This window comes from Micromonospora sp. MP36 (assembly GCF_008119785.1).
Taxonomy (GTDB): Bacteria; Actinomycetota; Actinomycetes; order Mycobacteriales; family Micromonosporaceae; genus Micromonospora.
In genome coordinates this window covers 1-108,779 of record NZ_VSFA01000003.1, presented here as the reverse complement: position 1 = coordinate 108,779, position 108,779 = coordinate 1, and the positions used below count along the sequence as shown (strand labels likewise).

Here is a 108,779-nt window from a genome sequence, read left to right as displayed (position 1 = left end):
CGCGTACGGCGAGAAGGCCGCCGCCGAGCAGGCCAAGGTCACCGGTGGCACACTCTGGAAGAACCTCCCCGCGGTCAAGGCGGGCAAGGCGCACGTCGTCTCCGACGAGATCTGGATGACCGGCATCGGCGTCGGCGCCGCCAACAAGATCCTCGACGACCTCGAGAAGTACCTCTCCGCCTGAGCCGTCCCACCGTCGCGCCGGCCAGGCACCACGACGCGCCGGTTCCCCGATGTGGCGGTGTCCGGGCAAGCCCGACACCGCCACATCGCCGACGTGACGCTAAACGAAGGCGCCGGGGAAGGGTCAGGCGGCCGTGGACCAGATGGCGCGGAAGGCGGCGGCCTCGCCGGCGAGCCACTGCTCGACCTGCTCGGGTTTGACGTCGGCGGGCATGCGGTGGGCCTCGCCGCGCCGGACGTCAACCAGCACCGGCTCGGCGTGCGGCAGGACCGCGTCCATGTGGCGGGCCATCAGGTGCAGCGTCGCCAGGGCGGACTCCTCGCTCGGCGGGGCCTCATCGAAGTGCAGGCGGATCGCCTCGGCGCGCCCGTCGGCGTAGCGGACGCCGAAGTGCGGGTTGATCTTGACGGGAAGGTCGCCCAGCATTGCCAGGGCGTCCCGGGTCTGCGCCAGGTCGACGCCCGCCGGCTCGCCGAGGGAGCGCAGCCAGGCCGCCGCGCCCGGGACGAGGGCCTCGTAGAGCGGGCGCCAGCGCGGCTTGACCAGGTCGGCGACCTGGGCCAGGTGAGTGCCACCGGTGTGGAAGGCGACGTCGGCCTTGAGCGCCTTGACGAACTGTCCGTGCGGGTTGAAGCCGGACTTGCTCGCCCGCTGCCGGCGCAGGCCCCCGACGAAGGTGGCCTTGGTGGGCCCGGTGCGATCGACGTACCGGGTGAAGCCGAGGAGGGTGGCGTAGGGAGTCAGAGGGGCGGTGGAGGTGGGCGCGGTCACGAGCATCCTCCCAGGTCAACGGCTCGATTAGTACATACATTCTAATCGACGGGTCTGACATCGCCCAGGGATCGGACGGGCCGGAGGTCAGGTTTCTCGACGGCCACTACGGCCGGCCCCTGCCGGGTGGCGGTGGCCATCGCCAGGTGCCGGGTTAGCGCGACCCCGGCGAGCAACGCCAGCAGGCCGCACACGCCCAGCCAGCCGAGGTGGGCGTAGGCCCGGACCCCGAGCCAGGAACCCGCGCTGCCGCCGAGGTAGGCGCAGGTCATGTAGGCGGTGTTGACTCTGCTCCGGGCCTCGGGGCGCAGGGTGTAGTTGCGGACTTGGTTGGCGACCATGCCGGATTGCATCGCGACATCGAGCAGCAACGTGCCGAGCACCAGGGCCGCCAGGCCCCTCGCCCCACCCAGGCTGGCGAACGCGAGAACGGCCGCCGAGATGCCGACGCCGACCAGGCAGGCCAGGTTGACCACATCGCTGCCCCGACGGTCCACCTGGCGTCCGGCGACCGGGGTGCAGAGCATGGTCGCCGCGTTGACCAGGGCGAGCATCCCGACCGCCGGTGCGCCCAGGCCGTACGCCGGGCTGGTCAGCAACAGTGCCAGGCCGGTCCAGACCGCGGAGAACCCGGCGAAGACGGTCGCCTGGTAGAGGCAGGAGCGGCGCAGTTCGGGCTCGGTGCGCAGCAGGCGTAGCGGCTCGCCCAGCAGCGCCGGGTACCGGTGCCCGGACGACGGTCGCGTCGCCGGCAGCACGCGGGCCATGACCACCGCGATGAGCAGAACGGACGCCGCGGCCGTCAGGTACGGCGCCCGCCAGCCCCACCAGTCGCCGATCGTTCCGGCGGCAGTACGGGACAGCAGCATGCCACCGATCGAGCCGCTCAGCAGCGTGCCGCTGACCACGCCACGCTGGTCGTCGGCCACCAGACCGGCCGCCATCGGGCCGATGATCGGGGCGACCACGGTGGCGATCCCGACGAGGGCGTTCGCGCCGACGAGAAGCGGCAGCGTGGGTGCCACCGTCGCGGCGAGCAGTCCCAGCCCGCTGAGGCCGAGCAGGATGGTGATCAGCGGGCGGTGGGGGAACCGGTCGCCGAGCGGCACCAGCAGGAACACCCCGGCGGCGTAGCCGAACTGCACTGCGGTCACCACCAGGGTGGCCGAGTCCGGGCTGACCCGCAGGCCGGAGGCGACCAGTGGGGCGACGGTCTGTGGGAAGTAGATGTTTCCGACGGCCACCCCGCAGGCGAGGGCGAGGAGCAGCAGCAGCCGGCGGCTCACCGCAGCCTCGCCAGCACCTCGACCCCGGCCGCCAGGGACGTTCCGCCGTGGGCGGGGCCGGGCCGGCCGGCGAGAGCCCGGTGACCCCGATCGATCGCGGCGGCCGTGCGGCCGTCCCCAGCCGTACGCCGAGCGGCCGGGATCGACAAGTTGATCTCGTGTGTCATGCCTGCCAGTCCACGGCAGGGGTGGGCCGCCGCCCAAAGGATGTAGCGTATGGCTTAATGATCAGCTTTGCGCTCGGCGTCGAGGACCTCGCCGACACCCGGTTCGCGATCTCGCCGCTCCACGAGACCGTGCTCAGTCTCCGGGTGCTGCGCGAGCCGGGACTGCACGCGCTGCACCTGCCGTGGCGCCGGTCGGTGCTCGGCAGCCTCGACGGGCTCGACACCGGCCTGCTGATGTCTCTGGTCGGACCGGACCGCGCCGTTCCGGATTTCCTCACCCCCCGACCGGCGAGCTTCGCCGCGGCCTTCGACGACGAACTGGCCGGGGTACGCCGGACGCCGCCGGATGTCGTGCGCCGCGACCTGCTGGCCGTGTACACCCGGGGCCGGCTGCCGGACGTACTGCAGGAGGCCACCGGCGGCGGCGATGCGGGCGTCCGCCGGCTCCGGGAGGCCGTCTGCGACCTCCTGGCGCGCTACTGGGAGATCGCCATCAGGCCGGCCTGGCCGCAGCTGCGACTCGGGTTGGAAGCCGACATGACCTACCGCGCCCGGCAGTTGGCCGTGGGCGGCGCCCGCCTGCTCTTTGCCGACATGCACCCGAACCTGCGTTGGCACGACGGCGTGCTGCACATCGACAAGATGATCGGCCGGCACCGCGTCGCCGCCTCCGGCCGGGGCCTGCTGCTGGTGCCATCCGTGTTCGCCCACAAGCCCGCCCCGCCGGTCAGCCGGGACGAACCGCCGGTGCTGGCGTACCCGTGTCGCGGCGTGGCGACGCTGTGGGCGCCGACGCCGACCACGGACGCCGGCGCCCTCACCTCGCTTCTCGGCGCGCCCAGAGCGCGCCTGCTCGGCCTCCTCGACGAGCCCCTGGCGACGGTGGAGATCGCCCGCCGGCTCACCGTGACGCCCAGCGCCGTGTCGCAGCACCTGCGGGTGCTCCACGCGACCGGACTGATCACCCGCACCCGGGACGGCCGGCACGTGCTGTACCGGCGCAGCCCCCTCGGCGATCAACTGGCCGGCCAGTCCCCCGATCGGTGACCCAACGAGGCCCTACAGTTGCCCGACGGCGGTGATCCGCACGACCGCGGCCCCCGCCTCGTCGGAGGCGGCCAGGTCGACCTCGGCGCTGATCCCCCAGTCGTGGTCGCCCTCCGGGTCGTCCAGGATCTGGCGTACGGTCCACCGCTCCCGGCCCTGCTCGATCATGAGCAGCGCCGGCCCGCGGGCGTCCGGCCCGACCCCGATCTCGTCGTACGACTCGAAGTACGGCTCCAACGCGTCCGCCCACGCGTCCGCGTGCCACCCGTGCTCGGCGTCCAGCTCCCCGAGGAGATCCCAGCGGCGCAGGGCGGCCAGCTCGACCCGGCGGAACAGCGCGTTGCGGACCAGCACCCGGAACGCCCGGGCGTTGCGGGTGACCGCCGGCGGCCGGTCGTCCAGCGACGCGGCGACCGCCTCGACGTCGGACGGGTTGCGCAGCCGCTCCCACTCGTCGATCAGGCTGGAGTCGACCTGGCGGACCAGCTCGCCGAGCCACTCGATGAGGTCGACCAGCTCCTCGGTCTTGGCGTCCTCGGGGACGGTCTGTCGCAGCGTCTTGTACGCGTCGGCGAGGTAGCGCAGCACGAGGCCCTCGGACCGGGACAGCCCGTAGAACTGCACGTACTCGGGGAACGTCATGGCCCGCTCGTACATGTCGCGGACCACTGACTTGGGGGAGAGCTGGTGGTCGGCGACCCAGGGGTGCCCCTGCCGGTACATCTCGTACGCCGACTCCAGCAGCTCGGCCAGCGGCTTGGGCCAGGTCACCTCGTCGAGCAGTTCCAGCCGGGCCTCGTACTCGATGCCCTCGGCCTTCATCGCGGCGACCGCCTCGCCGCGGGCCTTGAACTGCTGGGCGGAGAGCACCTGGCGGGGGTCGTCGAGGATCGACTCGATCACCGACAGCACGTCGAGCGCGTACGACGGGGACTCCCGGTCCAGCAGCTCGATGGCCGCCAGGGCGAGCGGCGACAGCGGCTGGTTGAGCGCGAAGTCGAGCTGGAGGTCGACGGTGAGACGGACCCGCCGGCCCTGCTCGTCCGGCTCCGGCAGCTCCTCGACCACGCCGCCGGCCCGCAGCGCGCGGTAGATGGCGATCGCCCGGCGGATGTGCCGCCGCTGGGCGGTCCGGTCCTCGTGGTTGTCGGTGAGTAGGTGCCGCATCGAGGCGAACGCGTCCCCGGGCCGGCCGATGACGTTCAGCAGCATCGAGTGGCTGACCTGGAAGCTGGAGATCAGCGGCTCCGGCTCGGCCTCCACCAGGCGGTCGAAGGTGGGCTTCCCCCAGCCGACCGAGCCCTCCGGCGGCTTCTTCTTGACCACCTTGCGCCGCTTCTTCGGGTCGTCACCGGCCTTGGCCAGGGCCTTCTCGTTCTCGATGACGTGCTCGGGGGCCTGCACCACCACCCGCCCGAGGGTGTCGAAGCCGGCCCGCCCGGCCCGACCGGCGATCTGGTGGAACTCGCGGGCCTTGAGCAGCCGGGTCCGCGTCCCGTCGTACTTCGACAGGCCGGTGAAGAGCACGGTGCGGATCGGCACGTTGATGCCGACGCCGAGGGTGTCGGTGCCGCAGATGACCTTGAGCAGCCCGGCCTGGGCCAGGGTCTCGACGAGGCGGCGGTACTTGGGGAGCATGCCGGCGTGGTGCACGCCGATGCCGTGCCGGACCAGCCGGGACAGCGTCTTGCCGAAGCCGGAGGTGAACCGGAAGTTGCCGATCGCCTGGGCGATCATGTCCTTCTCGGCCCGGGTGCAGACGTTGACGCTCATCAGCGCCTGTGCGCGTTCCAGCGCGGCGGCCTGGGTGAAGTGCACGACGTACACCGGGGCCTGCTTGGTCTCCAGCAGCTCCTCCAGGGTCTCATGCAGCGGGGTCATCGCGTACGAGAAGAGGAGCGGGACCGGCCGCTCGGCCGAGCGGACGACGGCGGTCGGCCGCCCGGTACGCCGGGTGAGGTCGTCGACGAAGCGGGTGGTGTCGCCGAGCGTGGCGGACATTAGGACGAACTGCGCCTGGGGCAGTTCGATCAGCGGCACCTGCCAGGCCCAGCCCCGGTCCGGCTCGGCGTAGAAGTGGAACTCATCCATGATCACCTGGCCGACGTCGGCCCGGGTGCCCTCGCGCAGCGCCAGGTTGGCCAGGATCTCCGCGGTGCAGCAGATGATCGGGGCGTCGGCGTTGACGCTGGCGTCGCCGGTGAGCATGCCGACGTTCTCCGCGCCGAAGATCTCGCAGAGCGCGAAGAACTTCTCCGACACCAGCGCCTTGATCGGCGCGGTGTAGAAGGTGGTCCGGTCGTCGGCCAGGGCGGCGAAGTGCGCGGCGATCGCCACCAGGCTCTTGCCGGAGCCGGTCGGCGTATTCATGATCACGTTCGCGCCGGAGACGATCTCGATGACCGCCTCCTCCTGGTGGGGGTAGAGGTCGAGGCCGCGCTCGGACGCCCAGCCGGCGAACGCGTCGTAGAGGGTGTCGGGGTCGGCGCTCTTCGGCAGCGCGGCGGTGAGGGTCATAGCCGCTCCATGGTGCCTGGATCATGGCCCGCCGCGCCAACCGGGCCGCCCTGGCTGTTCAGAAAGGCCCCTTTTGCCATGCCGTCAAAGAAGGGGCCCTCGGTCACCTCCGGCGGTGGACCAGGTCGAAGATCGGGCGGCCGGCGGTCAGCGCGCGGCGCTCGAACTTGGTCACCGGCCGGTGTGCCGGGCGGGGGGCGTAGTCGCCGTGCACGTCCACCAGCTCCGGGTCGGCGGTCAACGTCTCGCGCATCGACTCGGCGTACTCGGCCCAGTCCGTGGCGCAGTGCAGCGTGCCGCCGGGGGTCAGTCGGGACCGCAGCAGCGCCACGTGCGCCGGCTGGATGATCCGTCGCTTGTGGTGGCGGGCCTTCGGCCAGGGGTCGGGGAAGAAGACGTGCACCGCGTCCAGCGAGCCCGCCGGCATCGCCCGGACCAGGTCCAGCGCGTCGCCCCGGGCCACCCGGACGTTGGTCAGCCCGTGCCGCTCCACCAGTTCGAGCAGGTTGGCAATTCCGGGCGTATGCACCTCAACCGCCAGATAGTGTCGGTCCGGGTCGGCGGCCGCCATCGCGGCGGTGGCGTCGCCCATGCCGGAGCCGATCTCCAGCACCAGCGGCGCCCGCCGCCCGAACAGCGCCGTCGGATCGAACGGCCCGTCCAGGTCGGCGATCTCCAGGCCGTACGCGGACCAGAGCCGCGCCAGCGCGTCGCGCTGCCGGTCGCTCATCCGGCCGCGGCGCGGATGGAAGGTGCGGATCCGGGCGACGTGGGCCGGCGGAGTGGGGTTCTGGTCGACAGAGGTCACAGCGACCCGAGCGTACGCGACCGTTGCCGCGGATCGGATGTGATGTGCGACCGGGGGTGAGAGGATTCATCCACGGCAGGACGGGTGGCCCGCCACCCGACACCGTCGGAGCCCAGGAGGGGTCATGGTGTCAGTCACGCGACGCGGGGCGATGCTGATCGTGGCCGCTGCGTGCGCCGCCCCGCTGCTCGGCGCGGTCCCCGCGCTGGCCGCCCCGCCACCCGGCGCGCTCGCCGCCGGACCGGCCCCCGGTCCAGCGGAGCAGAGCCAGCAGCAACAGCAGCCCGTCGACCTGGTCTTCGTCGAGGTCACCCCGAGCACCGTGCAGCCCGGATTCCTGGTCGGCATCCGGGCGAGCTGCCGGGACAACTCGGTGCCGGCGATCGTCGTCTCCGACGCCTTCGGCCGGGTCCAGGTGCAGCCGCAGCGCGGGCTGCTCACCGCCTCGCCGATGGTCCGCGAGCGCACCCGCCCAGGCAACTACCGGGTCAAGCTGGAGTGCCCCAGCGGGCAGACCGCGTCGACGATGCTCCAGGTGGTCAAGGGCCCGCCGCCCAGCCGCACCGCCGCGCCGCCGAGCCGCGGGCCGGCGACCGGCTTCGGTGGCACGGCCGGGATCGGGTTGGGCGGCCTGCTGGTGCCCGCCGGGCTGGCATTGACCGTGGCCGGCACGGTGATCGGCGTGGCCGCCGCGCGCCGGCCCCGTACCGTCCGTGGCGTCGCCCGCCACTGAGGCTCGCCCATGATCGCGCCCCCCGCCTCCCCACCGCCCGCCCGGACGGCGCCCGCCCGCAGACGCAGCCCGTGGTCGACGCCCCTCGCGGTGGTGCTGGTGCTGGTCGGGGTCTTCGCCACCGGGGCCGGGCTGGGCCGCACCGCCGGGCCGTTCGACCTCCTGGACGCGGCCGCCGGGCCGACGCAGCGCGCCGCCGAACCGGCGCAGGCGGCGACCGCCAGCCGACCGGTGAGCCTCGCCGTGCCGGCGATCAAGGTGACCGCGCCGATCACCCCGGTCGGGCAGGCGAAGGACGGCTCGATCGCCGTACCGCCGCTGAGCCAGCACAACCAGACCGGCTGGTACGACCGCGGCTCCGTCCCGGGCGAGCCGGGCCGGGCGATCATCGTCGGGCACGTCGACACCAAGAGCGGACCGGCGGTCTTCTACCACCTGCGCGACCTCAAGCCGGGGGACCGGATCCAGGTGACCCGGGCGGACCACAGCATGGTGACCTTCACGGTGGACACCGTCGAGCACTTCGACAAGGCCAACCTCCCCGCCGACCGGGTGTACGGCGACGACGGCCCGGCCGAGCTGCGCCTGATCACCTGCGGCGGCGAGTGGGTCGGCGGGCGGACCGGCTACGAGGACAACGTCATCGCCTTCGCCTCGCTGGCCGACACCCGGAAACCCTGACCGCCTCAGCCCTGCCCGGTCAGCCGGCTCCGACCACCGGCCGCCACGGGCGGAGCGACACGACGGTCACGCCGGGGGTGGTGTAGTAGGGATCGGCTGCCATGATCTCCCGCACGGCCGCCACGTCGACCCGGAAGACGAGCATCGCCCCGGAGTCGTCCTGCCACGGGCCGGCCGCCGCCAGGCGTCCCTCCGCGTGCAGTCGGGCGAGCCGTTCGCGGTGGGCCGGACGGGCGGCGAGCCGACGCTCGTCGTCGGTGAAGGCGAGTTCCAGTACGACCATGCCGCCCACGCTAGGCACGTCCCCCGCCGCCCGCTGTATCCCGGGATACGCGCGGGGCGACCGGTCGTCCGGGCCCCCGCCGGCTCGGCCCGTGCCGCGTGATACTTGCCGGATGGACGACCAGGAACTCGCCGCGGTGCCGCTGTTCGCGCTGCTCGACGGGGCCTGCCGCGAGCGGATCGCCCGGCGTCATCCGGTCCAGCGGGTGCCCGCGGGCCAGGCCGTCGCCCGGTTCGGGGAGCCGGCCCGCAGTCTGATCGTGCTGCAGCACGGCACCCTGTCCGCCGGCTACCACACCGTCGACGGGGCCCTGGTGCGGTTCGGCGCGGTCACCGGCCCCTGCCTGGTCGACAAGGCCGCCGTGCTGGACGCCGGGACGCACACCGCGACCTGGACCACCGTGGACGCCTGCCGGATCCGGCTGGTGCCCGGCGAAGCGCTGCACGAACTCCTGCACGACCTGCCCGCCGTGCGGGACCACGTGCTGCGACAGATCTCCGCGCAGGTCAACCGGGACCGGCGGGCCCGAATCCGGGTCGCCGCGGTCCGGCCGGTCGCCCGGGTCGCGGACTGGCTCGCCGAAGCCATGACCGGCCCAACCCGTCGGATCGTGCTGCCCGGCGGCCAGCAGGGGCTGGGCGAGGAACTGGGCCTGTCCCGGGTCACCGTCAACCGGGCCCTGCGGGCGCTCGCCGCGGCCGGTGCCGTGCGTACCGAGCCCGGTGCCGTCGTGGTGCTCGACGCCCGCCGGCTCGCCACGGCCGGGGCAGGGGCGCGATAGCTCCGCCCGCGCCCGGCTCAGCCCTTACCGGGAACCTGCTGGACCACCTCGAACTCCAGCAGCGTGGCCCCGGTGGCGACCGGCTTGCGCGGCTCGCCGCCCTCGCCACCGGCGTGCGCGGCCCGGGACGGCCCCTGCGTCCACGCCTGGTAGGCCTCCTCGGACTCCCAGCGGGTGTAGACGAAGTAGCGGCTCTCCCCGGCGACCGGGCGGAGCAGCTCGAAGCCGAGGAAGCCGGGGGAGTTCTCCACCGCGCCGGCCCGGGCCGCGAACCGCTTCTCCAGCTCCGCACCCGCGCCGGGCGGGACGTCGATCGCGTTGATCTTCACCACTGCCATGGTCCCACCCTACGGGTTCAGAACGTCTCGACGGCCGGCACCAAGTCCGCGTCCACCACGATCGGCGCGTGGTCGGAGGGGCCCTTGCCCTTGCGCGCCTCCCGGTCCACGTACGCGGAGCGGACCGCGCGGGCGAACGGCGCGGAGGCGTACACCAGGTCGATCCGCATGCCCTTGTTCTGGTGGAACATGCCGGCCCGGTAGTCCCAGTAGGTGAACGGGTGCGGACCCTTCATCGGGGTGGGCACCACGTCGCTCAGCCCGAGGTCGCGCAGCGCTGCCAGGGCTGCCCGCTCGGCCGGGGTGACGTGGGTGGAGGTGACGAAGAGCGCCGGGTCCCAGACGTCGGCGTCGGTCGGGGCGACGTTGAAGTCCCCGCAGACCGCCAGCGGCAGCGCGGCAGCCAGTTCCGGCTCCAACGCGTCCCGCAACGCCGCGAGCCAGGCCAGCTTGTACGCGTAGTGCGGGTCGTCGGGGGACCGACCGTTGGGCACGTACACCGACCAGACCCGCAGCCCGTCGCAGGTGGCCGAGAGGGCGCGGGCCTCCGGCAGGGGGAACCCCGGTTCGCCGGGGAAGCCGACCGCCACGTCGGCCAGCCCGACCCGGGACAGGATGGCCACTCCGTTCCACCGGCCGTCGCTGTGGCTGGCCGCCTCGTAGCCCAGCTCGCCCACCTCGGCGACCGGGAACGCCCCGTCGGGGCACTTGGTCTCCTGCAGGCAGACGACGTCGGGCTTGGTGGTGGCCAGCCAGTCCAGCAGCCGGGGGAGCCGGGCCTTCACCGAGTTGACGTTCCAGGTCGCCAGGCGCATGGGTCCAGCCTGCCGCATCACCCGCCGCCGCGCCGAGTCAGCGTGGCGGGGTGTCGCGCTGCTCGTGCGTCGGGTCCGCTCGGCTGCGGGTCAACGCTCGGGTGCCTCGCCGGCTCGTGCGTCGGGTCCGCCCGGCCGGGGGGTCAGCGCTCGGGGGTGTCCCGCTGGCTCGTGGGTCGGGTCTGCTCGGCTGGGGAGTCAGCGCTCGGGGGTGTCCCGCTGGCTCGTGGGTCGGGTCTGCTCGGCTGGGAAGTCAGCGCTCGGGGGTGTCCCCCGGGCGGGTCTGCTCGGCGAGGAAACGCTCCAGCTCGGCACCGAGTTCGTCGGCGGTGGGCAGCGGGCCGGTCTCGGCGGCCAGCAGGTTCTTCTGGCCGCGGCCCCGAGCGAACGTGTCGTACTGCTCCTCCAGGGCCTGGACCAGGGTCGCCGCCTCCTCGGTCTGGGCGACCTGGCGGTCGATCTCCACCCGGACCACCTCGGCGGCGGCGCGCAGGCCGTCCCGGGGCAGCAGCAGCCCGGTGCTGCGGGACACCGCGGCGAGCAGCGCCTCGGCGGCGGCCGGGTACTCCGTCTGGGCGACGTAGTGCGGCACGTGCGCGGCGAAGCCGAGGGCGTCGCGGCCCTGCTCGCCGAGGCGGTATTCCAGCAGGTGGCCGACGCTGCCGGGCACCTGGACCCGCTGGAGCCACGGCTCGTGGCCGGCGATCAGCTCCCGCCGGGTGGCGTGCGCGGTGACCCCGCTGGGCCGGGTGTGCGGCACCGCCATCGGGATGGAGTTGAGCCCGACGGTGAGCCGGACGTCCAGCCGGGTGGACAGGCCGGCGACCGCGGCCACGAAACGCTCCCACTGCAGGTCCGGCTCCGGGCCGGTGAGCAGCAGGAACGGGGTCTCGTCGTCGTCGCGCAGCAGGTGCAGCTCCAGCGCCGGGGCCTCGTAGTCGGCCCAGTGGTCCTCGGCGAAGGTCATCACCGGCCGGCGGGAGCGGTAGTCGAAGAGCTGGTCGACGTCGAAACGGGCGACCGGCTGTGCGTCGAGGGAGGTGAGGAGCTGCTCGCGGGCCAGCCGGGTGGCGCTGCCGGCGTCGACGAAGCCGGTGAGCGCCTGGATCAGCACGGGCTGACCGAGCTCGGGCAGATCGTCGCTGAGTTCGTAGAGCTCGTGTGGGTCGAGCACCGGTTCGGACCTCCCTGGAGACGCGCGTACGGGTGGCCGTGCGGAAAACAACCATCCCGTTCGGCAAAACGTACCGGCTGGCGTGGTCCATTCCGTTACGGGTCGGCTGCACCCGGAAACAATGATCACGATTCGGCGACGGCGGGGAGCAGACCGGGGCGAATCCGCTGATCTTGCCCGACTGGCCGGAGAACAGCCGAATGGGGGATCAGCCGAACGGATGAGTTAGTCGATCGTGGGCTGCCCTGGGGATGTTGGCGAGGTTCCTGCCCGGGAGTGCTCGCCTCATGGCCGTCCAGAGGTTCGCGCGTTTGGGGAAGGTCAACACCAATTGATGGAGATCGCGACAACCTGCCCGGTTTGAGCGGGGCAAATTGTGACGAGGGCCACCAGATCACCCTGGGTGATCAGCCGTCCTTCTGCCTAGCCTCGTCGAATGCGTGACGACGGCACCTTCGACGACCATCAGGGCCTCGGCGGTTCGGCTGACCGTTCGGACGATACCCACTCCACCGTTCGGTCAACCGGTTCCGTGGAGCCGGCCACCCCCCGACGCCTCTCCCTCGGCTTCCTACGTACCCGTTTCGGCGAGGCCGCTAACCCCCTCGCCCCCCGGCCCGGCCGGACCAGGCTGGCGGTGGCCACCGGCGCGGTCTGCTGCCTCGGCCTGCTCGGCGTGAGCCAGGTCGGCGCCGACGCGGTCGACGGCTCGGCCACCCCCACGCCGGCCCAGGAGGTCGCCCAGCGCGCGGCCGCCGACGCCGCCTCCCGCGGCCTGGACCGCCAGACCCCCACCCCCGCGACCCCCACCCCCGCCGCCTCGACCCCCGCCCCGGTCGCCTCGACCGCCGCCCCGGCCACCACGCCGGCGACCACGAAGCCGAAGCCCAAGCCGAAGCCCAAGCGGATCGCCCCGGTGGCCGGACTGGACCAGGACCAGATGGACAACGCCAAGGCCATCGTCCAGGCCGGCCGGGCGATGGGCGTGCCCCGGCGCGGCCTGATCATCGCCGTGGCCACCGCCATGCAGGAGAGCAACCTCTACAACTACGCCAGCGGCGTGCTGCCCGAGTCGCAGAACTACCCGCACCAGGCCATCGGCTGGGACCATGACTCGGTCGGGCTGTTCCAGCAGCGCCCCAGCAGCGGCTGGGGCTCGGTGCGCGACCTGATGCAGCCCGCGTACGCCACGAGGCAGTTCCTCACCGCCCTGGTGCAGATCCCCGGCTGGCAGGACATGGCGCTCACCGATGCCGCCCAGGCCGTGCAGGTCTCCGCGTTCCCCTGGGCGTACGCCCAGCACGAGTGGCGCGCCACCGAGGTGGTCGACGCGATCCTGGCCTGACCGGGGCGGTTGTCGGCCACTGTGGACGGTTGCCGGAGCGGTGGCCCGGGTACCGGTGGATTGCCGGTCCCGGGTACACATGAGGTGGGACCGCGGACAGGAGGACGCCATGTCACCACTGCAACGGATCGTCGCCTTCCTGCGGTCGCCCCGCGGTCAGCAACTGGTCGCGCGCGGCCGGCGCGAGCTGGCCAAGCCGGAGAACCAGCGCCGGCTCAGGCAGCTGGCCGCCCGGCTGTCCCGCCGTCGCTGACCCGTACGCCCCTCCGCTCGACCATCGGGAGCCCCTCGTGACCGACTCACCCGCCGACGGCGGGTCCACCGTTCCCGCGCCGCAGGACGTCCCCGACACGTTGCCGGGCACGCTCTGGGACCGGATGCGGGACGACCCGCAGTACGCCCCGGAGCACCTGGCGCTGGAGGCGGTGCGCCGGCTGGGCCCGGAGGCGGCGCAGTGGGCCGCCCGGGAACGCGCGCTGCGTCCCGACATCGGCGCCGACAAACTGGCCGACCAGGCGGTCCGCCGGTTCATCAACCGGGCCCGGCTCTCCGGCGCGGTCTCCGGGGCGGCCGGGCTCCCCGGCGCGGTGATCGACGTCGGGGTGCTGGCCTGGACCCAGGCCCGGCTGGTGCTGCACCTGGCGGCCGCCTACGGCGTCGACCCGACGCACCCCGACCGGGCCACCGACCTGCTCGTGCTGCAGAAGGTGCACAAGGTCGCCGAGAGCGCCCGGCTCGCGCTCGGGGTGGCCGCGGGGCGGGAGCGCGCCGGGGCGCTCTTCGGCATGGCCGGGGAGCGCCCGCTGGGCAGGGCGATGCTCCAGTTGGGCGTCCGGCTGGCCCGGATGGCCGGGGTGCGCGCGGCGAAGCGGATGGTCGCCAAGGTGGTCCCCGGCGCCGCGATCGTCCTCGGCACCTGGGCCAACTCGTCCGCCACCAAGGACCTCGCCGACCGGTCCCGGGCGCTCTACCGATCCGGCGGCGCGGGGCACCTGCCGGAGCAGCGACGCCCCTGACCCGCGTCGGCGCCACGTCGCCGATGCGGAGAGCGCCCCAGCGTCAGCGTGCCCCGCGCCGCCACGGCGCAGGATGGCCGTGCAGCCACCAGTGCAGGACCCGGGTGATCCGGGGCAGCACCAGGTAGGTCATGAGTGGGGTCAGGCAGAGGGTCGTCAGCAGCGTCCGCACCGCGAGCGGCACGTCGGCGACGAACCGGGCGGTGAGCAGGGTCGCGGCGAGGCTCAGCGGAAAGAACGCCAGCCAGATGGTGACCGCCTGCTTCCACCGGGGCGGGGTGGGCGGTTCGGCCGGCCCGGTGTCGGCCCCGGTGATCGTCTCCACCACGTGGTCCACCGGCGGATCGAACCAGCCCTCGATGCCGGTGCGGCGCTCGACCCGAGTGTGCTCGACGATGCCCTGCGCCGAACTCAGCCACCAGTGCCGCTGCGGCGACTCCTCCCAGCGGCGCAGCGTCTCGTCGTCGGCGAACCGGTACATCACGTGCCACTCGGGCGAACCGGGCGCGCTCTGCACGAAACCCGCGCCGAGGAAGCCGGGGAAGCTCTCCGCCAGCGCCGTCCCGGCCCGCATCCACGCCACCATCTCGTCGGTACGCGCGGGATCGGCGCGCCGGGCGACGGCGACGGTCACCGGCACCGCGTCGGTCATGGTCATGCCGTCATCCTTCCCGCCGCCGTCGGGATCGGCCCAGTCGCCGGTACCGGTGTAACGCAACCCACCGGGCGATCGCATCCACCGCATACCCGCCGGGTGGCCCGGCCTCACCGGGGCGGCAAGTGCGGGCGGGCCGGTTAGCCCCGCCCGTGTGGGGGTAGCCCGGAAGAATGACGCGATCGCAGCCCCGCCGCCGGATCAACGCCGCGTACAGCGCGTTGAACCTGCGGCTCGTGCTCGCCACCTTCGGGTTGGTGATCATGACCTTCTTCGCCGTGGTGGCGTTCTGGGCCCACGTCGTCTGGCTGGGCGTCGTCTGCGCGCTCCTCGCCGTCGTGGCCGTGGTCGACCTGGTCGTCATCCAGCGCCGTCGCGCCGCCCGCCACCGTGAGGAGCCGGGCGTGCGGCACTCACTGTTCGAGTGACAGGAGTACGCCATGCCCATCGCCACCACCAATCCCGCCACCGGAGAGGTGCTCAAGACGTACGACCCGATGTCGGACGAGCAGGTCGACGGCGCCATCGAGCGGGCCGATCTGGCCTTCCGGCAGCTGCACGGCACCACCATCGCGCAGCGCGGCCGGTGGCTCATCGCCGCCGCCGAGCTGCTGGAGGCCGAGCGCGACGAGACCGCCCGGCTGATGACCACCGAGATGGGCAAGACGTACGCAGCGGCCAAGGCCGAGGTGACCAAGTGCGCCGCCGCCTGCCGGTTCTACGCCGCCAGCGCACCCGAGATGCTCGCCGACGAGCCGGCCGACGCCGGCGCGGTCAAGGCGAAGCGGGCGTACGTCCGCTACCAGCCGATCGGACCGGTGCTCGCCGTGATGCCGTGGAACTTCCCGCTGTGGCAGGTGATGCGCTTCGCCGCGCCGGCCCTGATGGCCGGCAACACCGGCCTGCTCAAGCACGCCTCCAACGTGCCGCAGACCGCCCTTTACCTGGAGGACCTGTTCCGCCGGGCCGGCTTCCCCGAGGGCGCGTTCACCACCCTCCTGGTCGGCTCGGAGGCGGTGGACCGGATCCTCAGCGACCCGCGGGTCCGCGCGGCGACCCTCACCGGCAGCGAGGGCGCCGGCCGCTCCATCGCCCGGATCGCCGGGCGGGAGCTGAAGAAGACCGTGCTGGAGCTGGGTGGCAGCGACCCGTTCGTGGTGATGCCCTCGGCCGACCTGGACCGCGCCGCCGAGGTGGCCACCACCGCCCGCTGCCAGAACAACGGCCAGTCCTGCATCGCCGCCAAGCGGTTCATCGTGCACCGTGACGTCTTCGACGCCTTCGCCGAGAAGTTCACCGCCCGGATGGCGGCCCTGACGGTCGGCGACCCGATGGACGAGGGCACCGACGTCGGCCCGCTGGCCACCGACCGGGGCCGGGACGAGGTGCACGCCCAGGTACGCGACGCGGCGGACAAGGGCGCGCGCGTGCTCTGCGGCGGGGAGCTGCCCGCCGGGGACGGCTGGTACTACCCGCCGACCGTGGTCACCGACCTGCGGCCGGAGATGCGGATGTGGTCCGAGGAGGTCTTCGGGCCGGTCGCCGGCCTCTTCCGGGTGTCGTCATACGAGGAGGCGATCGAGGTCGCCAACGGCACCCACTTCGGCCTCGGCTCGAACGCCTGGACCACCGACCCGGCCGAGCAGGAGCGCTTCGCCACCGACCTGGACGCCGGCAACGTCTTCATCAACGGCATGACCACCTCCTTCCCCCAGCTGCCGTTCGGCGGGGTGAAGAACTCCGGCTACGGCCGGGAACTCTCGGCGCTGGGCATGCGCGAGTTCTGCAACATCAAGACCGTCTGGATCGGCGAGGGCGAGGCCGGCCCCGGCGCCGGCGCGCACGCGGAGTAGCGGTCAGCAGGGCGCCAGGGTGCTGCCGAACTGCGTACCCCGGCGTGATCACGCCGGTAACCGGGGCCGCCTAGGCTCCTGTCTCATGGAACCGCTCATCGAGGTCGTGCTCTTCCTGGCGATCGCGACGTTCGGCGCGGCGCTGGCCCGGCGGCTGGGCCTGCTCGCGCCGATCCTGCTGGTCGTGCTCGGCCTCGTGCTCTCCTTCGTGCCCGGCTTCCCGCACGTCCGGCTCGACCCGAACCTGGTGCTGGTGGGCATCCTCCCGCCGCTGCTCTACGTGGCGGCCCTGGAGACGTCGGTGCCCGCGTTCCGGCTCAACCTGCGGCCGATCCTGCTGCTCGCGGTCGGGCTGGTCATCTTCACCGCGTTCGTGGTGGGCACCGTGGTGCACCTGTTGCGGCCCGACCTGCCGTACTCGATCTGCCTGGCCCTCGGCGCGGTGGTGGCGCCGCCCGACGCGGTCGCTGCCACCGCGGTGGCCCGCCGGGTCGGCCTGCCGCGCCGGATCGTGACCATCCTGGAGGGGGAGAGCCTGGTCAACGACGCCACCGCTCTGGTGCTGCTGCGAGTGGCGATCGTCTCGGCCACCACGGCGACCGGCGGGATCGGCGTCGGGGACGTGGCCTGGGAGGTGCTGGTGGCCGCCGGCGGCGGCATCCTGATCGGGCTGCTCGGCGTGGTGGTCTTCGGTTTCCTGCACAAGCGGATCACCGATCCGGTGCTGGACAACGCGCTGTCGCTGATCGTGCCGTTCGCGGTGGTGTTCGCCGCCGAGGAGATCCACGCCTCCGGCGTGATGGCGGTGGTGGTGACCGGGCTCGGCATCGGCCACAAGCTGCCGCTGCTGATGTCCGCGGCGTCCCGGCTCCAGGTCGACGCGTTCTGGCGGCTGATCCGGTTCCTGCTGGAGGGGCTGGTCTTCCTGCTGGTCGGGCTCCAGTTGCCCGAGGTGGTGCGCGGCCTGAACGAGCCGGTCGGCTTCCTGTTCGGGATCACCGCCGCCGTGCTGCTCGCCGTGTTCCTCGCCCGGTTCGTCTGGCTCTTCCCGGCCACCTATCTGGCCCGGTTGCTGCCCCGGGTCCGGCGTCGGGATCCGGCCCCCTCGGTGCAGGTGCCGATCGTCATCGGCTGGGCGGGGATGCGCGGCGTGGTCACCCTCGCCGCCGCGCTCGCCCTGCCGCTCACCCTGGCCGGCGGGGCGGCCTACCCCCGACAGTTGTTCATCTGGCTCGCCTTCGCGGTGATCGTGGTGACCCTGGTCGCGCAGGGCGCCACCCTGCCGGCCGTGGCCCGCAAGCTCAACCTGCCGCCGGACGATCCGGTGCAGGACGCCCTCTCCGCCGCCGCCGTGCAGCAGCAGGCCGGCCGGGCGGCCCGGGAACGCCTGGAGAAGCTGGCCGAGGGGGCGCCCGCGGCGGTCGTCGAGCGGCTGCGCGGGCTGGTGCAGAACCGCACCAACCTGGCCTGGGAGCAGCTGGGTGGCACCGCGAGGGAAACCCCGTCCCAGGCGTACGGCCGACTGCGGCAGGAGATGATCGACGCGGAGCGGGAGGTTTTCCGGGCCGCCCGCGACACCGGGAAGATCCCCCAGGAGGTGCTGGTCCGCGCCTATCGCGACCTGGACCTGGAGGAGTCGTTGCTGCGACGGGAGAACGATTGATGAGCTGTGCGCACCTGGCCGCGGCGGGCGACGCCGAGCCGGCGACCACGACCGAGTGCCCCGACTGCGTGGCCGTCGGCAACCCCGACTGGGTGCACCTGCGGTCCTGTCTCGCCTGCGGGCACGTCGGCTGCTGCGACTCCTCGCCCTACCAGCACGCGACCAAGCACTTCGAGGCCAGCGGGCACCCGGTGATGCGCTCGATCCAGCCGGGGGAGTCGTGGCGCTGGTGCTTCGTGGACGAGGAGATCGGCTGAGGTCAGCCGAGCCGGCGTTCCAGCACCTGGCCCGGCCAGGGCGGGCGGCCCGGCCGCTCGACCGTGAACGGGTCGGTGGCGGTGAAGCCGCAACTCTCGTAGAAGCGGACCAGCGCCCGGTCGTCGCCGCCGTAGCAGTCCACCCGCAGCAGCCCCAGGCCGCGGTCGCGGGCCAGCTCCTCCGCGTACGCCAGCAGCCGGGCCCCGATCCCGCGGCCGGCGTACGCCCGGTCGGAGACCAGCAGGTTGACGTACAGCTCGGGCTCGGTGGCCGGTGGCACATACTCGGTGGCCGCGCCCACCACCAGGGCGCCGACCGGGGTGTCGCCGAGCCCGGCCAGGTACAGCCCGCCGCTGCTCGCCCACGCGTCGGCCTGGGCGATCCGGCGCGGATCGCGGGACGCGGGCTCGGTGCCCCACTGCCCGGTCCGGCCGCGCGCCGCCAGCCAAGCCGTGGCGGCGTCGAGCAGCCGCAGCACGGTGGAGGCGTCGTCCGGCCCGCCCGGGCGGATGGTGAGGGTCGACTGGTCCGTCATGCCGGCCATGCTGCTACATCGGCACCGACCGGCGAGACGCGGGCACCGCCCATCAGCGCGTCACCGGCACCGCCGCGGACACCTCCGTGATCAGCTCGGCGATCCGGTCGCCCCAGCGCGAGGCGATGACGAGGTCCCGGGCGGGGTCCACCCAGAGCAGGTGCCGACCGCCGTTGCCACGCGCGCAGCGACCGGTCGTGGGCGCTCCCGGCTGCACCCGGCCGGAGTCGTTGCGCCACCACAGGAAGCCGTAGTCCGGGTTGAGCGGGCACGGCGACCAGGCGCGGACGATCCACTCCGCGCTGAGCAGCCGCCGGCCCCGCCAGGTGCCGCCGCCCCGGTACACCTCACCGAGCAGGGCCAGGTCGGCGGCGGAGATCCAGAGCCCGCCGCCCCAGTGCGCGCCACCGCTGACCACCGGCACCGAAGCGCCGTCGATGTCGACGACCGAATCCGCGTACCCGTGCCACGACCAGGACGACGAGGCGCCGAGCGGGTCGAGCAGCGCCTCGCGGAGCACCTCGCCGAGCGGCCGGCGGAACAGCAGGGTCAGCGCCAGGCAGAGCAGGTTGACCCGGACGTCGTTGTAGGCCCAGCCCGTACCGGGTGCGCCTTCCCGCTCGAAGCCCTCGCGGCGGCTCTGCGCGTCCACTCCGGTCGGCTTGCCCCACAACTCGCCGGTCCAGCCGCTGGTCTGCTGGAGCAGGTGCGCCCAGGTGATCCCCTCGACCCGCAGCGCGGTGAGGAACGGGTGGTCGACCGTGGCGAGCACCGGCGTGGCCGGGTCGAGCAGGCCCCGGTCGAAGGCGACGCCGGCGAGGGTGGCGGCGACGGCCTTGGTGCCGCTGAACAGCATCTCGGGGGTGGCCGGGTCGCCCCAGGTGGCGACCAACTCGCCGCGGTGGCGGATCACGCCGCTCGCCCCGGACCCGGCCAGCAGCGGGCCGGTCACCTCGCGGTGCGACTCGTCGGCGACCTGCGCGTCCCGATACCGGGCGATGTCCTCGATGCCCTCGGTCACCCGCTCGGCCTGCCGGGCAACGGCGGCCCGGATCGCCGCGAGGTCGATCCCGACGTCTCCGTTGGCGGTCATGATCCCGACCCTAGGCCGGGCCGGTCGGGGCCGGTGATCCCGTCGGGCGCGACGCCGGTCACACCGCGTCGGCGGGCTCGACCTCGTCGACCGTCAGCTACGCCAAGGCCAGCCGCAACCGGTCGGGTAGCTCGGCCGGTGGGTCACGCCGCGGTCGCCCGCTCCCACGGTGCCGGTACGCGGACCGAGGCCATGCCCGCCGCCGTGGCGGCCCGGATGCCCAGCGCGGTGTCCTCGAACACGAGGCAGTCCGCCGGGGCCACACCGAGCCGCTGCGCGGCCAGCAGGAACGCCTCCGGATCGGGCTTGGGTCGGGTGTAGTCCCCGGCGCAGACCAGCACGTCGAACCGGTCGAGCAGGCCCAGGGTGGTGAGGGAGGCGGTGACGCCGTCCCGGGTGCTGCCGGAGACCACCGCGAACGGGATCCGCCCGTGGTCGGCCTCGATGTGTGCCAGCACCTCCGGCACGGCGGTCAGGCTGGGCAGGGAGCCGTGGTAGAGCTCCTCCTGGCGCCGTATCACGGTGTCGACCGGCATGTTCAGCCCCTGCCGTTCGTTGAGCGTGGCGACGATGTCGGCGATCGGCCGGCCGCCCCAGGCGTAGAACAGCTCCTCGGGGAACTCGCAGCCCCACTCGTCGAGCGCCGCGCACCACGCCGCGTAGTGCAGCGGCATCGAGTCGGCGATGGTGCCGTCGCAGTCGAACAGGTACGCGTGGAAGTCGCCGATCGGCAGGGTCAGGGGCATGGCCGCAGCCTACGGGCCGAAGCTGAAAAAGCGCTGGCCGGGGCCGCCCGGCTCTGGTTGGCTCCCCGCCGTGGAACGCACCAGGATCGCCCGGGCCGACGAGTTGACCGAGGTGCAGCGGATCGAGGTGGCCTCCGGGGCGCTGTTCCGGGAGATCGGGATGGCCGACGTCGCCGACATGCCACCGCTGCCGCTGGATGTGCTCACCGACCGCCAGCGGGCCGGACGGGTCTGGGTGGCGGTGGACGGTGACAACCGGCCGGTCGCCTTCGCGGTGGTCGACCTGGTCGACGGCGGCGCGCACGTGCAGCAGCTCAGCGTCGATCCCGCGTACGCCCGGCGCGGGATCGGGCGGGGGCTGCTCGACGACGTGGCCGGGTGGGCCGCCGCGCGGGGGTTGCCGGCGCTGACCCTGACCACGTTCCGGAGCGTGCCGTGGAACGGGCCGTACTACGCGCGCTGCGGGTTCCGGGAGTTGACCGGCGCGGAGGTCACGCCGGGGCTGGCCGAGCTGCTCGCGGCCGAGGCGGCGCTGGGGCTGGACCCGGCCGAGCGGATCGCCATGCGCCGGACACTCGGCTGACCGTCACCGGTCGGCCGGGGCGGGCGCGGATGTGGTCCCGGTCTGGTCAGTGCGCGCCGCCGAGGTTGAGCACGACCACCCCGGCGATCACCAGGCCGGCGCCGGCCACCTTGGCGACGCTGAGCGGCTCGCCCAGGAAGGTCGCGCCGATCGCCATGATCGCGGCGGTGCCGAGGCCGGACCAGATCGCGTACGCGACACCGACCGGGATCTCCTTCACCGCCAGGGCCAGCAGAAAGAACGACGCCACGTACGCCACCGCGAGGCCGACCGTGGGCCAGAGCCGGGTGAAGCCGTCGGTCGCCTTGAGCAGGCTGGTGCCGATCACCTCGGAGGTGATCGCGGCCAGCAGGAACAGGTACGCCATGACCGGACCGTACCGGTGGCTCAGGGGCGGCGGGGCTCCCGCGGTTCGCCGATCGAGGCCGGCCGCGGCGGCATCCCGCGACGCGGTTGCCGCCGTCCGGGGCATCGCTGCCGCCCCGACCGGCTGGTCGACAGTGGTTGCTCGGCGGTGCCGGCAGCCCGACCCGGTCACCTAGAGTGTCCGTCGCCGGTGTGGGCCATGGTGGTCGCAGCCAGGAGCGGGGGAGCGCGGTGCACGTACGGGGAGACGAGGTGGCCGGCAGCGGTGCCGGCGACGGGGCGGCGACGGTCGCCCCGGACGGGGCCGGGGTCGAGCGCGGTTCCTGGCCGCGCTGGCGGGGTTGGCCACTGGTCGGGATGGCAGCCACCGCGGCAGCCCTGCTCGCCTTCTGGCTGTGGAGCCAGACGCGCACGATCAAGTTCGGTTACTTCCGCCGTCCCCCCATCTACGGGGAGATGATCCCGATCTGGGACGACCTGGCGCTGACCGTGATTCCGGCCGGCGTGCTGCTGGCCGGGATCGGGTGGCTCGTCACCTCGTGGCGCCGGCTGCCGACCTGGCTCGCCCTGGCGCTGGTGGTGCTCGCCGGCGTGGTCACCGCCACTGCGGTCAACCTGGTCCGGGGCCAGGCGGGCGACCTCACCCGGGGCGTCTCGACCGACCCGGCGTCGCCCTACTACACGTCCGACCTGCACTTCCTCTACGAGTTGGGGCCGCGCGAGTTCGTCGAGCGGCACGCCGAGCTGAGTCCGCGGTTCCACTCGGCCAGCACCCGCACCCACCCGGCCGGCGTGATGGTCTTCCTCTATCTGCTGTTCCGCGCCGTCGGCGCGTCGCACAGCCTCCTGATCGCGGTGGTGATCGCCGTGATCGCCTTCTGCTCGGCGGTCTCCGCGTGGCTGATCGGTCGCACCCTGGGTGGGGAGCGGGCCGGTCGGATCGCCGCCGTGCTCTTCGCCGCGGCGCCGGCGCCGTTGATGATGGCGTACAGCAACCTCGACACGGTCTTCGCCGTGCCGCTGACCATGAGCGTCGCGCTCTTCGTGCTCGCCGCGGACCGTCGGTCGTGGATCCTGGCGGCGGCCGGGGGCGCGGTGCTGGGGGTGGCCACCACGATGACCATGGCCACGTCCTTCATTGCGTTCGCGGCGACCGTCGCGCTGGTCGTCCAGACCGGGTGGCGGACGGCGGTGCGGCTGCTGGCCGCCGCGGCGGCGGGCGGGGCCATCGTGGTGGGCCTGGCCTGGCTCGTCCTCGGCCTCGACATCCTCGCCACCTACCAGGCGACGGCGAGGATCAGCCACCCCTACGACTGGTACTGGCTGGCGGGCAGTCCGGTGGCCTGGCTGATCTACGCCGGTCTGCCGCTGGCCGCCCTCGGCGTCTACGGCCTGTTCCGCCGGGTGCCCGGTGCCGGGCGGCCGGTGCTGGTGCTCGTGCTGGTGCTCTTCCTGGTCGTCTGGGCCGGACTGCCGGCACAGGTGACCAAGCTGCGCCCGGGCGAGGTCGAGCGGACGTGGATGTTCCTCTACCCGATGGTGGCCGCCGCGGCAGGCGTGGTGGTGGACCGCTGGACCGCCGGGTTCGGCCGGCGCTGGCTGCGGGGCGGGGTGATCGCCGGCCTGGTGCTCGTCTCGGTCGGTCAGGCGGTGCTCATCCAGGGGCTCTACGAGAACTTCTACTGATCCGGCGCCGCGCGGTGGGGTCGAGGTCAGTTGATCCTGCTCGATGGCTGGCCGCCGCGCCCGGCAGTGAGATTCGCCGCGCCACGCCAGCATCATCCTGATCTCCTAGAGACAACTGCCGCCTTCGCCTGGCAGGCTGCCTCCCATGACCCTGAAGCTTCGTTCCGTGGGGGCGAGCGACCGTGGGCTGATCCGCAGTGGCAACCAGGACGCCCAGCACGCCGGCAGCTGGCTCGTCGCCGTGGCCGACGGCATGGGCGGCATGGCGGCCGGTGACCTGGCCAGTCGCATCGCCATCGACGCGGTCGGCCCGCTGGACGTGGAGACGCCCGAGGACGCGCTGGTCGCCGCCCTCCAGAGCGGCATCGAGCTGGCTACCGCGGGCATCCGCCAGGCCGTCCTCGAGGACCCGGAACGCCAGGGCATGGGCACCACACTCACCGCGCTGCTCTTCGCCCGCACCGGAAGCTGCCTGGCCCTGGCCCACGTCGGCGACTCCCGCGCCTACCTGTTCCGTGAGGGCGTGCTGAAGCAGGTCACCCGGGACGACACCTTCGTGCAGATGCTGGTCGACCAGGGCGTGATCACCCCCGAGCAGGCGAGCAGCCACCCCCGCCGGGCCGTGGTGACCCAGGCGTTGCAGGGCGACGAGGTCTCCCCGGCGTACGCGACGATGGTGCCCCGGGCCGGCGACCGCTGGCTGCTGTGCAGCGACGGTCTCTCCAACGTGGTCCGTTCGGACACCCTCGCCGAGGTGCTCGGCGAGTACGCCGACCGGGAGGCGTGCGCGCGCAAGCTGATCGACCTGGCGCTGCGGGCCGGCGGCCCGGACAACGTGACCGTGGTGATCGCCGACGTGGTGGACGAGTAGGCCGGGTCAACGGCGGCGCGGTGCGGCTCGCCGGGTCGGCTCGGCGGTGGTCGGATCCTCCGGCCACGGGTGCCGTGGGTAGCGTCCGCGCAGCTCCGCCCGCACCTGCGGGTAGCCCACCCGCCAGAACGAGGCCAGGTCGGCGGTGACCGCGACCGGCCGGCCGGCGGGGGAGAGCAGGTGCAGCAGCACCGGCACCCGACCGTGGGCGATCCGCGGCGCATCCCGCCAGCCGAAGGTCTCCTGCAGCTTGACCGCGAGCACCGGGGCGGCCGGGTCGGCGTAGTCCACCCGGATCCGGGAGCCGCTCGGCACCGGCAGCCGTTCCGGCGCCAGCTCGTCGAGCCGGGCCGCCTGCCGCCAGTCGAGCAGCCGGCGCAGCGCCGCCGCGACGTCGATGCGGGCCAGGTCGGCGCGGCGCCGGGCGCCGGCCAGCTCCGGAGCCAGCCAGGTGGCCGCGTCGGCGAGCAGCGCCTGGTCGGACACGTCCGGCCACTCGTCGCCGAGCGCCTGCCGGCAGAAGGCCAGCCGCCGGCGCAGCGCCCTGGCCTCCGGCGTCCAGGTCAGCAGGCCGAGGCCGGTCTGGCGCAGCCCGGTGAGCACCGCGTCGGCCACCAGCTCCGGGTCCGGCGCCGCGAGGGGGCGGTCGACCAGCTCGATCGCGCCGAGCCGGACCACCTCGCGGGCCACCACGTCCCCGCCGGACCAGCCGACCTCCCGGTCGGCGCGCAGCAGCGGCCCGCCGGCCTCCCGCGCGGTCGGCTCGTCCACGGGGGTGGCGAGCCGCACCCGGGCGGTCGGCGCGCCCGGGGCCCGGTCGGCCACCGCGATCGCCAGCCACGGCGACCCGGCCAGCCCGGACCCGGCCGCCAGCTCCGCGGCGGTCCCGCCCGCCATCAGGTACGCGGACCCGCCGGCCCGGCGCGCCCGGGCCAGCCGTTCCGGGTACGCCAGCCCCACCAACAGCCCGGCAGCGAGGTCGTCTGGGAGGTGCTCCCCGGCGGCGTCCACGCCCGGCCCGCCGCCGTTGCGCTCGGCCCGGGCGGCGGCACGGGGACGGCCGGCAGCCGGGCCGGCCGTCGGCAGAGCGGCGCGGAGCCGGCGTACCTCGGCGCGCCAGCGGGCGGTGGCGGCCTGGTCCGTGCCGCCCCGCAGCCGCCGCCACAGCGCGGTGAGATCGTCGCCCGGGCCGGCGAGGGTCTCGTCCGCGAGCAGGGCAACCACCTCGGCGGCCCGGTCGGCGCCGACCCGCTCCGCCCCGTCGAGCAGCGCCCGGGCCAACCGGGGGTGGGCGCCGGCCGCCGCGATGGCCCGCCCACGGGCGGTGATCCGGCCGTCCGCGTCCACCGCGCCCAGCGTGGTCAGGGTCTCCCGGGCGACCGTGAGGGCGGCGGGCGGTGGCGGGTCGGGCAGCGCCAGCCCGGCACCGTCGGGATCACCCCACGCGGCCAGCTCCAGCGCGAACCCGGTCAGGTCGGCGGTGGCGATCTCCGGCTCCGGCTGCGGGGCGAGCCGGGCATGGGTGGCCTCGGACCAGCACCGGTAGACCGCGCCCGGGCCCTCCCGCCCGGCCCGGCCGGCGCGCTGGGTGGCCGCCGCCCGAGACACCGGCACGGTGACCAGCGCGCCCAGCCCCCGGGCCAGGTCGGTCCGGGGCACCCGGCTCAACCCGGCGTCCACCACCACCCGTACCCCCGGCACGGTCAGGCTGCTCTCCGCCACGGCGGTGGCCAGCACCACCCGGGTTCCGCCTGGCGACGCCGACTCCCCACGTCCGGCCGCCGGCAGCCGCAGCACGGCGTCCTGCGCCGCCCCGGGCAGCCGGCCGTGCAGCGGCAGGACCGTGACCGAGTCGGGCAGGTCGACCAGGCGGGCGCCGACGGCGGCGATCTCACCGGCGCCGGGCAGGAAGACCAGCACGTCCCCGGTCTGCTCGCGCAGCGCCCGGCGCACCGTGGCGGCCACGTGGTCGAGCAGGGCCGGCGCGACCCGGCCCGCGCCGGGCGCGGCGACCGGCCGGGGCGGCGGCGCCCAGATCCGGGTCACCGGGTGCAGGGCCGCCTCGGCCCGGACCACCGGCGCGGGTCGGTCGGACCCGCCGAGCAGCGCGGCGAACCGGTCCGCCTGCGGGGTGGCCGACATCGCCAGCAGCCACAGGTCGGGCCGGAGCGCTCCCCGGGCCTCCACGCCGAAGGCCAGCGCCAGGTCGGCGTCGAGTTGCCGCTCGTGGCACTCGTCGAGCAGCACCGCGCCGACCCCGGGCAGCTCCGGGTCGTGGTGCAGCCGTCGGACCAGCAGGCCGGTGGTGACCACCTCGATGCGGGTCTGCGGCCCGACCCGGCGTTCGCCCCGGACGGCGTATCCGATCCGGCCGCCGACACGCTCGCCGAGCAGGGCGGCCATCCGGTGCGCGGCAGCCCGGGCGGCCACCCGGCGGGGCTGGGCGATCACCACCCGCCCCGGGACCGCGTCGGCCACCGCGAGCGGCGCCAGGGTGGTCTTGCCGGTGCCGGGCGGTGCCACCAGGACCGCCGTGCCGGCCGCGCGCAGCGCCTCGACCAGGGCCGGCAGCACTGACCGGACCGGCAGGTCGAGGGCTACGTCGGAGAGCACCGGTCCACTCTCGCATCCGGCGCTCAGGCCGGCCGCACCCCGTCCAGGCCGGACACGAAGGCCGCCCACGCGGCCGGGGCGAAGACCAGGGCGGGACCGGGCCGGTCCTTGCTGTCCCGCACGGCGATCCGACCGCTCACGGCGGCGACCTCCACGCAGTTGCCGTTGCCGCTGCTACGCGTGCTGGTGCGCCAGTCCGCCCGGGACAGGTCGAGCGCGGTCATCCCCGTACCTCATCTTCCGTCGGCGTGCCGCCGAGCGGTCACGCAAAGTTACGAGAAGCCTCCTCCAGGCGGGCCAACGACGCCGCCGGATCCAGTGCCATCCGGCACAGCTCCTCATGCAGCAGGCTATACCGTTGCACCTGTGCAACCTCCTCCAGAGCCAGTCCCATCGTGAGATTGTCCAGGTAGACCACGGAGGCATCGGCCGCGTCGGCGAAGCCGAGGATGACGTAGGACGTGCTCATCGCCGGATGGCCGCCGACGCCGAATGGAAGTACGTGGATGGTTACGTTAGGTAGTTGAGCGAGTCTCGCCATGTGGGTGAGCTGATCGGCCATCACGGTCGGTCCGCCCACGGCGCGCCGCAGCACCGCCTCGTTGAGCACCACCGACAGCCGGACCGGCGACTCCTGGTGCAGCACCTCCTGCCGGCGCAGCCGGGCGGCCACCTTGCGCTCGATGCCCTCCTCGCCCGCGGTGATCCGGTAGATCTCGCGGGCGTACGCCTCGGTCTGCAGCAGCCCCGGCACCGCCTCGGCCTCGTACGTGCGCAGCGTCGCCGCCTCGGCCTCCAGCCCGACGTAGAACTCGAACCACTCCGGCAGGACGTCGCTGTAGTTCTGCCACCAGCCGCGTTGCTGCGCCCCGCGGGCGATCTCGATTAGCGCCTCGGCGTCCGCGCCGGTCACCTGGTAGAGCGCGAGCGCGGCGCGGACGTCGCGCGGTTTGATGCCGATCTGCGCGTTCTCGATGCGGGAGAGGTTGCTCTTCGACATGTCGAGCTGGCGGGCGGCGACGTCGAGGGTCATCCCGGCGCGTTCGCGCAGTTGGCGGAGTTCCCGGGCGATGCGGCGGCGGCGGACGGTGGGGCTGGCGGTCACCTCCCGAGTCTGGCACGCCAAGATCCGCAGCTCACGCCGGCCGCCAGGCTGCAACCCTGGAATTCGGGAGTTGCATCCCGGGGATTCGGCGTGCATTCTCTTCCCGGTATCCGCCATCACTTGTGGACAGCCGGGAGGCTCGTTTGCTCATCGCTGACGAGTTCTTCCTGATCGCGCACAACGACAGCCGCGGCAGGGCCAAGCTGCACCCGGCCGCGACCGGGCTGGGGCTCGCCGCCGGCCTCCTCGGCGAGCTGGTCCTCTTTCGACGGATCACCGTCGCGTCCGGAATGGTCACCGTGCTCGACCGGCGGCCGCCGGCCGACGCGCTCGCACACACCGTGCTCGACCAGCTGATCGGCGAGTCCCAGCACCGGGCGGTCCGCACCTGGCTCAGTTTCCTGGCCCAGACCGGGGTGGCCGCGGTCGGCGAGCGGCTGGCCCGCGCGGGCGTGCTCCGCCGCCAGGAGCAGCGCCGCCTGCTGCGGACCAGCCTCAGCTACGTGCCGGTCGACCTGAACGCGGCCGCCTGGCCGGCGGCCCGGCTGTGGACGCTGCTGGAGCGCCCGGAGCCGATCGCCGTACCGGACGCGCTGCTGCTCGGCCTGGTGGCCGCCACCGGGCTGACCCGCGAGGTGCTGTGGAACGCCGGACCGCAGGCCCACCAGCGGCTGACCGGGCTCATCCCGACGCTGCCCGCACCACTGAAGGAACTGGTCGGGCACACCGAGGCCGCCGTCGGCGCCGCGGTGCTGCGCGGCATCCCCTGACCTCCGGGTCACCGCCCCCATTCCTCCCCTTCCACCGGAGCAGCCCCCATGCCCCCTGCAGCCACCGTCGAACGTGCGAGCAACGTCTCCGAGGCCCTGGCTCGCGGCCGGCTCGGCATACCGTCGGTCGTCTTCTTCGTCCTCTCCGCCGCCGCCCCGCTGACCGTGGTGGCCGGCGTGGTCACCACCGGGTACGCCGTCACCGGCGTCACCGGCATCCCGCTGGCGTTCCTGGTGGTCGCCGTGGTGCTCGCCCTCTTCTCGGTCGGCTACGTGGCGATGGCCCGCCGGCTGACGAACGCCGGCGCCTTCTACGCGTACATCGCCCGTGGGCTCGGCCGGCCCGGCGGGGTCGGCGCGGCGTGGGTCGCGCTGATTGCGTACAACGCACTGCAGGTCGGCCTATACGGCGCGATCGGCGCCGCCGCCGAGCCAGTGCTGGACCAGCTCTTCGGCGGCGCACCCGCCTGGTGGGTGGTGGCCCTGGTCGCCTGGGCGCTGGTCGCGGTGCTGGGCGTGCTCCGGGTGGACGTGAACGGCCTGGTGCTGGCCGTGCTGCTGCTGGCCGAGATCACCGTGATCCTCGTCTTCGACCTGGCGCAGGTCACCCACCCGGCCGGCGGCTCGGTCAGCTTCAGCACGCTGTCCCCGGACAACCTGCTGGTGCCGGGGGCCGGCGCGATCCTGGTGCTGGCCACGACCGGCTTCACCGGCTTCGAGTCTGCGGTGGTGTTCAGCGAGGAGAGCAAGGACCCGAAGCGGACCGTCCCCATGGCCACCTACCTGTCGGTGGCGATCATCGCCGGTCTGTACGCCTTCTCGGCCTGGACGATGACCGTCGCCACCGGGCCGGACCGGATCGTCGAGGCGTCCCGGGAACAGAGCACCGGGCTCATCTTCAACCTCGCCGGCGGGCACCTCGGCGACACCGCGGTGCCCATCGGCCAGTCGCTCTTCCTCACCTCGCTGCTGGCGGCGATGATCTCGTTCCACAACACCACCGCCCGCTACGCCTTCGCGCTCGGCCGCGAGCGGGTGCTGCCGGCGCTGTTCGGGCGGACCTCGCCGCGCACCGGCGCCCCGCGGGTCGCCTCGCTGGCGCAGAGCGCCCTCGGCCTGGTCGTGATCGTCCTCTACGCGGTCGCCGGCTGGGACCCGCTGGTGCAGCTGTTCTTCTGGGGCGGCACCGGTGGCGGGTTCGGGGTGCTGCTGCTGATCACCGCCACCGCGGTGGCGGTGATCGCCTTCTTCGCCCGGACCCGGGTCGAGGAGACGCTGTGGCGGCGGGTGATTGCCCCCGCCCTCGCCGCGATCACGCTGATCGCCGTCATCGTGGTCGCGGTGGACAACTTCGCCATCCTGCTCGGGGTCGCCCCGGACTCGCCGCTGCGCTGGGCGATCCCGGCGGTCTACCCGGTGGCGGCCCTGCTCGGGCTGGGCTGGGGGCTGGTGCTGCGCGGCACCCGGCCGGACGTGTACGCCCGGATCGGGCTGGGCGCGGAGAGCGCCGTCATCGGTGTGCCGCGGGCCGCCGACGAGGCCACGCCGGCCGGCGCAGCGGCGTCGTGATGAGCGAGCGAATCATAAATGCCTTGCCGTGGTGCCTCATGCCGGTGCCGGGCGGAGGGAGGTGAGGGCATGAGTGACGTGCCGATCGAGCGGCTGGGCGCGGCGGAGACCCGGTCGGTCGCCGAGCGGATCGCCCGGGCCTTCCGGTTCCTGGCCGTCAGCCGGTGGCTCGTGCCGGACGAGGCGAAGCGGGAGGCGGTGCTCGCCGACGACTTCGAGATCCTGGTCGACCACGCGATGCGGCACGGGATCGTGCACGGCACCGCGGACCGGGCGGGGGTGGCGGTCTGGTTCCCGCAGACCGGCGAGCCGGCCCCGCCGCCGGCCGACTACGCTGCCCGGCTCGCCGCCGCCTGCGGCGAGTGGACGCCCCGGTTCCAGCACCTCGACGAGTTGTTCGAGGCCCACCACCCGCACGCCGACCACCACCATCTGGCGTTCCTGGCGGTCGCCCCGGAACGCCAGGGCCGAGGGCTGGGCAACGCGCTGCTGCGGCACCATCACGCCGTGCTCGACGCCGAGGGCATGCCGGCGTACCTGGAGGCGAGCAGCGAGCGCAGCCGCGACCTGTACGCCCGGCACGGCTACCGGGCCGCCGAGCCGTTCCGCGTCCCGGACGGCGCCGCCTTCTATCCGATGTGGCGCGACCCGGTCGGTTGAGCGGTGCGCGGGGGCGACCCTCTGCCGTCCGCCGCGGGCCGGGTCGCCGGTCGCCGCGGGTGGAACGGGTACGGCCCGGTCGGCGAACCGCCGACCGGGCCGCGTGGACGCGACGGTGGTCGGGCCCGCCGGCCCGACCACCGTCGCCCACCCGTCAGTACGTTCCGTCGAGCTGCCCGCGCAGCTTGGTCAGTGCCCGGGCCAGCAGCCGGGACACGTGCATCTGTGACACGCCGATCTGCTCGGCGATCTGCGACTGGGTCAGGTTGCCGTAGAAGCGCAGCGTGAGGATCTTCTGCTCCCGCTCGTCCAGCGTGGCGAGCGCCGGGCCCAGGGCGACCCGCAGCTCGGCCAGCTCGAACTCGGCGTCCTCACTGCCGAGCATGTCGCCCAACTCGGTGGCCCGGTCGCCGTCGCCGGTCGGGGTGGACAGCGACAGCGCGTTGTAGGCGCGAGCGCCCTCCAAGCCCTCCAGGACCTCCTCCTCGGTGAGGTTGAGGTGAGCGGCGATGTCGGCGACCGTTGGCGAGCGGCCGAGGGTCTGCAGCAGCGCGCTGTTGGCGTCGGAGATTGCCAACCGCAGCTCCTGCAGGCGGCGCGGCACCCGGATGTCCCAGGTCCGGTCGCGGAAATGCCGCTTGAGCTCGCCGATGATGGTCGGGATGGCGTAGCCGGCGAAGTCGACGCCACGGGAGGGGTCGAACTTGTCGATCGCCTTGATCAGGCCGACGGCGGCGGTCTGCGCCAGGTCGTCGGTGGGCTCGCCCCGGCCGCCGTAGCGGTGGGCGAGGTGGTTGGCGAGCGGCAACCAGGCCTCGATCGCCCGGTCGCGCATCGCGGGGCGCGACGGGTGGTTGGCGGGCAGCGCGGCCATCGCGTGGAGCAGGTCGGCGGCGCTGTCGGTGAGCGCGCGCGGGTCGAGCTTCCCGGCGGTGGACGGGGTGGTCGCCTGCTCGCTGATCGTGTGCGCGGTCATGGGTGGTCCTCCCTGCACCTCGTCTGCGGAGAAAGGCGTGGCCCTCGGGTTTAGCGTCCGTCGGTACGTTCGGGAGCCACCGTAACCCGATCGGCCGGCGGAAATCTAGCCGAAAGTACGATGTACTTAAGGGATTTCTGTTCACCTAACCGACCGAGCCGGGACATATCGGACTGCCCGGTTTGGCCCTGTGGCCCCGGCCGAGCGGCCGACCGGAAAACGACAACTGGTTCGCATTGTCGACCTTCGGTCGTTGTCCCGCGTGCGAGACAGCCCGTACCGTCACGGGATAGCCGTCCACGGAGGCAGCCGTGTTGGATCCCGCCGCTCCGCAACTCGTGCTCAACGCCCGGGTGCTGCAGTTCAGCTGGCTCCCGGCGGACCCCGACGCGGTCGCGGCGCTGCTGCCCGCCGGGGTGTGTCCCCGCCCCGACCGCCAGGTGTTCTTCTCCCAGTACGTGGTGGACGACGCGGCGCAGACCTCCGGGCTCGGCGCCTACTCCCTCACCTATCTCGGCGTCGCCCTCGACGGATTCGACCCGCCGCCCGCGGGTGACATCCCGGGCGGCCTGTGGACCCACTACTTCGCCTCCAGCGCCCGGGTCTGCGACTATGCCGCTGCCCGCGGCGCTCCCGCGGCACCCGGGGAGACCCGGCTCGACCTGCGGGGCGGGCAACTGATCGCGGAGACCTGCGCGGACGGGACGCCGATCATCCGTACCGTCGCCCGGGTCGGGCACACCGGCTGCCGGGTGTATAGCGGGCACCACCGCTACCTGACCGTCCGGGGCGGCCGGCTGCTCTGCGCCGAGTTCCCGTACGTGGCCGAACCGGTGAGCCCGTTCGAGATCGAGTCGGTGGAGTTCCTCGTCCCGGAGCACCCGGCCTACCCGCTACGCCCGGCCAACCCGCTCACGATCTGCGGCGGCCTGTACTCGCCCCGGGTGTCGTTCGCGTACCCGGCGCTGCCGCTGGCGGTCGACCAACCGCCGCCCGCCGGCTTCCGGCCGATTCACCAGGTCCCGGCGCGCCGGTCCCGCAGCGGCCTGCCGTCCGGGTCGTAGACCAGCCGGTAGGCCGGCAGCGCCCAGAGCCGGGTGTGCCAGGGCAGCCGTTCGGGGCGGTGCGGCCGGAGCCGGCCCGGCGGCCGCGGCCCGGTACGCCCCGACTCGTGCCAGCGTTCCAGCGCCGCCGCGGCCGAGGTGATTGCCGCGATCGCGTCCGCGGGATCCACCAGGTCGTGATCCTCCCCGCCGTCCGGGTCGCGGTCCAGGTGCTCGCGCCACAGGCGCAGCCGCAGGTCCCGGGCGAAGACGCGGGCGCCGTCGCCCAGCCCGGCCGGGTCGGTCGGGGCCCGTTCGTCGTGGGTCTCGTCCAGCACCGCGCAGGACAGCTCGCTGTCGTGGGTCCAGGAGCGGCGGTTGAAGTTGTCGCTGCCCACGCTGGCCCAGACGTCATCCACCACGCAGACCTTCGCGTGCACGTAGACCGGGGTGCCCTCGTGGTTCTCCAGGTCGAAGACGTGCGCCCGGTCCCGGGCGGCCTGCTGGCAGAGCGCGAGCGCCTGCTCCCGGCCCACCATGTTGGGCGGTAGCGCCAGCCGGCCGTCCACGTCCGGGTGCCGGGGCACCACCGCGACCAGGTGCAGCTCCGGGTGCTCCCGCAGGGCCCGGGCGAACAGGGCCGCCACCTCGGTCGACCACAGGTACTGGTCCTCCAGGTAGATCAGCCGGCGGGCCCGACGGATGGCCTTGGTGTAGCCCCGGGCCACCGTCCGCTCGCCGTCCGGGGCGAAGGAGTAGCGGGGGCGCACCGCCGGATAGGTGCGCAGCACCTGGATCTGGTGCGGGCCGCACGGCGGGGGATCGGCCGGCTGGGCGGGCAGCGGGTCCGGGCTCAGGTCCGCGCCGCGCAGCCGGTCCCGCAGGTACGCCAGCGGGTTCTCCGAGTCCAGCGGCATCGGGTCGGTCCACCGCTCCCGGAAGGTGGTGTCCAGCGCGCCGACCACCGGCCCGCGGACCGCGAGCTGGACGTCGTGCCACGGCGGGTGTTCGCCGTAGCGCGCGGACATGCCGACGGGCTGCGGGTCGCCCCGGTGCGCGGCGTCGTCCCGCCGGCTGTGACAGAGGTCGATCCCGCCGGCGAACGCGACGTCCCGCTCCGGGGCCTCCGGGTGCCGCAGCACCACCAGCTTCTGGTGGTGCGAGCCGCCGCGCCGGACCCGCTGGTCCAGCAGCACCTCGCCGCCGGCCGCGCAGATCGCCTCGCTGAGGTCGCGGTTCTCCGCCTCGCTGTAGGAGAGAGCGTCGAGATGGGAGCGCCAGATCAGGCCCTTGACGACGACGCCGCGCTGGGCGGCCTGGGCGAAGAGCTGCACCACGGTCGGCCCGTCGGGGCGCATCCGCTGGTCCGGGTCGCCCCGCCAGTCGGTGAAGAACAGGTGGTCGCCGGCCTGCAGCGCCGCCACCTCGCGGGCCAGCCGGTCGAAATACGCGGCTCCGTGAATGAGCGGCTCGGCGAGGTTTCCGCTCGTCCAGACGGGTAACTCAGACCTCGGGTTGGCGCGTTCCTGTGCGGTGAGGAACCAGTCCCGCATCGCCACGTTCCAGCCTCCCGAGGTCGACCCCGACCTCACGGTAGGTCCCCCGAGACGGCCCCGCACGCTGACCGCCCCTGGTCGGCCGGCCCTCCCGTGGGTCCCGCCGGACCCCTGGACCGCGCAACTGAGGAGGCCACACCATGTCCGCCGAGACGACCGACACCGTGACCGAGCACCGCGCGCAGGCGGTGGAGGGGGAGCGGGGTGCGCTGGTGGCCGTCTTGGTGATGGTGATCCTCGGCGTGGCCGGCATCTTCGCCGTCTCCTGAGCGCGCGAGGGCGCCCCGGGTCGCCCCGGGACGCCCGTGCCACGCGGACCGGTCAGGGTCGGGAGGCCTCGCCGTCGGTGTGCGGCATCCGCCCGGCCGGGATCACGCCGAGCCGGCCGGCCTGGTAGTCCTCGAACGCCTGGATCAGCTCGTCCCGGGTGTTCATCACGAACGGGCCGTAGTGCGCCACCGGCTCCCGGATCGGCTGCCCGCCCATGATGTAGAGCTCCAGGGCCGGGGTGTTGCCGTCCTGCTTCGCGTCCGCGGTGACCCGCAGCGCGTCGCCCGGGCCGTGCACGGCGAGCTGGCCGAGGTGGATCGGCCGGCGGTCGGTGCCCACCGTGCCCCGGCCGGCCAGCACGTAGACCAGCGCGTTGAAGTCCGGCCGCCAGGGCAGGCTCAGCTCCGCGCCGGGCTGCAGCGTCACGTGCGCGATGGTGATCGGGGTGTGGGTCGAGCCGGGGCCCTGGTGCCCGGCGATCTCGCCGGCGATCACCCGGATCAGCGCGCCACCGTCGGGCGTGGTCAGCAGCGCCGACTCCCGGCCGCGGATGTCCTGGTAGCGCGGCGGGTTCATCTTCGCCACCCGGGGCAGGTTGACCCAGAGCTGCAGGCCGTGGAACAGGCCGCCGCTCGTCACCAGGTGCTCCGGCGGCGCCTCGATGTGCAGCAGGCCGCTGCCGGCCGTCATCCACTGGGTGTCGCCGTCGGTGATGGTCCCGCCGCCGCCCTGCGAGTCCTGGTGGTCCATGATCCCGTCGATCATGTAGGTCACCGTCTCGAAGCCGCGGTGCGGGTGCCAGGGCGTCCCCTTCGGCTCACCCGGCGCGTAGTCGACCTCGCCCATCTGGTCGAGGTGGATGAACGGGTCCAGTTCGCTCAGCGGGACGCCGGCGAAGGCCCGGCGGACCGGGAAACCCTCGCCCTCGTAGCCGCTCGGCGCGGTGGTCAGCCGGCGGACCGGACGGAAGGTGGTGGACTCGTCCAGCTGCGGCAGGCGGGGCAGGACGAGGACGTCGTCGACGGTGATGGCGGGCATCGCGGGCTCCTTACTTGTCGGCCGGGGTGGACGACGCGTCCCGGTCGGCGCGCAGGCGCCGGCCGAGCCGCTCGAAGACCCGGGTGAGGCAGGCGACCTCGGCGTCGTCGAGGTCGTCCATCAGGTGGGTGCGCACGGAGCGCAGGTGGTGCGGCGCGGCCTCGCGCAGCGCCAGCAGGCCGGCCGCGGTCAGCACGGCCTCGCTGCCCCGTCGGTCCTCCGGGCAGGACTGCCGGGCGACCAGGCCGCGCTTCTGCATCGAGGAGATCTGGTAGGTCAGCCGACTCGGTGAGAACACCAGCCGACTGGCCAGCTCGCCCATCCGCAGCCGCTGCCCCGGCGCCTCGGAGAGCAGGACCAGCACGTGGTAGTCGGCGAAGGTCAGCTCGCTGTCGGCGCGCAGGTCGTCCTCGAGTTGGGTGAAGAGTCGCTGGCTCGCCTCGATGTAGGCGCGCCAGGCGGTCATCCGCTCGGGGCTCAGGCTCTCGGTCACGGCTACGAGAGTAGCACTACTTCAAATTTAAACAAGCCGCCCGGCAAGCATGTGAGCGGCGTGACAACCAACCGTTGAGCAGATGCCCTTGGAATTTGAACGAAGCGGTCCGGCTACGGTCGGGGGATGGATGATCTCGACCTGCTCGACTGGCGGGAGCGGGTGGCCCGGCTCCACCTCTCCGACCTCGACCTGGCCGACTTCCGGGCCGCCCGGGACGAGCTGTTCCGCACGCATCCGTGCAGTCCGCTGCCGGCCGCCGACCAGCCCGGTTTCCCCGGGCTGCGCTGGTTCCCGCCCGACCCGGCGGCCGTGGTCGAGGCGCCGCTGCGCCCCGCCTCTGGCACGGAGACCATCGACACCGGCGGGCCCGACGGGGTCGTCCACTACCGCCGGGTCGCGGTGGCCGAGACGCCGTGGGGCCCGCTCACCCTGTGGTGGATCGAGGCGTACGGGGGCGGGCTGTTCGTGCCGCTGCGCGACGCCACCAGCGGCGTCGAGACGTACGGCGGCGGGCGTTACCTGACCGACACGGTCAAGGGCACCTTCGGGCGCGGCCTGACCGTGCTGCCCGGCGGGCGGGTCCGCCTGGACGCCAACTACCTCTACAACCCCAGCTGCGCGTACGACGACTGCTGGGCCTGCCCGCTCGCCCCGCCGGAGAACCGCGTCAACGTGCCGATCCGGGCGGGGGAATTGGCGTACCACGACTGACGGGCGTCACCCCGTTCGTGGGGCGGCCCAGGCCAGGAAGCGGTCGAAGAGTTCCGCCGGGGACGGGGCGGCGTCCGGGTTGAGCTTCATCAGGTCCGCCGTGGCGTCGAAGAGTTGGCCCGCCAGGTAGACCGACAGGGCCACTCGATCCCGCCGGTACTCCATCAGGAGCAACAGCCGCGCCGGCTGGCACGGCCAGGGTGCGGCGCAGATCCGGCACAGCCACAGGGGCCGCATGGGCAGGTGCGGGCGCACGGCCCGACGCTGGCGGTCGGGCAGGGGAGCGGTCACTTGCCCATGGTGATGCAAAGCGTTGACTACGTCAACGGCCTGCGTAGTTGTCGCCGTCTAGGCACATCGCCGCTGTCATCGTCAACATGTGGAGCTTGTCGGCGTGTCGGAGATCCGGATGATGCTCGGCGGGGTCTCCCGGCAGCGCGCCTCGGTGATCGCCAACCAACGGAACTTTCCAGAGCCGATCGCCGTCCTGGCTATGGGCAAGGTGTGGCGGAAGTCGGACGTGGAGAAGTGGATCCGGGAGCACCGGCCGGACGTGGCGACGGACTGAGAGAGGGCCCCGAGCGGGGGCCCTCTCTCGTCGCGCCCGAGCTAGCGGGCGGTGGCGCCGGTCGGGGTCAGGTGCATCCGGCCGAGCAGCTGCCGCGCCTGGTCGGCCAGGCCGGCGTCCACGGTGACCGCGTACTGGCTGGCGCGCAGCGAACTGGCCGAGGTGAAGTCCCGCTGACCCCCGGCCATCGCGTGGGCCACCGCACCGAACACGGCCCCCCAGATCGCACCGATCACCAGCCCGACGACGATCACCGCGACCCAGTTCCCGGCGGTGAAGATGCCGAAGAGCAGGCCGATGAAAAGCCCGAACCAGGCGCCCGTGCCCGCGCCGATCAGCGCCGCCCGGCCCGTGGTCATCCGGCCCATCACCGTCTCCACCAGGGTGAGATTGGTGCCGATGATCGCCGAATGCTCCACCGGGAAGCGGTTGTCGGCCAGATAGTCCACGACGCGCTGGGCGGACGGATAGTCCGGGTACGTGCCGATCGTGACGGTCGGCGGACCTGGCTCCGGCCCGTGACCGTCCCCGCTCGGGGCGGCCGGTCGGCCGCCCGGTCCGGACGGGAGGTTGGAGCCGCCCGGCATCCCGGGTTGCCAGGCCGGAGACGGAGTCGAGGGTCTGGTCATGAGCGTCCTCCTTCGTCGACCCGCCGCGTTCCCACCGCCGTCGCCGGGTAACGCGTCGGGGCGACGGATGCGGCACGCATGCCCCCGGGTACGTCGGGTAGGCATCGGCGTGGAGGCGGGACGGATCAGCGAGCACGGGTTCCTCGCCGACGGGCGCAGCGCCGCGCTGGTCGACCGGGCCGGCGCAATCACCTGGTGGTGCCCGGCCCGCTTCGACGGCCCGTCGGTCTTCGGCCGGATCCTCGACGACGACGCCGGACACTGGAGCATGCGGCCCGTGGACGACTTCACCACCGAGCGGTCCTACCTGGAGGACACGCTCGTGCTGCGTACCGTCTTCACCACCCGGACCGGGGCGGTGGCCGTCACCGACGCCCTGGCGCTGGAGCCCGGCGCACGCGGCCACGAGATCGGCCTGCGCTCGCCCCGGGTGCTGGCCCGGGTCGTCGAGGGGCTCTCCGGCGAGGTGCCGATGCGGGTGGACTACCAGCCCCGCTTCGAGTACGGGCGGGTGCGCGCCTACCTCACCGGCGCCGAGGAGGTCGTCGACGCCGTGGCCGGCGGCACCCGGCTGAGCCTGCGCGCCAACGTCCCGATGAGCTGCGACGACGGCGCCGCCTCCGGGCGGTTCACCGCCCGCGCCGGCACCGCCCACCACTTCACCCTCGGGTACGCCCCGACCTACGACGGGGGCGAACCCGCGCTGCCGGACGCCGATCAGGTGGTGGCCGACGCGGTCGCCGGCTGGCGGTCCTGGGCCGGCCTGCACGACTACCAGGGTTGCTACCGCGACCAGGTGCGGCGCAGCGCGATGGTGGTCCAGGGGATGACCTACCAGCCCAGCGGCGCCGTCGTCGCCGCGGCCACCACCTCCCTCCCCGAGGAACTGGGCGGCGACCGCAACTACGACTACCGCTTCGTCTGGGTACGCGACTTCAGCCTCACCCTCCAGGCGCTCTGGCGGGCCGCCTGCCCGGACGAGGCGAACCGGCAGTTCGCCTGGGTGGCCCGGGCCATGGGCCGGATCGACGACGAACCGGTGCCGATCATGTACGGCGTGGAGGGCGAGCGGGACCTCACCGAACACCGCCTCGACCACCTCGGTGGGTACGGCGAGAGCCGGCCGGTCTTCATCGGCAACGACGCCTGGCGGCAGCGGCAGACGGACGTGCTCGGTGAGATCCTCGACGCCGCCTGGCTGATGCGGTACTACCTCGACCCGATGGCGCCCGAGGTCCGGCACCTGCTGCACGCCCTTGCCGACCAGGCCGTGTTGGACTGGCACCGGCCGGACGCCGGCATGTGGGAGGCACGCGACGTCGAGCGGCACTACGTCTCGTCCAAGGTGCAGTGCTGGACCGCCTTGGACCGGGCGGTCCGCTTCGGGCGGCGGATCGGCGACGAGCGTGCCGTCGCCCGCTGGGCGGCCGCCCGGGACGAGGTACGCCAGGCGGTGCTCACCCGGGGCTGGAACGACCGGCTCGGCGCGTACACCGGGGCGTTCGACTCGGACCAGCTGGACGCCTCGGTGCTGATCATGCCGCTGGTCGGTTTCCTGCCGGCCGGCGACCCGCGGATGCGGTCGACGATGGACGTGGTGGAGCGCCGGCTCTCCCGGGGCGGCCTGCTGCGGCGCTGGGACACCGACCCGGCGGGCTTCGTGATCTGCTCGTTCTGGCTGGTCGGCTGCCTCGCCGAGGCCGGCGAGCTGGACCGGGCGCGGCGGCTGTTCGAGCAGCTCGCCGCCCGGGCCAACGACCTGGGCCTGTACGCCGAGCAGGTCGACCAGGCCACCGGCGAGCAACTGGGCAACTTCCCGCAGGCCTTCTCGCACATCGGGCTGATCAACGCGGCCGGTCACATTACCGACGCCGCGGAACGACTCGGTGGCCGAACCGGGCGAGCGGCCGTGCCGACCGGCGCGGCGACCACGGAGGGAGCAAACGGATGACCGGACGACTGGCGGGGAAGACCGCCCTGATCACCGGCTCGGACTCGGGCATCGGCCAGGCCACCGCCATCGAGTTCGGCCGGGAGGGCGCCGACGTGGTGGTGCACTACCTGCACGACCACGCCGGGGCGAACCACACCAAGGCGGAGATCGAGAAGGCCGGCCGCCGGGCCGTGGTGGTGCAGGGCGACATCAGCGTGGAGCACCAGGTCGACGCGATGTTCGACGAGGCCCTCGCCGAGTTCGACCGGCTGGACATCCTGATGAACGACGCGGGGGTGGACGCCTCCGGCATCCCGGTGGCGGACCTGGACACCGAGACCTGGGACCGGTGCATCCGCACCAACCTCTACGGGATGTTCTTCTGCTGCCGCCGGTTCGTGCGGCACCGGCGGGACCAGGGCGGGCAAGGGAAGATCATCAACATCACCTCCATCCACCAGGAGGTGGCGCGGGCCGGCGGCTCCGACTACGACGCCAGCAAGGGCGGCATGCTGGAGCTGGCCAAGAGCCTGGCGCTCGAGGTGGCGCCGATGCACATGAACGTCAACAACATCGGCCCGGGAATGGTGCTGACCCCGTTCAACCAGCGGGCCATCGACGACCCGAATTACCTGGAGGAGCAGGTGCAGAGCATCCCCTGGAAGCGGGCCGCGCAGCCGGAGGAGATCGCCAAGGTGGCGGTCTTCCTGGCCAGCGACGACGCCGAGTACGTGACCGGGTCGACGTACTTCATCGACGGCGGCCTGATGCAGAACCAGGGCCAGGGCGCCTGACCCCACCCCGCCCCGCACCCCACCCCACCCGGGTGACATGAAGTTAGCGGCGAAGTGGCTCTCTTCGAGTGCCGCCAACCTCATGATCGACGCGGAGGAGGGCGGGGTGGGGGAGGATTGGGGGGTGGAGCTGGTGATCACCGCGGATACGCATGTGCCGAAGCGGGCGCGGGACCTGCCGCCAGCGCTCTGGGCGGCGATCGACGCGGCCGACGTGGTGCTGCACGCGGGGGACTGGGTGGACGTGTCGCTGCTGGACACGATGGCCGCCCGGGCCCGCCGGCTGGTCGGCGTGTACGGCAACAACGACGGGCCGCCGCTGCGGGCCCGGCTGCCGGAGGTGGCCCGGGTCGAGCTGGCCGGGCTGCGGGTGGCGGTGGTGCACGAGACCGGACCGAAGACCCGCCGGGAGGAGCGCTGCGCGGCCGCCTTCCCCGACTGCGACCTGCTGGTCTTCGGGCATTCCCACATCCCGTGGGACAGCGTCGCCCCGAACGGCCTGCGCCTGCTCAACCCCGGCTCACCCACCGACCGGCGGGCCCAGCCGTACGCCACGTACCTGACTGCGCGGGTGGTGGCGGAGCGACTCGACCGGGTGGAGCTGCACCGCCTGCCCCCACGCTGAGTCACTGACCGCGACCGGTCTCCGCCTGGAGCTCGTCGATCCGGCGGGACGCTTCCGCCTTGGTCAGCCCCTCCGGCACCTCCTCGCCCGCCTCCCGGGCCAGGGTGTGCAGGTACGACTCCTGGGCCGCGGTGGGCGGCTCCGCGCCGGTCACCCACTCGTCCGGGTCCTTGATCGCGGCCTGCGCATTGGTGGCGCGGTCGGTGCCGCTGCCGTCACTGCGGTCGGCCATGATGATCACCTTTCCTCGAACAGGTGTACCAATACCCCGTTCGGGGGGCTTCATGCCGGCCGCCGCTTACGATCATGGAGTGACGACGGACCGGGCGGGCGCAGTCGTGGTCGGTGCCGGCATCGCCGGGGTGGCCTGCGCCACCGAACTGGCTCGGGCCGGCATCCCGGTGGAGGTCCGCGAGCGGGCCCGGGTGACCGGCGGGCGGATGGCCAGCAAGCGGTTCGACGGCCGCCCCGCCGACCTCGGGGCCGCGTACCTCACCGTCGACGACCCGAACTTCGCCGAGGTGGTCGAGGGGTGGCGGGCCGCCGGCCTGGTCCGGGAGTGGACCGACACCCTGGTCGCGTATGGACCGGAGGGGCGGAGCGAGGTCGCCGGCCCGATGCGGTGGGCCGCCCCGCACGGGCTGCGCTCGTTGGTCGAGCACCTGGCCCGGGACCTCGCCGTGGTGCACGACCGGCTGGTGATGACCGTGGAGCCGGGGCCGCGGGTGGACGGCCGGGCGTGCGAGGCGGTCGCGCTGGCCATGCCGGGCCCGCAGGCGGCCCTGCTGCTCGACCCCGCGCTGGCGGCGGCGAGCCGCGCGGTGGCGGCGCAACGCTGGTCGTCGACCCTGGCCGCGGTGCTGCGCTTCCCGGCCCGCCGCTGGTCGGACTTCCGGGGTGCCTTCGTCAACGACCACCCGCTGCTGAGCCTGGTCTGCGACGACGGCGACCGGCGCGGCGACGGCGCGCCGGTGCTGGTCGCGCACACCACCCCCGGGTTCGCCTCGAGGCACCTGCGGCAGCCCACCGCCGCCGGCCCGGCGATCGAGCAGGCGGTCCGCGACCTGCTCGGCCTGCCGGAGCCGGCCGAGCTGGTGCACGTGCACCGCTGGACGTACGCCACGCCCGCCGGCGGCGGTGACGGGACCTACCACCTGGACGACGACGGGATCGGCGTCGCCGGGGACGCGTTCGGGCGGCCCCGGGTGCAGACCGCCTGGCGCTCCGGCCGCGACCTCGGCCGGGCCGTCGCCGCCCGGCTGCTCGCGCAGGGCGGCTGACCGGTTCCAGAACCGCACGACCCGGCGACGCGGCGATCTTCCCGGCAGCCCGTCGCCGGAGGCGTTCGAGAGCGTCGGCAGCTCGATCTCGCCCACTGAACTCACCGCGAACCACGACGACGTGGCGGGTGCTCAGCGCGGTTCCCGTCAGCCCCGGACGCCGCCCAGCGCGGGTTCGCCGGCCCGGTCCCGCGCCGAGGCGTCGTGGCTCCGTTCGCCTGCCCGGTCGAGCAGCTGCATCACCGGGGTGGCCGCGATGCCGTGCACCACCACCGAGACGACCACCACCAGGCCGACCGTGGCCCACAGCAGATCGGCCTGCGGAAAGTCGGTCCCGCTGGTCGCGTACGCCAGGTAGTAGAACGAGCCGACGCCGCGGATGCCGAACAGGGCGATCACCCAGTGCTCCGCCGGGCGGCCGGGGGCACCACGCAGCGACAGCCACCCGGACAGCGGCCGGATCACGAAGACCAGGGCCAGCCCGACCAGGGCCGCGGGCCAGGTCAGCGGGGCGAGCAGGCCGCCGACCACCGCCCCGCCGAAGAGCAGCAGCAACAGCACGGTGAGCAGGCGCTCGACCTGCTCGGCGAAGTCGTGCAGCACGGAGTGGAATTCGTGGGTCCGCTCGGCGGCCCGGATCGCCCGGGCGGCCACGAAGACGGCCAGGAAGCCGTACCCGCCGGCCACCTCCACCAGCCCGTACGCGAGGAAGGTCGCGGCCAGCGCGAGGAAGCCCTCGGCGTGCCGGGCCAGCCGCAGGTTGCGCGGCGCCCGGAAGAAGAGCTTGCCGAGCAGCCAGCCGATCAGCAGCCCGCCGCCCACCCCGACGGCGATCTGGTAGAGCACGTGCACGGTGAACCAACGGGCCAGCCAGTCCGCCGGGGCGAGGCCGGCGGTGGCGATGGCGATGGCCGCGTACACGAAGGGGAAGGCCAGGCCGTCGTTCAGCCCGGCCTCGGCGGTGAGCGCGAAGCGGACCTCGTCCTCGGAGTCCTCCACGTCGGTCGGCTCGCCCACCTGCACGTCGGCGGCGAGCACCGGGTCGGTCGGGGCGAGCGCGGCACCCAGCAGCAGCGCCGCCGCCGGCACCAGACCCGCCCACCACCAGCCGAGCAGCGCCACCGCCCCGACGCAGAGCGGCATGGCGATCGCCAGCAGTCGCCAGGTCGACGCCCAGCGGACCCGGCTCAGCGGCCGGTCGATCTTCAGTCCGGCACCCATCAGCGCGACGATCACGCCGATCTCGGTGAGGTGGGTGGTGACTTCCGGCCAGCGCCGCGGGTCCGGGGTCGGCAGCCCGGTGGGCAGCAGGAACACCAGCATGCCGAGCCCGAGGAAGGCGATCGGCATGGACAGCGGGCGGCGCTCCAGCATCCGCGGCAGCACCCCCGCCAGCAGGGCGCCGGCGCCCAGCAGTGCGATCGCGACATCCACCGGTTCCACGGCACCACCCTCCCGCCGCCCTGCGGCGGCCAGGTGGTCACCAGTGCCCCGTACTCCGGCCCGCTATGCCTCGGTGTCCGGCTTGTTCCGGGTGCGGTCCGGCACCGTGCCGCCGCTCTCAACCCAGGGCCGCGATGGCGCTCTCGCCGAGGGCGTCGAGCAGCGCCGCCGGGTCGTCGTACACCGCCACCGCCCCGGCCGCGGCCAGCTCCGCCCGGCTGGTGCCGCCGCAGGTCAGCCCGATGCAGGGGATGTCCAACCGGCCGGCCGCCGCGACGTCCCAGACCGAGTCGCCGACGAACACCACCCGCTCGGCGGCCAGCCCGGACTGGTCCAGCGCGGCGACCAGGATGTCCGGGGCCGGCTTGCTCTCCTGCGCGTCGGCGGAGGAGGTGACGGTGTCGATCACGTCGTCCGCGTCGAGCGCCGCCCGTAGCGCGGCCACCTCGTGCTCGGCCGCCGAGGTGGCCAGCACCACCCGCAGCCCGCGCGCCGCGCAGGCCCGCAGCAGGTCCACCGCCCGGGGCAGCGGCGTCAGCCGCTCCCAGTACTCGGCGTAGCTGGCGTCGTGCCCGTCCCGCAGCTTGCCGTCCGCGTCCCGGTCACGCTCCGGCCCGAGCAGGTGGTCGAGGAGCTTGTCCGAGCCCATGCCGATGGACCGGTGGATGGCGGCCATCGGCACCCGGTGGTCGGCCCGTCGCAGCGCCTCCCACCAGCTCACCGTGTGCAGGTACGTGGTGTCGACCAGGGTGCCGTCCACGTCGAAGAGGACGCCCCGGCGGTTGTCGCGTGGCATGGCTCCCCTCCTACCCGTCGGCGGCGTCGCCGACGCGGGACTCAGCCGGCCGGAATGAGGATCTCGAACCAGACGGTCGACCCGCGCACCGTCGGGTCGGTGCCCCAGGCGTCGCTCAGCTCCTCGATCAGCCCCAGCCCGCGCCCCCGGCTGCTCAGGGTGTCGGTCTGGGCCCGGGTCACCTGACCCCGGGTGCCGGAGTCGGCGACCGAGACCAGCAGGCGTTCCACGGTCAGGTCGATCTCCACGCGGGCGGCGGTGCCGGCGTGCAGCAGCGCGTTGGTGGTCAGCTCGCTGGTGCACAGCACGGCGGCGCCGATCACGGACTCGGGCACCTGCCACTCGGTGAGCTGGGCGCTCATCCAGTGCCGTACCCGGCTGGGCGCGGTCGGCTCGGCCGGCACCGCCATGCTGGCCGAACGGCTCGGCCGGACCGCGTGCTCCACGGCGAGCACCGCCACGTCGTCCTCCGTGGTGCCGGCCACGGCGGCGGTGGCCACCGCGCAGAGCGCCCGGGGGTCGCCGCTGCTCGCCGCCGTCACCGCCCCGGCCAGCCCGGCCAGCCCCGCACTGAGGTCCTGCCAGCGCCGCTCCACCACCCCGTCGCTGTACAGCAGCAGGGTGTCGCCGGGGCGGAACGGCACGGTCGTGGTCCCGGGGTGATGGCCGAGCCCCAGCGGTGGGCTGGGGGGCACCTCGACGTACTCGGCCGCCGGCCCGCCCTCGGGCCGGCAGCGCCGGATCAGCGGGGCGGGATGACCGGCGCTGGCGAGGGTGATCCGCTCCCGGTCGGCGTCGACGACGCCGAACACCACGGTGACGAAGAGCTCCTGGGTCCCGCGTTCGGCGCCCAGACTGGCGACCAGCCGGTCCAGGCCGGCAAGCACGGCGTCCGGGCGGGGATCGGTGAGCGCCAGCGCGCGCAGCGCCGCGCGTACCTGGCCCATCCGGGCGGCGGCCTGCACGTCGTGTCCGGCCACGTCGCCGAGGACCACCCCGAGCGCGCCGGTGGGCAGCAGGAACGCGTCGTAGAAGTCACCCCCGGCGGCGTTGCCGTCCACGCCCGGGTCGTACCGTGCGGCGATCCGCAGCCGGGGCAGGTCCGGCAACTGCTCGGGGAGCATGCTGCGTTGCAGCAGCTGGGCGGTGCCGTGCTGGGTCTCGAAACGGCGGGCCCGCTCGGCGGCCTGGCTGACCAGCTCAGCCGACGCGGCGAGCAGCGCGCGCTCCGCCGGGGACCAGGGGTGCGGGGACTGGTAGCCGACGGTCAGCGCGCCGCGGATCACCGTCGAGCGCAGCGGCAGCGAGGCGAGCGAGCGGACCTTCTGGTCGTGCCGGTCCGCCGCGCTGTCCCGCAGCGGCTGGCCGTCCGTGGTGAACATGGGCACGCCACTGCGGGCGGTGACCACGATCGGGACGGGCGAGTCGCCCGGCACGCGGCGCCACAGCGGGGGCAGCCGCTCGTCGGCCTCGTCCAGCAGTTCGCCGTGCACGCGCCGGACCATCCGCCAGGCCGACCCCTCGTCGATCAGGAACGACACCCGGTCGGCGTCGAACGAGTCGAGGCAGTATCGGAGGGTGACCCGGGCGACGTCGTCCAGGGTGAGGGTGCCGGAGAGCGCGGCGGCGAAGTCGCTGAGGCTCTGCAACTGCTGAGTGACGTGCGTGGTCTGGGCGGCCACGCTGAGCACCCCGATGATCCGCCCCCCGCTGTCCCGGACGGGGGAGTAGCCGCGGGTGAACACCGGCGGCTCGGCCGGCCCGGTCCGGTGCCGGTCCACCGGCAGCACCGCCTCCCGTTCCAGGAACGGCTCGCCCTGCCGGTAGGCCCGCCCGATCACCTCCCCGGCGTCCGGTTCGTGCCAGACATCGGCGAACACCTCCGCCGCCGGCCGCCCGAGCGCCGCCGGGTGCCGCGCGCCGATCAGCTCGGCGTACCCCTCGTTGTAGAGCAGGACCAGGTCGTCGCCGTAGAGCAGGGCCATCGGCACCGGCGAGGCGAGCACCAGGTCGACCACCGCGCGGACCGCCGGGTCCCACTCCTCCGGCGCGCCGAGCGGCGTACCAGCCCACGAGTGGGTCGGCCCGGCGGGGGAGGCAAAGACACCCGCGCCCGTGGGCGCCCCCGAGGTGGGGGCTGATGGCGTGGGGACCCGCCCGACCGTGCCTGGCATGACCGCAGCCTATCCGGAGCGTGCCGGGTCGGTTCCGATCACGCGCGGTGGCGAGCCGGCGAACTGCCCGTGGCCGGGTATCAGCGCAGGTCGGGGCCCACCAGGGGGCCATGTCCGAAATTCCGGGCAGGTCGCGCGGCGTGTCGGCGGACCGACCGGGTATGCGGGCGTTCGCAGTTCACGCGACAGGAGGGACATCATGCAGAAAACCCTCGCGGTCGACCAGGTCAACATCGGCGCTGCCCTGGGCGACCTGTGGCGGGCCGTGCTGCTCTTCGTGCCGAAGGCGGTCGCATTCATCGTGATCCTCGTGGTCGGCTGGCTGGTCGCCCGAGGCGTGTTGAAGCTCGTGGACACGGTGCTGGAACGACTCGGCTTCAACCGCGCGGTCGAGCGAGGCGGCATCAAACGCGCGCTCGAACGCACCAAGTACGACGCCAGCGACATCCTGGCCCGACTGGCGTACTACGCGATCCTGCTGTTCACCCTGCAGTTCGCGTTCGGGGTGTGGGGGCCAAACGCCATCAGTGACCTGCTCCGGAGCGTCATCTCCTGGCTGCCGCGGGCGTTCGTGGCGATCGTCATCGTGGTGGTCGCCGCCGCCATCGCCAACGCGGTCCGGGACCTGATCACCGGCGCGCTCGGCGGGCTCTCGTACGGCCGGGTGCTGGCCGACCTGGCGGCCGTCTTCATCCTCGCGCTCGGCATCATCGCGGCGCTGAACCAGGTGGGCATCGCCACCACGGTCACCATGCCGGTGCTGATCGCGTTCCTCGCCACGGTGGCCGGCATCCTGATCATCGGGGTCGGCGGTGGCCTGGTGAAGCCGATGCAGGCCCGCTGGGACCGGTGGCTCGACCGCATGGCGGAGGAGTCCCGGGCCATCCGGGAGCAGCGCGCCGCGCAGAGCGCGGGCCGCGCCGACTACGAGCGGCAGCTGGCCGACCGGGGTGCGCAGCCGGCCCGGGTGTCCGAGTCGTCGATGTCCGGGGCCCAGGGCGGGCAGGGCACGTACCAGTCCGGGAACGTGGGCGAGGAGACCCAGCAACTCCGCCGGCCGAACCCCTGAACCGGGACACGGAGGGAGGGGCGTCCACCGGGGCGCCCTTCCGCCCTGTCTCAGGCCAGGTGCCGGGGGTCCAGCGAACGGGCCAGGGCGCAGACCGCGAGCAGGCGGGTGAGCAGCCAGTCCGGCTGCGACCAGTCGACCGGTTCGACCGGCGGCTGCCAGCCGTGCTCCACGGCCGCGGCGCGGACCCCCTCGGCGTACCCGGCCAGGGCGGCCACGGTCAGCGCGCGGCGGTCGCCGTGCAGGCTGTCGCGTACGGCAGCGGCGTGCTGGTCGACCACGGCGAGCAGGCCGGGGTCGGCGGCGGCCGCGGCGAGTCCGGCGGTGCCGACGGCGGCGGTGAGCCTGGCGAGGGTGGACCGCGCGGATGCGGCTGCGGAACGGGCCGCCACCCGGTTGTTCGGCACGCGCATGGTGACCGAGGCTAACCGGGCGGCTGGCGCGGCGACCTCGGCCGACCGGCCGATGCCGGGGTCGTCCGGGCGCGGTGCGGCGTCGACCGCCGGGATTGAGTCGGCCGCCAGCGGGCAGAAGGGAACCGCGCGAAGGGCGCCACGAACCCCGCGGAGGAACGGAATGGGACAGCAGGCGGACGGACCGGACGAGGCGCACCGTCGGCCGGCGGGCGTGCGTGACACCACGGTCGAGGCGCTCGGCAAGCTCAGCGAGGCCCTGGAGTGCGTGGAGCGGGCCCGGGGGCACCTCTACTCACTGCACCAGCTGATCGGCCACGCCGACCTGATGCTGGACGACGCGGTGACGCTGTTCCGGTCCGCCGGGCACGACGGGATCGCCGACCGGATCGAGGTGGACCTGCTCGGCCGCAACGTGATCGCCGGACGCTGGACGTTCCAGATCGTCGAGGACTTCGACGACGGCTACTACGCGCTCTTCCGGGAGTTGGACCGCCGCGCCCGCGACGAGCTGGTCGGCGGCCGGCGGCACCTCTACGAGGCCGAGATGAAGGAGCGCCGGCGTACCCGGGGGCGGCCGGGACACGAGGCGCGGCCGGGCGCGGCGGGCTAGTCGGAGGAGCGGCCGTCCGCCGGCCGGCGCCGCATGGCGTCGTCGGCGATGATCACGGTCGCCACCATGAGCGCCACCACGAGGCTGAACAGCCAGGAGCTGTCGGCCACCAGCTTGGCGGCGACGGGTGCCTGGGCGGCGACGAGCAGGAAGCCCAGCCAGGCGAGGCGGCGCTGACGCGGGGTGAGGAAGCCGGTGCCCTGTTGCATCCGGAAAGTCTTACGCGGCAAGGGGGCATCGCCGTCCCCCATTCGGCCGGTTCTGGATGGGCTGTCCGTTTTCCCGGCCGCCCGTACCTCACTTTTTGTCGTTTCGGGTGAGCCATGCGTCACCTGGGGGCGGCCCCGGGGCGCCCGTGGGCGCCCGGAGGCCGGCTCACGTGTCGGGGCCGGTCCGGCCGATGGTCGACGGCCGGTACGCCCGATCCGCGTCGGTCATCTCCCGCCGCTCGGCCTCCGGGCCGGCACCCCGGTCCACCGCCTCGGGCCCGTGGCCGAACGCGGCCTCCTCGCCGGCGTCGTTGCCGGTGACGTCGTCGGCCTGCCCGTCGATGGTCGAGCGGGCGATCGCCCGGTCCAGTTCGTGCAGCGGGGTGCGTTCCTCGTCGCGCCACACGTGCTTGTCGTTGTCGGTCATTCCCCAGCGGTACCCGGACCCGGTGATCGCAAACGGCGGGGCCGCCGGACACGACGATGGCCGCCGGATCACCGGCGGCCATCGGAGCTGTCGTGTACCGGGGGGTCGTCACGTCAGGGGGTGGGTCGATCGACCGTGCCACGCCACGCACCGGTCTCCTGACCGCGCCGCTCGATGAACTGCTTGAACCGTTCCAGGTCGCCCTTGGCCCGGCGATCCACCACACCGAGCTTGTCGCCGGCCTGCTCGACCACGCCGTGCGGCTCGAACTCCATCTGCAACGTGACCCGCGTGTGCGCCTCGTCGAGGCGGTGGAAGGTCACCACGCCGGCCTGCTGGGTCCCCCCGGTGGAACGCCAGGCCACCCGCTCGTCCGGCAGCTGCTCGGTGATCTCGGCGTCGAACTCGCGCTTCACGCCGCCGATCTCCACCGTCCAGTGAGTCATCGTGTCGGAGAGCTGCCGGACCTCCTGCACGCCCTCCATGAAGTGCGGAAACTCCTCGAACTGGGTCCACTGGTCGTAGGCGGTGCGGATCGGAACGGAAACGTCCACGTGTTCCATCACGCCGCTCATCGTCGAATCCTCCTGTTCCGCCGGTGTCGTCTCACGGACCGTGGGCCGGTCCGTTCACCAGCGCGTCGTCTCGTTCTTGTGCCCGAGTGCGGCCCACACCTCGGAAACCGTCTGGTATGGGATGCCCGGAGGCAGGCCTTCCAGGGCGGCAATGATGTCGGCCGGCGCCTGGTTCTCCCGCGCATTGGCCACCAGCGCCTCGCGGTCACCGGGCAGGGCGGTCATGGTGATGAACTTGCCGAGGCGGCTGCGCCCCTCGACGTCGTCCATGCTCATCCCCTGCGGGTTGCCGCCGCGGCTCGCACCGGCCGTCAGCGTCTTGGGCTCCGGCTGGTCCTCGCCCGCGGGCTCCGGCTGGCGGGACTCCTCGACCCGGGAACCACCGGCCCCCGGCCCCTGGATCAGGCCGCTGACGTCCTGGCTCATGTTGTCGTCGACCCTGGGCGAGTGCTTGCTGTTGCCACGTTCCATGCCGACAGACATGCCCGAGGGGACCGCCGGTAAACCGGGGCCGGCGGGTGGAGGCGGTCACCGCACCCCGAACCGGGCGAAGCCGGTCACGACTCGGCCGGCGCCCGGGGCGGCAGCACCGGCTCGCCCGGCTCCGCCGCGCCGGCCTGGATCACCCGGCCCCGCTGCAGTTCCGCGTTGACCTGCACGCCGAGCATCAGCGCGCAGTTGGACAGGTAGAGCCAGACCAGGAAGGCGATGACCGCGCCGAGACTGCCGTACGTGACGTCGTACGAGCCGAAGTTGGCGACGTAGAGGCCGAAGCCGGCGGAGGCGAGCACCCAGGCCAGCAGGGCGAGGGCGCCGCCGGGGGTGAGCCAGCGGAACCGGGGCTGCCGGACGTTCGGGGCGATCCAGAACAGCAGCGACAGCAGGGTCATCGCCACCAGGGCGAGCACCGGCCACTTCGTCACCGTCCACACCGTGCGGGCCAGCCCGCCGGCGTGCAGCCGGTCGCCGACCGCGTCGGTGACCGGACCGCTGACGATCAGCCCGGTGGCGACCACCGCGAGCAGCACCAGCGACACCCCGGCCAGGCCGATCTGCAGCGGGCGCAGCCGGTAGAACGGCCGCCCCTCCTCGACGCCGTAGATCGCGTTGGACGCCCGGGTGAACGCGCCGATGAACCCGGACGCCGACCAGAGTGCGCCGAGCAGACCGAAGCTGAGCAGCACCTTCGCCGAGCTCTGCTGCTCGACCACGCCGCGGACCACGCCGACGAAGCCGTCGTTGCCGACCACGGACCCGGCGCCGATCTCCCGCGCCAGGCCGATCACCGTGTCGACCGTCCGCTCGCCGTCGGAGACCAGCCCGACCAGGGCGACCACCACGACCGTGGCCGGGAAGAGCGCCAGCACGCCGTAGTACGTCAACGCCGCGGCCCAGTCCGCGCAGTTGTCCCGCACGAAGTTCCGCCCGCTGCGGACCAGCACCCCGCGCCAGGTCGCCCAGCTCAGCTGGCGTACCCGGCGGGGCAGCCGGGCCCGCCGCCGGGCGGGGACCGCCGGCTCCGTCGTCGCCGCCATGACCGCCTCCTCCTAGCCGGGCGCGCCGGTTGCGCGTGGCCCGGCGGTACCCCGCCCCGGAAATCGACAAACCGGATTGCGGTTTGCGGCCGTGACGTGGGGGAACGGTCACAGGAACCGATCGAGACGGAGGGAGACGAGATGCCCGGGCGCGAGGTACTGCCCAGCACGCTGCGGCGCTCCCCGGCGAAGGCGCAGCGGACGTGGGAGAAGACGCACGACTCGGCCGTCGAGACGTACGGCGAGGGACAGCGGGCGCACCGCACGGCGTTCGCCGCGCTGAAGCACGAATTCGAGAAGGTGGGCGACCACTGGGAGCCGAAGGGACGCACGGGCCCGAGCGACCGGCAGGCCGCCGGCGGTGGCCCGGCACGGCGGGCGCCCACGGCCGCCGGGGTGGACGCCAACGCGCCCAAGGACCACCTCATGGAGGTCGCCAAGAAACTGGACGTGCCCGGCCGGTCCCGGATGACCAAGCCGGAACTGGTCAAGGCGATCCAGAAGGCCAACGCCCGCCAGACCACCAAGGCCCGCGAGACCGCCAAGTCCCGGAGCCGCTGACCACCGAAGAGAGCCCGGGACCGTTGGGGTCCCGGGCTCACTTCGTGTCATCACCAGTGGCCGCCGCCCGGCGCCTCGATGTGCACCGTCTTGACCGTGCTGAACTCGTCGAGCAGCTCCGGGCCGTACCCGAAGCCCTGGCCGCTGCCACGGCGCGGCTGCGCGGCACCGCCCGGTGCGCCCCCGAAGACCGCGTTCACCTTGACCGTGCCCACCGGCAGGTCCCGCCAGGCCCGGTGGGCGTGGCTCATCGAGCCGGTCAGCACCGTGGCGGCCAGGCCGTACGGCGAGTCGGCGGCGCAGCGCAGCCCCTCGCTGAACGAGTCGACCACGACCACCGGAGCGACCGGCCCGAACGTCTCCTCTCGCACCAGGGCCATCTCGTGCCGGCAGTCCGCCACCACGGTGGCCGGGTAGAACGCGCCCGGGCCGTCGGGCAGCTCCCCGCCGGTGCGGATCCGCGCCCCCTCGGCGACCGCAGCGGTGACCTGCCCGTGCACGTGGTCCCGGTGCCGCCGGTCCACCAGCGGCCCGAGCTGCGTGCCGGGCTCCCGGCCGGGGCCCACGGTCAGCGCCTCCGCCCGCTGCACCAGCGCGTCGACGAAGTCCTCGGCCACGTCGCGGTGCACGTAGATCCGTTCCACCGCGACGCAGATCTGCCCAGCGTTCGCGAAGCAGCCCAGCGCGGCCTGGTCGGCGGCCCAGACCGGGTCCACCCCGCTGTCGATCACCAGCGGGTCGCTGCCGCCGTTCTCCAGCAGCACCTTGGCGCCGGTGCGGGCGCCGGCGGCCGCGATCGCCCGACCGGTGGCGGTGGAGCCGACGTGGGCCACCACGTCCACCTCCTGGCCGGCCAGGGCCGCGCCCACCTCGGCCCCGCCGGTGAGCAGCGACAACACGCCGGCCGGCAGCGCCGAGTCGAGGGCCCGCGCCAGCAGCCAGCCGGTCACCGGGGTGCGCTCGCTCGGCTTGTAGAGCACCACGTTCCCGGTCACCAGCGCCGCGCCGAGCAGTCCGCAGGAGACCGCGACCGGATCGTTCCACGGGGTGATCGCGGCGACGACGCCGCGTGGTTCGGGGGTCATGAAGTCGAGGGCGCCGTGCCCGCCGTGCAGCGTCCGTCCGCCGCGCAGCGGGCCGAGCTCCGCATACTGGCGGAGGGTGCCGATGCCGGCCGCCACGCCGCCGCGGGCGTCGTCCAGCGGCTTGCCCATCTCGGCCGTGGTGGCCGCCGCCAACTCGTCCGCGGCGGCCTCGACCGCGTCCGCCGCCCGGTGCAGCGCCGCCGCCCGCTCCGCCGGGTCGGTCGCCGCCCAGTCCGCCGCCGCCCCGCGGGCCGCCTCGACCGCCTTCCCCACCTCGTCCGCCGTGGCCACCGGCACGGTGGCGACCGGGGAGTCGTCGGCCGGATCACGGACGACCAGTTCGCCTCCCTCGCCACCCGCGCCCCACACTCCACCTATGAGCTGTGCAACCGTGTACATGCGGCAGTGGATGCCCGGACCCTGCCGAGGCAAACGCGTTTTGCCCGGTAACCAGCCGGGTAGGCGGATCGGATGAGCACGCCCGGCGCGCCGAGCGCGGACGCTGTCGTCATCGGTGCCGGCCACAACGGTCTGGTGGCCGCCAACCTGCTCGCCGACGCGGGCTGGGACGTCCTGGTGCTGGAGGCGACCGAGGCGCCCGGCGGGGCGGTCCGCTCCGCCCAGGTCACCGCCCCCGGCTACCTCAGCGACCTCTACAGCTCGTTCTATCCGCTCGGCTACGCCTCCCCGGTGCTGCGCCGGCTCGGCCTGGACCGGTACGGGCTGACCTGGACGCACGCCCCGGACGTGCTGGCCCACCTGTTCCCGGACGGCCGGGCGGCGGTGGTCAACCGGGACCTGGACGTGACGGCGGCCTCGCTGGAGGCGTTCGCCCCCGGCGACGGGGACCGCTGGCGGCAGGCGTACGCGGCCTGGTGCGAGGTGGCGGAGCCGATGCTCGGCCTCGTCACCAGCCCCTTCCCGCCGGTCCGCGGCGGGCTGGCCCTGCTGCGCCGGCTCCGCGTGTCGGGCGCGCTGCGGCTGGCCCGCCGGCTCGTCGTGCCGGTCCGCAAGCTCGGCGACGAGATCTTCGCCGGCGAGGGCGGGCGGGCGCTGCTCGCCGGCTGCGCCCTGCACACCGACCTGTCACCGGAGGAGGCCGGCTCCGGGGTGTACGGGTGGCTGCTCGCCATGCTCGCCCAGCAGGTCGGCTGGCCGGTGCCGGTCGGCGGCGCCCAGAAGATCACCGACGCGCTGGTGGCCCGGCTGGTCGAGCGGGGCGGCCGGATCGACTACGGCGCCCGGGTCGACCGGGTGCTCACCGCCCGGGGGCGGGCCATGGGTGTCCGCACGGCCGGCGGCGCCGTGTGGCGGGCCCGGCGGGCGGTGCTCGCGGACGTGCCCGCCCCGGCGCTCTACCTGGACCTGGTGGGCCCTGCCGCGCTGCCGCCCCGCCTCGTCGAGGATCTGGCCCATTTCCGGTGGGACGGCTCCACGCTCAAGGTCGACTGGGCGCTGTCCGCGCCGGTGCCGTGGCGCAACCGGGCGATTGCCGGCGCCGGCACGGTGCACCTCGGCGCCGACCTGAACGGGCTCACCACGTACTCGGCGGCGCTGGCCCGGGGCGAGCTGCCCCGGGACCCGTTCCTGCTGGTCGGGCAGATGTCGGTGGCCGATCCGAGCCACTCCCCGCCGGGCACCGAGTCGCTCTGGTCCTACACCCACCTGCCGTTCCGGCGTGACTGGCGGACCGAGGAACTCGCCGCCCACATCACGCGGATGGAGGAGGTGCTGGAGGAGGCCGCCACGGGGTTCCGTTCGCTGATCGTCGGTCGGCACGTGGCCGGCCCGGGCGAGCTGGAGGCGGGCGACCCCAGCCTGGTCGGCGGCGCAATCGGCGGCGGCACCGCGGCCGCGTACCAGCAGCTCTTCCTGCGGCCGATCCCCGGCCTGGGGCGCGCGGACACCCCCGTGGACCGGCTCTTCCTGGCCAGCGCCTCGGCGCACCCCGGCGGCGGCGTGCACGGCGCGCCCGGCGCGAACGCGGCGCGGGCGGCCCTGGCCCGGGATCGTGCGCTCACCGGTGGCCTGTACGCGGGCGCGATCGGCGCCGCGCACCGGGCGGTCTACCGCTGACGCCCGGCCTGCCTCGGCGTGCGGTGGTGCGGTGGTGGCTGCAGAGCAAAGCGAGCGAGACGTGGGATAGCGGGCAGACTGACCTCACGCGGCGTCACGATGACGCAGCGTGAGGTCGGAGTTGGTGGAACGGCGGTGTCAGCTCGGCAGGTTGCGGTGGCGGGTCCGCAGCTTGAACGGCATCAGCGCGCTCTCGATCTTGGTGGCGGTGGTCATCTTCGACGCGCCGTCGCGCCGCTCCTCGAAGCGGATCGGCACCTCCAGGATGGTGTGCCCCAGCTTCGTGGCCAGGTAGTGCATCTCCACCTGGAAGCTGTAGCCGTTGGACTGCACCCGGTCCAGCCCGATGTCCCGCAACGCGTCGGCCCGCCAGATCTTGAAGCCGGCGGTCAGGTCGCGGATGCGCACCCGCAGCAGAGTGTGAACGTAGAGGTTGGCCCAGCCGCTGAGCGCGCGCCGGTAGAGCGGCCAGTTCTCGTCCAGCTCGCCGCCCGGCACGTACCGGGAGCCGATGACCACGCTGGCCTGGGTGGAGAGCAGCGCGCCGAGCATCCCGGGCAGCGCCTCCGGCGGGTGCGACAGGTCCGCGTCCATCTGCGCGACGAACTCGGCGTCGCCGGCGAGCGCCCGCCCGATCCCGTCCACGTACGCCCGGCCGAGCCCCTCCTTGCCCGGGCGGTGCACCACCAGCACCCGGTCCGGGTGCTCGATGGCCAGTTTGTCGGCCACCTCGCCGGTCCCGTCCGGGGAGTTGTCGTCCGCGACGAGCACCTTCAACCCGGGCAGCGGCAGGGCGAGGAGCCGCTCGACCAGCACCGGGAGGTTGCCCGCCTCGTTGTAGGTGGGAACGACGACGGTCAGGCGTGCGTCGCGCCACGGGGCGGGCAACTGCACGGGTTCGATCATCACGGACATCCTCGGTCGGCCGACATGGTTCACCTGAGAGGGTAGCCAGTCGCTCGCGCCGGGTCCGCACAGACGCCCGCTCGGCGGGCCGGAAGCGCCGTTCGGGGGTTGCCGACCAGCGGAACCGTGGTCCCGTCCGGGCGGTCACGGAGCGTGGCGTCAGCGCTTCGCCCGCTGCCTGGTGGCGATGTCGGAGAGGCGGTTCAACGTCTCCTTGTTCCGGGGGCGGAGCAGCAGGTCGTTGAGCCTGCTCGAGACCCAGCGCAGCGGCCCGGCGACGAAATCCTCGCCCATCCGGACCCGGGTCCGGCCGCCGCCGTCCAGCGGCTCCAGGGTGAAGTCGACGATCGCCTCGCCCGCCGGCCAGAGCCCCGCCCTGAGCACCAGCCGGTGCGTTGGTTCGCAGGCCACCACCTGCGAGGAGTCCTGCAGCGAGAAGGGCCACGGCCCGGCCCGGTGGTGCAGCCGGCTGCCGACCCGCGGCCAACCGTCGTCCACTCCCCGCACATGTGCCGTGCCGACCACCCAGTCGCTGTACGTCCACCCGTCGGCGAGCACGTCGAAGACCTGCTGCGGGGGTGCGTCGATCACTTTCTCCACAATCGCCACCCCAATCCCGTACCCCGCCTCCACCACGGCTAACGACGGCCCCGGGTTAGCTTCTCGGCAGCGGCGGGTATCGCCGGACCGAGCCGGCGGAGTGCGGGACGGCCGGCGTGCGGCACCGGCGGAGTCGGCTCCGCCGAAGTTGATGTTTACTCCTCGGGGGGTCGGGAACCCGCCGCCCGTGCGACGGGACCACGAGCGGGATCAGTGCAGGTCAGCCCGGGTTGACCCGGGTGCTGACCGGTTCCCGTCCGCCCTGTTCGACGCGGTGCTGCTGGACCGGGACGGCACGCTCATCGAGGACGTGCCCTACAACGGCGACCCGGAGAAGGTCCGCCCGGTGCCCGGTGCGCGGGAGGCGTTGGACCGGCTGCGCGCGGCTGGGCTGCGTCTGGCCGTGGTCACCAACCAGTCCGGCCTGGCCCGCGGCTGTTTCACCGCCGCGGACCTGCGCCGGGTCAACGCCCGGGTGGAGGAGTTGCTCGGGCCCTTCGACAGCTGGCAGATCTGCCCGCACGGCGAGCCGGACGGCTGCGCCTGCCGCAAGCCGGCCCCGGGCCTGGTGCACGCCGCCGCCCGGGCGCTCGGCACCACACCGACCCGGTGCGCGCTGGTCGGCGACATCGGCGCCGACATGACCGCCGCCGCGGCGGCCGGCGCCACCGGCATCCTGGTCCCCACCCCGGCCACCCGGGCGGCGGAGGTGGCCGCCGCGCCCACGGTCGCCCGCGACCTGCCGGAGGCGGCGACCGAGATCCTGCGTCGGGTGCGGCTGGTGGCCGCCCCCGGGTCTCCGCCCCGGCGGGGCACCGTCCTGGTGGCCCGCAGCGACGCGGCCGGGGACCTGCTGGTCACCGGGCCGGGCATCCGCGCCGTCGCCGCCGGAGCGGACCGCGTCGTGCTGCTCTGCGGGCCACGCGGCCGAGCCGCCGCCGAACTGCTGCCCGGCATCGACGAGATCATCGAATGGCCACTGCCCTGGATCGACAGCAACCCCCAACCCGTCGACCCCACCGATATGCGGCAACTGACCACCCGCCTCGCCGCCGTCGCCGCCGACGAGGCGATCATCTTCACCTCCTTCCACCAATCCCCACTACCCCTCGCCCTGCTCCTGCGCATGGCCGGCGTACCCCGCATCAGCGCCATCAGCGACGACTACCCCGGCTCCCTCCTCGACACCCGCCACCGAGTACCAACCGGCATCCCCGAACCCGAACGAGCCCTCTCCCTCGCCGCCGCCGCCGGATACGCCCTCGCCCCCGACGACGAACCCGGACTGCGGCTGCGGACCGACCGGCTGCCGCCCGTCCCGGCCGCGGCCGGCGAGCCGGGCTACGTCCTGCTGCACCCGGGCTCCTCCGTGGAGACCCGCGCCTGTCCGCCCGAACTGGCCGCCCGGATCGTCCGGGTGCTCAGCGCCGCCGGCTACCGGGTGGTGGTGACCGGTGGTCCGGACGAGCGGGAGCTGACCGCGCGGGTCGCTGCCGCCGGCGGTGTGGACCTGGGCGGGCGTACCGGCCTCGACGAACTGGCCGCCGTCATCGCCCGGGCCGGCGCGCTGGTGGTCGGCAACACCGGGCCGGCGCACCTGGCCGCCGCGCTCGGGGTGCCGGTGGTCAGCCTGTTCGCCCCCACCGTCCCCTTCGGGCAGTGGGGGCCATACCGGGTGCCGACCGTGCGGCTCGGCGACGCCGGCGCGCCGTGCCGGGACACCCGGGCCACCCGCTGCCCGGTCCCCGGGCATCCCTGCCTCTCCGCGGTGGAGCCGGGGCGCGTGCTGGAGGCGCTGCGGCTGCTCGGCGTGCCCGCCGACGCGCCGGAGCCGGTCGGCGCCCTGCCGATGGCTGGTGGGGTGGCGCGATGAACGTTCTGGTGTGGCACGTGCACGGGTCGTGGACCACGTCGTTCGTCCACGGCAAGCACCGCTACCTGGTGCCGGTCACCCAGGACCGCGGTCCGTACGGCCTTGGCCGGGCGCGCACCTACCAGTGGCCGGAGCACGCGGTCGAGGTGACCCCGCAGGAGCTGCGCCGGTCCGAGGTGGACGTGGTGCTGCTCCAGCGCCCCGAGGAGTTCGACCTGGCCTGTGAGTGGCTGGGCCGCCGGGTGGGTCGCGACGTGCCGGCGATCTACGTCGAGCACAACACCCCCAAGGGCGACGTGCCGAACACCCGCCACCCGATGGCCGACCGGGACGACCTCCTGCTCACCCACGTCACCCACTTCAACGAGCTGTTCTGGGACAACGGCGGCACCCGCACCGCGGTGGTCGAGCACGGTGTGGTCGCCCCGGCCGTCGAGTGGACCGGCGAGCTGGACCGCCTGGCCGTGGTCATCAACGAGCCGGTACGCCGCTGGCGGGTCACCGGCACCGACCTGCTGCCCCGCTTCGCCGAGATCGCCCCACTGGACGTCTACGGCATGGGCGTCGCCGGGCTGGCCGACCGGCTCGGGCTGCCGCCGGACCGGTTGACCAGCCACGACGACGTGCCGCAGCACGCCATGCACGCTGAGCTGGCCCGCCGGCGGGCATACCTGCACCTGTGCCGGTGGACATCCCTCGGGCTGAGCCTGATCGAGGCGATGACCATGGGCATGCCCGTGGTGGCCCTGGCCACCACCGAGGCCGTGGAGGCGGTGCCCCCGTCCGCCGGTGCCCTCTCCACCCGGGTCGACGTGCTGCTGGAGGTGGCCCGGAGCTTCCTGGACGACCCGGCGGCAGCCCGCCGGGCGGGTACCGAGGCCCGCAGCGCCGCGCGGCAGCGCTACGGCCTGGAGCGTTTCCTCGCCGACTGGGACCGGCTGCTGGAGGAGGAAGTATGCGCATCGCGATGATCTCGGAGCACGCCAGCCCGCTCGCCGTCCTCGGCGGGGAGGACGCCGGCGGCCAGAACACGCATGTCGCGGAGCTCTCCGCCGCGCTCGCGGCCGCCGGCCACGACGTCCGGGTCTACACCCGGCGCGACGCCGTGGACCTGCCCGTGATCGTCCGCGCACCGGACGGCTACGAGGTGGTGCACGTGCCCGCCGGCCCGGCCGAGCCGGTCGCCAAGGACGACCTGCTGCCGTACATGCCCGCATTCGGAGAGTGGCTGGCCGAGCGGTGGCGGGCCGGTGACTGGCAGCCCGAAGTGGTCCACGCGCACTTCTGGATGAGCGGCCTCGCCGCGCTCGCCGCCGGCCGGCGGACCGGGGTGCCGGTGGTGCAGACGTATCACGCGGTGGGCACCGTGAAGCGGCGCCACCAGGGCGCGCAGGACACCAGCCCGCCCGGCCGGATCGACCACGAGCGCAAGCTGGGCCGGTCGGTCGACCGGGTGGTCGCCCAGTGCCAGGACGAGGTCGCCGAGCTGGTCCGGATGGGCGTGCCCCGGTCCCGGATGACGGTCATCCCGTCCGGCGTGAACCTGAGCACCTTCGCCCCGCTCGGCCCGGTCGCCGAGCGGGACGGTGCCCGGCCGCGCATCCTCACCGTCGGGCGGCTGGTGGAACGCAAGGGCTTCCAGGACGTCATCCGGGCCACCGCGCTGGTCCCCGACGCCGAGTGCGTGGTGGTGGGCGGCCCGCCGGCCGGGCTGCTGGAGACCGACCCGTACGCGCTGCGGCTGCGGGCGCTCGCCGAGTCCTGCGGGGTCGCCGACCGGGTCAAGCTGATCGGCGCGGTGCCCCGGGAGGAGATGGGGCGCTGGTACCGCTCGGCGGACGTGCTGGTCGCCGCCCCCTGGTACGAGCCGTTCGGGCTCACCCCACTCGAAGCGATGGCGTGCGGCGTACCGGTGATCGGCACCGCGGTCGGCGGGCTGACCGACACGGTGGTGCCCGGGCGGACCGGCGACCTGGTGCCGGCCCGGGACCCGGACGCCCTCGGCGCGGCGATCCGCCGGCTCTTCGGTGACCGGATCCGCCGCTTCGCCTACGCCACGGCAGCCCTGGAACGCGCCCGCACCCGCTACTCCTGGTCCCGCACCGCCGAGCGTCTGGCGGAGGTGTACGGCCAGGTGGCCACCGTGCGTCGACCCACCCGGGTGGTCGCCTGATGACGGCGCCCAAACCCGCGGTGGGCGGAACCGTGCTGGAGGACCACCTGACCCACCTGGCCGCCGCGCTGCTGCCGTTCCGGCAGTCGGAGCAGCTGCTCGCCCGCTGGGGCGGGGAACTGGCGCACCGGCTGGCCGGCGGCGGGCGGCTGCTGGTGGCCGGCAACGGGGGCAGTGCCGCCGAGGCCCAGCACCTCACCGCCGAACTCGTCGGCAAGCTCCGCGACGACCGGGAACCCCTGTCCGCGATCGCCCTGCACGCCGAGACCTCCGCGCTGACCGCGATCGGCAACGACTACGGCTACCCCGAGATCTTCGCCCGCCAGGTCCGCGCCCACGGCCGCCCGGACGACATCCTCCTGCTCCTGTCCACCAGCGGCGCCAGCGCCAACCTGCTCGCCGCCGCCCAGGCTGGACGCGAGGTCGGGCTGCGTTGCTGGGCCTTCACCGGCCCCACACCCAACCCGCTCGCCGACCTGTGCCACGAGACCCTCGCCATCGACTCGCCGGAGGCCCAGGTGGTGCAGGAACTGCACCTGGTCGCCACCCACGTGCTCTGCGAGTACGTCGATCGGGCCCTGCCGGCGGCGCTGGCCACCCGCCCGGCGGCCGGGTCGGGCCCGGTGCGGGCCGGCGTCGAGGTGGTGCTCGGTGACGACACCGGTCGGGAGGTGCAGGCCCGATGAGGAGGTCCAACGTGACGGGACCCGTGGTGGTGATCGGTGACACCCTGCTGGACCGGGACGTCGAGGGCACGGTGAACCGGCTCTGCCCGGACTCGCCCGTGCCGGTGCTCGACGAGAGCACGTACGTCGACCGTCCGGGCGGCGCCGGCCTGGCCGCGGTCTTCGCCGCCGCCGAGGGCGCCGAGGTCGCGCTGGTCACCGCGGTCGCCGACGACGCCGGCGGGGCCCGGCTCGGCACGCTGCTCGCCGCCGCCGGCGTGCAGCTGTACGGGCTGCCGCTGGCCGGCGCCACCCCGGAGAAGATCCGGCTGCGGGCCCGGGGCCGGGTGCTGTTGCGGCACGACCGCGGCGGGCTGGCCGGCGAGCCCGGCGAGCCGAGCGAGGCGGTGCTGCGGCTGATCGCCGACGCCGCGGTGGTGCTGGTCAGCGACTACGGCCGAGGTGTCGCCCGGGATCCGGCGCTGCGGGCCGCGCTCGCCGCCACCCGCGCGCCCGTGGTGTGGGACCCGCACCCGCGCGGACCGGAGGCGGTGCCCGGGGTGCACCTGGCCACCCCGAACGAGGCCGAGGCCCGCGAGCTAGCCAAGGTACGGCCGGGCGGGTCCCGGCTGGTGACCGCGTCCCGGAGCGCCCAGTCCCTGCGCCAGCGCTGGCAGGCCGGGGCGATCGCGGTGACCATGGGCGGGGAGGGCGCCCTGCTCTGCCACGCCGGCTCGACCCCCCTGGTGGTCCCCGCGCCGGCCATCGCCGAGGGGGACACCTGCGGGGCGGGGGACCGGTTCGCGGCGACGGCCGCCCGCGCCCTGGCGGATGGCGCGCTGGTCTCCGAGGCGGTGCAGGCGGCGGTGGCCGAGGCGTCCGCGTACGTGTCCGGCGGGGGAGTGGCCACCGCGCTGCCCGCCCCGGTCCGCGACGCCCCGCCGGTGGTGGTCGCCGGCGGCGGGGACCGGATCGGCGTGGCCGCCGCCGCCGCGGTGGTCGCCGAGGTACGGGCCGCCGGCGGCACCGTGGTGGCCACCGGCGGCTGCTTTGACCTGCTGCACGCCGGGCACGTGGCGACCCTCCAGGCGGCCCGGCAGCTCGGCGACTGCCTCGTCGTCTGCCTCAACTCCGACGCCAGCGTGGCCGGCCTGAAGGGCCCAGAGCGCCCGGTCGTGCCGCAGGGCGACCGCGGCCGGCTGCTCGCCGCGCTGGGCTGCGTGGACGCGGTGCTGATCTTCGACGAGCCGACGCCGCACGCGGCCCTGTCCTGGCTGCGGCCGGACATCTGGGTCAAGGGCGGCGACTACGCCACCGGTGGCGGCGCGGAGACCCTGCCCGAGGCGGAGATCCTGGCCCGCTGGGGCGGGCACACGGTGGTCGTGCCGTACCTGGACGGGCGGTCCACCACCGACATGATCGCGGCGGCCCGCGCCGGGCGCCGCTCGGCCGTCCCACCCGGCGTCGCGGGCGCCCCGGGTGCACCCGGCGGCGGTCACCCGGCCGGCGGCGGAGGGGGCACGAATCATCGACGCAGTGCGGCGCTGCCGCATGGCGGCACGGAGCGGAGCGAGGGGGCGGCATGAGCAGCAGTCCACCCGGGGCCGGCCCCACCGTCCTGGTCACCGGCGGGGCGAGCGGGCTGGGCGCGGCGGTGGTCACCGCGGTGGCCCGCGCCGGGGGCCGTCCGCTCGTGCTGGACCGGCAGCGTCCCGCGGACGGCGTGCCGTGGGTCGAGTGCGACCTGGCCGACACCCGGGCCGCCGAGGCCGCCACCCGGGACCTGGCGGAGCGGTCCGGCGGGCTGGACGCCGTGGTCACCGCCGCCGGCACGGACGTGCCGGGCCGGCTGGCCGACCTCCCGGGCGAGACCTGGGAACGGATCGTGGCGGTCGACCTGCTCGCCACAGCCGCGGTGATCCGGGCCGCGCTGCCGTACCTGGAGGCCTCCCGGGGGACCATCGTCACGGTCGCCTCCACCCTCGGGGTCAAGGCGGTCAGCGACGCCACCGCGTACTGCGCGGCGAAGTTCGGGGTGGTCGGCTTCACCCGGGCGCTCGCCGCCGAACTGGCCGGCTCGGTCGGCGTCACCCTGCTCATCCCCGGCGGCATGCGCACCGCCTTCTTCGACGAACGCGACGCGCAGTACCGGCCCGGTCCCGACGCGGCGCTCAACGAACCCGCCGACACCGCAGCCGCGATCATGTTCGCCCTCTCCCAGCCGCCCGGCTGCGCCGTACGGGAGATGGTGGTCTGCGCCGAGCAGGAGTCGTCGTACCCGTGATCCTCGTGCTCCGCGCGCTCGGGGTCGGCGACCTGGCCACCGCCGTCCCGGCGCTGCGCGGCCTGCGGGCCGGCTTCCCCGACCGCGAGCTGGTGCTGGCCGCGCCGGCCTGGCTGGCGCCGCTGGCCGACCTGGTCGGCGGGGTCGACCGGGTGCTGCCCACCGACGGGCTGGCCGCCCCGCCCACCTGGCCGGGCCCGAAGCCCGCGGTGGCGGTCAACCTGCACGGGCGGGGTCCGCGATCGCACCGGATGCTCGCCGCCGCCCGGCCCGGCCGGCTGCTCGCCTTCGCCAACGGCGACGCCGGGCACGTCGACGGACCGCGGTGGGACGACGACGAGCACGAGGTACGCCGCTGGTGCCGGCTGCTGCACTGGTACGGCCTGCCGGCCGACCCGGGCGACCTGGCGCTGCGCCGCCCGCCGGCCGCCGGGCTGCCCTCCGGCGCCACCGTGCTGCACCCGGGCAGCAAGATCCCGGCGAAGCGCTGGCCGGCGGAGCGCTTCGCGGCGCTCGCCCGGACCCTCACCGACCGCGGTCACCGGGTGGTGCTCACCGGCTCGACCGGCGAGCGGGAGCTGTCCGCCCGGATCGCCCGGGACGCCGGGCTGCCGCCGGACGTGGTGCTCGCCGGCCGGACCGACCTGGCCGAGCTGGCCGCCCTGGTCGCCGACGCCCGGCTGGTGGTCAGCGGGGACACCGGGGTGGCCCACCTGGCCACCGGGTACGGCACCGCCTCGGTGGTGCTCTTCGGGCCGGTGCCGCCGGAGCACTGGGGGCCGCCGCCGGACCGGCCCCGACACCGGGTGCTGGACGTCACCCGCCGGGGGGCGTCCGACCGGCGTCGGAACGGCCCCGGCGGGGTAGGTACTCAGCCACTGTTGGCGGCCATCTCGGTGGACGAGGTGCTGGCCGCCGTGGACGAGGCGGAACGGGCGGTGCGGGTGTCCGGTGCGATTGCGGCGTAGTGATCCGGGCCGGCCGGGGTACGGACGTCGGCGGCGCGGCAAGGGCTGGCTCTTCGTCGACCCGGAGGGCGCGCCGGTCCGCGACCCCGACGAGCTGGCCCGGCTGCGCGACCTCGTCATCCCGCCGGCCTGGCAGGACGTGTGGATCTCGCCGTTTCCGAACGGGCACATCCAGGCCACCGGCATCGACGCGGCCGGGCGCAAGCAGTATCTCTATCACCCGCAGTGGCGGCAGAAGCGGGACGAGGCCAAGTTCGACCACGTGCTGGAGGTGGCCCACCGGCTGCCGATGCTGCGCGACCGGGTCGACCAGGACCTGGCGCTGCGTGGGCTCCGCCGGGAACGCGTCCTCGCCACCGTCGCCCGGCTGTTGGACATGGGCACGTTCCGGGTCGGCAGCGACCAGTACGCGACCGGCGACGACCCCACCTTCGGCGTCTCCACCCTGCGCCCCGAGCACGCCCGCTCCCGGGGCGGCTGCGTGGTCTTCGAGTTCCCGGCGAAGGGCGGCATCGAGCAGGTACGCCGGATCGAGGACGCCGAGCTGTGCCGGGTGCTGACCAGCCTGCGGCGTCGGCGGCGGAACGAGGAGCGGCTGTTCGGCTACTGGGACGGCCGGCTCTGGCGGGACGTGCGCAGCGACGAGGTCAACGACTATCTGCGGGACGCCAGCGGTGGGGAGATGACCGCCAAGGACTTCCGTACCTGGCACGCCACCGTGTTGGCGGCCACCGAGCTCGCGGCGGCCGACGGCGAGCGCTCGGCGACGGCCCGCAAGCGGGCGGTCGCGGCGGTGATGCGCTCGGTCGCCGAGCTGCTCGGCAACACGCCCACCGTGGCCCGCACGTCCTACGTGGACCCGCGCGTGGTGGATCTCTACCACGACGGGGTGGTGGCCCCGGTGGAGCCGGAGATGCCGCGCCACGTGGTGGAGCAGGCCGTGCTGGGGCTGCTGGAGGAGGGGGGCTGACCGGCCCCGCCGCGAGGTCCTGGGGGGAGATACGACGGGGCCGGCGTTCGGCATGGCCGTCGAGGGCCGGCGGGGGTTCGCCCGTCCCGCCGGGGTCGCGGAGCACCGGCACCGGGCGGTCGTCCGCGACGAACCTGTCGCGGACGCCACGCCACGGCCCCCCGTTACCAGTGGGCCGCGCCGGTCTCCCGGCCGCCGGCCCGCGATCAGTATGTCCGCTGCGAGTTGACTACGGACGCCCGAGTGTTGACGATGCGTGCCTGTTCGAGGTGTCGCACCCTCGGTACGCCCATCACCTGGATCGGCCGGTTTCCCGGCGACGGGCCGGGGCAGGCGCGGGGCGCCGTGGATCAGTCGTTCAACACCTGCGCCAGCCGGTCCCGGAACCGGCGCTCCGAGTCGCTGACCACCTCGCCGCCGAGGCCCAGCAGGCCGCCGCTGGCGGCCGCGCCCACCACCTGCTCGGCGATCTCCACCAGCCAGTGCCGGTAGGCTCCGGCCTGCCCCTCGTCCACCTTGCCGGCCAGCAGGGCCGACGCCTGCGCGGCCCGGGCGAGCACGTCGTCGATCAACGCCTGCGGGTCGGCGGTCTCGATCATCGGGAGCTCCGCGCCGGTCTCCGGGTCGCCCACGCGGGAGACGACCTCGCCGGCGACGGCGGCCACCAGCGGGCTGGCCGACTCGCGTCCGGCCGCGATGGACTCCAGCCCGGCGGCGTTCTCCGCCATGGTGCGCCGAGAGCCGTCGGACTCGGCCGCGCTCGCCGCGGTGAGGACCGACTGCGGCAGCCCGACCAGCAGCCCCCACTCCTCGTCGGAGAAGCCGAACCCGGTGTACGCCGGCTGCTCGATCACGATCAAGCCCCTTTCGCCGTGGTGGTCGTGTTGTCGACGGGCACGCCTGGCGTGCCCGGGTCAGGCTAGTCCAGCCCTAGCAGGTCCTGTTCGGACACCACGCGCACGGACAACGTTTCATCAGGGGCCGCAGATACCCCCGCCGATCACGGCCGAAACCGGACCGGGTGTTGACGCGCCACCGCGTCGGATTCATGATGAACGTACGTTCATGAACAGTCGTTCATAAGGAGGCCGCGGTGGGGACGATCGTGAACGAGCATCAGGAGCAGGCCTGGAACGGGTACGAGGGACGGCACTGGGCCGCACACCAGGCCCGCTACGACGCCATCAACATCGGCTTCAACGAGCTGCTGCTCGCCGCGGTCCGGCCCGGCGACCGGGTGCTCGACATCGGCTGCGGCAACGGCCAGCTCACCCGGCTCGCCGCCCGGCGATCCGGCACCGGGCACGCGTTCGGCATCGACCTCTCCGCGCCAATGCTGGAGCGGGCCCGGGCTTCGGCGGCCGACGAGGGCGTGGACAACGTGGACTTCGTCCGCGCCGACGCCCAGGTCCACCCGTTCCCGGCCGCCGGGTTCCACGTCGCGCTGAGCCGGTTCGGGGTGATGTTCTTCGCCGACCCGGTCGCCGCGTTCGCCAACGTACGCCGGGCGCTGCGCCCGGGCGGTCGGCTCGCCTTCGTCTGCCTCGACGACGTCCGCCGGGGCGACCTCGGCGCGGTGTTCGGGTCCGCCGCCGCGCATCTGCCGCCGCCGGCCACCGATGGCACCGCCGCGGGTGAGCCGCTCTCCTTCGCCGACCCCGACGTCGTCCGCGGCGTGCTCGCCGACGCCGGCTTCGTCGACGTGGCCTGCGCCCCGCGGCAGGCGGTGGGCCGGTGGGGCCGGGACGCGGCGGACGCGGCCGACTTCCTCGCCGGCTGGGGGCCGATCCAGCACCAGCTCGGTCCCCTCGAACCGGCGGTCACCGAGCGGGTCCGGGCCGCGCTGGCCGAGGCCATGCGCCCGCACGAGGGGCCCGACGGGGTGCACCTGCGCAACGCGGCCTGGCTGGTCACCGCCCGCTGCCCCGACTGACCGCCGGCCGCCGCCCTAGGATCCCGGGTCATGGCACCGAGACGAGCGGCGGCACTGCGCGGCGGCGAGCAGAGCCTGCGGGAGCACCTGGTCGCCGCCGCCCGGGCACTGGTCGCCCGGTGCGGCACCGCGGGGCTGACCGTCCGGGACATCGCCGGGGAGGCCGGGGTCGCCGACGGGGTGCTCTACAACCACTTCGCCGACAAGGAGGAGCTGCTCGCACACGCGTTGCACGCGCACGTGCGGGCGGTCGAGGCGGAGCTGGACGGGGTGCCCCCGCGGCCGGGAGAGGGGACCGTCGCGGCGAACCTGCGCGCGTACCTGGAGCGATCGCTGGCGCTGCACGCAGCGATCCTGCCGGCCTTCGCCGGGCTGACCACCCAGCCGAAGCTGCTGGCCCGCCTCGGCGACCTGCCCACCCCGCTCCACGGCGGGCAGGGCCTGCGGGCGGACCTCGCCGGCTACCTCCGCGCGGAGCAGGGGCTGGGCCGGGTCGCCGCCTCGGCCAGCCCGGAGGCGGTGGCCACGCTGGTCGTCGGGGTCTGCCACGATCTGGTCCTCGGCCGGCTGCTCGACCCGTCCGGCCCGCCGCCGGAGCCCTCGGCCGAGCTGGTCGACGCCCTGGTCGCCACCCTGCTGCACGGCGTCCTGCCCGGCGACTGAGCCTGACGGGCCGGGCCCGTCAGCGCAGCCCGGGCAGCACCTCCCGCTGGTAGAGGTCGAGCAGGCCCTGCCAGTGCGGGCCGGTGTTGGTCACGTAGAGCTCGTCGTAGCCGGCCTTGGCGTAATTGTCGATCATCTCCAGGTGGGCGTCGGCGTCGTTGCCGCAGACGAACGCCTGCTTCATCATCGCCGGCTTGACCAGCTGCGCGGCCTGCTCGAAGTGGCGCGGCGAGGCGAGCACCTGGGACAGCTCGCCGGGCATGGCCTCGTTCGGCCACTTCTCGTACGCGAGCCGAGCGCCCTCGTCCTCGCTCTCGGCGTACGCCGCCTTGAAGCCGGCCTGGCACGGCTTGTCGCCGCCGCCGTTGTCCCGGAACCGCCGGACCAGTTCGGCGTCGGGCTTCGTGCTGATGTAGCCGTCGCCGATCCGGGCGGCCAGGTCGATCGACTTCGGACCGAAGCCGGACAGGTAGACCGGCGGGGGAGTGTCCGGACGCGTGTAGATCCGGGCGTGCTGGACGGTGTAGTGCTCGCCGTAGTGGTTGACGAACCGACCGCGCCACAGCTTGCGCATCACCTCGACCGCTTCCTCCAGCATCTCCAGCCGGAGGTCGATCTGCGGCCAGGGGTCGCCGAGGATGTGCTCGTTGAGCGCCTCGCCGGTGCCGACGCCGAGCACGAACCGGCCGGAGTGCAGCACCGCGCTGGTGGCCGCGGCCTGGGCGATCAGCGCCGGGTGGATCCGCATGATCGGGCAGGTGACCGCGGTGGTCACCGGCAGCGAGCAGACCTGGCTGAGCGCGCCGATCGTCGACCAGACGAAGGAGCTCTGGCCCTGCACGTCGAGCCAGGGGTGGTAGTGGTCGGCGATCCACAGCGCTTCGAAGCCGGCCTGCTCGGCGCCGCGCGCCTGCGCGAGCAGTTCCGCCGGGCCGTACTCCTCGCTGGACAGGAAGTAGCCGATCTTCATCTCTCCCCCTCGCCGGGTGCCGGGCGCACCGTACGGACAACGAGAGCCGTACCCGGGAAGCTGGCGCGCGAACGCCGGGCGTCCCGGCGATCAGCGGCGGAACATCGCCCGGATGGCGAGCAGCAGGAGCAGGCCGCCCACCACCAGGCCGAGCAGGCGTACGCCGGGGATGTCCGCGGCGGTGGTGGCGTCGGCGAGCAGCGCGGGGTGCATGGTCGCACTCTCCCACTCCGGCGCCGGGGAGCGCCAGGCGCTAACAGTAAGGATTGTTGACTATTGCGGGAGGCGATGTGACCATGGCAAGCGCCGCCCGGAGGCGGCGGGCCGTGGGGGAGACGGGGGTACGACAAGGCATGAGCGCGCGCAGCGAGCGAGCGACCGGGGACCTGGCGGGTCTCGCCGCCGCCGTCCTGCAACCAGGGTTCGTCGGCACCACCCCGCCGGCCTGGGTCCGCCGGTGGCTCGGTGCGGGGCTCGGGTCGGTGGTCCTCTTCGCCCGCAACGTCGTCGACCATGACCAGGTCGCCGCCCTGACCGCGGCGCTGCGCGCCGAGCGGCCCGACGTGATCGTCGCGATCGACGAGGAGGCGGGGGACGTCACCCGGATCGAGTCGGCCAGGGGCAGCTCGCGACCCGGCAACTTCGCCCTCGGCGCGGTTGACGACCCGGGCCTGACCGAGGAGGTGGCCCGCGACCTGGGCGCCGAACTGGCCACGGTGGGCGTCAGCCTCAACTACGCGCCGGACGCCGACGTCAACTCCAACCCGGCCAACCCGGTCATCGGGGTCCGCTCGTTCGGCGCCGACCCGGCCCTGGTGGCCCGGCACACCGCCGCCTGGGTACGCGGACTGCAGGCCGGCGGGGTGGCCGCCTGCGCCAAGCACTTCCCCGGCCACGGGGACACCCACGTCGACTCCCACCACGACCTGCCCCGCATCGACGGCGACCGGGCCCGGCTGGACGCGGTCGAGCTGGTCCCGTTCCGGGCCGCGGTGGCCGCCGGGGCGCAGGCGGTGATGACCGGGCACCTGCTGGTGCCGGCGCTGGATCCGCAGCTGCCGGCCACGCTGAGCCCGCGCATCCTCAGCGGGCTGCTCCGCGACGAACTGGGCTTCCAGGGCGTGGTGGTGACCGACGCGGTGGAGATGCGGGCGGTCGCCGACCGGTACGGCTTCGCCGGAGCCGCCGTACGCGCCCTCGCCGCCGGCGCGGACGCCATCTGCGTGGGCGGGGAGCGGGCCACCGAGGCGGCCGCCACGGAGCTGCGCGACGCCATCGTCGCCGCCGTGGTCGCCGGCGAGCTGCCCGAGGAGCGGCTGGCCGAGGCGGCGAAGCGGGTCGGCCAGCTCGCCGCCTGGACGGTCGCCGCCCTCGCCGACCGGCCGTCCGTGGCCCGCGCCGCCGGCGGCTCGGCGATCGGACTGGCCGCCGCCCGCCGGGCGGTGCGCGTGGTCACCGGGGCGGCCGGGGTGCTACCGCTGGCCGGCCCGGCGCACGTGGTGGAGTTCGCCCCGCCCCGCAACATCGCCATCGGCGCGGAGACCCCGTGGGGGATCGCCGCACCCCTGACCGAGCTGGTCGCCGCCACCACCGCCGCCCGGTACGCCGAGGGCGAGACCCCGGCCGACCCGGCCGGCGGGGCGGCCGGACGCCCCCTGGTGCTGGTGGTGCGGGACCTGCACCGGCACGAGTGGATGCGGGCGGCGGTGGACCGGGCGCTGGCGGTCCGCCCCGACGCGGTGGTGGTCGAGCTGGGCGTCCCCGAGCTGGTCACCGGCGCGGTGCACGTGGCCACCCACGGCGCCACCCGGGCGGCCGCGTACGCCGCCGCCGAACTCCTCGCCGGCGCCCGCTGACCGCTCGGCCGGCGTTACGGCTCGGTGACGACCAGGTCGGCGTACTCGGGGTGGCGTTGGATGAACTTGGCCACGAAGCGGCACTGCGGCACCACCCGGTCGCCCCGCTCGCGGAGCTGGTCCAGGGCGCCCCGGACCAGGGCCTCGCCCACGCCCATGCCCCGGTAGCGCTCGTCCACCTCGGTGTGCGTCAGGACCAGCATCCCGCTCCGCGGCTGGTACGCGGTGAACCCGGCCAGTGCGTCGTCGACCAGGATCTCGAAGCGGCGCTTGGCGGGGTCGTCCTCGACCAGGTAGCTCACCCGGTCATTGTCTCCCCGGTGCCGGCCAGCCGGTCGAGTTCGGCCAGCAACCGGTCCACCTCGTCGACCGTGTTGTAGTGGTAGACGCTGGCCCGGACCGCCCCGCCGCTGTCCCGCAGCCCGATGGTCTGGAAGTACTCGTAGGCGTAGTAGTCGCCGGAGGAGAGGCAGACGCCGGCCGCGCCCAGCGCCGCCGCCGTCTCCGCCGGGGTCAGCCCGGCCACCCGGAACGACACGGTGGGGCAGCGCCGGGCCGGGGAGCCGTACACGGTGACCGCCGGCCGCGCGGCCAGCCCGGCGAGCAGCCGCTCGAAGACCGCCTCCTCGTGGGCCTGGGCGGCGGCCAGCCCGGCCCGGACCCGGTCCCGGCGGCTGCCGGCCGCCGTGGCGTCCAGGGTGGCCAGGTGGTCCACGGCGGCGGCCACCCCGGCCAGCAGCGGGAAGCTCGGCGTGCCGTACTCGAACCGTTCCGGGACCGCGTCGGAGGAGGGCACCAGCTTCGCCGGCCGCAGCGCCGCCCACCGCGCCGGGTCGGCGACCATCGCGGCCAGGTGCGGGCCCGACCACTTGTAGGCGCTGGTGACCAGGAAGTCCGCGCCGAGCGAGGTCAGGTCGGTCGGGCCGTGCGGCACCGCGTGGACGCCGTCCACGCAGACCAGCGCGCCGGCCGCGTGCGCGGTCTTGGCGATCGCCGCGACGTCGGGGATGGTGCCGATGGCGTTGCTGCCGGCGGTCACCGCGACCAGCCGGGTGCGCTCGCCCACCAGGTCGGCGTACTGGCCCGCGGGCAGCTCGCCGGTCGCCGGGTCGAACTCGGCCCAGCGCACCGTCGCGCCGGCGGCATCGGCCGCCTGCACCCACGGCCGGACGTTGGCGTCGTGGTCCAGCCGGGAGACCACCACCTCGTCGCCCGGCCGCCAGCCCGCGCCGAGCGTCCGGGCCAGGGTGTACGTCAGCGCCGTGGCGCTCGGCCCGAGCACCACGCCCTCCGGCTGCGCGCCGGTCAGGTCCGCCACCGCCGCGCGGGCGGCGGCGACCAGCTCCAGCGACCGCCGGCCGGGCACGAAGGCGGTGCTCCGGTTGCCCGTCGCGGCCCCCATCGCGGCGGCGACCGCGTCGATCACCGGCCGGGCGGTCTGGGTGCCGCCGGCACCGTCGAAGTGGGCGAAGCCCTCGGTCAGCGCGGGGTAGGCGGCCCGGACCCGGGCGATGTCGAACGGCATGCTCGGGACCCTAGCGTGCGCGGAACGGCCGCTTGGCGACGCCTGGTGGGGTGAAGGCTCCCCTCCTTTGCACCGCACGCGTGGGTGGTCGCGTGGTGGTCGTCTCGTACCCTTGGCCGGGTGACGAACCGACACGTTTCCCCCGCACTGACCCCCGTCCGTCGCGGCGCCGGCCTGCTGGCCGGCCTCGCACTCGGCGTCGCGCTGCTGGCCGGTTGCAGCTCGGAGGGCGCCTCCACCGACTGTGGGCTGGACGCCTGCACGGTCACCTTCGACCGGGGCGTCGAGGCCAGCGCCAACATCCTCGGCGTCGAGGCGAAGCTGGTCGGCGCCCAGGGTGACCAGGTGACGGTCGAGGTGGCCGGAGAACAGCTCTCGCTCACCGTCGGGCAGCAGGCCACCGAGGTCGGCGGCTTCCAGGTGAGCCTGGACAGCCTCACCGACGAGCAGGCCGTCGTCCGGGTGGCCCGCAACCCCAACGGCTGACCAAGCGGCCACGGGCGGCGGCGGCCGACGTTTGACGACCATGGCGGCGGGAGATTGTGCCGCCATGTCACTCACCCGGAACGCCGGAGCCGCCGTCGCCCACGCCGCCAACAGCCGGTGGCTCGAACTGTTGACCCGGGCCGGATTCGTCGGCTACGGGATCCTGCACCTGCTCTTCGCCTGGCTGGCGCTCCAGATCGCCTTCGGCCGCTCCGGGGAGGAGGGCAACCAGAACGGCGCCCTGCGTACCCTGGGCGCCCAGCCGCTCGGCAAGTTCCTGCTGGTGGCGATCGCGATCGGCCTGTTCGCCATGGCGACCTGGCAGGCGTTCGAGGCGACCATCGGCCACCGGGGCCGGCGCGGCCGGGAGCGGCTCTTCGAGCGGGTCGCCTCCGTGCTGCGCACCGTCGTCTTCGTCTGGCTGGCCTGGACCGCCGTCAAGGTCTTCGAGGACGCGAGCGCCAACGCCGCCGACCAGCAGCAGGCGCTCACCGCGAAGCTGATGGCCGGCGCCGGCGGCCGGTGGCTGGTCGGCCTGGCCGGCCTGGCGCTCGCCGCCGTCGGGATCGGCATGATCGGGTACGGCCTGAAGAAGAAGTTCGAGCGGAACCTCAAGATCGGGCAGATGACCCCGAAAGCACGTATCGTGGCCCGCCGCCTCGGCATGGCCGGGTACGCCGCCCGGGGCGCCGTCTTCGCCATCGCCGGCCTGCTGATCGTCGTGGCCGCGATGAAGTACGACCCGGCGAAGGCCCGCGGCCTCGACGCCGCCCTGCGCACCCTGCGCGACCAGTCGTACGGGCCGGTGCTGCTGGCGCTCGCCGCGCTCGGCATCGCCGGCTTCGGCATCTACTGCTTCCTCCAGTCGCGGTACCGCCGGGTCTGATCCTGGTCGATACCTGGACTGTCGGGCATTATGGGCCCTTTGTCCGAGCCTGCCCGGCGGGAGGGAGAGAGATTTCGTGCAGAGCTATGTCGAAACGGCCGTCGCCACGCTCGCCGCGGCGGCGGTCGCTCTGCTGCTGGTCGAGGTGGTGCACCGGGCGGCCCGCCGGCTGGGCCGGCGTTCGGTGCTGATGACCGAGCTGACCGAGCACGCGCACCGCCCGTTCCAGGTGGCCGCGACCGCGCTCGCCGTGCAGCTCGCCGTCCGCTTCAGCACCCTGTACGCGGTCGGCAGCCCGTGGCGCCAGACCGTCCTGCACGCCCTCGTGCTGGCCCTCATCGCCGCCACGGCCTGGCTGGTCGCCTCGCTGCTGGTGGTGGTCGAGGACACCGCGCTGGCCCGGTTCCGGGTGGACGTGCCGAACAACCGGCACGCCCGCCGGGTACGGACCCAGGTGGTGATGCTCCGCCGACTCACCATCGCGGTGATCGTCATCCTGGCCGTGGGCGTGCTGCTGATGACCTTCCCCGGGGTGCGCGGCATCGGCGCCGGCGTGCTGACCTCCGCCGGCGTGGTGGCCGCGGTCGCCGCGCTGGCCGCCCAGAGCCTGCTGGGCAACGTCTTCGCCGGTCTCCAGCTCGCCTTCAGCGACGCGGTCCGCCTCGACGACGTGGTGGTGGTCGAGGGGGAGTGGGGCCGGATCGAGGAGCTGACCCTCAGCTACGTGGTGGTGCAGATCTGGGACGACCGGCGGCTGATCCTGCCCACCTCCTACTTCACCCGCACCCCGTTCCAGAACTGGACCCGCACCGAGGCGGCGGTGCTCGGCACCGCCGAGTTCGACCTGGACTGGGGGATCCCGGTCCAGGCGATGCGGGAGGAGCTGCGCCGGCTCTGCGAGAGCACCGAGCTGTGGGACGGCCGGGTCTGCGTACTCCAGGTGACCGACGCCACCGGCGGCATGGTGAAGGTCCGGGCCCTGGTCAGCGCCGCCGACGCCGGCAGCCTGTGGGACCTGCGCTGCCTGGTCCGCGAGCACCTGGTGGCCTGGGTACGCGACCAGCGGCCGGCCGCGCTGCCCCGGCTGCGCACCGAGGTGGGCGACGCCGCCGGCGCGCTGCCCTGGCAGGCGGTGCGGTCCCCGCGTCCGGCCCGCCGCCCGCCGGAGACCGAGGTGCCCGACGACGCGCGAGTCTTCGGCGGCAGCGACGACGGCGAGGCCCGCAGCGAGGTCTTCGTCGGCCCGGAGGAGCCCGCCGAGGCCCGCAGCTGACCCGGCCCGCCCCCGGAGCCCCCGGCCGCCCCGGCGCCGGGGGCTCCCGCGCGTGCGGCGGTGCCCACGGGCGCCGGAGCCTACCCGCGCCACGTGCCGCCGTCGCCTTGTCACGAGACCTTCCGCCCGGTGCGTTTGTTCCGCCCGTTTCGGGGGACCCGCCGCGCACGCCCCGGCTCGGGTCCACCATCCGGTGGCCCGGCGTCCGGTGGCGCGCGGCCGGGCCGACCGGCCGTCCCGCGCAGGATTGACGGGCGGCGAATCCGGGCATACAGCGCGGTGATGAGGAAAGGAGGACAGCATGGCTGACGTCGCGAGCCGCAGCACGTCCCGGACCGGGAGCGAGCCGTCCACCGCGGAGCTCATCCAGCGGGCCACCGAGCAGGTCTCCCGCCTGGTCCGGGACGAGCTGGCGCTGGCCCGGGTGGAACTGACCCGCAAGGGCAAGCACGCCGGTATCGGGATCGGTCTGTTCGGCGGCGGCGGGGTGATGGCCCTCTACGGCGCCGGGGCGCTGGTCGCCACGGTGATCCTGGCGCTGGCGCTGGTCCTGCCCGCGTGGCTGGCGGCCCTGATCGTCGCGGTGGCGCTCTTCCTGCTCGCCGGGATCCTCGCCCTGATCGGCAAGACGCAGGTCAGCCGTGCCGTCCCACCGGTGCCCCAGGCGACCGTCCGCAGTGTCCGGGCGGACGTCGACACGGTCGCCGCGGCGGTGAAGGACGGGAGACGGGGATGACCGGCAACGGACGCGGCGACGTGGAGGCGCTCCGCGAGGAGATCCGCCGCACCCGGGTGGAGTTGGGTGAGACGATGGAGCTGCTGGCCGCCCGGGCCGACGTGAAGGCCCGGCTGCGGGAGTCGGCCGAGCAGGCGAAGGGGCGGATGCGTGAGCAGGCCGCCCATGCCATGGCCCGGGTGCGCGGGCAGGCGACGGCGAAGTCCCGGTTCGCCCGGGAGCAGGCGGCCGGGAAGGCGCGGCTCGCCCGGGCTCGGACGACGGGGAAGGGCCGCGCGGTGGTGCCGTGGGCGGCCGTCGCGGCCGGCGCGGTGGCGACCGTGGTGGTGCTGCTGATCGTCCGCGGGAGGCGTAGGTGAGCAACAGGATCGGCAAGGCGGCGTACAAGCCCGTCGGGGTGCTGCTCGGGCTGGCCGCCGGCACGGTCGCCGGGGTCATCTTCCGGCAGGTCTGGCGGATCACGGCGGGCGACGGCGAGGCGCCGAGCGCCACCGACGAGGACCGGCGCTGGGGCGAGATCCTGGCCGCCGCGGCGTTGCAGGGGGCGATCTTCGCGGTCGTCCGGGCCGCCGTGGACCGGGGCGGGGCGGTCGGCGTACGGCGGCTCACCGGCCACTGGCCCGACTGACCAGTTACGCACGGCAGACCCCCTTTCCGCCAGCGCGGGAAGGGGGCCTTTCGCACGGCCCGCACAGCCCGGCCAGTGGAGCGGCCGCAACCGTCAGGTCACATGTCGGAGAATTTCGTCGGGTAGGCTGTGCAGAGTTTTTGCGTACGTGGTTTGCTGTCTCACGCTGTTGAGAGACGCGTGGGTTGAGAGAAGTCTCCTTCCGGGGGCCGCCTCAGGCGCCGCTGCTCGAAAACGGCCAACCGGCCGCACGGCGTGCTCGGCCGCCAGTTTTAGAAGGAGATACACATGGCGCAGGGAACCGTGAAGTGGTTCAACGCTGACAAGGGCTTCGGCTTCATCACCGTCGACGGCGGGGGTGCTGACGTGTTCGTCCACTTCTCGGCCATCCAGACCAGCGGCTACCGCACGCTGGAGGAGAACCAGCGGGTGGAGTTCGAGATCGCCCAGGGTCAGAAGGGTCCGCAGGCCGAGCAGGTCCGCCCCCTCTGAGCGTGGATCTGCCGGCCGCGCCGGCCGGCAGATCAAAGCCCCGCTTCCCGTCTCGGGACGCGGGGCTTTCCGCGTTCCTGGCCCGGGCGTGGATCAGGTACGCCGGCGCCGTGCCCGCAACCCGAACCAGAGCGCGACGAGTCCGATCAGGACGACGATCGGGCCGATGACCACCCAGATCCGTTCGCCGGTCATCACGCTGCCGTCCACGTAGCCCAGTCCCTGCAGCGTCCAGACCGCGCCCAGCACGACGGCCAGCAGCCCCACGGTGAGCCGGAACCAACCCCTCATCGTTCCCCCTCCGACGACGCCCGCCCGACTCCAGCATGCCCGCCGATGCCGGGACCCGGCGACGCCGCGCCGACGCCCCGGCGGGCCGGGCTCACCACCGCTCGTGCACCCGCGGCCGGATCAGCTCGTCGTAGGTCTCGCGGACGGCGGCCAGCTCCGCCGCGCCGAGCGGCGGCAGGTCGGCCGCGGCGGCGTTGCGCCGGGCCTGCTCGGCATTGCGCGCGCCGGGGATGACCACGGTGACGCCGGGCTGGTCGAGGATCCAGCGGAGCGCGAACTGAGCCATCGTCCGGTCGGCGCCGACCAGCGGCGCGAGCCGGCGTACGGCGGCCAGGCCGAGGTCGTAGTCCACCCCGGAGAAGGTCTCGCCGACGTCGAACGACTCGCCGTGCCGGTTGAAGGTGCGGTGGTCGTTCGCGGGGAAGGTGGTGTGCTCGTCGTACCGCCCGGAGAGCAGGCCGCTGGCCAGCGGCACCCGGGCGATGATGCCGACCCCGGCCGCCGCGGCGGCGGGCAGCACCCGCTCCAGGGGCTTGTGCCGCACCGCGTTGAGGATGATCTGCACACTCGCCACGCCGGGGCGGGCGATGGCGGTGAGCGCCTGGTCGCAGGTCTCGACGCTGACCCCGTACCCGGCGACGCGCTGCTCGGCGACCAGGGTGTCCAGCGCGTCGAAGACCCGGTCGTCGGCGAAGACCGCGCTGGGCGGGCAGTGCAGCTGCACCAGGTCGAGGGTGTCCACCCCGAGGTTGGCGCGGGAGCGGTCGGTCCAGGCCCGGAAGTTGTCCAGGGTGTACGCCTCCGGGGTCTGCGGCACCCGCCGGCCCATCTTGGTGGCCACGGTCAGCCCGTGCCCGGGGTGCTCGCGCAGGAACCGGCCGATCCGCTGCTCGCTGCGGCCGTCGCCGTACACGTCGGCGGTGTCCAGGAAGGTGACCCCGGCGGCCACGGCGGCGGCGAGCACCTCCAACGCCGCGTCCTCGCTGACCTCACCCCAGTCGGCGCCGAGCTGCCAGGCGCCGAGTCCGGCGATGCCCACCTGCCGGCCGAGCCGGGCGAAGCTGCGCTGTTCCACCCGGGAAAGCCTAGTGAGCGGCTTGTCGAGCCGCGCGGCGGGCCGTACTCTCCAACAAGACGTACGTACGGTTTGGAGAACTGTCATGTGGGACCCGAGCACCTACCTGCGCTACGGCGACGAGCGTTCCCGCCCCTTCCACGACCTGGTCGCCCGGGTCCCGGCCACGCGTCCCCGGGCCGTGGTCGACCTCGGCTGCGGCCCCGGCCTCCTCACCGCCACCCTGGCGGAACGCTGGCCGCAGGCCCGGGTGAGCGGGATCGACTCCTCCCCGGAGATGATCGACCGGGCGGGCGCGCTCGACGCCCCGGTCTCGTTCGCCGTCGGCGACGTCCGGTCCTGGCGTCCCGCGCCGGACGTGGATGTGGTGGTCTGCAACGCGGTGCTCCAGTGGGTGCCCGGCCACCAGGAGCTGCTCGCCCGCTGGGCCGCCGAGCTGCCGTCCGGGGCGTGGCTGGCCTTCCAGGTGCCCGGCAACTTCGCCGCCCCGTCGCACCGCGCGCTGCGCGAGGTGGCCGGCCGGGACCGGTGGCGGGACACGCTCGCCCCGCTGCTGCGCGAGGCGCCCGTGGACGACCCGGTCGACTACGCCGCGCTGCTGGCCGGTGCCGGCTGCGCGGTCGACGCCTGGGAAACTACCTACGTGCACCTGCTTCCGGCCGTCCCGGACGCGGACCACCCGGTGTTGAGCTGGATGGAGGGGACGGCGCTGCGCCCGGTCCGGGCCGCGCTCGATCCCGCCGGCTGGGCCGACTTCCGCGCCGAGCTGGGGGTACGGCTCGCCGAGGCGTACCCGGTGCGGCAGGGTCAGGTGTACTTCCCGTTCCGCCGGATCTTCGTGGTCGCCCATACCGGCGTCCGCGCCGAGGAGAACCTGTGACCGACCTGCCCACGTTCATCGCCGGACTGCCCAAGGTGGAGCTGCACGTGCACCACGTCGGCTCCGCCTCGCCCCGGATCGTCGCCGAGCTGGCCGCCCGGCACGAGGGGCGCAGCCCGGTCCCGGCCGACCCGGAGCTGCTCGCCGACTACTTCGCCTTCCGCGACTTCGCCCACTTCATCGAGGTCTACCTCAGCGTCGTGGACCTGATCCGCGACCCCGAGGACGTCTGGCTCCTGACCCACGAGGTGGCCCGGGAACTGGCCCGGCAGCAGGTCCGGTACGCCGAGCTGACCGTCACGCCGTACTCGCACGTGCGCCGGGGGATCCCGGCGCAGGCGTTCTGCGAGGCGATCGAGGACGCCCGCAAGCGGGCCGAGGTGGACTTCGGCATCGCGCTGCGCTGGTGCTTCGACATCCCCGGCGAGGCCGGGCTGCCGGCCGCCGAGGAGACCCTGCGGATCGCGCTGGAGGAGCGGCCGGACGGGTTGATCAGCTTCGGCCTGGGCGGCCCCGAGATCGGGGTGCCGCGGCCGCAGTTCAAGCCGTACTTCGACCAGGCCCGGGCGGCCGGGCTGCGTTCGGTGCCGCACGCCGGCGAGACCACCGGCCCGGAGACCGTCTGGGACGCGCTGCGGGAGCTGGGCGCGGAGCGGATCGGCCACGGCGTCTCCGCCGTGCTCGACCCGGAACTGCTCACCCACCTGGCCGAGCGGCGGATCCCGCTGGAGGTGTGCCCGACCTCCAACGTCCGCACCCGGGCGGTGGCGAGCCTCGACGAGCACCCGCTGCCGCAGCTCGTCGAGGCCGGGGTGCTGGTCACCGTCAACTCCGACGACCCGCCGATGTTCGGCACCACCCTCAACGACGAGTACGCGGTCGCCGCCCGGCTGCTGCACCTCGGCCCGGACGGGCTCGCCGCGCTGGCCCGCGCCGCGGTCACCGCCTCGTTCCTGGAGCCGGCCGAGCAGGCCCGGATCGGCGGCGAGATCGACGCGTACCTGGCGGCCGCGACGCGCTAGGCCCTGGGGAGTGGCGCGCGACGGGAGTTGGTGTGGGGGACCGGACTCCCGCCGCGCGCACGGCCCCACCGGCCGGATGGTGTGACGGGGCGTCCCGGCCGACGGGACTGATGGGTTCGGTCTCCGATCCTGGCAGCACCGGAGGGTGGTTCGACCATCGTTAATCCACACCTAAGGAAGACTTGCGCCGGGCCACAACCAGCGCCTCAGCGCGGGCGGGGCCAGCGCCGGCGGGTCTTCTGCTCCCGGGCGTCCCGCGCCATCCGTCCCACCAGGCCGAACCGGTTGACCGGCCGGGGCGTCGCCTCCGGGTCGGCCAGCAGCATCACCACGCTGGCCCCGCCGAGCCGGGCCCGGTCGATGCTGACCGACCCGTTGGCCTGCAGCGCGACCCGCTTGGCGATGTCCAGCCCCAGCCCGGTGGAGCCCTGGTCGCTAGCGCCCCGGCGCAGCGCCCGGTCCGGGTTGGCGATGCCCGGGCCGGCGTCGTCGATGCGGATCGCCACCCACCCGTCCCGCCGGCTGACCGCCACCTCGAAGGCGGTGCCCTGCGGGGTGTAGCGGAAGACGTTGCCGATCACCGCGTCGAGCGCGGCGGCCAGCTCAGCCCGGGCCACCGGGGCGGGGATGCGCAGCTGCGCCCCGACCACGCGATGCGGCCGGTTCTGGTCGCCGGCCAGCGCCGACCAGAAGATCATCCGGTCCCGGACCACCTCGCTGACGTCGCAGGCGGCCGGCCCGGCCTCCTGGCTGACCGCCTTCCGGGTCGTCTTGATCAGCTGGTCGACCTCGCCCTCCAGCGTGACGATGGCCTGGCGGATCCGCCGGATGCCCCGGCGGCGGTCCAGCTCCGCCGCGCTGAACGTCCCGATGCTGGTGTCGTCGGACTCCAGCGCCTCGGCGTCGAGTCGCAGCGCGGTCAGCGGGGTACGCAGCCGGTGGGAGAGGTCCGCGACGAGTTCGCGCTCGTCGGCGCGGAGCGCGACCAGGCGCTCCGCCATCCGGTTGAACGCGTGCCCGGCCTCGGCCAGCTCCCGCGGGCCGGACGGTTCGACGCGTACCCCGACGTCGCCGTCGCCGACCGCGATCGCCGCCTTGACCAGTTGGCCGGTGGCGTCCACCGCGCGGGCGGCCACCCGGTCGACCACGATCACGGCGGCCCCGACCAGCGCCGCCGCCACCGCGAGCAGCAGCAGCCACCGCCGGCCGGAGCCCGCGTCGAGCACCGCCTCGGGGACGAAGACCTCCACCACGGCGACCTGGTCGCCGAGCACCACCGGGTCCAGCCGCAGCACGCCGCCGGGCACGTCGGTGACCGTCGAGCGGCGCTCGGCACCGGCCCGGGCCAGCGCCGCCGCATCCGCCCGGCCGCCGGACTCGTCGCCCCCGATCCCGTGTACGACCGGCCGCGGCGTCCGGTCGTCGCCGGCGGCCGCCACCGCCCGCCGGATCACCTCAGGCTCGGTGCTGACCGCGAGCGCGCCGGTGACCAGGGCACTGCGCCGGGCCGCGTCGGCCAGCTTCGCGTCGCGTGCCTGGTCGCCGAGGGTGATCCCGAGCGGAATGAGGAAGGCGAGCGCGACGAGGCTGCACATGCCGGCCGTGAGCCAGGCCAGCGTCGGCCTCAGTCCGGCGCCACCAGCCGGAAGCCGACCCCCCGCACGGTGCGCAGGTAGCGCGGCTTCGCCGCGGACTCGCCCATTTTGCGGCGCAGCCAGTAAAGGTGAACGTCGATGGTCTGGTCCTCGCCGACCGAGGGCTGCCGCCATACCTCCTCCAAGAGTTCGCGCCGGGACACCACCCGGCCGGGGCGCGCGGCAAGATACGCCAGCAGGTCGAACTCCTTGCGGGTCAGGGCCAGCGGCTCCCCGTCCAGCACGGCGCTGCGCTCGCCGACATCCACCCGCAGGCCGCCCACCGTGTGCACCGCCGGCTGCACCGTGCGGCTGGCCCGGCCCGCCCGGCGCAGCACGGTGGTGATCCGGGCGTCCAGGTGGGCGCCGGTGAACGGCTTGACCATGTAGTCGTCGGCGCCCGCCCGCAGCAGGCGCACCACGGACTGCTCGTCGTCCCGGGCGGTGGCGATGATGATCGGCACGTCGGTGATCCCGCGCAGCATCCGCAGCGCGTCCGAGCCGTCGAGATCGGGCAGGCCCAGATCGAGCACCACCAGGTCGGGCGTCTCGGCGGCGACCCGGCGCAGCGCGTCCAGCGCCGTGCCGACGGCGTGCACGGCGTGCCCCCGGTCGGTGAGGGACCGCAGCATCGCGCCGCGCACGACGTGATCGTCTTCGACCAGGAGGACGGTTGCCACGTCAGCACCGTACTCGGCGTGGCAAGTTGATCGCGTTGCGGCGTTCCGGGGAACCGGGCAAGCTGGGACGACGATGACGTTCACCCTCTTCCCCGACACCCGCCTGGCGCTCGCCCGCGACGCTCTCGCCGGCCTGTCGGTCGGCGACGCCCTCGGCGCGCTGTACTTCGTCCCCGGCCGGCCGACCGCGCCCTGGCGCGATGACCTGGCGCCCGGCCCGTGGGCATGGAGTGACGACACCGAGATGGCGTGCTCGGTGGTGACCGTCCTGACCGAGTCCGGGGAGATCGACCGAGACAGCCTGGCCAGCGCCTTCGCCGACCGCTACGACCCCGCCCGTCGCTACGGGGCGGGTGCGGTCGAGCTGCTGGAGCTGATCCGCGCCGGCACCCCCTGGCCGGTGGCCGCCGCGTCCGCCTTCGACGGGCAGGGCTCCTGCGGCAACGGCGCCGCCATGCGGGTCGCGCCGCTCGGCGCCTGGTACGCCGACTCGATCCGCCGGGCCGCCGACCAGGCCCACGCCTCGGCCGAGGTGACCCACGCCCACCCGGAGGGGATCGCCGGGGCGGTCGCCGTCGCGGTGGCCGCCTCGCTCGCCGCCCGGGCCCGGCTCGACGGGGACCGACCCGCCCCGGCCCGGCTGCTCGGCGCGGTGGCCGGCGCCCTGGACCCGGCCGGCGAGGTGCACCGGGGCGTACGCCGGGCCGTCGCGCTGCTCGGCCACCCGGCCGCCGCGGTCGTCGACGCGCTCGGCAACGGCTCCCGGGTCACCGCGCAGGACACCGTCCCGTTCACTCTCTGGGTCGCCGCCACCCACCTCGGCGACTACCCGGCCGCGATCAGGGCCTGCGTCGAGGCCGGCGGCGACGTGGACACCACGGCGGCCATCGTCGGCGGGGTGGTCGCCGCGTACACCGGGGTCGGCACGCCGGGCGGCGTACCGGACGGCTGGCTCGCCGCCCGCGAGCCGCTGCCCGACTGGCTCCCCGCCCACGCCTGACCCCCGCCCAGCCCGGCGAGCAGTCCACCGCCGAGCAGCACGTCCGGCCACGGATCGGGACAGTCCGGCGTCGCCGACGGTGCGGAAAGGTCGACCGATAGCATCGCAGGGGCCGGTACCCGGCGCATTCGAACCCATCGACGACAGGAGTCACCGTGTCCGCACCCCGTACCCCCGTCGTGGCCGACCCTGTCGTCGTCGCCGCCGGGACGACGGCGGCCGACGCGGTGGCCGCAGCCGGCCTGCCCACCACCGGCCCGAAGGCGATCGTGGTGGTCCGCGACCCGGCGGGCGTGCTGCGCGACCTGGACTGGAAGCCGGCGGAGGAGACCGCCGTCGAGCCGGTGAGCATCGACTCGCCGGACGGGCTGAACGTGCTGCGCCACTCGACCGCGCACGTGCTCGCCCAGGCGGTGCAGGACGTCTTCCCGGAGGCCAAGCTCGGCATCGGCCCGCCCATCGAGAACGGCTTCTACTACGACTTCCAGGTCGACAAGCCGTTCCAGCCGGACGACCTGGCCAAGCTCGAGAAGCGGATGCAGGAGATCGTCAAGTCCGGCCAGCGGTTCCGCCGGCGCCGGTTCCACAGCCTGGACGAGGCGCGGGCCGAGCTGGCCAGCGAGCCGTTCAAGCTGGAGCTGATCGACGTCAAGGGGGAGGGCCTCGACTCCTCGCAGGTGATGGAGGTGGGCGGCGGCGAGCTGACCATCTACGACAACCTTGCCGCCACCGAGGACAAGGTCTGCTGGTCGGACCTGTGCCGCGGCCCGCACCTGCCGAACACCCGGCTGATCGGCGCGTTCAAGCTGATGCGCTCGGCCGCCGCGTACTGGCGGGGCTCGGAGAAGAACCCGCAGCTGCAGCGGGTGTACGGCACCGCGTGGCCGACCCGGGACGAGCTGAAGGCGTACCTGAAGCTGCTGGAGGAGGCCGCCCGACGCGACCACCGCAAGCTCGGCGCGGACCTGGACCTGTTCAGCTTCCCCGACGAGATCGGCTCCGGCCTGGCGGTCTTCCACCCCAAGGGCGGCATCATCCGCCGGGAGATGGAGAACTACTCGCGGCGCCGGCACGAGGCCGCGGGGTACGAGTTCGTCAACTCCCCGCACATCACCAAGGCGCAGCTCTTCGAGACCTCCGGTCATCTGCCCTACTACGCCGACACGATGTTCCCGCCCATGCAGCTGGAGGGCGCGGACTACTACCTCAAGGCCATGAACTGCCCGATGCACAACCTGATCTTCCGGGCGCGCGGGCGGTCGTACCGGGAGCTGCCGCTGCGGCTCTTCGAGTTCGGCACGGTCTACCGGTACGAGAAGTCCGGCGTGGTGCACGGCCTCACCCGGGTACGCGGCCTGACCCAGGACGACTCGCACATCTACTGCACCCGGGAGCAGATGCCGGGTGAGCTGACCACCCTGCTCACCTTCGTGCTCGACCTGCTGCGCGACTACGGCCTGGACGACTTCTACCTGGAGCTGTCCACCCGGGACGACTCGCCGAAGTTCATCGGCAGCGACGAGGACTGGGCGGAGGCGACCGAGGCGCTGCGCAGTGCCGCCGAGGCGTCCGGCCTGGACCTGGTGCCGGACCCGGGCGGCGCGGCGTTCTACGGCCCGAAGATTTCGGTGCAGGCCAAGGACGCGATCGGCCGGACCTGGCAGATGTCCACCATCCAGGTCGACTTCAACCAGCCGGCACGGTTCGGGCTGGAGTACCAGGCGGCGGACGGCAGCCGGCAGCAGCCGGTGATGATCCACCGGGCGCTCTTCGGCTCGATCGAGCGCTTCTTCGGAGTGCTCACCGAGCACTACGCGGGCGCCTTCCCGGCCTGGCTGGCCCCGGTGCAGGTGATCGGCATCCCGATCCGCGAGGAGCACACCGACTACCTGCACGGCTTCGTCGCCGCGCTGCGGGCCGAGGGGATCCGCGCCCAGGTGGACACCGGCACCGACCGGATGCAGAAGAAGATCCGCAACGCCCAGCAGCAGAAGATCCCGTTCATGGTGATCGCCGGTGACGACGACGTGGCCGCCGGCACGGTCTCCTTCCGCTACCGCGACGGGTCGCAGCGCAACGGCGTGCCGATGGCCGAGGCGGTCACCCACGTGCTGGACGTGGTCAACTCCCGCACCAACTCCGGCCCGTCGGCGGAGAGCTGACCGGCGCCGTCCACGTGCCACGAGCGGCGGTGTCCCCGGCCGGGACGCCGCCGTTCGCCGCATCCGGTGCCGGGCACGACATCGACCGCGACCAGGCACCCCCGGCTGATCAGGTGCGGTGACCGTAGGATCGGCGCTGTGACTGGGGCGGATCGGCACTTCGAGAACGGCACCGACAACGGTCTGGCGGACGGCCTGGACCGGCTCTGGACGCCGCACCGGATGACCTACATCTCGGGGGAGGACCGACCCGCGGGCGGCTACGAGAAGCCCGCCGGCTGCCCGTTCTGCCGGGCCCCCGGCCTGCCCCCGGACGAGAGCCTGGTCGTCGCCCGGGGCGAGCACGTCTTCGCGGTGCTCAACCTCTACCCCTACAACCCGGGGCACCTACTGGTCTGCCCCTACCGGCACGTGGCCGACTACACCGAGCTCGACGCGCCGGAGACCGCCGAGCTGGCGGCGTTCACCAAGGACGCCATGCGGGTGATCCGCCACGTCTCCAACGCACACGGCTTCAACCTGGGCATGAACCAGGGCGGGGTGGCCGGCGCCGGCATCGCCGCGCACCTGCACCAGCACGTGGTGCCGCGCTGGGGCGGGGACGCCAACTTCATGCCGGTGATCGGCCGGACGAAGGTGCTACCCCAACTGCTCGCCAACACCCGCGACCTGCTCGCCAAGGCCTGGCCCGCCTGATCCTGAGCGGTGGCCCCGCCGTCAGGCGTGGATGCGCCGGGTGCGGGCGCGCCCAGGACTTGGTGAACCCGAGCCCGCCGCGGCGGCGCCAGCGCCGGCCAGCCTGCGGCGAGCAGCCCGTCCGGCCCGGTCCGGCAGGGTGCGGCGGTGGTCAGCGCGTCCGGCCGCGGAGCCGGGCCACCCGCCGACGTGGGCCGGTGGCGGTCGGCCGGTCCGCCTCGGCCTGGTCGCCGGCCGCCTCGGCGCGGACGGCGAGCTGGCGCAGCCGCCGCTCCACCACCCGGTCGCCGTGCCCGGCGATCCAGACGCAGACCGCGGCCAGCGGCAGCTCGACCAGCGCGGCCAGCAGCACCGACACGGTCAGGTCCGGCCCGCCGGGGGTGGTGACGACATCGAACCAGGCGTCCACCACCAGCATGGTCGCGGTGGCGCTGGCCGCCAGCCCCACCTGCCGGTGCCCCCGGTACGCCTGCACCGCGGTCAACCCCAACATCGCCACCAGCCCCAGGTCGAAGCCCACCCAGGCGGCCCGGTAGTGCACGGTCACGACATGCCGGGGAAGGGTCAGCGCCAGGTAGCCGATCCAGGGCAGGGTGAGCAGCGCCAGCACCCCGAAGGTGGGCGCCACCCAGCGGGGCGCCGGTCGTACCTCCGTCGCCCGGTGGACCTGTTCGGCCGCCGTGCCCATCGTTCCTCCAGGCTGCGGTAGTGCGTGGCCGCCAAGGTCGGCCAACTCCGGCGCGCCCTCCCGACAGTACGATCTCGCCCATGGCTCTGCTGCACCGCGCGGAACTGCGCCCCACCAAGCTTGACCTGCTCGCCGCCTGGTTGCCCACTCGCTCGTGGTTCGCCGGGACGGCCGGCCCCGACGTCACCCGTGTGGGCACCTTCCGCTTCGACGACCCGGCCGGCGAGGTCGGGATCGAGACCCTGCTCGTCCGGGCCGGGAACGGGCCGGTCCTGCAGGTGCCGCTCACCTACCGGGGCGCGCCGCTGGCCGACGCCGACCAGTGGCTGGTCGGCACCACCGAGCACTCCGTGCTGGGCCCCCGCTGGGTGTACGACGCCTGCGCCGACCCGGTCTACCCACCCGCCCTGGCGGCCGCCGTCCTGGCCGGCGCCGGGCAGGCGGAGGAGTACTTCGAGGTGGACGGGCGGCGGGAGGTCCGTCCGCCCACCATGACGGTGACCGGCGGCCGGGCCGGCGGGATGGCGCCGCCGGTGGTCGGCGTGCCCCGGGAGGTGGTCGACGGCGACCCCACGCTGATCCGGACCGACCCGGTCGACCTGGCCGTGGTCCGGCGGCCGGTCCCCGGCGACGCCCCCGCCGCGGCGTGCCTGACCGGCACCTGGCCGGGGCAGGCGACCCCGCTCGTGCTGGCGTACGCGGTGCCCCGCTAACCGCCCGCCGGCGCCGCCCGGGCACCCTGGGTGGCGTTCCCGCCCGCCGGACGCCTCGCCCGGGTGCCCGCGGCGGGCGTCAGGAGCGGGCGCTGTGTTCCTTGCGAACCTGCTCGGCGAGGTGGGCGGGCATCGGCTCGTACCGGGCGAACTCCCGCCGGAAGGTGCCGGTGCCGGCGGTCATCGAGCGCAGCTCGACCGCGTAGCGGAGCAGTTCGGTGGCCGGCACCTCGGCGCGGACCACCGTCCGCCCCTCGGCGTCCGGATCCGGCTCGGTGCCCAGCACCCGGCCGCGCCGGCCGGACAGGTCGCCCATCACCGCACCCACCGACGAGTCGGGCACCCGGACGGTCACCTCGTCGACCGGCTCCAGCAGCGTCGGCTGCCCCTTCTCGGCGGCGTCGCGCAGGGCCAGGGCGCCGGCGGTCTGGAACGCCGCGTCGGAGGAGTCGACGCTGTGCGCCTTGCCGTCGAAGAGGGTCACCCGCAGATCCACCACCGGGCAGCCGGCCACCAGGCCGCGCTCCATCTGCGCCCGGACGCCCTTCTCCACCGACGGGATGTAGTTGTGCGGGACCGCGCCGCCGACCACCTTGTCCACGAACTCGAAGCCGCCGCCGCGCGGCAGCGGCTCCACCTCGATGTCGCAGACCGCGTACTGGCCGTGGCCGCCGGACTGCTTGACGTGCCGCCCGTGCCCCTTGGCGGCGCTGGTGAACGCCTCGCGCAGCGCCACCCGGACCGGCTCGGTCTCCAGCTCCACCCCGCCGGCCCGCAGCCGGTCGAGCACCACGTCGGCGTGCGCCTCGCCCATGCACCAGAGCACCAGCTGGTGGGTCTCCGGGTTGCGCTCCAGCCGCAGCGTCGGGTCGCCGGCCACCAGCCGGGCCAGGTTGCGGGCCAGGGCGTCCTCGTCGGCCCGGCTCTTCGCCACGATCGCCACCGGCAGCAGCGGCTCCGGCATCTCCCACGGCGCGATGAGCAGCGGCTCCTCCTTGAGGGAGATGGTGTCGCCGGTCTCCGCGCTGCCCGACTTGGTGATCGCGCAGAGGTCACCGGCGACCGCGGCGGGCACCTCGCGCAGCGTCGCGCCGAGCGGGCTGTAGAGGTGGCCGACCCGCTCGTCGGCGTCGTGGTCGGCGTGGCCCCGCTCGGCCATGCCGTGCCCCGACACGTGGATCACCTGGTCGGGGCGGAGCGTGCCGGAGAAGACCCGGACCAGGGAGACCCGCCCCACGTGCCGGTCGACGGTCGTCTTGACCACCTCGGCGACCAGCGGACCGTCCGGGTCGCAGGCCAGCGGCGGACGCGGCGAGCCGTCCACCCCGGTGACCGCCGGCAGCTCGTGCTCCAGCGGCGACGGGAACGCCGCCACCAGCCCGTCGAGCAGCACGTCCAGGCCGACGCCGGTCTCGGCGCAAACCGGCACCACCGGGTAGAAGTGGCCCCGGGCCACCGCCGTCTCCAGGTCGGTGATGAGCACCTCGGTGTCGATCTCCTCGCCACCGAGGTAGCGGTCCATCAGGGTCTCGTCCTCGCTCTCCGCGATGATCCCCTCGATCAGCTCGTTACGGGCCTCCTGGATGGCCGGCAGGTGCTCCGGATCCGGCTCGCGCACCGCCGCCGGCAGCCCGTTCGAGTAGTCGAAGACCCGCCGGGTGATCAGCCCCATCAGGCCGACCACCGACACACCGTCGTCGCCCAGCATCGGCAGGTAGAGCGGAAGCACGTTGTCGCCGAACACGCGCTGGCACAACGCCACCGCCTCGTCGAAGTCGGCCCGCGGGTGGTCCAGCCGGGTCACCGCGACCGCCCGCGGCATGTCCACCGCGGCGCACTCCTCCCAGAGCGCGGCGGTGGCGGCGTCCATCCCGTCGACGGCGGAGACCACGAACAGCGCGGCGTCGGCGGCGCGCAGCCCGGCGCGCAGCTCGCCGACGAAGTCGGCGTAGCCGGGGGTGTCCAGGAGGTTGACCTTGACGTCGTGGTGCAGCAGGGGGGCGCAGCACAGGCTCACCGAGCGCTGCTGGCGTACGGCGGCGGGATCGTGGTCGCAGACCGTGGTGCCGTCGGTCACGGTGCCGGCCCGGCTGATCGTGCCGCTGGCCGCGAGGAGCGCCTCGACCAGTGTCGTCTTGCCGGCTCCCGAGTGCCCGACCAGCACCACGTTGCGAATCCTGTCGGGCTCGCTCACCACCGGCGCGCCGCCGGTGACACCCTTCTCCTGATTTTTCTGCGCCATCGCGGCGCACCTCCCTCAGCCGGTGGTGGGTGGCGACCGCCGCGCGCGACGGGGAAGCGGGCCCGGGCGGGTACCGCGGCGATATCCTCCGGTGGTCTCCTGGACGACGGGTTCTCGGACGGGGGGTCGGTGAGCTGGCTCACCTCCCTGGCTCGATCTCACACCCGATGCCGACCCGGCACAAGCCCGCCAGGCGGGTCGGGACGCCCGGCCGTGTCGTGAGCGGCTGCCGGCCGTTATCGTGGGACCGCCATGGCGAAGATCTTCCAAGTGACGGCCCGGGCGGGCATGACCCGCGTCGTGGAGCCGATCGCGCGCGGGCTGCTCCGCGCGGGCGTGTCCCCCAACGCGGTCACCGTGACCGGCACCCTCGGCGTGCTCGTCGGCGCGCTCGGCTTCGGCGCGCGCGGCCACCTGGTCGCCGGCGCGCTGATCGTCACGGTCTTCGCGCTCACCGACCTGCTCGACGGCACGATGGCCCGGATGAGCGGCGGCTCCACCCGGTTCGGGGCCTTCCTCGACTCGAGCATGGACCGGATCGCCGACAGCGCCGTCTTCGGCGCGGTCGCATACTGGCTGGCCACCGAGCACCACTACTCGGGGGTGGCGGCGGCGCTGCTCTGCCTGGCCGCCGGCGGGCTGGTGTCGTACGTCAAGGCCCGCGCCGAGGGCCTGGGCATGACCGCGAACGTGGGCGTCGCCGAGCGCACCGAGCGGCTGCTGATCGTCGGGGTGGGCGGCCTGCTCACCGGCCTCGGCCTCGGCCCGGCGCTGCCGATCGCGCTCTGGCTGCTCGCCGCGGTCTCGATCTTCACGGTCGGGCAGCGCATGGTCCACGTGTACCGGCAGGCGGTCAGCCCGGAGTGAACCTCACCGAGTTGGGCCTGGTCGCCGGCTGGCGGGTGGCCCGGGCGCTGCCCCGGCCGGTTGTCGCCGCCGCCTTCCGGGCGGGCGCCGACCGCGCCCACCGCAAGGGCGGCGGGGCTACGGCCCGACTCCGCGCCAACCTCCGCCGGGTGGTCGGCCCGCAGGTGAGCGAGGCGGAGCTGGACGAGCTGGTCCGGGCCGGCCTGCGGTCATACGCCCGGTACTGGATGGAGGCGTTCCGGCTGCCCGCCCTGAGCCGTCAGCAGATCCTCGCCGGGTTCCACCTGGACGGCGCGGACCTGCTCGGCGCCGACGTGGCGGCCGGCCGGGGCGCGGTGATCGCGCTGCCGCACGCCGGCAACTGGGACGCCGCGGGCGCCTGGGTGGCCGCCACCGGATGGCCGATCACCACCGTCGCCGAACGGCTCAAGCCGGAGGCTGTCTACGAGCGTTTCCTCGCCTTCCGGCAGGGCCTCGGCATGGAGATCCTGCCCACCCACGGCGGCGACCGGCCGGCGTTCGACGTGCTGCTGGACCGAATCCGGGCGGGCGCGGTGGTGCCGCTGCTGGCCGACCGGGACCTCTCCGCCCGCGGGGTGGAGGTCGACTTCTTCGGCGCCCGGACCCGGATGCCGGCCGGCCCGGCCCTGCTGGCGATCCGGACCGGCGCGCCGCTCTACGTCACGTCGATGTGGTACGAGCCGGACATCGCCCGCGGCGCCCTGACCCAGGTGGAGCTGCCCGACCCGGCGAGCGGCCCGCTGGACGAGCGGGTCCGCGCGCTCACCCAGCGCATTGCCGACGGTCTGGCGGCGGGCATCGCGCGGCATCCGGAAGACTGGCACATGTTGCAGCGGATGTGGCTGGACCAGCGCGCGACGACCGACGGCGGCACGGGCGCCCCGGCGCAGCCGCCGGCCAGCCCCGGGACCATCTGAGGAAGCGGGCGCAAATGCGGATCGGCATCGTGTGCCCGTACTCCTTCGACGTCCCGGGCGGGGTGCAGAACCACGTCATGGACCTGGCCGAGGCGCTGATCGGGCTGGGGCACGAGGTGAGCGTCCTGGCCCCGGCCGACGAGGACGCGCCGCTGCCCGCGTACGTGGTGCCGGCCGGGCGGGCGGTGCCACTGCCGTACAACGGCTCGGTGGCCCGGATCGCGTTCGGCCCGGTCTCCACCGCCCGGGTGCGGCGCTGGATCACCCGGGGCGACTTCGACGTGCTGCACGTGCACGAGCCGCTCACGCCCAGCCTGTCGATGCTGGCCGTGCTCTGCGCGCGCGGGCCGGTGGTGGCCACCTTCCATACCGCGATGACCCGGTCCCGGGTGCTCTCGGCGGCGCAGGGGGTGCTGCAGATCCTGCTGGAGCGGATCACCGCCCGGATCGCGGTCAGCGCCCTGGCGCGCAAGGTGCAGGTCGAGCACATGGACGGCGGGGCGGTGGAGATCCCCAACGGGGTGGCGGTGGCGAAGTTCGCCGGCGTCGAGCCGTTGCCCGGCTGGCCGGGGGAGTGCGGGCCGGGCACCGGGGGGACGGTCGGGTTCCTGGGCCGGTTCACCGAGCCCCGCAAGGGCTTCCCGATCCTGCGGGACGCCTTCGTCGCGCTCGCCCCGCACCGGCCCGGGCTGCGGCTGCTGGTGGCCGGGCCGGGCGACCCGGACGACCTGTACGGGCAGTTCCCGGCCGAGGTGCGGGACCGGGTCAGCTTCCTCGGCCAGGTCTCCGAGGCGGACAAACCTCGCATGCTGCGCAGCCTGCACCTGTACGTGGCGCCGAACACCGGCGGGGAGTCCTTCGGGATGATCCTCACCGAGGCGCTCGCCGCCGGGACCACCGTGGTGGCCAGCGACCTCGACGCCTTCCGCCGGGTGCTGGACGGCGGGCGGGCCGGGCAGCTGTTCCCGACCGGCGACGCGGCGGCGCTGCGCACCGCCCTGGCCGAGCTGCTCGACGACGCGGACCGGCGGGCGGCGCTGACCGCCTGCGGCGACCAGGTCGTGGCGAATTTCGACTGGCCTGTGGTCGCCCGCCGGGTGGTGGAGGTGTACGCGGCCGCGATCGAGGCCACCGACGGCCGGGTGATGGACCAGGAGTGGGCGGGGCTGGGCTGAGCCGCGTGGCCGGTGGGGCCGATGTGACGGGCGCGCCGGCCGGAGGCCGCGCCGGACCGGACGGGAACGGAGCAGCACTACGATGCCGGGCATGTGGTGGGTGGTGGGCACGGTCCTGGCCGTCGGGCTCGTCGCGGCGTACCTGATCTGGACGGCCGGCCGGGTCGAGCGGCTGCAGGCCCGCGCGGAGTCCGCGGCCCGGGCGCTCGACGCCCACCTGCTGCGCCGCGCGGCCGCCGCCGCGGTGCTGGCCGAGCGGCGCTACGGCGTGGAGCTGTACGCGGCGGCCCGGATCGCCCTGGACGCCGTGCCGGAGGAGCGGGAGGCCGCCGAGAACGACCTCACCCGCCAGCTGCGCGCGGTCGAGCTGGACCCGGACGAACCGGCCTGCGAGGCGGTGATCGCCGCCAGCCGGCGGCTGGCGCTGGCCCGGCAGGTGCACACCGACCTGGTCCGGGACGCCCGGACGGCCCGCGGCCGCCCGTTGGTACGCCTGTTCCGGATGGGGCGCCGGCACGAGTGGCCGCAGTACTTCGACATCGACGACCCCACCCTCACCACCCGGGCCGACGTCACCACCGCCTGACGACCGTCCCGGCCCCGGCGCTCCCCGGGCGTGACACCGACCACAGAGCAGGCCACCCGGGGTCTGATTGGCTGTCGGATCCTCGTTGACCCCGTCGTAGCCTTTTCGCAGCCACCCCCGAGCAGGTCAAGGAGCGATGACCCGTGCCCGAATCCACCTCCCCGAACACCAACGCCACCTCCGTCGTCGGCACCGCCCGCGTCAAGCGGGGCATGGCCGAGATGCTCAAGGGCGGCGTGATCATGGACGTGGTCACCCCCGAGCAGGCCAAGATCGCCGAGGACGCCGGAGCGGTCGCCGTCATGGCACTGGAGCGGGTGCCCGCCGACATCCGCGCGCAGGGCGGCGTGTCCCGGATGAGCGACCCGGACATGATCGACGGCATCATCAACGCCGTCTCGATCCCGGTCATGGCCAAGGCCCGGATCGGCCACTTCGTCGAGGCGCAGATCCTGCAGTCCCTCGGCGTGGACTACATCGACGAGTCCGAGGTGCTGACCCCGGCGGACTACGAGAACCACATCGACAAGTGGGCGTTCACCGTCCCCTTCGTCTGCGGCGCGACCAACCTGGGCGAGGCGCTGCGTCGGATCACCGAGGGCGCGGCCATGATCCGCTCCAAGGGCGAGGCCGGCACCGGTGACGTCTCCAACGCCACCACCCACATGCGCAAGATCCGCAAGGAGATCCGCCGGCTCCAGTCGCTGCCGGCCGACGAACTGTTCGTCGCCGCCAAGGAGCTCCAGGCGCCGTACGAGCTGGTCAAGGAGATCGCCGAGACCGGCAAGCTGCCGGTGGTGCTGTTCACCGCCGGCGGCATCGCCACCCCGGCCGACGCGGCCATGATGATGCAGCTCGGCGCCGAGGGCGTCTTCGTCGGCTCGGGCATCTTCAAGTCGGGCAACCCGGCCCAGCGCGCCGCCGCGATCGTGAAGGCCACCACCTTCCACGACGACCCGGACGTGCTGGCCAAGGTCTCCCGCGGCCTCGGCGAGGCGATGGTCGGCATCAACGTCGACGAGATCCCGCAGCCGCACCGGCTGGCCGAGCGCGGCTGGTGACACGCAAGGCGGGGCCCCTGCTTAGCGCCTGAGGCATAGCAGGGGCCCCTCTTGGCAGCGAGAGGAGCGAAGGTGACCACACCCGTCATCGGGGTGCTCGCCCTGCAGGGCGACGTGCGGGAGCACGTCGCCGCCCTGGCCGGGGCCGGCGCGGACGCCCGCCCGGTACGCCGTCCGGCCGAGCTGGACGCGGTCGACGGGCTGGTCATCCCCGGCGGCGAGTCCACCACCATCAGCAAGCTGGCCGACATCTTCGAGCTGCGCGAGCCGATCGACAAGCGGATCGCCGCCGGCATGCCGGTGTACGGATCCTGCGCCGGCATGATCATGCTGGCCGCCGAGGTGCTCGACGGCCGCCCCGACCAGCGGGGCTTCCAGGGCATCGAGATGACCGTCCGGCGCAACGCCTTCGGCCGTCAGGTCGACTCGTTCGAGGCGCCGGTGGAGATCGACGGGGTCGAGGGCGAGCCGTTCCACGCCGTCTTCATCCGGGCCCCCTGGGTCGAGCGGGTCGGCGCGGGCGTCGAGGTGCTCGGCCGGGTCACCGAGGGGCCGGCCGCCGACCGGATCGTCGCGGTCCGGCAGGGCAACCTGCTGGCCACCTCGTTCCACCCGGAACTCACCGGCGACCTGCGGGTGCACCGCTACTTCGTGGACCTGGTCCGGTCCGCGGCCTGAGGCCGGGAGCAGTCCTTCCGTACCCTCGCGGGCATGTTTTCGGGCCGGCGGTTGTTGTCTCCCGGCGGCGGCCGGGCCACCCGCGGGCCCGTCCCGGCGTCCCGGCACGGGTGCCGGGTGTGACATGCGGGGACGCCCTCTCGGTAGGATTGCCGCGGTTCGGCAGGGCCATCGCTCGCCGCAGCCGTCCACGCGGAGCCGACCGGCCAGCTCCATCCGTACCGGTTGACCGTGGATTCGGCGCGGGCAGTCGACGCAGGCGTGGATCATCAAACGGAGGTATGAGATGTCTGGCCACTCAAAGTGGGCGACCACCAAGCACAAGAAGGCCGTCATCGACGCCAAGCGCGGCAAGATGTTCGCCAAGCTGATCAAGAACGTCGAGGTGGCGGCCCGGACCGGCGGCGGCGACCCGGCCGGCAACCCGACCCTCTACGACGCGATCCAGAAGGCGAAGAAGAACTCCGTCCCGAACGACAACATCGACCGCGCGGTCAAGCGCGGCTCCGGCCTGGAGGCCGGCGGGGCCGACTACCAGACGATCATGTATGAGGGCTACGGCCCGAACGGCGTCGCGCTGCTCATCGAGTGCCTCACCGACAACCGCAACCGCGCCGCCACCGAGGTACGCACCGCGCTGACGCGCAACGGCGGATCGTTCGCTGACGCCGGCTCGGTGTCGTACCTGTTCTCCCGCAAAGGCGTGGTGATCGTCCCCAAGGCGGGCACCACCGAGGACGACGTGATGATGGCGGTCCTCGACGCCGGCGCCGAGGAGGTCAACGACCTCGGTGAGGCGTACGAGGTGGTCTCCGAGCCGGGTGACCTGATCGCGGTGCGCACCGCCCTGCAGGACGCCGGCATCGAGTACGAGTCGGCCGAGTCCTCCCTCGTGCCCAGCGTCAACGTGCCGCTGGACGAGGAGGGCGCGCGCAAGATCTTCAAGCTGATCGACGTCCTCGAGGACTGCGACGACGTGCAGAACGTCTACGCGAACTTCGACGTCTCCGACGAGGTCATGGCCGCGGTCGGCTGACCCAGGCGCTGGATAGATACACCTCCCGGGTACATCTTTATCCGGGAGGTGTATTTCATGGCCAAGACCCTGCTGGACCTCGATGAGGACCTTCTGGCGGAAGCGACCGCGGCTCTCGGCACCACTACCAAGAAGGAGACGGTGACGGAGGCCCTCCGGCAGGCCGTGGAGTCCAGCCGCGAGCGCCGGCAGCGGGCCTTGGCCGATCTTCAGGAGGTCGCCGACGAGGGGGGCTTCCACTTCGAGCGGCTCAACGAGCTCGACCGGTGAAGTATCTGGTCGACACGAGCGCCCTGGTCCGCATGGTCCGTCGTCAGGTCGATTCGAGCTGGTCCGACCTCGCCGCCCGCGGCCTGATCGCCATCTGTGACCCGGTGCTCGTGGAAACCCTGACCATCGCCGACGCCAAGGCTTGCGACCGGGTCGAGCGGGGGCTGCGCGACCTCTACCCATGGGTTCCGGTTCCCGACGACGCCTGGCAGGTGGTGCGGGGCGGTGCGGCAGGAACTGGCCAGCCAGAGCGCACACCAGGGCCTGTCCGTCGCGGATCACCTGGTGATCGCCACCGCCATCCGCCTGAAGCTGGTCGTACTTCATCAGGACGCCGGCTTCGAGACCGCGGCCAGGCTCGTGCCGCAACTGAGCCAGGAGCGGATCAGCTGACCCTACCCGTGCGGTTCAGCCGAGGGCCTCGCGCCCGCGCCACGCCGCCCGCACCGACGTCCGCCCGTTGGTGCGCAGCAGCGACCCCTCGTACACCCGGGCGCCGGCGGCGACGAAGGCGAGCGCGGTCACCAGCAGCAGGGCCAGCGACACCAGCGGCTCCCAGCCGGCCGCGTCGCCGGTGAACATCCGCAGCGGCATCGCCGTCGGCGCCGAGAACGGCAGGTACGACAGGATCCGCATGGCGGTGGCATTGTCGTGCAGGAAGATCACCGCGAAGAACGGCAGCATGACCGCGAGCTGTACCGGCAGCGACACACCGCCGATGTCCTCCTGACGGGTGACCAGCGCCCCGGCCACCGCCCACAGCGCCGCCAGCAGCAGGAAGCCGAGCAGGAAGAACGGCACGAACCAGCCGATCGCCGGCCCGATCAGCGCGAGCAGGTCGCCGTTGTCGGCCAGCTGCATGCCCGCCACCGTGGCCACGGCGATCAGAGCGATCTGCCCGAGCGCCAGCACGCACGCCGCCATGATCTTGCCGGCCAGCAGCGCCCGTACCGGCACCGCGGCCACCAGGATCTCCACGATCCGGGTCTGCTTCTCCTCGGTCACGCTCTGCGCGATCTGCACGCCGAACATCTGCGACGTCGTGAAGAACACGAACGCGAAGGCGAACGGCACGAAGAAGGCGGCCAGCGGGTCCACCGCGTCCGGATCCAGCAGCCGCACCACCGGGCCGCTGCTCAGCGCCTTCACCACGTCGTCCGGGGCCTCGTCCAGGGCCAGCACGGTCGGCCCGGCGACCACCGCCGCGTCCACCTCACCGTCGCGTACCGCGCGCTCGGCGGCGGCGTCGTCGGCGACCGGCCGGACGTCGAGGCCGGCCTGGCGCAACGGGGCGGCGACGGACGCGGTGGCCGCGACCGCCGAAGGGCCGCCGGCCAGCAGCGCCGGCAGCACCGTCGCGCCGACGGCGATGAGCAGGAAGAACAGGGTGCCGAACAGGAAGGTCCGGTCCCGCAGCTTCACCCGGATCTCGCGGCCGGCGATCAGCCGGACGGCCTGGTACACGTTCACTGGTTGACCTCTCGGAAGATCTCGGCGAGGGACGGGGTGACCGGCCGGAAGGCACGGACCGGGCCGCGCGTGAGCGCCTCACGCAACACCCGCTGGTCGTCGGAGCCCGCTGCCAAGTCGAAGACGGCGCGGGTGCCGTCGAGGTCGACCAGGGTCACCCCCGGCTGGTCGCGCAGCCAGCCCGCGTCGCCATCGACGACCAGCTCGAACCGGGGCAGGGTGTACTCCGCCCGCAGCTCCTCCCGGCCGCCGGCCGCGCGGATCGCACCGTCCGCGATGATCACCAGGTCGTCGCAGAGCCGTTCCACCACGTCGAGCTGGTGACTGGAGAAGAGCACCGGTACGCCCGCGCGCGCCCGTTCCCGAAGCACCGAGACCACGGTGTCCACCGCCATCGGGTCGAGCCCGGAGAACGGCTCGTCCAGCACGAGGAGCTCCGGGTCGTGCACCAGCGCCGCGGCGATCTGAGCCCGCTGCTGGTTGCCCAGCGACAGCGTCTCCAGCAGGTCGTCGCCGCGCTCGGCGAGCCCCACCCGCTCCAGCAGCGCGTCGGTGTTGCGCCGCGCCGCGGCGGGGTCGAGCCCGTGCAGCCGCCCCAGGTGGACGACCTGCTCCCGGACGGTCATCTTCGGATAGAGGCCGCGTTCCTCCGGCATGTAACCGAACCGTCGCCGGTCCTGCCGGGTCAGCCGGGAGCCCCGCCAGAGGAGCTGACCGGCATCCGGAGCGAGTACGCCGAGAATGATCCGCATCGTGGTGGTCTTGCCGGCGCCGTTACCGCCGACGAAGCCGGTCATCCGCCCGGCCGTCACCTCGAAGGAGATGTTCTTGAGCACCTGGCGGTCGCCGAAGCTGCGATCGACACCGTCCAGGCGGAGCGTGCTGGTCATGGCAGTGGACGGTAGCCGGCCACGGACGGGATGCCGTCCGTCCGGCGGCTGATCATGGAGGTCCACCGCGCGGTGGACCCGGTCATCCGCCCGGCTGGACGATGCCGTGCTCGTAGGCGAAGATCACCGCCTGCACCCGGTCCCGCAGGCCGAGTTTGGCCAGCACCCGGCTGACGTGGGTCTTCACCGTGGCCTCGCCGAGGTGCAGCGTGGCGGCGATCTCGGCGTTGCTGGCGCCCCGGGCGAGCAGCTCCAGGACCTCGTACTCGCGTTGGGTCAGCGCGGCGGGCGGCGCGTCGGTGGGCAGCCGGGCCGGGCCGCCGGCCGGTTGGCCGGGCCGGGCGAAGGCGGCGATGACCCGCCGGGTGAGCGCGGGCGCGATGAGGCCGTCGCCCCGGGCCACCACCCGCACCGCGTCGATCAGGTCCTCTGGCGTGCCGTTCTTGAGCAGGAACCCGCTCGCGCCCGCGCGCAACGCGGCGAACAGGTAGTCGTCCCGGTCGAAGGTGGTCAGGATCAGCACTGCGGGGCCGTCCGGCCCGGCCTCGGCGGTGATCCGGCTGGTGGCCGCCAATCCGTCCAGGACGGGCATCTGGACGTCCATCAGGACGACGTCGGGTCGGGTTGCCCGGGCCATGGCCACCGCCCGCTCACCGTCGGCGGCCTCGCCCACCACCTCGATGTCGTCCTCCACCTCGAGGATGACGCGGAACCCCGTACGCACCAGGTGCTGGTCGTCGGCGAGCAGCACCCGGACGGCCCGGCGGGCGTCCACGCTGCCGCTCATGCCGGCACTCCGCTGCGCTCCCGTGCCGTCATGAGGTTCCACCGCGCTGTGCCGATGATTCGCTCGCTCACGCTCGCTCATGGCGCCCCCTCGCGGGTGAGCGGAATCCGGGCGCGGACCCGGAACCCGCCGTCCGGGCGGGGACCGACCTCCAGCACGCCGTCGTGGACCGCCACCCGCTCCCGCATGCCGATGAGGCCGAGCCCACCCCCGCCGGGCGGCTTGGTGGGCCGTCCGTCGTCGCTCACGTCGACCTCGATCTCCCGGGCCAGGTAACGGATCCGCACGTCCAGCACGGTAGCGCCGGCGTGCTTCACCGTGTTCGTCACCGCCTCCTGCACGATCCGGTACGCCGCCTGGGACACCGAGCGGGGCAGCGGCACCGGATCCCCGTACACCCCGACGGTGGCCGTCAGGCCGGCCTCGCGGGCGTTCTCGACCAGCTCCGCGACCTGCTCCACACCGGCGGCGGTCGACCGGGCGGCCTCGGTGCCGCCCCGGTCGCGCAGCACGCCGAGCATCCGGCGCAGTTCGTCGACGGCGGTCCGCGCGGTCTGCTCGATCGCGGCCAGGGCCGCGCGGGCCTTGTCCCGGTCCCGGTCGAGCACCCGCCGGCACGCCGCCGCCTGCACACCCATCACCGAGACGTGGTGGGCGACGACGTCGTGCAGCTCCCGGGCGATCCGGACCCGTTCGCCCATCACCGCCCGCTCGGCCGCCTCAGCCCGGGACCGGCGCAGCTCCTCCGCCTGCGTACGCAGCTCGTGCTCCCGGCGGGCGGCCAGCCAGGAGAGCTCGCCGAAGTAGTAGGCGAAGCCAAAGAAGATCAGGTTGAACAGCACGCCGTCGATGATCGCGGCCAGCACCGGCGGCACCGGGCCGACGGCCCCGGTGAACGGCGCCGCCGACAACTGGTCCATCCGCAGCGCCAGGGACAGGCCGAGCCAGGCGAACATCGCCACGATCACCCCGACCCGGACCCGGCCGGCCATGCGCCGGTCCGGCCCCCACGCGCCGAGGGTGTAGAGGGCGGCGAACAACGCGCCGGACGGGAGCTGGGTCAACGGGACGGAGCGGACCTGCCCGGCGATGAACGCCACCGAGATCACCACGGTGGTGACTACCGGCCACCGGCGCCGCCACGCCAGCGGCGCCGTGACCGCGAGCGACCACCAGACCTGCTCCGGCAGGGTGGGCGGGGAGCCGAAGGGGAACGCGCCGATGCTGCGAGCGAGGGCGAGGTCGAACAGCGCGAGGACGGTGACGGCGAGGGCAATCCAGGCGTCGGCTCGCCGCTGGCCGGCGGTCGGCGCCGGGCGGCGCCAGGGAACGGCAGGTGCGGTGCTCACCCACCGACCATGTCATCCGTCAGTCGACGGCGAACCTGCGGGCCACCGCGTCGAAGGCGGCCTTGCGGCGTACGGAGCCGTCGGGCAGCACCGCGACCAGCCCGTAGCCGGCGGTGTCCAGGTCGAGCTCCGGCTCGGGCCGGTGCGGATAGCTGAACGACGCGTAGGTGAAGACGAAGGCGCCGTCGACGCCGGCCGCGTCGGCCCGGTCCAGCAGGAGGCCGACCTCCTCGGCCTGCGCCCGCTCGTCCCGGACCACCGGCTCGCGCAGCCGGGGCGGGTCCGCGCCCCGGTCGACCACCGTCCAGGCGAGGGCGCCCCGGGCCTCGGCGCCCGCGTACGTGGCGCAGCCGAGCTCGGTGAGTACCACCGGCTTGCCGGGCCGGCGCCACCGCCCGATCGCCGCCGCCCACGCCTCCGGCGACTGCCCGCTGCGGTAGTGGTCCACGCCGACGAGGTCGAAGGGCCGCCAGTCGACGCTCTCGAAACCGAGCGCCGCGTACGTCACCGGACCCTGGAACCGGGAACGCGCCGTGGCGGCGGCCCGGCGCAGGTGCCGGTTGAGCGCCCACGGGAACGGGCCGTGGCGCAGCGTGCTCCACAGCAGCCGGCGCGGGCTGGTCATGGTGGCCATCCGGTCGGTGGTGGTGGCCCCGGCGACGATGCCGCGCAGGAATAGGGTCGCCTCCCAGCCGGCCACCAGCACCACCTCGGCGCCCCGGGCGCGCAGCCGCTCCCCGATGTCGGCGCAGCTGCCGAGTTGGAGGCGGGCGGCGGCCGACGTCGCGTCCGGCAGCGCGGGGGAGAGCCAGACCGCCAGCCCCGCCTCGGCGGCAGCCTCGGCCGCCACGCGCAGCCGGTCCAGGTTCTCCCCGACGAGTCGTACCGCGGTGGCGTGCAGCTCGGTGGCGATCACCCGCAGGTCGGCGCGGACCTGGTCGGGGTCGAAGTCCGGCCGGGACGGCCGGCCGGGCAGCAGTTCGACGCCTGTGTCGTAGACGATGCCCCGGACCCGCATGGCCACTCCTCATCGATACGAAACTCAGCTGACCGTACGCCGATCGCGCCCGTACCCTTCGCGGATGCTCGTCCCCGATCTGCCGCTGCGCACCGACCGGCTCCTGCTGCGCCCGTTCACCGCCGGCGACCTCGCCGCCCTGACCGCCTACCGCTCCCGGCCGGACGTCACCCGCTACCTCTACCACGAGCCGTACGACGACGTCGCCGCCCGGGCGGCGATCGAGCGCCTGCGGGGGCGCACCGCGCTGCGCGCACCGGGCGACGTGCTGAACCTGGCGATGGTGCTGCCGGCGACCGGCGAGCTGGTCGGCGACGTGCTGCTGACCTGGACCAGCGGCGAGCACCGGCAGGGCGAGATCGGGTACGTCCTGCACCCGGAGCACACCGGCCGGGGGTACGTCACCGAGGCGGCCCGGGAGATGCTGCGGCTCGGCTTCGAGGGCCTCGGCCTGCACCGGATCGTCGGCCGCCTCGACGGCCGCAACACCGCCTCGGCGCGGGTGCTGGAACGGCTCGGCATGCGCCGCGAGGCGCACCTGCGGGAGAACGAGTTCGTCAAGGGCGAGTGGACCGACGAGGTGGTCTACGCCCTGTTGGGCCGGGAGTGGCGGGCCGGAGCGGCCGAGCGCTGAGGCGGACACGTCCGGGCCCGGCGCCCCCGTGAGCGCCGGGCCGGGACCGCCTCAGGCGGCCTGCCGTCGGGCCTTGACGGCGCTGTCGATGAGGCCCCAGACGGTGACGGCCGCGGTGAGCACGACGGCCACCCGGGCCACGTCCTGCGCCCCTCCCTCACGCAGCCACTCGAACCGCTGGACCAGGTCCGGGTTGAGCAGCCGGTCGGTGAGCAGCAGCCAGACGAGTGGCACGGCGAAGGCGAGGTCGAGCACCGCCTTGGCGGCGACCAGCGGCCAGGTCCAGCGGCGGGCCCGGTACTTCGCGACCTCCAAGCCGATGTCGGCGACCAGGACCGCCAGCAGCAGCGGCAGCCAGAAGCTCCACAGCGCCGGGTCGATCATCGGCAGCCGCGAGCCGTCGCCCGACACCCAGGGCTGGAAGTGCTGCCAGGGGAAGAAGGCGATAGCGAGCACCAGGAAAACGATCGACGCGCAGCTGTCGACCAGCGTCACCTGCCGCTCCTCGGGTGCCTCGGGCAGTTGGTCGACGCTCCACTCGGGCAGGTTCAGCGGCGTGTTGGTGCGTTCGAGCACGGCGAAGCAGAGGGTGACCCAGAACGCGATCTGCACCGCGGTCTGCAGGGCGCTGCTCACCCCGACGCCGATCGCCCCGCCGGCGTCGCCCTCGACGGTGGCCTTGACCACGCCGGCAACGACGCCGACGATGGCCGGAATGAAGGTGAGCAGCGTCCGCAGCAGCCGCCACCAGAGCAGGTAGTAGCGCGGACCGATGAGCTGCAACCGGCGGTCGGTGTAGCGGGCGGCGAGCTGCTCGGGGTTGCCCAGCTCGGTGAGCACCGCGCGCTCCGCGCTGCCGCGGTCCTGCCCGGCGTCGGTGCGCCCGTCGATCATGTCCTCGATGGACGCGTGCAGCTCGGTCGCGATCTCGGTGCGGCGCTGCGCCGGAACCGCCCGGAGGGTGGCGGCGACGTAGCGGTCGGTCAGGGAACTCATCGGTCCACTCCTTCGATCAGGCTGGCGACGGAGGCCTGCACGGCGGCGAGGTCGTCGAGGAGGCGGTCCAGCAGCGCCTCGCCCTCGTCGCTGGTGCGGTAGAACTTGCGCGGCCGGCTCTCCTCGGTGTTCCACTCGCTGGTCAGCAGCCCCTGCTCCTCCAGCCGCCGGAGCAGGGGATAGAGCGTGTTGGCGTCGACCGGGAAGCCGTGCTCGCCGAGCCGTTGCAGCAGCGCGTAGCCGTAGTCGGGCCGGCGCAGGGCGACCAGGCTCGCCACCACCACCGTGCCGCGTCGCAGCTCCTGGAGATGGGTCCGGAGGACCTCCTCACTCACCATGCGTCACACGATACTGTGTGACACACACTATTTCAATCCCATGCAGCATCGTGCGGCATACGGGCATCGGAAGAGAGACCCGGAACACCCTCGGCGCGGACGGTGGAGCCGGTCAGGCGACCTGGGTAGGGTGAGTCGGTCGACTCCGACGCAGCCTTGATCCACACCCCGGGGGGCGCCACGCATGGGCGATTCGTTCGCGCATCTGCACGTGCACACTGAGTACTCGATGCTCGACGGGGCGGCGCGGCTCAAGGACCTCTTCGCCGAGGCGGCCCGGCTCGGCATGCCGGCGGTGGCGATCACCGACCACGGCAACATGCACGGCGCGAACGACTTCTACAAGCAGGCGATGGCGGCGGGCGTCAAGCCCATCCTCGGGGTCGAGGCGTACGTGGCGCCGGAGTCGCGCTTCCACAAGCAGCGGGTCAAGTGGGGCCGCCCCGAGCAGAAGAGCGACGACGTCTCGGGTAACGGCGCGATCACCCACATGACCATGTGGGCGGCCAACAAGACCGGCCTGCACAACCTCTTCACGCTCAACTCCCGCGCCTCCATGGAGGGCCACTACGTCAAGTGGCCCCGGATGGACATGGAGCTGATCGCCGAGCACGCCGAGGGCATCATGGCGACCACCGGCTGCCCGTCCGGCGCGGTGCAGACCCGGCTGCGGCTGGGTCAGTTCGACGAGGCGCTCAAGGTCGCCGCCGCGTACCAGGACATCTTCGGCAAGGAGAACTACTTCCTGGAGATCATGGACCACGGCCTGGACATCGAGAAGCGGGTCCGGGACGGGTTGATCGAGGTCGGCCGCAAGCTCGACATCCCGCCGGTGGTCACCAACGACTCGCACTACACCCGCGAGGAGCAGGCCGAGGCGCACGACGTGCTGCTCTGCGTGCAGACCGCCAGCAACATCGACGACCCCAACCGGTTCCGCCTCGAGGGTGGCGGCTACTACATCAAATCGGCCGATCAGATGCGCGCGGTCAACACCTCGGAGCTCTGGCAGCTGGGCTGCCGCAACACCCTGCTGATCGCCGAGAAGGTCGACCCGACCGGGATGTTCGAGTTCCACAACCTGATGCCGCGGTTCCCGATCCCCGAGGGGGAGACCGAGGAGTCCTGGTTCCGCAAGGAGACGTTCAAGGGGTTGGCCCGCCGCTTCCCCAACGGCATCCCGGAGGGACACGTCGCCCAGGCGGAGTACGAGCTGGGCGTCATCGTGCAGATGGGCTTCCCGTCGTACTTCCTCGTGGTCGCGGACTTCATCCAGTGGGCCAAGAGCCAGGGCATCGCCGTCGGTCCGGGCCGTGGCTCCGCCGCCGGCTCCCTGGTCGCGTACGCCCTGGGCATCACCGACCTGGACCCGATCCCGCACGGCCTGATCTTCGAGCGGTTCCTCAACCCCGAGCGCGTCTCCATGCCGGACGTCGACATCGACTTCGACGAGCGCCGGCGCGGCGAGGTGATCCGGTACGTCACCGACAAGTGGGGCGAGGACAAGGTCGCGCAGATCGCCACCTTCGGCACGATCAAGGCGAAGGCCGCGATCAAGGACTCGGCGCGGGTGCTCGGCTACCCGTACGCGGTGGGCGACCGGATCACCAAGGCGATGCCCCCGGCGGTGATGGGCAAGGACATCCCGCTGTCCGGCATCTTCGACCCGAAGCACCCGCGCTACGCCGAGGCGGGCGAGATCCGCGGCCTCTACGAGTCCGACCCGGACGTCAAGAAGGTCATCGAGACCGCGAAGGGCATCGAGGGGCTGATCCGGCAGACCGGCGTGCACGCCGCCGGCGTGATCATGTCCGCCGAGCCGATCATCGAGCACATCCCGCTGATGCGCCGGGACGCCGACGGGGCCATCATCACCCAGTTCGACTACCCGACGTGCGAGTCGCTCGGGCTGTTGAAGATGGACTTCCTCGGTCTGCGCAACCTCACGATCATCGACGACGCGGTCAAGAACATCCAGCTCAACCACGGCAAGGAGCTGGATCTGCTGGCCCTTCCGCTGGACGACAAGGCCGCCTACGAGCTGCTCGCCCGCGGTGACACCCTGGGCGTGTTCCAGCTCGACGGCGGGCCGATGCGCTCGCTGCTGCGGCTCATGAAGCCGGACAACTTCGAGGACATCTCCGCCGTGCTGGCGCTCTACCGGCCCGGCCCGATGGGCGTGGACTCGCACACCAACTACGCGCTGCGCAAGAACGGCCTCCAGGAGATCACGCCGATCCACCCGGAGCTGGAGGAGCCGCTGCGGGAGATCCTCGCCCCCACCTACGGCCTGATCGTCTATCAGGAGCAGGTGCAGCGCGCCGCGCAGATCCTCGCCGGCTACAGCCTCGGCCAGGCCGACCTGCTGCGCCGCGCGATGGGCAAGAAGAAGAAGGAGATCCTCGACAAGGAGTTCATCCCGTTCCGGGACGGCTGCCGCGAGCGCGGCTACTCCGACGAGGCGATCCAGGCGGTGTGGGACGTCCTCGTCCCGTTCGCGGGCTACGCCTTCAACAAGGCCCACTCGGCCGCGTACGGCCTGGTGTCGTACTGGACGGCGTACCTCAAGGCGCACTACCCGGCCGAGTACATGGCGGCGCTGCTCACCTCCGTCGGCGACGACAAGGACAAGATGGCGCTCTACCTTTCCGAGTGCCGGCGGATGGGCATCCAGGTGCTGCCGCCCGACGTGAACACCTCGGCCGGGCCGTTCACCCCGGTCGGCCGGGACATCCGCTTCGGCCTGGCCGCCATCCGCAACGTCGGCGCGAACGTGGTCACCTCGATCATGCGCTGCCGGGAGGAGAAGGGCGCGTACGCCGACTTCTACGACTTCCTGTCGAAGGTGGACGCGGTGGTCTGCAACAAGAAGACCATCGAATCCCTGATCAAGGCTGGCGCCTTCGACTCGCTGCAGCACCCGCGCAAGGGTCTGCTCGCCGTGCACGCCGACGCCATCGACGCGTACGCCGACGTCAAGCGCAAGGAGGCGGTCGGCCAGTACGACCTCTTCGGCGCCGGCTTCGGCGACGTGGACGCCGGCAGCAGCACCACGGTGATGCCGGTCATCGGCGAGGGGGAGTGGGACAAGCGGGACAAGCTCGCCTTCGAGCGCGAGATGCTCGGCCTGTACGTCTCCGACCACCCGCTGTTCGGCCTGGAGCACGTGCTCGGCGCGGCGGCCGACTGCACCATCGCCGCCCTCTCCGAGGAGGGGACCGTGCCCGACGGCGCGGTGGTGACGCTGGCCGGGATCCTCTCCGGCGTGCAGCGCCGGGTCACCAAGCAGGGCCGGGCCTGGGCCTCGGCCACGCTGGAGGACCTGGCCGGTGGCGTCGAAACGCTGTTCTTCCCCAACACCTACGAGGTGATCGGCCAGTACATCGCCGAGGACGCGATCGTGGTGGTCAAGGGGCGGGTGGACCGCCGCGACGACACCCCACGGATCATGGCGATGGACATGTCCATGCCGGACATCAGCAGCAACCCGGCGAACAAGCCGGTCACCCTGACCATCCCGGTGCACCGCTGCACGCCGCCGCTGGTGGAGAAGCTCAAGGAGACTTTGGTGCTGCACCCGGGCGACACCGAGGTGCACGTCAAGCTGCTCAACGGCGGCAAGGTGACCACGCTGCGCCTCGGGCCGTTCCGGGTGGCGGCCACCACCGCGCTGATGGGCGACCTGAAGAGCGTCCTCGGCCCGGCCAACGTCAGCTGACCGCAGCGGGCCGCGCCAAGATCGCCCGCCTGAGCCGGCCGCACGCTCGAACCGGCCGATGCTCGACCGCTAGGGGCCCGAGGTTTGGCGCTCTCGTCGGGCTGGTCGATATTTGTCCCCTATTGTAGGGG

General features: G+C 73.8%; 119 protein-coding genes (1 of these 119 running past the window's edge). 65 read left to right on the top strand and 54 right to left on the bottom strand.

Features of this window, described 5'->3' with window-relative positions; all coding sequences use genetic code 11:
- A protein-coding gene (locus tag FXF52_RS05605; protein WP_148794177.1) for an ABC transporter substrate-binding protein crosses the window boundary here: on the top strand, positions 1-184 show its 3' end. It extends 761 nt beyond the left edge of the window; only the last 184 of its 945 coding nucleotides appear in the window; its start codon lies off the left edge, out of view; its stop codon occupies positions 182-184.
- A 123-nt stretch (positions 185-307) separates the two neighbouring features.
- Here the strand turns inward: FXF52_RS05605 and FXF52_RS05600 are convergent, their stop codons facing one another.
- The 3 genes from FXF52_RS05600 to FXF52_RS41505 are packed head-to-tail and all read right to left on the bottom strand — an operon-like array spanning position 308 to position 2,408.
- Entirely contained in the window at positions 308-955 is a 648-nt protein-coding gene (locus FXF52_RS05600) for a hypothetical protein (protein ID WP_148794176.1), read from the bottom strand.
- A gap of 41 nt (positions 956-996) precedes the next feature.
- The gene (locus tag FXF52_RS05595) at positions 997-2,241 is read right to left on the bottom strand and encodes an MFS transporter (protein WP_148794175.1); all 1,245 of its coding nucleotides are present in this window, start codon (positions 2,239-2,241) and stop codon (positions 997-999) included.
- Positions 2,238-2,408, bottom strand: a complete 171-nt coding sequence (locus FXF52_RS41505; protein WP_187413339.1) for a hypothetical protein — start codon at positions 2,406-2,408, stop codon at positions 2,238-2,240. The genes FXF52_RS05595 and FXF52_RS41505 overlap by 4 nt, the downstream gene beginning before the upstream one ends.
- A 57-nt stretch (positions 2,409-2,465) precedes the next feature.
- Between FXF52_RS41505 and FXF52_RS05590 the strand changes: the two genes are divergently transcribed.
- Positions 2,466-3,455: a helix-turn-helix domain-containing protein gene (locus FXF52_RS05590; protein ID WP_148794174.1), complete on the top strand. Its 990-nt coding sequence runs from the start codon at positions 2,466-2,468 to the stop codon at positions 3,453-3,455.
- Positions 3,456-3,467: 12 nt separating this feature from the next.
- Here the strand turns inward: FXF52_RS05590 and FXF52_RS05585 are convergent, their stop codons facing one another.
- The gene (locus FXF52_RS05585) at positions 3,468-5,972 is read right to left on the bottom strand and encodes an RNA helicase (RefSeq protein ID WP_148794173.1); all 2,505 of its coding nucleotides are present in this window, start codon (positions 5,970-5,972) and stop codon (positions 3,468-3,470) included.
- 103 nt (positions 5,973-6,075) lie between these two features.
- Positions 6,076-6,780 carry a tRNA (guanosine(46)-N7)-methyltransferase TrmB gene (gene trmB, locus FXF52_RS05580; protein ID WP_148794172.1) on the bottom strand — a complete coding sequence of 235 codons (705 nt, stop codon included), beginning with the start codon at positions 6,778-6,780 and terminating at the stop codon, positions 6,076-6,078.
- Positions 6,781-6,904: 124 nt separating this feature from the next.
- Between trmB and FXF52_RS41500 the strand changes: the two genes are divergently transcribed.
- Both FXF52_RS41500 and FXF52_RS05575 read left to right on the top strand, forming a co-directional pair.
- Entirely contained in the window at positions 6,905-7,513 is a 609-nt protein-coding gene (locus FXF52_RS41500; RefSeq protein ID WP_187413338.1) for a hypothetical protein, read from the top strand.
- Between the two features lie 9 nt (positions 7,514-7,522).
- The gene (locus FXF52_RS05575; protein WP_148794171.1) at positions 7,523-8,194 is read left to right on the top strand and encodes a class F sortase; all 672 of its coding nucleotides are present in this window, start codon (positions 7,523-7,525) and stop codon (positions 8,192-8,194) included.
- Between the two features lie 19 nt (positions 8,195-8,213).
- On the opposite strand, the gene FXF52_RS05570 is transcribed toward FXF52_RS05575, so the two are convergent.
- A complete protein-coding gene (locus FXF52_RS05570) occupies positions 8,214-8,477 on the bottom strand; it encodes a YciI family protein (protein ID WP_148794170.1) in 264 nt (87 codons plus the stop codon).
- Between the two features lie 112 nt (positions 8,478-8,589).
- Between FXF52_RS05570 and FXF52_RS05565 the strand changes: the two genes are divergently transcribed.
- Positions 8,590-9,258, top strand: coding sequence for a Crp/Fnr family transcriptional regulator (locus FXF52_RS05565; protein ID WP_187413337.1), 669 nt, complete (start codon positions 8,590-8,592; stop codon positions 9,256-9,258).
- Between the two features lie 17 nt (positions 9,259-9,275).
- On the opposite strand, the gene FXF52_RS05560 is transcribed toward FXF52_RS05565, so the two are convergent.
- The 3 genes from FXF52_RS05560 to FXF52_RS05550 form a co-directional block, all read right to left on the bottom strand.
- Positions 9,276-9,596 (bottom strand): antibiotic biosynthesis monooxygenase, encoded by a 321-nt coding sequence (locus FXF52_RS05560; protein WP_148794168.1) that lies wholly within the window; start codon positions 9,594-9,596, stop codon positions 9,276-9,278.
- Positions 9,597-9,613: 17 nt separating this feature from the next.
- Positions 9,614-10,411, bottom strand: coding sequence for an exodeoxyribonuclease III (locus tag FXF52_RS05555; RefSeq protein WP_148794167.1), 798 nt, complete (start codon positions 10,409-10,411; stop codon positions 9,614-9,616).
- A 253-nt stretch (positions 10,412-10,664) separates the two neighbouring features.
- Positions 10,665-11,585: a proteasome assembly chaperone family protein gene (locus FXF52_RS05550; protein ID WP_148794166.1), complete on the bottom strand. Its 921-nt coding sequence runs from the start codon at positions 11,583-11,585 to the stop codon at positions 10,665-10,667.
- Between the two features lie 436 nt (positions 11,586-12,021).
- Between FXF52_RS05550 and FXF52_RS05545 the strand changes: the two genes are divergently transcribed.
- The 3 genes from FXF52_RS05545 to FXF52_RS05540 all read left to right on the top strand — a co-directional run bounded on the left by FXF52_RS05545 (position 12,022) and on the right by FXF52_RS05540 (position 13,946).
- Positions 12,022-12,930 carry a peptidase M23 gene (locus FXF52_RS05545; protein WP_148794165.1) on the top strand — a complete coding sequence of 303 codons (909 nt, stop codon included), beginning with the start codon at positions 12,022-12,024 and terminating at the stop codon, positions 12,928-12,930.
- A gap of 109 nt (positions 12,931-13,039) precedes the next feature.
- Positions 13,040-13,183: a hypothetical protein gene (locus FXF52_RS41495; RefSeq protein ID WP_187413336.1), complete on the top strand. Its 144-nt coding sequence runs from the start codon at positions 13,040-13,042 to the stop codon at positions 13,181-13,183.
- Between the two features lie 37 nt (positions 13,184-13,220).
- The gene (locus FXF52_RS05540; protein ID WP_148794164.1) at positions 13,221-13,946 is read left to right on the top strand and encodes an EcsC family protein; all 726 of its coding nucleotides are present in this window, start codon (positions 13,221-13,223) and stop codon (positions 13,944-13,946) included.
- A gap of 43 nt (positions 13,947-13,989) precedes the next feature.
- On the opposite strand, the gene FXF52_RS05535 is transcribed toward FXF52_RS05540, so the two are convergent.
- Positions 13,990-14,604 (bottom strand): antibiotic biosynthesis monooxygenase, encoded by a 615-nt coding sequence (locus tag FXF52_RS05535; protein ID WP_148794163.1) that lies wholly within the window; start codon positions 14,602-14,604, stop codon positions 13,990-13,992.
- Between the two features lie 170 nt (positions 14,605-14,774).
- Between FXF52_RS05535 and FXF52_RS05530 the strand changes: the two genes are divergently transcribed.
- The 4 genes from FXF52_RS05530 to FXF52_RS05515 all read left to right on the top strand — a co-directional run bounded on the left by FXF52_RS05530 (position 14,775) and on the right by FXF52_RS05515 (position 18,374).
- Positions 14,775-15,029, top strand: a complete 255-nt coding sequence (locus tag FXF52_RS05530) for a DUF6343 family protein (RefSeq protein WP_073839598.1) — start codon at positions 14,775-14,777, stop codon at positions 15,027-15,029.
- Positions 15,030-15,041: 12 nt separating this feature from the next.
- Positions 15,042-16,454, top strand: a complete 1,413-nt coding sequence (locus tag FXF52_RS05525) for an NADP-dependent succinic semialdehyde dehydrogenase (RefSeq protein ID WP_148794162.1) — start codon at positions 15,042-15,044, stop codon at positions 16,452-16,454.
- Positions 16,455-16,539: 85 nt separating this feature from the next.
- A complete protein-coding gene (locus FXF52_RS05520; RefSeq protein ID WP_148794161.1) occupies positions 16,540-18,117 on the top strand; it encodes a Na+/H+ antiporter in 1,578 nt (525 codons plus the stop codon).
- Positions 18,117-18,374 (top strand): UBP-type zinc finger domain-containing protein, encoded by a 258-nt coding sequence (locus FXF52_RS05515; protein ID WP_148794160.1) that lies wholly within the window; start codon positions 18,117-18,119, stop codon positions 18,372-18,374. Before FXF52_RS05520 ends, FXF52_RS05515 begins: the two co-directional genes overlap by 1 nt.
- Positions 18,375-18,376: 2 nt before the next feature.
- Here FXF52_RS05515 and FXF52_RS05510 read toward each other — a convergent pair whose 3' ends face one another.
- From FXF52_RS05510 to FXF52_RS05500, 3 genes are all read right to left on the bottom strand, one after another.
- The gene (locus FXF52_RS05510) at positions 18,377-18,910 is read right to left on the bottom strand and encodes a GNAT family N-acetyltransferase (RefSeq protein ID WP_148794159.1); all 534 of its coding nucleotides are present in this window, start codon (positions 18,908-18,910) and stop codon (positions 18,377-18,379) included.
- A gap of 52 nt (positions 18,911-18,962) precedes the next feature.
- Positions 18,963-20,003, bottom strand: coding sequence for a serine hydrolase (locus FXF52_RS05505; protein ID WP_148794158.1), 1,041 nt, complete (start codon positions 20,001-20,003; stop codon positions 18,963-18,965).
- 143 nt (positions 20,004-20,146) lie between these two features.
- On the bottom strand, positions 20,147-20,749 hold the full coding sequence (locus tag FXF52_RS05500) for an HAD family phosphatase (protein ID WP_148794157.1): 603 nt from the start codon (positions 20,747-20,749) through the stop codon (positions 20,147-20,149).
- Here FXF52_RS05500 and FXF52_RS05495 point away from each other — a divergent pair.
- Positions 20,748-21,332 (top strand): GNAT family N-acetyltransferase, encoded by a 585-nt coding sequence (locus FXF52_RS05495; RefSeq protein WP_148794156.1) that lies wholly within the window; start codon positions 20,748-20,750, stop codon positions 21,330-21,332. The genes FXF52_RS05500 and FXF52_RS05495 overlap by 2 nt on opposite strands.
- 46 nt (positions 21,333-21,378) lie before the next feature.
- On the opposite strand, the gene FXF52_RS05490 is transcribed toward FXF52_RS05495, so the two are convergent.
- Positions 21,379-21,699, bottom strand: coding sequence for a multidrug efflux SMR transporter (locus tag FXF52_RS05490; protein ID WP_148794155.1), 321 nt, complete (start codon positions 21,697-21,699; stop codon positions 21,379-21,381).
- A gap of 230 nt (positions 21,700-21,929) precedes the next feature.
- Here FXF52_RS05490 and FXF52_RS05485 point away from each other — a divergent pair, with 230 nt between their 5' ends.
- Together FXF52_RS05485 and FXF52_RS05480 are read left to right on the top strand one after the other, a co-directional pair.
- Positions 21,930-23,384 (top strand): glycosyltransferase family 39 protein, encoded by a 1,455-nt coding sequence (locus tag FXF52_RS05485; RefSeq protein WP_148794154.1) that lies wholly within the window; start codon positions 21,930-21,932, stop codon positions 23,382-23,384.
- Between the two features lie 145 nt (positions 23,385-23,529).
- On the top strand, positions 23,530-24,255 hold the full coding sequence (locus tag FXF52_RS05480; protein WP_148794153.1) for a PP2C family serine/threonine-protein phosphatase: 726 nt from the start codon (positions 23,530-23,532) through the stop codon (positions 24,253-24,255).
- Between the two features lie 6 nt (positions 24,256-24,261).
- Here FXF52_RS05480 and hrpB read toward each other — a convergent pair whose 3' ends face one another.
- The 3 genes from hrpB to FXF52_RS05465 are packed head-to-tail and all read right to left on the bottom strand — an operon-like array spanning position 24,262 to position 27,973.
- On the bottom strand, positions 24,262-26,868 hold the full coding sequence (gene hrpB / locus FXF52_RS05475) for an ATP-dependent helicase HrpB (RefSeq protein ID WP_148794152.1): 2,607 nt from the start codon (positions 26,866-26,868) through the stop codon (positions 24,262-24,264).
- Between the two features lie 23 nt (positions 26,869-26,891).
- Positions 26,892-27,092, bottom strand: coding sequence for a DUF397 domain-containing protein (locus FXF52_RS05470; RefSeq protein ID WP_148794151.1), 201 nt, complete (start codon positions 27,090-27,092; stop codon positions 26,892-26,894).
- Positions 27,093-27,130: 38 nt separating this feature from the next.
- Positions 27,131-27,973, bottom strand: coding sequence for a helix-turn-helix transcriptional regulator (locus FXF52_RS05465; protein ID WP_148794150.1), 843 nt, complete (start codon positions 27,971-27,973; stop codon positions 27,131-27,133).
- 143 nt (positions 27,974-28,116) lie between these two features.
- On the opposite strand from FXF52_RS05465, the gene FXF52_RS05460 reads away from it, so the two are divergent.
- The 3 genes from FXF52_RS05460 to FXF52_RS05450 all read left to right on the top strand — a co-directional run bounded on the left by FXF52_RS05460 (position 28,117) and on the right by FXF52_RS05450 (position 30,972).
- Complete coding sequence (locus tag FXF52_RS05460; protein WP_148794149.1) at positions 28,117-28,743, top strand: GPP34 family phosphoprotein; 627 nt, start codon at positions 28,117-28,119, stop codon at positions 28,741-28,743.
- A gap of 48 nt (positions 28,744-28,791) precedes the next feature.
- Complete coding sequence (locus FXF52_RS05455) at positions 28,792-30,312, top strand: APC family permease (RefSeq protein WP_148794148.1); 1,521 nt, start codon at positions 28,792-28,794, stop codon at positions 30,310-30,312.
- A 69-nt stretch (positions 30,313-30,381) separates the two neighbouring features.
- On the top strand, positions 30,382-30,972 hold the full coding sequence (locus FXF52_RS05450) for an N-acetyltransferase (RefSeq protein ID WP_148794147.1): 591 nt from the start codon (positions 30,382-30,384) through the stop codon (positions 30,970-30,972).
- A 154-nt stretch (positions 30,973-31,126) separates the two neighbouring features.
- Here the strand turns inward: FXF52_RS05450 and FXF52_RS05445 are convergent, their stop codons facing one another.
- Complete coding sequence (locus FXF52_RS05445; protein WP_148794146.1) at positions 31,127-31,948, bottom strand: SigB/SigF/SigG family RNA polymerase sigma factor; 822 nt, start codon at positions 31,946-31,948, stop codon at positions 31,127-31,129.
- A gap of 311 nt (positions 31,949-32,259) precedes the next feature.
- On the opposite strand from FXF52_RS05445, the gene FXF52_RS05440 reads away from it, so the two are divergent.
- The gene (locus tag FXF52_RS05440) at positions 32,260-33,012 is read left to right on the top strand and encodes a hypothetical protein (protein ID WP_148794145.1); all 753 of its coding nucleotides are present in this window, start codon (positions 32,260-32,262) and stop codon (positions 33,010-33,012) included.
- On the opposite strand, the gene FXF52_RS05435 is transcribed toward FXF52_RS05440, so the two are convergent.
- A complete protein-coding gene (locus tag FXF52_RS05435) occupies positions 32,961-34,550 on the bottom strand; it encodes a phospholipase D-like domain-containing protein (RefSeq protein ID WP_148794344.1) in 1,590 nt (529 codons plus the stop codon). The two genes, FXF52_RS05440 and FXF52_RS05435, sit on opposite strands and share 52 nt — an antisense overlap.
- A gap of 137 nt (positions 34,551-34,687) precedes the next feature.
- Between FXF52_RS05435 and FXF52_RS42865 the strand changes: the two genes are divergently transcribed.
- Positions 34,688-34,816, top strand: coding sequence for a hypothetical protein (locus FXF52_RS42865; protein ID WP_255471750.1), 129 nt, complete (start codon positions 34,688-34,690; stop codon positions 34,814-34,816).
- 52 nt (positions 34,817-34,868) lie between these two features.
- Here FXF52_RS42865 and FXF52_RS05430 read toward each other — a convergent pair whose 3' ends face one another.
- Together FXF52_RS05430 and FXF52_RS05425 are read right to left on the bottom strand one after the other, a co-directional pair.
- Entirely contained in the window at positions 34,869-35,855 is a 987-nt protein-coding gene (locus tag FXF52_RS05430; protein WP_148794144.1) for a pirin family protein, read from the bottom strand.
- Between the two features lie 10 nt (positions 35,856-35,865).
- Positions 35,866-36,348 carry a MarR family winged helix-turn-helix transcriptional regulator gene (locus tag FXF52_RS05425; protein WP_148794143.1) on the bottom strand — a complete coding sequence of 161 codons (483 nt, stop codon included), beginning with the start codon at positions 36,346-36,348 and terminating at the stop codon, positions 35,866-35,868.
- A 126-nt stretch (positions 36,349-36,474) separates the two neighbouring features.
- Between FXF52_RS05425 and FXF52_RS05420 the strand changes: the two genes are divergently transcribed.
- Positions 36,475-37,062: a DUF1684 domain-containing protein gene (locus FXF52_RS05420; protein ID WP_148794142.1), complete on the top strand. Its 588-nt coding sequence runs from the start codon at positions 36,475-36,477 to the stop codon at positions 37,060-37,062.
- Between the two features lie 6 nt (positions 37,063-37,068).
- Here FXF52_RS05420 and FXF52_RS05415 read toward each other — a convergent pair whose 3' ends face one another.
- Positions 37,069-37,299 (bottom strand): hypothetical protein, encoded by a 231-nt coding sequence (locus FXF52_RS05415; RefSeq protein ID WP_187413353.1) that lies wholly within the window; start codon positions 37,297-37,299, stop codon positions 37,069-37,071.
- A 142-nt stretch (positions 37,300-37,441) separates the two neighbouring features.
- On the opposite strand from FXF52_RS05415, the gene FXF52_RS05410 reads away from it, so the two are divergent.
- Complete coding sequence (locus FXF52_RS05410) at positions 37,442-37,630, top strand: hypothetical protein (RefSeq protein ID WP_148794140.1); 189 nt, start codon at positions 37,442-37,444, stop codon at positions 37,628-37,630.
- A gap of 41 nt (positions 37,631-37,671) precedes the next feature.
- Here the strand turns inward: FXF52_RS05410 and FXF52_RS05405 are convergent, their stop codons facing one another.
- Complete coding sequence (locus FXF52_RS05405; RefSeq protein WP_148794139.1) at positions 37,672-38,259, bottom strand: general stress protein; 588 nt, start codon at positions 38,257-38,259, stop codon at positions 37,672-37,674.
- A 109-nt stretch (positions 38,260-38,368) separates the two neighbouring features.
- Here FXF52_RS05405 and FXF52_RS05400 point away from each other — a divergent pair, with 109 nt between their 5' ends.
- The 3 genes from FXF52_RS05400 to FXF52_RS05390 all read left to right on the top strand — a co-directional run bounded on the left by FXF52_RS05400 (position 38,369) and on the right by FXF52_RS05390 (position 41,611).
- Positions 38,369-40,210 (top strand): glycoside hydrolase family 15 protein, encoded by a 1,842-nt coding sequence (locus tag FXF52_RS05400; RefSeq protein ID WP_187413335.1) that lies wholly within the window; start codon positions 38,369-38,371, stop codon positions 40,208-40,210.
- Entirely contained in the window at positions 40,207-40,986 is a 780-nt protein-coding gene (locus FXF52_RS05395) for a glucose 1-dehydrogenase (protein ID WP_148794138.1), read from the top strand. The genes FXF52_RS05400 and FXF52_RS05395 overlap by 4 nt, the downstream gene beginning before the upstream one ends.
- A gap of 124 nt (positions 40,987-41,110) precedes the next feature.
- Complete coding sequence (locus tag FXF52_RS05390) at positions 41,111-41,611, top strand: metallophosphoesterase (RefSeq protein WP_148794340.1); 501 nt, start codon at positions 41,111-41,113, stop codon at positions 41,609-41,611.
- 1 nt (position 41,612) lies between these two features.
- Here FXF52_RS05390 and FXF52_RS05385 read toward each other — a convergent pair whose 3' ends face one another.
- Positions 41,613-41,843 carry a DUF3072 domain-containing protein gene (locus FXF52_RS05385; protein ID WP_148794137.1) on the bottom strand — a complete coding sequence of 77 codons (231 nt, stop codon included), beginning with the start codon at positions 41,841-41,843 and terminating at the stop codon, positions 41,613-41,615.
- Between the two features lie 52 nt (positions 41,844-41,895).
- On the opposite strand from FXF52_RS05385, the gene FXF52_RS05380 reads away from it, so the two are divergent.
- Positions 41,896-42,891 (top strand): NAD(P)/FAD-dependent oxidoreductase, encoded by a 996-nt coding sequence (locus tag FXF52_RS05380; protein ID WP_187413334.1) that lies wholly within the window; start codon positions 41,896-41,898, stop codon positions 42,889-42,891.
- Positions 42,892-43,038: 147 nt separating this feature from the next.
- Here the strand turns inward: FXF52_RS05380 and FXF52_RS05375 are convergent, their stop codons facing one another.
- The 3 genes from FXF52_RS05375 to FXF52_RS05365 form a co-directional block, all read right to left on the bottom strand.
- A complete protein-coding gene (locus FXF52_RS05375; RefSeq protein WP_148794136.1) occupies positions 43,039-44,334 on the bottom strand; it encodes a sodium:proton antiporter in 1,296 nt (431 codons plus the stop codon).
- 118 nt (positions 44,335-44,452) lie between these two features.
- Complete coding sequence (locus FXF52_RS05370) at positions 44,453-45,130, bottom strand: HAD family hydrolase (protein WP_148794135.1); 678 nt, start codon at positions 45,128-45,130, stop codon at positions 44,453-44,455.
- A gap of 41 nt (positions 45,131-45,171) precedes the next feature.
- On the bottom strand, positions 45,172-47,304 hold the full coding sequence (locus tag FXF52_RS05365) for a SpoIIE family protein phosphatase (protein WP_148794134.1): 2,133 nt from the start codon (positions 47,302-47,304) through the stop codon (positions 45,172-45,174).
- Positions 47,305-47,503: 199 nt separating this feature from the next.
- Between FXF52_RS05365 and FXF52_RS05360 the strand changes: the two genes are divergently transcribed.
- A complete protein-coding gene (locus tag FXF52_RS05360; protein WP_148794133.1) occupies positions 47,504-48,373 on the top strand; it encodes a hypothetical protein in 870 nt (289 codons plus the stop codon).
- A gap of 50 nt (positions 48,374-48,423) precedes the next feature.
- On the opposite strand, the gene FXF52_RS05355 is transcribed toward FXF52_RS05360, so the two are convergent.
- The gene (locus FXF52_RS05355; RefSeq protein WP_148794132.1) at positions 48,424-48,786 is read right to left on the bottom strand and encodes a DUF6401 family natural product biosynthesis protein; all 363 of its coding nucleotides are present in this window, start codon (positions 48,784-48,786) and stop codon (positions 48,424-48,426) included.
- A 163-nt stretch (positions 48,787-48,949) separates the two neighbouring features.
- Here FXF52_RS05355 and FXF52_RS05350 point away from each other — a divergent pair, with 163 nt between their 5' ends.
- Complete coding sequence (locus FXF52_RS05350) at positions 48,950-49,399, top strand: hypothetical protein (RefSeq protein ID WP_148794131.1); 450 nt, start codon at positions 48,950-48,952, stop codon at positions 49,397-49,399.
- Here FXF52_RS05350 and FXF52_RS05345 read toward each other — a convergent pair.
- The 5 genes from FXF52_RS05345 to FXF52_RS05325 form a co-directional block, all read right to left on the bottom strand.
- Positions 49,396-49,608: a hypothetical protein gene (locus tag FXF52_RS05345; RefSeq protein WP_148794130.1), complete on the bottom strand. Its 213-nt coding sequence runs from the start codon at positions 49,606-49,608 to the stop codon at positions 49,396-49,398. The genes FXF52_RS05350 and FXF52_RS05345 overlap by 4 nt on opposite strands.
- A gap of 166 nt (positions 49,609-49,774) precedes the next feature.
- Positions 49,775-50,035: a hypothetical protein gene (locus FXF52_RS05340; RefSeq protein ID WP_148794129.1), complete on the bottom strand. Its 261-nt coding sequence runs from the start codon at positions 50,033-50,035 to the stop codon at positions 49,775-49,777.
- A gap of 113 nt (positions 50,036-50,148) precedes the next feature.
- On the bottom strand, positions 50,149-50,610 hold the full coding sequence (locus FXF52_RS05335) for an SRPBCC family protein (RefSeq protein ID WP_148794128.1): 462 nt from the start codon (positions 50,608-50,610) through the stop codon (positions 50,149-50,151).
- A gap of 54 nt (positions 50,611-50,664) precedes the next feature.
- Positions 50,665-51,081, bottom strand: a complete 417-nt coding sequence (locus FXF52_RS05330) for a DUF2795 domain-containing protein (RefSeq protein WP_148794127.1) — start codon at positions 51,079-51,081, stop codon at positions 50,665-50,667.
- A gap of 86 nt (positions 51,082-51,167) precedes the next feature.
- On the bottom strand, positions 51,168-52,145 hold the full coding sequence (locus FXF52_RS05325) for a YihY/virulence factor BrkB family protein (RefSeq protein ID WP_148794126.1): 978 nt from the start codon (positions 52,143-52,145) through the stop codon (positions 51,168-51,170).
- A gap of 141 nt (positions 52,146-52,286) precedes the next feature.
- Between FXF52_RS05325 and FXF52_RS05320 the strand changes: the two genes are divergently transcribed.
- Positions 52,287-52,706, top strand: a complete 420-nt coding sequence (locus FXF52_RS05320) for a ChaB family protein (RefSeq protein WP_148794125.1) — start codon at positions 52,287-52,289, stop codon at positions 52,704-52,706.
- Positions 52,707-52,756: 50 nt separating this feature from the next.
- Here FXF52_RS05320 and FXF52_RS05315 read toward each other — a convergent pair whose 3' ends face one another.
- On the bottom strand, positions 52,757-54,190 hold the full coding sequence (locus tag FXF52_RS05315) for an aldehyde dehydrogenase (RefSeq protein ID WP_148794124.1): 1,434 nt from the start codon (positions 54,188-54,190) through the stop codon (positions 52,757-52,759).
- Positions 54,191-54,262: 72 nt separating this feature from the next.
- On the opposite strand from FXF52_RS05315, the gene FXF52_RS05310 reads away from it, so the two are divergent.
- Positions 54,263-55,867 carry an NAD(P)/FAD-dependent oxidoreductase gene (locus FXF52_RS05310; RefSeq protein WP_148794123.1) on the top strand — a complete coding sequence of 535 codons (1,605 nt, stop codon included), beginning with the start codon at positions 54,263-54,265 and terminating at the stop codon, positions 55,865-55,867.
- A gap of 138 nt (positions 55,868-56,005) precedes the next feature.
- Here the strand turns inward: FXF52_RS05310 and FXF52_RS05305 are convergent, their stop codons facing one another.
- Together FXF52_RS05305 and FXF52_RS05300 are read right to left on the bottom strand one after the other, a co-directional pair.
- Positions 56,006-56,773 (bottom strand): polyprenol monophosphomannose synthase, encoded by a 768-nt coding sequence (locus FXF52_RS05305; RefSeq protein ID WP_148794122.1) that lies wholly within the window; start codon positions 56,771-56,773, stop codon positions 56,006-56,008.
- 159 nt (positions 56,774-56,932) lie between these two features.
- Entirely contained in the window at positions 56,933-57,373 is a 441-nt protein-coding gene (locus tag FXF52_RS05300) for an SRPBCC family protein (protein WP_319993795.1), read from the bottom strand.
- A 187-nt stretch (positions 57,374-57,560) separates the two neighbouring features.
- Here FXF52_RS05300 and FXF52_RS05295 point away from each other — a divergent pair, with 187 nt between their 5' ends.
- The 8 genes from FXF52_RS05295 to FXF52_RS05260 are packed head-to-tail and all read left to right on the top strand — an operon-like array spanning position 57,561 to position 66,306.
- Positions 57,561-59,246, top strand: a complete 1,686-nt coding sequence (locus FXF52_RS05295; RefSeq protein WP_148794120.1) for an HAD-IIIA family hydrolase — start codon at positions 57,561-57,563, stop codon at positions 59,244-59,246.
- Positions 59,243-60,217 carry a glycosyltransferase gene (locus FXF52_RS05290; RefSeq protein ID WP_148794119.1) on the top strand — a complete coding sequence of 325 codons (975 nt, stop codon included), beginning with the start codon at positions 59,243-59,245 and terminating at the stop codon, positions 60,215-60,217. The genes FXF52_RS05295 and FXF52_RS05290 overlap by 4 nt, the downstream gene beginning before the upstream one ends.
- The gene (locus FXF52_RS05285) at positions 60,202-61,419 is read left to right on the top strand and encodes a glycosyltransferase (protein WP_148794118.1); all 1,218 of its coding nucleotides are present in this window, start codon (positions 60,202-60,204) and stop codon (positions 61,417-61,419) included. Before FXF52_RS05290 ends, FXF52_RS05285 begins: the two co-directional genes overlap by 16 nt.
- On the top strand, positions 61,419-62,105 hold the full coding sequence (locus tag FXF52_RS05280; RefSeq protein WP_148794117.1) for an SIS domain-containing protein: 687 nt from the start codon (positions 61,419-61,421) through the stop codon (positions 62,103-62,105). The genes FXF52_RS05285 and FXF52_RS05280 overlap by 1 nt, the downstream gene beginning before the upstream one ends.
- A 26-nt stretch (positions 62,106-62,131) precedes the next feature.
- Positions 62,132-63,670, top strand: coding sequence for a PfkB family carbohydrate kinase (locus tag FXF52_RS05275; protein WP_370517880.1), 1,539 nt, complete (start codon positions 62,132-62,134; stop codon positions 63,668-63,670).
- Entirely contained in the window at positions 63,667-64,368 is a 702-nt protein-coding gene (locus tag FXF52_RS05270; RefSeq protein WP_148794115.1) for an SDR family oxidoreductase, read from the top strand. Before FXF52_RS05275 ends, FXF52_RS05270 begins: the two co-directional genes overlap by 4 nt.
- On the top strand, positions 64,365-65,336 hold the full coding sequence (locus tag FXF52_RS05265; RefSeq protein WP_148794114.1) for a glycosyltransferase family 9 protein: 972 nt from the start codon (positions 64,365-64,367) through the stop codon (positions 65,334-65,336). Before FXF52_RS05270 ends, FXF52_RS05265 begins: the two co-directional genes overlap by 4 nt.
- Complete coding sequence (locus tag FXF52_RS05260; protein WP_148794113.1) at positions 65,320-66,306, top strand: DNA topoisomerase IB; 987 nt, start codon at positions 65,320-65,322, stop codon at positions 66,304-66,306. The genes FXF52_RS05265 and FXF52_RS05260 overlap by 17 nt, the downstream gene beginning before the upstream one ends.
- Before the next feature lie 350 nt (positions 66,307-66,656).
- Here the strand turns inward: FXF52_RS05260 and FXF52_RS05255 are convergent, their stop codons facing one another.
- The gene (locus tag FXF52_RS05255) at positions 66,657-67,160 is read right to left on the bottom strand and encodes a hypothetical protein (RefSeq protein ID WP_148794112.1); all 504 of its coding nucleotides are present in this window, start codon (positions 67,158-67,160) and stop codon (positions 66,657-66,659) included.
- A gap of 239 nt (positions 67,161-67,399) precedes the next feature.
- On the opposite strand from FXF52_RS05255, the gene FXF52_RS05250 reads away from it, so the two are divergent.
- Positions 67,400-68,239 carry a class I SAM-dependent methyltransferase gene (locus FXF52_RS05250; protein ID WP_148794111.1) on the top strand — a complete coding sequence of 280 codons (840 nt, stop codon included), beginning with the start codon at positions 67,400-67,402 and terminating at the stop codon, positions 68,237-68,239.
- Between the two features lie 30 nt (positions 68,240-68,269).
- Positions 68,270-68,902, top strand: coding sequence for a TetR/AcrR family transcriptional regulator (locus tag FXF52_RS05245; protein ID WP_148794110.1), 633 nt, complete (start codon positions 68,270-68,272; stop codon positions 68,900-68,902).
- A gap of 19 nt (positions 68,903-68,921) precedes the next feature.
- Here the strand turns inward: FXF52_RS05245 and FXF52_RS05240 are convergent, their stop codons facing one another.
- Together FXF52_RS05240 and FXF52_RS42860 are read right to left on the bottom strand one after the other, a co-directional pair.
- Positions 68,922-69,872 carry a TIGR03557 family F420-dependent LLM class oxidoreductase gene (locus FXF52_RS05240; protein WP_148794109.1) on the bottom strand — a complete coding sequence of 317 codons (951 nt, stop codon included), beginning with the start codon at positions 69,870-69,872 and terminating at the stop codon, positions 68,922-68,924.
- A 90-nt stretch (positions 69,873-69,962) separates the two neighbouring features.
- On the bottom strand, positions 69,963-70,085 hold the full coding sequence (locus FXF52_RS42860) for a hypothetical protein (RefSeq protein ID WP_255471749.1): 123 nt from the start codon (positions 70,083-70,085) through the stop codon (positions 69,963-69,965).
- 140 nt (positions 70,086-70,225) lie between these two features.
- Here FXF52_RS42860 and FXF52_RS05235 point away from each other — a divergent pair, with 140 nt between their 5' ends.
- Positions 70,226-71,728, top strand: a complete 1,503-nt coding sequence (locus tag FXF52_RS05235; protein ID WP_148794108.1) for a glycoside hydrolase family 3 protein — start codon at positions 70,226-70,228, stop codon at positions 71,726-71,728.
- A 14-nt stretch (positions 71,729-71,742) separates the two neighbouring features.
- On the opposite strand, the gene FXF52_RS05230 is transcribed toward FXF52_RS05235, so the two are convergent.
- Positions 71,743-72,030 carry a GNAT family N-acetyltransferase gene (locus tag FXF52_RS05230; protein ID WP_148794107.1) on the bottom strand — a complete coding sequence of 96 codons (288 nt, stop codon included), beginning with the start codon at positions 72,028-72,030 and terminating at the stop codon, positions 71,743-71,745.
- A complete protein-coding gene (locus FXF52_RS05225; protein ID WP_148794106.1) occupies positions 72,027-73,253 on the bottom strand; it encodes a cysteine desulfurase-like protein in 1,227 nt (408 codons plus the stop codon). Before FXF52_RS05225 ends, FXF52_RS05230 begins: the two co-directional genes overlap by 4 nt.
- 120 nt (positions 73,254-73,373) lie before the next feature.
- On the opposite strand from FXF52_RS05225, the gene FXF52_RS05220 reads away from it, so the two are divergent.
- The 7 genes from FXF52_RS05220 to FXF52_RS05190 all read left to right on the top strand — a co-directional run bounded on the left by FXF52_RS05220 (position 73,374) and on the right by FXF52_RS05190 (position 77,754).
- Positions 73,374-73,739, top strand: a complete 366-nt coding sequence (locus FXF52_RS05220; protein WP_148794105.1) for a hypothetical protein — start codon at positions 73,374-73,376, stop codon at positions 73,737-73,739.
- Positions 73,740-73,803: 64 nt separating this feature from the next.
- Entirely contained in the window at positions 73,804-74,625 is an 822-nt protein-coding gene (locus FXF52_RS05215) for a DUF1206 domain-containing protein (protein ID WP_148794104.1), read from the top strand.
- Between the two features lie 76 nt (positions 74,626-74,701).
- Positions 74,702-75,898 carry a mechanosensitive ion channel family protein gene (locus tag FXF52_RS05210; protein ID WP_148794103.1) on the top strand — a complete coding sequence of 399 codons (1,197 nt, stop codon included), beginning with the start codon at positions 74,702-74,704 and terminating at the stop codon, positions 75,896-75,898.
- A 301-nt stretch (positions 75,899-76,199) separates the two neighbouring features.
- Entirely contained in the window at positions 76,200-76,634 is a 435-nt protein-coding gene (locus FXF52_RS05205) for a phage holin family protein (RefSeq protein ID WP_148794102.1), read from the top strand.
- Positions 76,631-76,993: a DUF3618 domain-containing protein gene (locus tag FXF52_RS05200; protein WP_148794101.1), complete on the top strand. Its 363-nt coding sequence runs from the start codon at positions 76,631-76,633 to the stop codon at positions 76,991-76,993. The genes FXF52_RS05205 and FXF52_RS05200 overlap by 4 nt, the downstream gene beginning before the upstream one ends.
- Positions 76,990-77,262, top strand: a complete 273-nt coding sequence (locus tag FXF52_RS05195) for a DUF4235 domain-containing protein (RefSeq protein ID WP_148794100.1) — start codon at positions 76,990-76,992, stop codon at positions 77,260-77,262. The genes FXF52_RS05200 and FXF52_RS05195 overlap by 4 nt, the downstream gene beginning before the upstream one ends.
- Before the next feature lie 288 nt (positions 77,263-77,550).
- Positions 77,551-77,754: a cold-shock protein gene (locus FXF52_RS05190; protein ID WP_011905669.1), complete on the top strand. Its 204-nt coding sequence runs from the start codon at positions 77,551-77,553 to the stop codon at positions 77,752-77,754.
- 93 nt (positions 77,755-77,847) lie between these two features.
- Here the strand turns inward: FXF52_RS05190 and FXF52_RS05185 are convergent, their stop codons facing one another.
- Positions 77,848-78,045: a hypothetical protein gene (locus FXF52_RS05185; RefSeq protein WP_148794099.1), complete on the bottom strand. Its 198-nt coding sequence runs from the start codon at positions 78,043-78,045 to the stop codon at positions 77,848-77,850.
- Between the two features lie 91 nt (positions 78,046-78,136).
- A complete protein-coding gene (locus FXF52_RS05180; protein WP_148794098.1) occupies positions 78,137-79,120 on the bottom strand; it encodes an aldo/keto reductase in 984 nt (327 codons plus the stop codon).
- An 85-nt stretch (positions 79,121-79,205) separates the two neighbouring features.
- Between FXF52_RS05180 and FXF52_RS05175 the strand changes: the two genes are divergently transcribed.
- A complete protein-coding gene (locus FXF52_RS05175; protein ID WP_148794097.1) occupies positions 79,206-80,000 on the top strand; it encodes a trans-aconitate 2-methyltransferase in 795 nt (264 codons plus the stop codon).
- Entirely contained in the window at positions 79,997-81,022 is a 1,026-nt protein-coding gene (locus FXF52_RS05170; protein WP_148794096.1) for an adenosine deaminase, read from the top strand. The genes FXF52_RS05175 and FXF52_RS05170 overlap by 4 nt, the downstream gene beginning before the upstream one ends.
- Positions 81,023-81,228: 206 nt before the next feature.
- Here FXF52_RS05170 and FXF52_RS05165 read toward each other — a convergent pair whose 3' ends face one another.
- Together FXF52_RS05165 and FXF52_RS05160 are read right to left on the bottom strand one after the other, a co-directional pair.
- Complete coding sequence (locus FXF52_RS05165; RefSeq protein WP_148794095.1) at positions 81,229-82,617, bottom strand: HAMP domain-containing sensor histidine kinase; 1,389 nt, start codon at positions 82,615-82,617, stop codon at positions 81,229-81,231.
- 29 nt (positions 82,618-82,646) lie between these two features.
- Positions 82,647-83,336, bottom strand: coding sequence for a response regulator transcription factor (locus tag FXF52_RS05160; protein WP_089155714.1), 690 nt, complete (start codon positions 83,334-83,336; stop codon positions 82,647-82,649).
- A gap of 73 nt (positions 83,337-83,409) precedes the next feature.
- Between FXF52_RS05160 and FXF52_RS05155 the strand changes: the two genes are divergently transcribed.
- From FXF52_RS05155 to FXF52_RS05145, 3 genes are all read left to right on the top strand, one after another.
- Positions 83,410-84,336, top strand: coding sequence for an ADP-ribosylglycohydrolase family protein (locus FXF52_RS05155; RefSeq protein WP_148794094.1), 927 nt, complete (start codon positions 83,410-83,412; stop codon positions 84,334-84,336).
- 155 nt (positions 84,337-84,491) lie between these two features.
- Complete coding sequence (gene thrS, locus FXF52_RS05150; RefSeq protein WP_148794093.1) at positions 84,492-86,498, top strand: threonine--tRNA ligase; 2,007 nt, start codon at positions 84,492-84,494, stop codon at positions 86,496-86,498.
- 138 nt (positions 86,499-86,636) lie between these two features.
- Entirely contained in the window at positions 86,637-87,194 is a 558-nt protein-coding gene (locus tag FXF52_RS05145; protein ID WP_148794092.1) for an HIT domain-containing protein, read from the top strand.
- 151 nt (positions 87,195-87,345) lie between these two features.
- On the opposite strand, the gene FXF52_RS41490 is transcribed toward FXF52_RS05145, so the two are convergent.
- Positions 87,346-87,882, bottom strand: a complete 537-nt coding sequence (locus FXF52_RS41490) for a hypothetical protein (protein ID WP_187413331.1) — start codon at positions 87,880-87,882, stop codon at positions 87,346-87,348.
- A gap of 80 nt (positions 87,883-87,962) precedes the next feature.
- Here FXF52_RS41490 and FXF52_RS05135 point away from each other — a divergent pair, with 80 nt between their 5' ends.
- Positions 87,963-88,595, top strand: a complete 633-nt coding sequence (locus FXF52_RS05135) for a hypothetical protein (RefSeq protein WP_148794091.1) — start codon at positions 87,963-87,965, stop codon at positions 88,593-88,595.
- Positions 88,596-88,674: 79 nt separating this feature from the next.
- Here FXF52_RS05135 and FXF52_RS05130 read toward each other — a convergent pair whose 3' ends face one another.
- Positions 88,675-90,837, bottom strand: a complete 2,163-nt coding sequence (locus FXF52_RS05130) for an elongation factor G-like protein EF-G2 (RefSeq protein WP_148794090.1) — start codon at positions 90,835-90,837, stop codon at positions 88,675-88,677.
- Between the two features lie 252 nt (positions 90,838-91,089).
- Here FXF52_RS05130 and pgsA point away from each other — a divergent pair, with 252 nt between their 5' ends.
- From pgsA to FXF52_RS05085, 9 genes are all read left to right on the top strand, one after another.
- Entirely contained in the window at positions 91,090-91,704 is a 615-nt protein-coding gene (pgsA, locus tag FXF52_RS05125) for a phosphatidylinositol phosphate synthase (RefSeq protein WP_148794089.1), read from the top strand.
- Positions 91,701-92,642 (top strand): phosphatidylinositol mannoside acyltransferase, encoded by a 942-nt coding sequence (locus tag FXF52_RS05120; protein WP_148794088.1) that lies wholly within the window; start codon positions 91,701-91,703, stop codon positions 92,640-92,642. The genes pgsA and FXF52_RS05120 overlap by 4 nt, the downstream gene beginning before the upstream one ends.
- A 14-nt stretch (positions 92,643-92,656) precedes the next feature.
- Entirely contained in the window at positions 92,657-93,817 is a 1,161-nt protein-coding gene (locus FXF52_RS05115) for a glycosyltransferase family 4 protein (protein ID WP_148794087.1), read from the top strand.
- Positions 93,818-93,899: 82 nt separating this feature from the next.
- Positions 93,900-94,403 (top strand): hypothetical protein, encoded by a 504-nt coding sequence (locus FXF52_RS05110; protein ID WP_148794086.1) that lies wholly within the window; start codon positions 93,900-93,902, stop codon positions 94,401-94,403.
- Positions 94,404-94,546: 143 nt separating this feature from the next.
- Positions 94,547-95,464: a pyridoxal 5'-phosphate synthase lyase subunit PdxS gene (gene pdxS / locus FXF52_RS05105; RefSeq protein WP_148794085.1), complete on the top strand. Its 918-nt coding sequence runs from the start codon at positions 94,547-94,549 to the stop codon at positions 95,462-95,464.
- A gap of 72 nt (positions 95,465-95,536) precedes the next feature.
- Entirely contained in the window at positions 95,537-96,142 is a 606-nt protein-coding gene (gene pdxT, locus FXF52_RS05100) for a pyridoxal 5'-phosphate synthase glutaminase subunit PdxT (protein ID WP_148794084.1), read from the top strand.
- Positions 96,143-96,428: 286 nt separating this feature from the next.
- Positions 96,429-97,178 (top strand): YebC/PmpR family DNA-binding transcriptional regulator, encoded by a 750-nt coding sequence (locus FXF52_RS05095; protein ID WP_148794083.1) that lies wholly within the window; start codon positions 96,429-96,431, stop codon positions 97,176-97,178.
- A gap of 57 nt (positions 97,179-97,235) precedes the next feature.
- Complete coding sequence (locus FXF52_RS05090) at positions 97,236-97,448, top strand: type II toxin-antitoxin system VapB family antitoxin (protein ID WP_148794082.1); 213 nt, start codon at positions 97,236-97,238, stop codon at positions 97,446-97,448.
- Positions 97,449-97,673: 225 nt separating this feature from the next.
- Positions 97,674-97,841, top strand: coding sequence for a PIN domain nuclease (locus tag FXF52_RS05085; RefSeq protein WP_148794081.1), 168 nt, complete (start codon positions 97,674-97,676; stop codon positions 97,839-97,841).
- A 15-nt stretch (positions 97,842-97,856) separates the two neighbouring features.
- Here FXF52_RS05085 and FXF52_RS05080 read toward each other — a convergent pair whose 3' ends face one another.
- The 5 genes from FXF52_RS05080 to FXF52_RS05060 form a co-directional block, all read right to left on the bottom strand.
- A complete protein-coding gene (locus FXF52_RS05080; RefSeq protein WP_148794080.1) occupies positions 97,857-98,918 on the bottom strand; it encodes an ABC transporter permease in 1,062 nt (353 codons plus the stop codon).
- Positions 98,915-99,808, bottom strand: a complete 894-nt coding sequence (locus FXF52_RS05075; protein ID WP_148794079.1) for an ABC transporter ATP-binding protein — start codon at positions 99,806-99,808, stop codon at positions 98,915-98,917. Before FXF52_RS05075 ends, FXF52_RS05080 begins: the two co-directional genes overlap by 4 nt.
- A gap of 82 nt (positions 99,809-99,890) precedes the next feature.
- Complete coding sequence (locus tag FXF52_RS05070; RefSeq protein WP_148794078.1) at positions 99,891-100,595, bottom strand: response regulator transcription factor; 705 nt, start codon at positions 100,593-100,595, stop codon at positions 99,891-99,893.
- Positions 100,596-100,672: 77 nt separating this feature from the next.
- The gene (locus FXF52_RS05065) at positions 100,673-101,944 is read right to left on the bottom strand and encodes a sensor histidine kinase (RefSeq protein WP_148794077.1); all 1,272 of its coding nucleotides are present in this window, start codon (positions 101,942-101,944) and stop codon (positions 100,673-100,675) included.
- A 19-nt stretch (positions 101,945-101,963) separates the two neighbouring features.
- Entirely contained in the window at positions 101,964-102,962 is a 999-nt protein-coding gene (locus FXF52_RS05060) for a hypothetical protein (RefSeq protein WP_148794076.1), read from the bottom strand.
- Positions 102,963-103,026: 64 nt separating this feature from the next.
- Here FXF52_RS05060 and FXF52_RS05055 point away from each other — a divergent pair, with 64 nt between their 5' ends.
- Positions 103,027-103,596, top strand: coding sequence for a GNAT family N-acetyltransferase (locus FXF52_RS05055; RefSeq protein WP_148794075.1), 570 nt, complete (start codon positions 103,027-103,029; stop codon positions 103,594-103,596).
- A 51-nt stretch (positions 103,597-103,647) separates the two neighbouring features.
- Here FXF52_RS05055 and FXF52_RS05050 read toward each other — a convergent pair whose 3' ends face one another.
- Positions 103,648-104,592 carry a permease prefix domain 1-containing protein gene (locus FXF52_RS05050; RefSeq protein WP_148794074.1) on the bottom strand — a complete coding sequence of 315 codons (945 nt, stop codon included), beginning with the start codon at positions 104,590-104,592 and terminating at the stop codon, positions 103,648-103,650.
- Positions 104,589-104,930: a PadR family transcriptional regulator gene (locus FXF52_RS05045; RefSeq protein ID WP_148794073.1), complete on the bottom strand. Its 342-nt coding sequence runs from the start codon at positions 104,928-104,930 to the stop codon at positions 104,589-104,591. The genes FXF52_RS05050 and FXF52_RS05045 overlap by 4 nt, the downstream gene beginning before the upstream one ends.
- Positions 104,931-105,114: 184 nt before the next feature.
- Between FXF52_RS05045 and dnaE the strand changes: the two genes are divergently transcribed.
- Complete coding sequence (gene dnaE / locus FXF52_RS05040; RefSeq protein WP_148794072.1) at positions 105,115-108,648, top strand: DNA polymerase III subunit alpha; 3,534 nt, start codon at positions 105,115-105,117, stop codon at positions 108,646-108,648.
- Positions 108,649-108,779: the final 131 nt, after the last annotated feature.

Excerpts from the sequence above, each read along its gene's own strand:
- FXF52_RS41505 (WP_187413339.1), bottom strand. The coding sequence starts at position 2,408 with ATGACACACGAGATCAACTTGTCGATCCCGGCCGCTCGGCGTACGGCT.
- FXF52_RS05590 (WP_148794174.1), top strand. The coding sequence starts at position 2,466 with ATGATCAGCTTTGCGCTCGGCGTCGAGGACCTCGCCGACACCCGGTTC.
- FXF52_RS05585 (WP_148794173.1), bottom strand. The coding sequence starts at position 5,972 with ATGACCCTCACCGCCGCGCTGCCGAAGAGCGCCGACCCCGACACCCTC.
- FXF52_RS41500 (WP_187413338.1), top strand. The coding sequence starts at position 6,905 with ATGGTGTCAGTCACGCGACGCGGGGCGATGCTGATCGTGGCCGCTGCG.
- FXF52_RS05575 (WP_148794171.1), top strand. The coding sequence starts at position 7,523 with ATGATCGCGCCCCCCGCCTCCCCACCGCCCGCCCGGACGGCGCCCGCC.
- FXF52_RS05570 (WP_148794170.1), bottom strand. The coding sequence starts at position 8,477 with ATGGTCGTACTGGAACTCGCCTTCACCGACGACGAGCGTCGGCTCGCC.
- FXF52_RS05565 (WP_187413337.1), top strand. The coding sequence starts at position 8,590 with ATGGACGACCAGGAACTCGCCGCGGTGCCGCTGTTCGCGCTGCTCGAC.
- FXF52_RS05560 (WP_148794168.1), bottom strand. The coding sequence starts at position 9,596 with ATGGCAGTGGTGAAGATCAACGCGATCGACGTCCCGCCCGGCGCGGGT.
- FXF52_RS05555 (WP_148794167.1), bottom strand. The coding sequence starts at position 10,411 with ATGCGCCTGGCGACCTGGAACGTCAACTCGGTGAAGGCCCGGCTCCCC.
- FXF52_RS05545 (WP_148794165.1), top strand. The coding sequence starts at position 12,022 with ATGCGTGACGACGGCACCTTCGACGACCATCAGGGCCTCGGCGGTTCG.
- FXF52_RS41495 (WP_187413336.1), top strand. The coding sequence starts at position 13,040 with ATGTCACCACTGCAACGGATCGTCGCCTTCCTGCGGTCGCCCCGCGGT.
- FXF52_RS05535 (WP_148794163.1), bottom strand. The coding sequence starts at position 14,604 with ATGACCATGACCGACGCGGTGCCGGTGACCGTCGCCGTCGCCCGGCGC.
- FXF52_RS05530 (WP_073839598.1), top strand. The coding sequence starts at position 14,775 with ATGACGCGATCGCAGCCCCGCCGCCGGATCAACGCCGCGTACAGCGCG.
- FXF52_RS05525 (WP_148794162.1), top strand. The coding sequence starts at position 15,042 with ATGCCCATCGCCACCACCAATCCCGCCACCGGAGAGGTGCTCAAGACG.
- FXF52_RS05520 (WP_148794161.1), top strand. The coding sequence starts at position 16,540 with ATGGAACCGCTCATCGAGGTCGTGCTCTTCCTGGCGATCGCGACGTTC.
- FXF52_RS05515 (WP_148794160.1), top strand. The coding sequence starts at position 18,117 with ATGAGCTGTGCGCACCTGGCCGCGGCGGGCGACGCCGAGCCGGCGACC.
- FXF52_RS05510 (WP_148794159.1), bottom strand. The coding sequence starts at position 18,910 with ATGACGGACCAGTCGACCCTCACCATCCGCCCGGGCGGGCCGGACGAC.
- FXF52_RS05505 (WP_148794158.1), bottom strand. The coding sequence starts at position 20,003 with ATGACCGCCAACGGAGACGTCGGGATCGACCTCGCGGCGATCCGGGCC.
- FXF52_RS05495 (WP_148794156.1), top strand. The coding sequence starts at position 20,748 with ATGGCCGCAGCCTACGGGCCGAAGCTGAAAAAGCGCTGGCCGGGGCCG.
- FXF52_RS05500 (WP_148794157.1), bottom strand. The coding sequence starts at position 20,749 with ATGCCCCTGACCCTGCCGATCGGCGACTTCCACGCGTACCTGTTCGAC.
- FXF52_RS05490 (WP_148794155.1), bottom strand. The coding sequence starts at position 21,699 with ATGGCGTACCTGTTCCTGCTGGCCGCGATCACCTCCGAGGTGATCGGC.
- FXF52_RS05480 (WP_148794153.1), top strand. The coding sequence starts at position 23,530 with ATGACCCTGAAGCTTCGTTCCGTGGGGGCGAGCGACCGTGGGCTGATC.
- FXF52_RS05470 (WP_148794151.1), bottom strand. The coding sequence starts at position 27,092 with ATGACCGCGCTCGACCTGTCCCGGGCGGACTGGCGCACCAGCACGCGT.
- FXF52_RS05455 (WP_148794148.1), top strand. The coding sequence starts at position 28,792 with ATGCCCCCTGCAGCCACCGTCGAACGTGCGAGCAACGTCTCCGAGGCC.
- FXF52_RS05450 (WP_148794147.1), top strand. The coding sequence starts at position 30,382 with ATGAGTGACGTGCCGATCGAGCGGCTGGGCGCGGCGGAGACCCGGTCG.
- FXF52_RS05445 (WP_148794146.1), bottom strand. The coding sequence starts at position 31,948 with ATGACCGCGCACACGATCAGCGAGCAGGCGACCACCCCGTCCACCGCC.
- FXF52_RS42865 (WP_255471750.1), top strand. The coding sequence starts at position 34,688 with ATGTCCGCCGAGACGACCGACACCGTGACCGAGCACCGCGCGCAGGCG.
- FXF52_RS05430 (WP_148794144.1), bottom strand. The coding sequence starts at position 35,855 with ATGCCCGCCATCACCGTCGACGACGTCCTCGTCCTGCCCCGCCTGCCG.
- FXF52_RS05420 (WP_148794142.1), top strand. The coding sequence starts at position 36,475 with ATGGATGATCTCGACCTGCTCGACTGGCGGGAGCGGGTGGCCCGGCTC.
- FXF52_RS05415 (WP_187413353.1), bottom strand. The coding sequence starts at position 37,299 with ATGCGGCCCCTGTGGCTGTGCCGGATCTGCGCCGCACCCTGGCCGTGC.
- FXF52_RS05405 (WP_148794139.1), bottom strand. The coding sequence starts at position 38,259 with ATGACCAGACCCTCGACTCCGTCTCCGGCCTGGCAACCCGGGATGCCG.
- FXF52_RS05395 (WP_148794138.1), top strand. The coding sequence starts at position 40,207 with ATGACCGGACGACTGGCGGGGAAGACCGCCCTGATCACCGGCTCGGAC.
- FXF52_RS05385 (WP_148794137.1), bottom strand. The coding sequence starts at position 41,843 with ATGGCCGACCGCAGTGACGGCAGCGGCACCGACCGCGCCACCAATGCG.
- FXF52_RS05380 (WP_187413334.1), top strand. The coding sequence starts at position 41,896 with ATGCCGGCCGCCGCTTACGATCATGGAGTGACGACGGACCGGGCGGGC.
- FXF52_RS05370 (WP_148794135.1), bottom strand. The coding sequence starts at position 45,130 with ATGCCACGCGACAACCGCCGGGGCGTCCTCTTCGACGTGGACGGCACC.
- FXF52_RS05365 (WP_148794134.1), bottom strand. The coding sequence starts at position 47,304 with ATGCCAGGCACGGTCGGGCGGGTCCCCACGCCATCAGCCCCCACCTCG.
- FXF52_RS05360 (WP_148794133.1), top strand. The coding sequence starts at position 47,504 with ATGCAGAAAACCCTCGCGGTCGACCAGGTCAACATCGGCGCTGCCCTG.
- FXF52_RS05355 (WP_148794132.1), bottom strand. The coding sequence starts at position 48,786 with ATGCGCGTGCCGAACAACCGGGTGGCGGCCCGTTCCGCAGCCGCATCC.
- FXF52_RS05350 (WP_148794131.1), top strand. The coding sequence starts at position 48,950 with ATGGGACAGCAGGCGGACGGACCGGACGAGGCGCACCGTCGGCCGGCG.
- FXF52_RS05345 (WP_148794130.1), bottom strand. The coding sequence starts at position 49,608 with ATGCAACAGGGCACCGGCTTCCTCACCCCGCGTCAGCGCCGCCTCGCC.
- FXF52_RS05340 (WP_148794129.1), bottom strand. The coding sequence starts at position 50,035 with ATGACCGACAACGACAAGCACGTGTGGCGCGACGAGGAACGCACCCCG.
- FXF52_RS05335 (WP_148794128.1), bottom strand. The coding sequence starts at position 50,610 with ATGAGCGGCGTGATGGAACACGTGGACGTTTCCGTTCCGATCCGCACC.
- FXF52_RS05330 (WP_148794127.1), bottom strand. The coding sequence starts at position 51,081 with ATGGAACGTGGCAACAGCAAGCACTCGCCCAGGGTCGACGACAACATG.
- FXF52_RS05325 (WP_148794126.1), bottom strand. The coding sequence starts at position 52,145 with ATGGCGGCGACGACGGAGCCGGCGGTCCCCGCCCGGCGGCGGGCCCGG.
- FXF52_RS05320 (WP_148794125.1), top strand. The coding sequence starts at position 52,287 with ATGCCCGGGCGCGAGGTACTGCCCAGCACGCTGCGGCGCTCCCCGGCG.
- FXF52_RS05315 (WP_148794124.1), bottom strand. The coding sequence starts at position 54,190 with ATGTACACGGTTGCACAGCTCATAGGTGGAGTGTGGGGCGCGGGTGGC.
- FXF52_RS05310 (WP_148794123.1), top strand. The coding sequence starts at position 54,263 with ATGAGCACGCCCGGCGCGCCGAGCGCGGACGCTGTCGTCATCGGTGCC.
- FXF52_RS05305 (WP_148794122.1), bottom strand. The coding sequence starts at position 56,773 with ATGATCGAACCCGTGCAGTTGCCCGCCCCGTGGCGCGACGCACGCCTG.
- FXF52_RS05290 (WP_148794119.1), top strand. The coding sequence starts at position 59,243 with ATGAACGTTCTGGTGTGGCACGTGCACGGGTCGTGGACCACGTCGTTC.
- FXF52_RS05285 (WP_148794118.1), top strand. The coding sequence starts at position 60,202 with ATGCGCATCGCGATGATCTCGGAGCACGCCAGCCCGCTCGCCGTCCTC.
- FXF52_RS05280 (WP_148794117.1), top strand. The coding sequence starts at position 61,419 with ATGACGGCGCCCAAACCCGCGGTGGGCGGAACCGTGCTGGAGGACCAC.
- FXF52_RS05270 (WP_148794115.1), top strand. The coding sequence starts at position 63,667 with ATGAGCAGCAGTCCACCCGGGGCCGGCCCCACCGTCCTGGTCACCGGC.
- FXF52_RS05245 (WP_148794110.1), top strand. The coding sequence starts at position 68,270 with ATGGCACCGAGACGAGCGGCGGCACTGCGCGGCGGCGAGCAGAGCCTG.
- FXF52_RS05240 (WP_148794109.1), bottom strand. The coding sequence starts at position 69,872 with ATGAAGATCGGCTACTTCCTGTCCAGCGAGGAGTACGGCCCGGCGGAA.
- FXF52_RS42860 (WP_255471749.1), bottom strand. The coding sequence starts at position 70,085 with ATGCACCCCGCGCTGCTCGCCGACGCCACCACCGCCGCGGACATCCCC.
- FXF52_RS05235 (WP_148794108.1), top strand. The coding sequence starts at position 70,226 with ATGAGCGCGCGCAGCGAGCGAGCGACCGGGGACCTGGCGGGTCTCGCC.
- FXF52_RS05225 (WP_148794106.1), bottom strand. The coding sequence starts at position 73,253 with ATGCCGTTCGACATCGCCCGGGTCCGGGCCGCCTACCCCGCGCTGACC.
- FXF52_RS05215 (WP_148794104.1), top strand. The coding sequence starts at position 73,804 with ATGTCACTCACCCGGAACGCCGGAGCCGCCGTCGCCCACGCCGCCAAC.
- FXF52_RS05205 (WP_148794102.1), top strand. The coding sequence starts at position 76,200 with ATGGCTGACGTCGCGAGCCGCAGCACGTCCCGGACCGGGAGCGAGCCG.
- FXF52_RS05200 (WP_148794101.1), top strand. The coding sequence starts at position 76,631 with ATGACCGGCAACGGACGCGGCGACGTGGAGGCGCTCCGCGAGGAGATC.
- FXF52_RS05190 (WP_011905669.1), top strand. The coding sequence starts at position 77,551 with ATGGCGCAGGGAACCGTGAAGTGGTTCAACGCTGACAAGGGCTTCGGC.
- FXF52_RS05185 (WP_148794099.1), bottom strand. The coding sequence starts at position 78,045 with ATGAGGGGTTGGTTCCGGCTCACCGTGGGGCTGCTGGCCGTCGTGCTG.
- FXF52_RS05175 (WP_148794097.1), top strand. The coding sequence starts at position 79,206 with ATGTGGGACCCGAGCACCTACCTGCGCTACGGCGACGAGCGTTCCCGC.
- FXF52_RS05165 (WP_148794095.1), bottom strand. The coding sequence starts at position 82,617 with ATGTGCAGCCTCGTCGCGCTCGCCTTCCTCATTCCGCTCGGGATCACC.
- FXF52_RS05155 (WP_148794094.1), top strand. The coding sequence starts at position 83,410 with ATGACGTTCACCCTCTTCCCCGACACCCGCCTGGCGCTCGCCCGCGAC.
- FXF52_RS41490 (WP_187413331.1), bottom strand. The coding sequence starts at position 87,882 with ATGGGCACGGCGGCCGAACAGGTCCACCGGGCGACGGAGGTACGACCG.
- FXF52_RS05135 (WP_148794091.1), top strand. The coding sequence starts at position 87,963 with ATGGCTCTGCTGCACCGCGCGGAACTGCGCCCCACCAAGCTTGACCTG.
- FXF52_RS05130 (WP_148794090.1), bottom strand. The coding sequence starts at position 90,837 with ATGGCGCAGAAAAATCAGGAGAAGGGTGTCACCGGCGGCGCGCCGGTG.
- pgsA (WP_148794089.1), top strand. The coding sequence starts at position 91,090 with ATGGCGAAGATCTTCCAAGTGACGGCCCGGGCGGGCATGACCCGCGTC.
- FXF52_RS05115 (WP_148794087.1), top strand. The coding sequence starts at position 92,657 with ATGCGGATCGGCATCGTGTGCCCGTACTCCTTCGACGTCCCGGGCGGG.
- FXF52_RS05110 (WP_148794086.1), top strand. The coding sequence starts at position 93,900 with ATGCCGGGCATGTGGTGGGTGGTGGGCACGGTCCTGGCCGTCGGGCTC.
- FXF52_RS05095 (WP_148794083.1), top strand. The coding sequence starts at position 96,429 with ATGTCTGGCCACTCAAAGTGGGCGACCACCAAGCACAAGAAGGCCGTC.
- FXF52_RS05090 (WP_148794082.1), top strand. The coding sequence starts at position 97,236 with ATGGCCAAGACCCTGCTGGACCTCGATGAGGACCTTCTGGCGGAAGCG.
- FXF52_RS05075 (WP_148794079.1), bottom strand. The coding sequence starts at position 99,808 with ATGACCAGCACGCTCCGCCTGGACGGTGTCGATCGCAGCTTCGGCGAC.
- FXF52_RS05070 (WP_148794078.1), bottom strand. The coding sequence starts at position 100,595 with ATGAGCGGCAGCGTGGACGCCCGCCGGGCCGTCCGGGTGCTGCTCGCC.
- FXF52_RS05060 (WP_148794076.1), bottom strand. The coding sequence starts at position 102,962 with ATGCGGGTCCGGGGCATCGTCTACGACACAGGCGTCGAACTGCTGCCC.
- FXF52_RS05055 (WP_148794075.1), top strand. The coding sequence starts at position 103,027 with ATGCTCGTCCCCGATCTGCCGCTGCGCACCGACCGGCTCCTGCTGCGC.
- FXF52_RS05050 (WP_148794074.1), bottom strand. The coding sequence starts at position 104,592 with ATGAGTTCCCTGACCGACCGCTACGTCGCCGCCACCCTCCGGGCGGTT.
- FXF52_RS05045 (WP_148794073.1), bottom strand. The coding sequence starts at position 104,930 with ATGGTGAGTGAGGAGGTCCTCCGGACCCATCTCCAGGAGCTGCGACGC.
- dnaE (WP_148794072.1), top strand. The coding sequence starts at position 105,115 with ATGGGCGATTCGTTCGCGCATCTGCACGTGCACACTGAGTACTCGATG.